At 63.4% G+C, this 111,659-nt stretch carries 114 protein-coding genes and 4 tRNA genes (1 of these 118 only partly in view); 73 read left to right on the top strand and 45 right to left on the bottom strand.

Annotation, left to right across the window (positions count from 1 at the left end):
- From manD to AC1DLO_RS04710, 10 genes are all read left to right on the top strand, one after another.
- Window positions 1-390 carry the 3' portion of a D-mannonate dehydratase ManD gene (gene manD / locus AC1DLO_RS04755; protein WP_476889429.1) on the top strand. The gene continues 822 nt to the left of window position 1, outside the view, so the window shows 390 of its 1,212 coding nt (coding positions 823-1,212); the start codon falls outside the window, past its left edge; it ends in the stop codon at window positions 388-390.
- A 47-nt stretch (window positions 391-437) separates the two neighbouring features.
- Complete coding sequence (locus AC1DLO_RS04750) at window positions 438-1,364, top strand: sugar kinase (protein WP_476889609.1); 927 nt, start codon at window positions 438-440, stop codon at window positions 1,362-1,364.
- 56 nt (window positions 1,365-1,420) lie between these two features.
- Window positions 1,421-2,821: a mannitol dehydrogenase family protein gene (locus AC1DLO_RS04745; RefSeq protein ID WP_476889428.1), complete on the top strand. Its 1,401-nt coding sequence runs from the start codon at window positions 1,421-1,423 to the stop codon at window positions 2,819-2,821.
- Window positions 2,814-3,446: a bifunctional 4-hydroxy-2-oxoglutarate aldolase/2-dehydro-3-deoxy-phosphogluconate aldolase gene (locus tag AC1DLO_RS04740; RefSeq protein WP_476889427.1), complete on the top strand. Its 633-nt coding sequence runs from the start codon at window positions 2,814-2,816 to the stop codon at window positions 3,444-3,446. The genes AC1DLO_RS04745 and AC1DLO_RS04740 overlap by 8 nt, the downstream gene beginning before the upstream one ends.
- A gap of 62 nt (window positions 3,447-3,508) precedes the next feature.
- Window positions 3,509-4,873 carry a GAF domain-containing protein gene (locus AC1DLO_RS04735; protein ID WP_476889426.1) on the top strand — a complete coding sequence of 455 codons (1,365 nt, stop codon included), beginning with the start codon at window positions 3,509-3,511 and terminating at the stop codon, window positions 4,871-4,873.
- Window positions 4,874-4,956: 83 nt separating this feature from the next.
- Complete coding sequence (locus tag AC1DLO_RS04730) at window positions 4,957-5,565, top strand: hypothetical protein (RefSeq protein WP_476889425.1); 609 nt, start codon at window positions 4,957-4,959, stop codon at window positions 5,563-5,565.
- Between the two features lie 105 nt (window positions 5,566-5,670).
- Window positions 5,671-7,194, top strand: coding sequence for an acetaldehyde dehydrogenase ExaC (gene exaC / locus AC1DLO_RS04725; protein ID WP_476889424.1), 1,524 nt, complete (start codon window positions 5,671-5,673; stop codon window positions 7,192-7,194).
- Between the two features lie 133 nt (window positions 7,195-7,327).
- Window positions 7,328-8,350, top strand: coding sequence for an alcohol dehydrogenase AdhP (gene adhP, locus AC1DLO_RS04720; protein ID WP_476889423.1), 1,023 nt, complete (start codon window positions 7,328-7,330; stop codon window positions 8,348-8,350).
- Window positions 8,350-8,766, top strand: a complete 417-nt coding sequence (locus AC1DLO_RS04715) for a DUF779 domain-containing protein (protein ID WP_476889422.1) — start codon at window positions 8,350-8,352, stop codon at window positions 8,764-8,766. Before adhP ends, AC1DLO_RS04715 begins: the two co-directional genes overlap by 1 nt.
- Before the next feature lie 112 nt (window positions 8,767-8,878).
- On the top strand, window positions 8,879-10,450 hold the full coding sequence (locus AC1DLO_RS04710; RefSeq protein ID WP_476914413.1) for an amino acid permease: 1,572 nt from the start codon (window positions 8,879-8,881) through the stop codon (window positions 10,448-10,450).
- A gap of 128 nt (window positions 10,451-10,578) precedes the next feature.
- Here the strand turns inward: AC1DLO_RS04710 and AC1DLO_RS04705 are convergent, their stop codons facing one another.
- The 5 genes from AC1DLO_RS04705 to AC1DLO_RS04685 all read right to left on the bottom strand — a co-directional run bounded on the left by AC1DLO_RS04705 (window position 10,579) and on the right by AC1DLO_RS04685 (window position 15,506).
- Window positions 10,579-11,214 carry a DUF2461 domain-containing protein gene (locus tag AC1DLO_RS04705; RefSeq protein WP_476889420.1) on the bottom strand — a complete coding sequence of 212 codons (636 nt, stop codon included), beginning with the start codon at window positions 11,212-11,214 and terminating at the stop codon, window positions 10,579-10,581.
- A gap of 212 nt (window positions 11,215-11,426) precedes the next feature.
- Window positions 11,427-12,620: a polysaccharide pyruvyl transferase family protein gene (locus AC1DLO_RS04700; RefSeq protein WP_476889419.1), complete on the bottom strand. Its 1,194-nt coding sequence runs from the start codon at window positions 12,618-12,620 to the stop codon at window positions 11,427-11,429.
- A 106-nt stretch (window positions 12,621-12,726) separates the two neighbouring features.
- The gene (locus AC1DLO_RS04695; RefSeq protein WP_476889418.1) at window positions 12,727-14,211 is read right to left on the bottom strand and encodes a catalase; all 1,485 of its coding nucleotides are present in this window, start codon (window positions 14,209-14,211) and stop codon (window positions 12,727-12,729) included.
- Window positions 14,208-14,699 (bottom strand): Fur family transcriptional regulator, encoded by a 492-nt coding sequence (locus AC1DLO_RS04690; protein WP_184738401.1) that lies wholly within the window; start codon window positions 14,697-14,699, stop codon window positions 14,208-14,210. Before AC1DLO_RS04690 ends, AC1DLO_RS04695 begins: the two co-directional genes overlap by 4 nt.
- A gap of 30 nt (window positions 14,700-14,729) precedes the next feature.
- Window positions 14,730-15,506 (bottom strand): hypothetical protein, encoded by a 777-nt coding sequence (locus AC1DLO_RS04685; RefSeq protein WP_476889417.1) that lies wholly within the window; start codon window positions 15,504-15,506, stop codon window positions 14,730-14,732.
- A gap of 112 nt (window positions 15,507-15,618) precedes the next feature.
- Between AC1DLO_RS04685 and AC1DLO_RS04680 the strand changes: the two genes are divergently transcribed.
- Window positions 15,619-16,890, top strand: coding sequence for an MFS transporter (locus AC1DLO_RS04680; RefSeq protein ID WP_476889416.1), 1,272 nt, complete (start codon window positions 15,619-15,621; stop codon window positions 16,888-16,890).
- Window positions 16,891-17,063: 173 nt separating this feature from the next.
- Window positions 17,064-17,933, top strand: a complete 870-nt coding sequence (gene htpX / locus AC1DLO_RS04675; protein WP_476889415.1) for a zinc metalloprotease HtpX — start codon at window positions 17,064-17,066, stop codon at window positions 17,931-17,933.
- 52 nt (window positions 17,934-17,985) lie between these two features.
- On the opposite strand, the gene efeB is transcribed toward htpX, so the two are convergent.
- The 4 genes from efeB to AC1DLO_RS04655 form a co-directional block, all read right to left on the bottom strand.
- Window positions 17,986-19,395: an iron uptake transporter deferrochelatase/peroxidase subunit gene (gene efeB / locus AC1DLO_RS04670; protein ID WP_476889414.1), complete on the bottom strand. Its 1,410-nt coding sequence runs from the start codon at window positions 19,393-19,395 to the stop codon at window positions 17,986-17,988.
- Complete coding sequence (efeO, locus tag AC1DLO_RS04665) at window positions 19,392-20,564, bottom strand: iron uptake system protein EfeO (RefSeq protein ID WP_476889608.1); 1,173 nt, start codon at window positions 20,562-20,564, stop codon at window positions 19,392-19,394. The genes efeB and efeO overlap by 4 nt, the downstream gene beginning before the upstream one ends.
- 72 nt (window positions 20,565-20,636) lie before the next feature.
- Window positions 20,637-21,512, bottom strand: coding sequence for an iron uptake transporter permease EfeU (gene efeU / locus AC1DLO_RS04660; RefSeq protein WP_184738392.1), 876 nt, complete (start codon window positions 21,510-21,512; stop codon window positions 20,637-20,639).
- A 303-nt stretch (window positions 21,513-21,815) separates the two neighbouring features.
- Window positions 21,816-22,307, bottom strand: coding sequence for a YajQ family cyclic di-GMP-binding protein (locus AC1DLO_RS04655; RefSeq protein ID WP_184738390.1), 492 nt, complete (start codon window positions 22,305-22,307; stop codon window positions 21,816-21,818).
- Between the two features lie 184 nt (window positions 22,308-22,491).
- Between AC1DLO_RS04655 and AC1DLO_RS04650 the strand changes: the two genes are divergently transcribed.
- Window positions 22,492-22,758: a hypothetical protein gene (locus AC1DLO_RS04650; protein ID WP_184738388.1), complete on the top strand. Its 267-nt coding sequence runs from the start codon at window positions 22,492-22,494 to the stop codon at window positions 22,756-22,758.
- 129 nt (window positions 22,759-22,887) lie between these two features.
- Window positions 22,888-22,969: transfer RNA gene (locus tag AC1DLO_RS04645), tRNA-Tyr, on the top strand.
- Window positions 22,970-23,274: 305 nt separating this feature from the next.
- Here AC1DLO_RS04645 and AC1DLO_RS04640 read toward each other — a convergent pair.
- Window positions 23,275-23,499 carry a hypothetical protein gene (locus tag AC1DLO_RS04640; RefSeq protein WP_184738386.1) on the bottom strand — a complete coding sequence of 75 codons (225 nt, stop codon included), beginning with the start codon at window positions 23,497-23,499 and terminating at the stop codon, window positions 23,275-23,277.
- 139 nt (window positions 23,500-23,638) lie between these two features.
- On the opposite strand from AC1DLO_RS04640, the gene AC1DLO_RS04635 reads away from it, so the two are divergent.
- On the top strand, window positions 23,639-24,184 hold the full coding sequence (locus AC1DLO_RS04635) for an acyl-CoA thioesterase (RefSeq protein WP_184738384.1): 546 nt from the start codon (window positions 23,639-23,641) through the stop codon (window positions 24,182-24,184).
- Window positions 24,185-24,273: 89 nt separating this feature from the next.
- On the opposite strand, the gene AC1DLO_RS04630 is transcribed toward AC1DLO_RS04635, so the two are convergent.
- Genes AC1DLO_RS04630 through AC1DLO_RS04620 form a run of 3 tightly spaced genes read right to left on the bottom strand, consistent with a single transcriptional unit; the run spans window position 24,274 to window position 26,721 of the window.
- Entirely contained in the window at window positions 24,274-25,074 is an 801-nt protein-coding gene (locus AC1DLO_RS04630; protein WP_476889413.1) for an ABC transporter permease subunit, read from the bottom strand.
- Entirely contained in the window at window positions 25,067-26,041 is a 975-nt protein-coding gene (locus AC1DLO_RS04625; RefSeq protein WP_476889412.1) for an ABC transporter ATP-binding protein, read from the bottom strand. The genes AC1DLO_RS04630 and AC1DLO_RS04625 overlap by 8 nt, the downstream gene beginning before the upstream one ends.
- Complete coding sequence (locus AC1DLO_RS04620; RefSeq protein ID WP_476889411.1) at window positions 26,038-26,721, bottom strand: TetR/AcrR family transcriptional regulator; 684 nt, start codon at window positions 26,719-26,721, stop codon at window positions 26,038-26,040. The genes AC1DLO_RS04625 and AC1DLO_RS04620 overlap by 4 nt, the downstream gene beginning before the upstream one ends.
- A 164-nt stretch (window positions 26,722-26,885) precedes the next feature.
- Between AC1DLO_RS04620 and AC1DLO_RS04615 the strand changes: the two genes are divergently transcribed.
- The gene (locus tag AC1DLO_RS04615; protein ID WP_059387274.1) at window positions 26,886-27,257 is read left to right on the top strand and encodes a thioredoxin family protein; all 372 of its coding nucleotides are present in this window, start codon (window positions 26,886-26,888) and stop codon (window positions 27,255-27,257) included.
- Window positions 27,258-27,297: 40 nt separating this feature from the next.
- Here AC1DLO_RS04615 and AC1DLO_RS04610 read toward each other — a convergent pair whose 3' ends face one another.
- The gene (locus AC1DLO_RS04610) at window positions 27,298-27,576 is read right to left on the bottom strand and encodes a putative quinol monooxygenase (RefSeq protein ID WP_476889410.1); all 279 of its coding nucleotides are present in this window, start codon (window positions 27,574-27,576) and stop codon (window positions 27,298-27,300) included.
- Window positions 27,577-27,678: 102 nt separating this feature from the next.
- On the opposite strand from AC1DLO_RS04610, the gene AC1DLO_RS04605 reads away from it, so the two are divergent.
- Together AC1DLO_RS04605 and AC1DLO_RS04600 are read left to right on the top strand one after the other, a co-directional pair.
- Window positions 27,679-29,352 (top strand): AMP-binding protein, encoded by a 1,674-nt coding sequence (locus AC1DLO_RS04605; protein ID WP_476889409.1) that lies wholly within the window; start codon window positions 27,679-27,681, stop codon window positions 29,350-29,352.
- Between the two features lie 131 nt (window positions 29,353-29,483).
- Window positions 29,484-30,404: a hypothetical protein gene (locus AC1DLO_RS04600; protein WP_476889408.1), complete on the top strand. Its 921-nt coding sequence runs from the start codon at window positions 29,484-29,486 to the stop codon at window positions 30,402-30,404.
- 65 nt (window positions 30,405-30,469) lie between these two features.
- On the opposite strand, the gene AC1DLO_RS04595 is transcribed toward AC1DLO_RS04600, so the two are convergent.
- Window positions 30,470-31,450: a DNA-3-methyladenine glycosylase family protein gene (locus tag AC1DLO_RS04595; protein WP_476889407.1), complete on the bottom strand. Its 981-nt coding sequence runs from the start codon at window positions 31,448-31,450 to the stop codon at window positions 30,470-30,472.
- A gap of 138 nt (window positions 31,451-31,588) precedes the next feature.
- Here AC1DLO_RS04595 and AC1DLO_RS04590 point away from each other — a divergent pair, with 138 nt between their 5' ends.
- Entirely contained in the window at window positions 31,589-31,996 is a 408-nt protein-coding gene (locus tag AC1DLO_RS04590) for a VOC family protein (protein ID WP_476889406.1), read from the top strand.
- Window positions 31,997-32,041: 45 nt separating this feature from the next.
- Here the strand turns inward: AC1DLO_RS04590 and AC1DLO_RS04585 are convergent, their stop codons facing one another.
- On the bottom strand, window positions 32,042-32,470 hold the full coding sequence (locus AC1DLO_RS04585; protein WP_476889405.1) for a VOC family protein: 429 nt from the start codon (window positions 32,468-32,470) through the stop codon (window positions 32,042-32,044).
- Between the two features lie 124 nt (window positions 32,471-32,594).
- Here AC1DLO_RS04585 and AC1DLO_RS04580 point away from each other — a divergent pair, with 124 nt between their 5' ends.
- The 5 genes from AC1DLO_RS04580 (at window position 32,595) to AC1DLO_RS04560 (ending at window position 37,563) form a co-directional block, all read left to right on the top strand.
- Window positions 32,595-33,980 (top strand): cystathionine beta-synthase, encoded by a 1,386-nt coding sequence (locus AC1DLO_RS04580; RefSeq protein WP_184738359.1) that lies wholly within the window; start codon window positions 32,595-32,597, stop codon window positions 33,978-33,980.
- Between the two features lie 14 nt (window positions 33,981-33,994).
- Window positions 33,995-35,158, top strand: coding sequence for a cystathionine gamma-synthase (locus tag AC1DLO_RS04575; RefSeq protein ID WP_476889404.1), 1,164 nt, complete (start codon window positions 33,995-33,997; stop codon window positions 35,156-35,158).
- 93 nt (window positions 35,159-35,251) lie between these two features.
- Window positions 35,252-35,545, top strand: coding sequence for a hypothetical protein (locus AC1DLO_RS04570; protein ID WP_184738355.1), 294 nt, complete (start codon window positions 35,252-35,254; stop codon window positions 35,543-35,545).
- 138 nt (window positions 35,546-35,683) lie between these two features.
- Window positions 35,684-36,208 carry a winged helix-turn-helix transcriptional regulator gene (locus tag AC1DLO_RS04565; protein ID WP_476889403.1) on the top strand — a complete coding sequence of 175 codons (525 nt, stop codon included), beginning with the start codon at window positions 35,684-35,686 and terminating at the stop codon, window positions 36,206-36,208.
- A complete protein-coding gene (locus AC1DLO_RS04560; protein WP_476889402.1) occupies window positions 36,205-37,563 on the top strand; it encodes an MFS transporter in 1,359 nt (452 codons plus the stop codon). Before AC1DLO_RS04565 ends, AC1DLO_RS04560 begins: the two co-directional genes overlap by 4 nt.
- A gap of 10 nt (window positions 37,564-37,573) precedes the next feature.
- On the opposite strand, the gene AC1DLO_RS04555 is transcribed toward AC1DLO_RS04560, so the two are convergent.
- A complete protein-coding gene (locus AC1DLO_RS04555; protein ID WP_476914412.1) occupies window positions 37,574-38,761 on the bottom strand; it encodes an acyl-CoA dehydrogenase family protein in 1,188 nt (395 codons plus the stop codon).
- Window positions 38,762-38,851: 90 nt separating this feature from the next.
- On the opposite strand from AC1DLO_RS04555, the gene AC1DLO_RS04550 reads away from it, so the two are divergent.
- The 17 genes from AC1DLO_RS04550 (at window position 38,852) to AC1DLO_RS04470 (ending at window position 53,661) form a co-directional block, all read left to right on the top strand.
- Complete coding sequence (locus AC1DLO_RS04550; RefSeq protein ID WP_476914411.1) at window positions 38,852-40,381, top strand: sensor histidine kinase; 1,530 nt, start codon at window positions 38,852-38,854, stop codon at window positions 40,379-40,381.
- Window positions 40,378-41,052, top strand: coding sequence for a response regulator (locus AC1DLO_RS04545; RefSeq protein WP_184738344.1), 675 nt, complete (start codon window positions 40,378-40,380; stop codon window positions 41,050-41,052). Before AC1DLO_RS04550 ends, AC1DLO_RS04545 begins: the two co-directional genes overlap by 4 nt.
- 21 nt (window positions 41,053-41,073) lie before the next feature.
- Complete coding sequence (locus AC1DLO_RS04540; RefSeq protein WP_184738342.1) at window positions 41,074-41,736, top strand: MOSC domain-containing protein; 663 nt, start codon at window positions 41,074-41,076, stop codon at window positions 41,734-41,736.
- A 427-nt stretch (window positions 41,737-42,163) separates the two neighbouring features.
- The gene (locus AC1DLO_RS04535; RefSeq protein WP_476889399.1) at window positions 42,164-44,374 is read left to right on the top strand and encodes a DEAD/DEAH box helicase; all 2,211 of its coding nucleotides are present in this window, start codon (window positions 42,164-42,166) and stop codon (window positions 44,372-44,374) included.
- A 168-nt stretch (window positions 44,375-44,542) separates the two neighbouring features.
- On the top strand, window positions 44,543-44,920 hold the full coding sequence (locus tag AC1DLO_RS04530; protein ID WP_476889398.1) for a LysM peptidoglycan-binding domain-containing protein: 378 nt from the start codon (window positions 44,543-44,545) through the stop codon (window positions 44,918-44,920).
- 119 nt (window positions 44,921-45,039) lie between these two features.
- Window positions 45,040-45,111 (top strand) — tRNA-Thr (locus AC1DLO_RS04525).
- 62 nt (window positions 45,112-45,173) lie between these two features.
- Window positions 45,174-45,247: transfer RNA gene (locus AC1DLO_RS04520), tRNA-Met, on the top strand.
- Window positions 45,248-45,521: 274 nt separating this feature from the next.
- Window positions 45,522-45,761, top strand: a complete 240-nt coding sequence (locus tag AC1DLO_RS04515) for a Flp family type IVb pilin (protein WP_476889397.1) — start codon at window positions 45,522-45,524, stop codon at window positions 45,759-45,761.
- Between the two features lie 187 nt (window positions 45,762-45,948).
- Window positions 45,949-46,185 carry a Flp family type IVb pilin gene (locus AC1DLO_RS04510; RefSeq protein ID WP_476889396.1) on the top strand — a complete coding sequence of 79 codons (237 nt, stop codon included), beginning with the start codon at window positions 45,949-45,951 and terminating at the stop codon, window positions 46,183-46,185.
- Window positions 46,186-46,311: 126 nt separating this feature from the next.
- Entirely contained in the window at window positions 46,312-46,686 is a 375-nt protein-coding gene (locus AC1DLO_RS04505; protein ID WP_476889395.1) for a TadE family protein, read from the top strand.
- The gene (locus AC1DLO_RS04500) at window positions 46,674-47,717 is read left to right on the top strand and encodes a Tad domain-containing protein (RefSeq protein WP_476889394.1); all 1,044 of its coding nucleotides are present in this window, start codon (window positions 46,674-46,676) and stop codon (window positions 47,715-47,717) included. Before AC1DLO_RS04505 ends, AC1DLO_RS04500 begins: the two co-directional genes overlap by 13 nt.
- Before the next feature lie 35 nt (window positions 47,718-47,752).
- Window positions 47,753-48,526 (top strand): Flp pilus assembly protein CpaB, encoded by a 774-nt coding sequence (gene cpaB, locus AC1DLO_RS04495; RefSeq protein WP_476889393.1) that lies wholly within the window; start codon window positions 47,753-47,755, stop codon window positions 48,524-48,526.
- On the top strand, window positions 48,523-49,716 hold the full coding sequence (locus AC1DLO_RS04490; RefSeq protein ID WP_476889392.1) for a CpaE/TadZ family protein: 1,194 nt from the start codon (window positions 48,523-48,525) through the stop codon (window positions 49,714-49,716). The genes cpaB and AC1DLO_RS04490 overlap by 4 nt, the downstream gene beginning before the upstream one ends.
- 74 nt (window positions 49,717-49,790) lie before the next feature.
- Window positions 49,791-51,254, top strand: a complete 1,464-nt coding sequence (locus AC1DLO_RS04485; RefSeq protein ID WP_476889391.1) for a CpaF family protein — start codon at window positions 49,791-49,793, stop codon at window positions 51,252-51,254.
- Between the two features lie 2 nt (window positions 51,255-51,256).
- A complete protein-coding gene (locus tag AC1DLO_RS04480; protein WP_476889390.1) occupies window positions 51,257-52,186 on the top strand; it encodes a type II secretion system F family protein in 930 nt (309 codons plus the stop codon).
- A gap of 8 nt (window positions 52,187-52,194) precedes the next feature.
- Window positions 52,195-53,079: a type II secretion system F family protein gene (locus AC1DLO_RS04475; protein ID WP_476889389.1), complete on the top strand. Its 885-nt coding sequence runs from the start codon at window positions 52,195-52,197 to the stop codon at window positions 53,077-53,079.
- 126 nt (window positions 53,080-53,205) lie between these two features.
- Complete coding sequence (locus AC1DLO_RS04470) at window positions 53,206-53,661, top strand: Hpt domain-containing protein (RefSeq protein ID WP_476889388.1); 456 nt, start codon at window positions 53,206-53,208, stop codon at window positions 53,659-53,661.
- 10 nt (window positions 53,662-53,671) lie between these two features.
- Here the strand turns inward: AC1DLO_RS04470 and AC1DLO_RS04465 are convergent, their stop codons facing one another.
- A complete protein-coding gene (locus tag AC1DLO_RS04465; protein WP_476889387.1) occupies window positions 53,672-54,475 on the bottom strand; it encodes a response regulator transcription factor in 804 nt (267 codons plus the stop codon).
- A 400-nt stretch (window positions 54,476-54,875) separates the two neighbouring features.
- Window positions 54,876-55,244 carry a hypothetical protein gene (locus tag AC1DLO_RS04460; protein WP_311770542.1) on the bottom strand — a complete coding sequence of 123 codons (369 nt, stop codon included), beginning with the start codon at window positions 55,242-55,244 and terminating at the stop codon, window positions 54,876-54,878.
- On the opposite strand from AC1DLO_RS04460, the gene AC1DLO_RS04455 reads away from it, so the two are divergent.
- Window positions 55,231-56,430 (top strand): sensor histidine kinase, encoded by a 1,200-nt coding sequence (locus tag AC1DLO_RS04455; RefSeq protein WP_311770541.1) that lies wholly within the window; start codon window positions 55,231-55,233, stop codon window positions 56,428-56,430. The genes AC1DLO_RS04460 and AC1DLO_RS04455 overlap by 14 nt on opposite strands.
- A 222-nt stretch (window positions 56,431-56,652) precedes the next feature.
- On the top strand, window positions 56,653-57,039 hold the full coding sequence (locus AC1DLO_RS04450) for a hypothetical protein (protein ID WP_476889607.1): 387 nt from the start codon (window positions 56,653-56,655) through the stop codon (window positions 57,037-57,039).
- Window positions 57,040-57,459: 420 nt separating this feature from the next.
- Here AC1DLO_RS04450 and AC1DLO_RS04445 read toward each other — a convergent pair whose 3' ends face one another.
- Entirely contained in the window at window positions 57,460-58,395 is a 936-nt protein-coding gene (locus AC1DLO_RS04445; RefSeq protein WP_476889386.1) for a LysM peptidoglycan-binding domain-containing protein, read from the bottom strand.
- A gap of 514 nt (window positions 58,396-58,909) precedes the next feature.
- Here AC1DLO_RS04445 and AC1DLO_RS04440 point away from each other — a divergent pair.
- Together AC1DLO_RS04440 and AC1DLO_RS04435 are read left to right on the top strand one after the other, a co-directional pair.
- Complete coding sequence (locus tag AC1DLO_RS04440) at window positions 58,910-59,566, top strand: NAD(P)H-binding protein (protein ID WP_476889385.1); 657 nt, start codon at window positions 58,910-58,912, stop codon at window positions 59,564-59,566.
- Window positions 59,567-59,747: 181 nt separating this feature from the next.
- Window positions 59,748-61,319 (top strand): Na+/H+ antiporter, encoded by a 1,572-nt coding sequence (locus AC1DLO_RS04435; protein WP_476889384.1) that lies wholly within the window; start codon window positions 59,748-59,750, stop codon window positions 61,317-61,319.
- A 42-nt stretch (window positions 61,320-61,361) separates the two neighbouring features.
- Here AC1DLO_RS04435 and AC1DLO_RS04430 read toward each other — a convergent pair whose 3' ends face one another.
- Window positions 61,362-62,555 (bottom strand): ROK family transcriptional regulator, encoded by a 1,194-nt coding sequence (locus tag AC1DLO_RS04430; protein ID WP_476914410.1) that lies wholly within the window; start codon window positions 62,553-62,555, stop codon window positions 61,362-61,364.
- Between the two features lie 109 nt (window positions 62,556-62,664).
- Between AC1DLO_RS04430 and AC1DLO_RS04425 the strand changes: the two genes are divergently transcribed.
- The gene (locus AC1DLO_RS04425) at window positions 62,665-64,359 is read left to right on the top strand and encodes a glycoside hydrolase family 13 protein (protein WP_476889382.1); all 1,695 of its coding nucleotides are present in this window, start codon (window positions 62,665-62,667) and stop codon (window positions 64,357-64,359) included.
- A gap of 110 nt (window positions 64,360-64,469) precedes the next feature.
- On the top strand, window positions 64,470-65,435 hold the full coding sequence (locus tag AC1DLO_RS04420) for an aldo/keto reductase (RefSeq protein WP_476889381.1): 966 nt from the start codon (window positions 64,470-64,472) through the stop codon (window positions 65,433-65,435).
- 86 nt (window positions 65,436-65,521) lie between these two features.
- Here the strand turns inward: AC1DLO_RS04420 and AC1DLO_RS04415 are convergent, their stop codons facing one another.
- From AC1DLO_RS04415 to AC1DLO_RS04400, 4 genes are read right to left on the bottom strand one after another with little or no spacing between them, the layout of a single operon-like run.
- Window positions 65,522-66,442, bottom strand: a complete 921-nt coding sequence (locus tag AC1DLO_RS04415; protein ID WP_476889380.1) for a TauD/TfdA dioxygenase family protein — start codon at window positions 66,440-66,442, stop codon at window positions 65,522-65,524.
- Between the two features lie 45 nt (window positions 66,443-66,487).
- Window positions 66,488-67,396: an ABC transporter permease gene (locus tag AC1DLO_RS04410; protein WP_476889379.1), complete on the bottom strand. Its 909-nt coding sequence runs from the start codon at window positions 67,394-67,396 to the stop codon at window positions 66,488-66,490.
- Window positions 67,396-68,319 (bottom strand): ABC transporter ATP-binding protein, encoded by a 924-nt coding sequence (locus AC1DLO_RS04405; RefSeq protein ID WP_476889378.1) that lies wholly within the window; start codon window positions 68,317-68,319, stop codon window positions 67,396-67,398. Before AC1DLO_RS04405 ends, AC1DLO_RS04410 begins: the two co-directional genes overlap by 1 nt.
- Window positions 68,320-68,321: 2 nt before the next feature.
- Complete coding sequence (locus AC1DLO_RS04400) at window positions 68,322-69,368, bottom strand: ABC transporter substrate-binding protein (RefSeq protein ID WP_476889377.1); 1,047 nt, start codon at window positions 69,366-69,368, stop codon at window positions 68,322-68,324.
- A gap of 336 nt (window positions 69,369-69,704) precedes the next feature.
- Between AC1DLO_RS04400 and AC1DLO_RS04395 the strand changes: the two genes are divergently transcribed.
- From AC1DLO_RS04395 to AC1DLO_RS04365, 7 genes are all read left to right on the top strand, one after another.
- The gene (locus AC1DLO_RS04395; protein ID WP_476889376.1) at window positions 69,705-70,568 is read left to right on the top strand and encodes an HpcH/HpaI aldolase/citrate lyase family protein; all 864 of its coding nucleotides are present in this window, start codon (window positions 69,705-69,707) and stop codon (window positions 70,566-70,568) included.
- A gap of 331 nt (window positions 70,569-70,899) precedes the next feature.
- Window positions 70,900-71,124, top strand: a complete 225-nt coding sequence (locus AC1DLO_RS04390) for a DUF3188 domain-containing protein (RefSeq protein WP_476914409.1) — start codon at window positions 70,900-70,902, stop codon at window positions 71,122-71,124.
- Between the two features lie 17 nt (window positions 71,125-71,141).
- Window positions 71,142-72,707, top strand: a complete 1,566-nt coding sequence (locus AC1DLO_RS04385; protein ID WP_476889374.1) for an FAD-dependent monooxygenase — start codon at window positions 71,142-71,144, stop codon at window positions 72,705-72,707.
- Window positions 72,697-73,158, top strand: a complete 462-nt coding sequence (locus AC1DLO_RS04380; RefSeq protein WP_476889373.1) for an FAS1-like dehydratase domain-containing protein — start codon at window positions 72,697-72,699, stop codon at window positions 73,156-73,158. The genes AC1DLO_RS04385 and AC1DLO_RS04380 overlap by 11 nt, the downstream gene beginning before the upstream one ends.
- Window positions 73,159-73,160: 2 nt before the next feature.
- Window positions 73,161-73,598, top strand: coding sequence for a MaoC family dehydratase (locus AC1DLO_RS04375; RefSeq protein WP_184738285.1), 438 nt, complete (start codon window positions 73,161-73,163; stop codon window positions 73,596-73,598).
- Window positions 73,595-74,905 (top strand): MFS transporter, encoded by a 1,311-nt coding sequence (locus tag AC1DLO_RS04370; RefSeq protein ID WP_476914408.1) that lies wholly within the window; start codon window positions 73,595-73,597, stop codon window positions 74,903-74,905. Before AC1DLO_RS04375 ends, AC1DLO_RS04370 begins: the two co-directional genes overlap by 4 nt.
- Window positions 74,906-74,958: 53 nt before the next feature.
- Entirely contained in the window at window positions 74,959-76,026 is a 1,068-nt protein-coding gene (locus tag AC1DLO_RS04365) for a UDP-N-acetylmuramate dehydrogenase (protein WP_476889371.1), read from the top strand.
- Between the two features lie 23 nt (window positions 76,027-76,049).
- On the opposite strand, the gene AC1DLO_RS04360 is transcribed toward AC1DLO_RS04365, so the two are convergent.
- Window positions 76,050-76,520 (bottom strand): hypothetical protein, encoded by a 471-nt coding sequence (locus AC1DLO_RS04360; protein WP_476889370.1) that lies wholly within the window; start codon window positions 76,518-76,520, stop codon window positions 76,050-76,052.
- Window positions 76,521-76,628: 108 nt separating this feature from the next.
- Between AC1DLO_RS04360 and AC1DLO_RS04355 the strand changes: the two genes are divergently transcribed.
- Window positions 76,629-77,747 carry a winged helix DNA-binding domain-containing protein gene (locus tag AC1DLO_RS04355; RefSeq protein WP_476889369.1) on the top strand — a complete coding sequence of 373 codons (1,119 nt, stop codon included), beginning with the start codon at window positions 76,629-76,631 and terminating at the stop codon, window positions 77,745-77,747.
- Window positions 77,748-77,788: 41 nt separating this feature from the next.
- On the opposite strand, the gene AC1DLO_RS04350 is transcribed toward AC1DLO_RS04355, so the two are convergent.
- The 11 genes from AC1DLO_RS04350 to AC1DLO_RS04300 all read right to left on the bottom strand — a co-directional run bounded on the left by AC1DLO_RS04350 (window position 77,789) and on the right by AC1DLO_RS04300 (window position 88,180).
- Window positions 77,789-78,184 carry a hypothetical protein gene (locus AC1DLO_RS04350; RefSeq protein ID WP_476914407.1) on the bottom strand — a complete coding sequence of 132 codons (396 nt, stop codon included), beginning with the start codon at window positions 78,182-78,184 and terminating at the stop codon, window positions 77,789-77,791.
- Entirely contained in the window at window positions 78,181-78,813 is a 633-nt protein-coding gene (locus AC1DLO_RS04345; RefSeq protein WP_476889367.1) for a hypothetical protein, read from the bottom strand. Before AC1DLO_RS04345 ends, AC1DLO_RS04350 begins: the two co-directional genes overlap by 4 nt.
- A gap of 46 nt (window positions 78,814-78,859) precedes the next feature.
- Entirely contained in the window at window positions 78,860-79,867 is a 1,008-nt protein-coding gene (locus AC1DLO_RS04340; protein ID WP_476889366.1) for a WXG100 family type VII secretion target, read from the bottom strand.
- Between the two features lie 187 nt (window positions 79,868-80,054).
- Window positions 80,055-81,197 (bottom strand): aspartate-semialdehyde dehydrogenase, encoded by a 1,143-nt coding sequence (gene asd / locus AC1DLO_RS04335; protein WP_476889365.1) that lies wholly within the window; start codon window positions 81,195-81,197, stop codon window positions 80,055-80,057.
- Between the two features lie 100 nt (window positions 81,198-81,297).
- The gene (locus tag AC1DLO_RS04330; RefSeq protein ID WP_184738265.1) at window positions 81,298-81,519 is read right to left on the bottom strand and encodes an NF038396 family protein; all 222 of its coding nucleotides are present in this window, start codon (window positions 81,517-81,519) and stop codon (window positions 81,298-81,300) included.
- Between the two features lie 2 nt (window positions 81,520-81,521).
- Entirely contained in the window at window positions 81,522-82,109 is a 588-nt protein-coding gene (locus tag AC1DLO_RS04325; RefSeq protein WP_476889364.1) for a dihydrofolate reductase, read from the bottom strand.
- Window positions 82,106-82,909: a thymidylate synthase gene (locus AC1DLO_RS04320; RefSeq protein ID WP_476889363.1), complete on the bottom strand. Its 804-nt coding sequence runs from the start codon at window positions 82,907-82,909 to the stop codon at window positions 82,106-82,108. The genes AC1DLO_RS04325 and AC1DLO_RS04320 overlap by 4 nt, the downstream gene beginning before the upstream one ends.
- Window positions 82,910-82,927: 18 nt before the next feature.
- Window positions 82,928-83,896 (bottom strand): NUDIX hydrolase, encoded by a 969-nt coding sequence (locus AC1DLO_RS04315; protein ID WP_476889362.1) that lies wholly within the window; start codon window positions 83,894-83,896, stop codon window positions 82,928-82,930.
- A gap of 11 nt (window positions 83,897-83,907) precedes the next feature.
- Window positions 83,908-86,157, bottom strand: a complete 2,250-nt coding sequence (locus AC1DLO_RS04310; protein WP_184738255.1) for an RNA degradosome polyphosphate kinase — start codon at window positions 86,155-86,157, stop codon at window positions 83,908-83,910.
- A gap of 105 nt (window positions 86,158-86,262) precedes the next feature.
- Complete coding sequence (gene mshD / locus AC1DLO_RS04305) at window positions 86,263-87,234, bottom strand: mycothiol synthase (RefSeq protein ID WP_476889361.1); 972 nt, start codon at window positions 87,232-87,234, stop codon at window positions 86,263-86,265.
- A gap of 247 nt (window positions 87,235-87,481) precedes the next feature.
- Window positions 87,482-88,180, bottom strand: coding sequence for a winged helix-turn-helix transcriptional regulator (locus tag AC1DLO_RS04300; protein WP_476914406.1), 699 nt, complete (start codon window positions 88,178-88,180; stop codon window positions 87,482-87,484).
- Between the two features lie 317 nt (window positions 88,181-88,497).
- On the opposite strand from AC1DLO_RS04300, the gene AC1DLO_RS04295 reads away from it, so the two are divergent.
- The 7 genes from AC1DLO_RS04295 (at window position 88,498) to AC1DLO_RS04265 (ending at window position 94,618) form a co-directional block, all read left to right on the top strand.
- Window positions 88,498-89,232 carry a permease gene (locus AC1DLO_RS04295; protein ID WP_184738248.1) on the top strand — a complete coding sequence of 245 codons (735 nt, stop codon included), beginning with the start codon at window positions 88,498-88,500 and terminating at the stop codon, window positions 89,230-89,232.
- A gap of 166 nt (window positions 89,233-89,398) precedes the next feature.
- On the top strand, window positions 89,399-89,998 hold the full coding sequence (locus AC1DLO_RS04290; RefSeq protein WP_476889359.1) for a nitrobindin family protein: 600 nt from the start codon (window positions 89,399-89,401) through the stop codon (window positions 89,996-89,998).
- 86 nt (window positions 89,999-90,084) lie between these two features.
- Entirely contained in the window at window positions 90,085-90,807 is a 723-nt protein-coding gene (locus AC1DLO_RS04285; RefSeq protein ID WP_476889358.1) for a flavodoxin family protein, read from the top strand.
- Window positions 90,808-90,829: 22 nt separating this feature from the next.
- Window positions 90,830-91,915, top strand: coding sequence for a CAF17-like 4Fe-4S cluster assembly/insertion protein YgfZ (gene ygfZ / locus AC1DLO_RS04280; RefSeq protein ID WP_476889357.1), 1,086 nt, complete (start codon window positions 90,830-90,832; stop codon window positions 91,913-91,915).
- On the top strand, window positions 91,912-92,325 hold the full coding sequence (locus AC1DLO_RS04275; protein ID WP_184738241.1) for an ankyrin repeat domain-containing protein: 414 nt from the start codon (window positions 91,912-91,914) through the stop codon (window positions 92,323-92,325). Before ygfZ ends, AC1DLO_RS04275 begins: the two co-directional genes overlap by 4 nt.
- A 136-nt stretch (window positions 92,326-92,461) precedes the next feature.
- Window positions 92,462-93,022, top strand: coding sequence for a PadR family transcriptional regulator (locus AC1DLO_RS04270; protein ID WP_476889356.1), 561 nt, complete (start codon window positions 92,462-92,464; stop codon window positions 93,020-93,022).
- 54 nt (window positions 93,023-93,076) lie between these two features.
- The gene (locus tag AC1DLO_RS04265; protein ID WP_476889355.1) at window positions 93,077-94,618 is read left to right on the top strand and encodes a DHA2 family efflux MFS transporter permease subunit; all 1,542 of its coding nucleotides are present in this window, start codon (window positions 93,077-93,079) and stop codon (window positions 94,616-94,618) included.
- Window positions 94,619-94,692: 74 nt separating this feature from the next.
- Here AC1DLO_RS04265 and AC1DLO_RS04260 read toward each other — a convergent pair whose 3' ends face one another.
- The 5 genes from AC1DLO_RS04260 to AC1DLO_RS04240 form a co-directional block, all read right to left on the bottom strand.
- A complete protein-coding gene (locus AC1DLO_RS04260) occupies window positions 94,693-95,424 on the bottom strand; it encodes a GNAT family N-acetyltransferase (protein WP_476889354.1) in 732 nt (243 codons plus the stop codon).
- Between the two features lie 82 nt (window positions 95,425-95,506).
- On the bottom strand, window positions 95,507-96,532 hold the full coding sequence (locus tag AC1DLO_RS04255) for an ATP-dependent 6-phosphofructokinase (protein WP_476889353.1): 1,026 nt from the start codon (window positions 96,530-96,532) through the stop codon (window positions 95,507-95,509).
- 245 nt (window positions 96,533-96,777) lie between these two features.
- The gene (locus tag AC1DLO_RS04250; RefSeq protein WP_476889352.1) at window positions 96,778-97,035 is read right to left on the bottom strand and encodes a PspC domain-containing protein; all 258 of its coding nucleotides are present in this window, start codon (window positions 97,033-97,035) and stop codon (window positions 96,778-96,780) included.
- 46 nt (window positions 97,036-97,081) lie between these two features.
- The gene (locus AC1DLO_RS04245) at window positions 97,082-97,375 is read right to left on the bottom strand and encodes a hypothetical protein (RefSeq protein WP_476889351.1); all 294 of its coding nucleotides are present in this window, start codon (window positions 97,373-97,375) and stop codon (window positions 97,082-97,084) included.
- A 1-nt stretch (window position 97,376) separates the two neighbouring features.
- Complete coding sequence (locus tag AC1DLO_RS04240) at window positions 97,377-98,918, bottom strand: PspC domain-containing protein (RefSeq protein ID WP_476889350.1); 1,542 nt, start codon at window positions 98,916-98,918, stop codon at window positions 97,377-97,379.
- Window positions 98,919-99,043: 125 nt separating this feature from the next.
- On the opposite strand from AC1DLO_RS04240, the gene AC1DLO_RS04235 reads away from it, so the two are divergent.
- On the top strand, window positions 99,044-100,468 hold the full coding sequence (locus AC1DLO_RS04235) for an ATP-binding protein (protein ID WP_476889349.1): 1,425 nt from the start codon (window positions 99,044-99,046) through the stop codon (window positions 100,466-100,468).
- The gene (locus AC1DLO_RS04230; RefSeq protein WP_476889348.1) at window positions 100,465-101,136 is read left to right on the top strand and encodes a LuxR C-terminal-related transcriptional regulator; all 672 of its coding nucleotides are present in this window, start codon (window positions 100,465-100,467) and stop codon (window positions 101,134-101,136) included. Before AC1DLO_RS04235 ends, AC1DLO_RS04230 begins: the two co-directional genes overlap by 4 nt.
- Window positions 101,137-101,385: 249 nt before the next feature.
- On the opposite strand, the gene AC1DLO_RS04225 is transcribed toward AC1DLO_RS04230, so the two are convergent.
- Window positions 101,386-102,615: a pyridoxal phosphate-dependent aminotransferase gene (locus AC1DLO_RS04225; protein WP_184741998.1), complete on the bottom strand. Its 1,230-nt coding sequence runs from the start codon at window positions 102,613-102,615 to the stop codon at window positions 101,386-101,388.
- Window positions 102,616-102,940: 325 nt separating this feature from the next.
- Here AC1DLO_RS04225 and AC1DLO_RS04220 point away from each other — a divergent pair.
- The 9 genes from AC1DLO_RS04220 (at window position 102,941) to rplL (ending at window position 109,576) form a co-directional block, all read left to right on the top strand.
- Window positions 102,941-103,013 (top strand) — tRNA-Trp (locus tag AC1DLO_RS04220).
- 82 nt (window positions 103,014-103,095) lie between these two features.
- Window positions 103,096-103,377: a preprotein translocase subunit SecE gene (secE, locus tag AC1DLO_RS04215; RefSeq protein ID WP_184741997.1), complete on the top strand. Its 282-nt coding sequence runs from the start codon at window positions 103,096-103,098 to the stop codon at window positions 103,375-103,377.
- 114 nt (window positions 103,378-103,491) lie between these two features.
- Complete coding sequence (gene nusG, locus AC1DLO_RS04210) at window positions 103,492-104,313, top strand: transcription termination/antitermination protein NusG (RefSeq protein WP_184741996.1); 822 nt, start codon at window positions 103,492-103,494, stop codon at window positions 104,311-104,313.
- Between the two features lie 129 nt (window positions 104,314-104,442).
- Complete coding sequence (gene rplK, locus AC1DLO_RS04205; protein WP_184741995.1) at window positions 104,443-104,871, top strand: 50S ribosomal protein L11; 429 nt, start codon at window positions 104,443-104,445, stop codon at window positions 104,869-104,871.
- Between the two features lie 221 nt (window positions 104,872-105,092).
- Window positions 105,093-105,800 carry a 50S ribosomal protein L1 gene (gene rplA, locus AC1DLO_RS04200; RefSeq protein WP_184741994.1) on the top strand — a complete coding sequence of 236 codons (708 nt, stop codon included), beginning with the start codon at window positions 105,093-105,095 and terminating at the stop codon, window positions 105,798-105,800.
- Window positions 105,801-105,994: 194 nt separating this feature from the next.
- The gene (locus AC1DLO_RS04195; RefSeq protein WP_476889347.1) at window positions 105,995-107,086 is read left to right on the top strand and encodes a GNAT family N-acetyltransferase; all 1,092 of its coding nucleotides are present in this window, start codon (window positions 105,995-105,997) and stop codon (window positions 107,084-107,086) included.
- Window positions 107,065-108,216 carry a GNAT family N-acetyltransferase gene (locus AC1DLO_RS04190; protein WP_476889346.1) on the top strand — a complete coding sequence of 384 codons (1,152 nt, stop codon included), beginning with the start codon at window positions 107,065-107,067 and terminating at the stop codon, window positions 108,214-108,216. The genes AC1DLO_RS04195 and AC1DLO_RS04190 overlap by 22 nt, the downstream gene beginning before the upstream one ends.
- 300 nt (window positions 108,217-108,516) lie before the next feature.
- The gene (gene rplJ / locus AC1DLO_RS04185) at window positions 108,517-109,122 is read left to right on the top strand and encodes a 50S ribosomal protein L10 (protein ID WP_395798191.1); all 606 of its coding nucleotides are present in this window, start codon (window positions 108,517-108,519) and stop codon (window positions 109,120-109,122) included.
- 76 nt (window positions 109,123-109,198) lie between these two features.
- Window positions 109,199-109,576, top strand: a complete 378-nt coding sequence (gene rplL, locus AC1DLO_RS04180) for a 50S ribosomal protein L7/L12 (protein ID WP_184740626.1) — start codon at window positions 109,199-109,201, stop codon at window positions 109,574-109,576.
- A gap of 152 nt (window positions 109,577-109,728) precedes the next feature.
- Here the strand turns inward: rplL and AC1DLO_RS04175 are convergent, their stop codons facing one another.
- Both AC1DLO_RS04175 and AC1DLO_RS04170 read right to left on the bottom strand, forming a co-directional pair.
- Window positions 109,729-110,196: an aminoacyl-tRNA deacylase gene (locus AC1DLO_RS04175; protein ID WP_476889345.1), complete on the bottom strand. Its 468-nt coding sequence runs from the start codon at window positions 110,194-110,196 to the stop codon at window positions 109,729-109,731.
- Window positions 110,197-110,247: 51 nt separating this feature from the next.
- Window positions 110,248-111,456: an acetyl-CoA C-acetyltransferase gene (locus AC1DLO_RS04170; protein ID WP_476889344.1), complete on the bottom strand. Its 1,209-nt coding sequence runs from the start codon at window positions 111,454-111,456 to the stop codon at window positions 110,248-110,250.
- Between the last annotated feature and the right edge of the window lie 203 nt (window positions 111,457-111,659).

The following is a 111,659-nucleotide window of genomic DNA, read 5'->3' as shown; positions in this document are numbered from 1 at the left end:
ATCACGGAACGCCTCATCGATTACATCCGCACTTCCGTTTCGCACGCCGGGGGCATCACGCACTTGCGCCGCATTTTCTCCCTTGCGGACCTTTACGGCGTCCGCTCCGGCTCGCATGGTGCCGGTGACCTTTCGCCGGTCTCCTTCGCCGCAGCGCTTCACGTGGACATGAGCATTCCCAACTTTGGCGTCCAGGAATATATGGGCCACAGGGACCCGGCAGGCGAGGTGTTCAAGACGTCCTACACCTTCACAGACGGCTATATGCATCCCGGCGACGCCCCGGGCCTCGGGGTGGAATTTGACGAGGAAGCAGCGTTAACGTTCTCCTTCGATCCGAAATATCTGCCTGTCAACCGCCGCCTCGACGGGTCGGTGCATGACTGGTGAACGCCGTGACTGAACGTTTCCAAAGGCAGCCGTTCGACGTCGTCGTGATGGGCGAAATCCTTCTAGAGGTCGCCACGGACGTTCCCTTTGCCCATGGCGTCCCTGCGCAGCTTGGCATCTCCGGGGACGCCCTGAATGTCGCGGCGTCAGCCGCAGCGGCGGGCGCCCGCGTCGGGCTGCTATCCGTAGTGAGCGACGACGAGCTCGGCCAAGCGATTGCCGCCAGGATCCGGGAACTTGGCATTTCCACGGAACTGCTGAAGTTCAGGCGCGGCCAGCAAGGCGTGTACTTGATGCACTGCGACCCCGACGGCCAGCGGGAATTCTCCTATGCCCGCCGCGGCAGCGTTGGATCCACGCTCAGCCCCGACGACGTCGATCCCGCCGTGTTTTCGGACGCCGGTGCAGTGGTGGCGGGCGGGATCGCCTGCGCTATTTCCAGCACATCGCGTGCGGCCGTTGTCACAGCGGCGAGACTTTCGCCCCGCTTTGTGTTCGACCCCAACTTCCGGTCGCGGTTGACCTCCGTGGAGGACGCGACGGCGGTCCTCACCGAACTGGCGCCCCAAGCGTTCCTCGTGACTCCCTCGTTCCCTGGGGAAACCTCGGCGCTCTTGGGTTCTGGGTCCGCTGAGGAAGCCGTTGAGAAGCTTCGAGGGCTCGGCGCCGCGAACGTGGCGGTGACGTGTGGGTCCGACGGCATTCAACTGGGGAGCGCCGCCGACTCAGTGTGGGTTGACGCGATACCGGCGCCCGCCGTCGTGGACCAGACCGGTGCCGGGGACGCCTTCGTGGGAACTACAACCGCGCGAATGGTGCTGGGCGATGAGCTGACGACGGCGGTCCGCTACGGTGCCGCGGCGGCCTCGCTCGTGGTGGGCGGCAAGGGCGGCACCGGGTTCGTGCCGACGTTTGAGCAGACGAAGGCACATGCGGCCTCATCTGGCGAAGGAGAGCTGACATCGCACGCCTAAGCTACGACGCGCTCGCCTCCCGCGAAGGTTCCCAGCCGCTGTTCCCCGCGGGGGCTGTGAAGCCTGGCATCGTCCACCTCGGCCTGGGCGCCTTCGCCCGGGCGCACACCGCTGTTTTCACCGAGCGGGCCATGGCGGCAACCGGCGAGCCTGAGTGGGGGATTGTCGGATTCACCCAGCGTTCTGATGCCGTCGCGCGGCAGTTGGCACCCCAGGACGGCCTGTTCACCGTGACCGAGAGGGGCAGTGGCGCGGCGCCCCTTCGGATTGTCTCCAGCGTCACCGAAGCCCTTTCCGGGAGGGACAACCCCGGGACAGTTGCCGAGCGCATAGCTTCGGAAACTACCAAGGTGGTCACGCTGACGATCACCGAGAAGGGATACAGGATCGATCCCCGCACCGGAGGGTTGAACGCGGCGGATGAGCATGTCCAATCGGATCTCGCTGGACGTCCTCCGCTCACGGCCATCGGCCAGATCACGCGGGGACTCCAGCAGCGCTCACGAACTGATGCAGGGCCCATCACGGTGGTCTCTTGCGACAACCTTCCTGGCAATGGGGAGCTGACCAGGAAGCTGGTGCACGCGTTTGCCGCCGCGCTGCCTTCAGTCGAGTCGGGTCCGCTGATGTCATGGCTGGAAATGAACGTGACCTTCCCGAACACCATGGTGGACAGGATGGTCCCGGCAACTACCCGGGGTGACCTTGACGCCGTCGAACGTGAACTGGGCCTGCGGGACGAGGCTGCTGTGGTGGCCGAACCGTTCCAGCAGTGGGTCATCGAGGACAATTTCGCATCCCGCCGGCCTAGGTGGGAAGACGCCGGTGCCCTCTTCAGCACCGACGTCGCCGCTTGGGAAGCCGCAAAGCTGCGTCTCCTGAACGCCAGCCACTCCATGCTCGCGTACTTGGGGTTGGCCTCGGGCAAGACGACCATCAGCGATGCGGTGGGGGAGGACGCCTTCCTCGCCGCGTGCAGCCGAATGATGAGCGAAGACGTGCTCCCCACCATCACGCTGCCCGTCGGGCTCGACGGCGAGACCTACTGCGCGCAGGTGCTGGGCCGTTTCGCCAATCCCGCTCTCGGGCACACCACCGCCAAAGTTGGCAGCGACGGCTCCCAAAAGATCGGCCTGCGGTTGCTGAGCACGGTCCGGGGAAACTTCGACGCCGGCCGCGAACCGCGGTGGGCTGCCCTCGCGGTTGCGGCGTGGATGCGGCACGTTGCCACCACCTCGGCAGGCAGCCTGGAGGACCCGCTTGCCGCGGAGCTGCATGCGGCACTTCCGTCCACACGGACGGCAGCCACCGTAGTTCCGGCCCTTCTTGGCTGCCGCAGCATCTTCGACGCCGATGTGGCTGACCGGCCCGGATTCGCCGAGTTGCTCACGCATTGGTACCGCATCATCGACAACCACGGGCTCGACGGCCTGAGAAACGAGATCCACCATGGCTGACGCCACACACATCCTGCGCACTTCACCGGTGATTCCCGTGGTCACCATCGACGAACCGAGGCATGCCGTGCCGGTGGCCCGCGCGCTGGCAGACGGCGGCGTCCGGATCATCGAACTGACGCTCCGCACGGAGAGCGCCCTCGAATCGCTCAAACTCATCGCCGAGGAAGTACCGGACATCCTGCTGGGTGCCGGCACGGTCCTCACTCCCGGCCAGGCCGACGCCGCGGTATCTGCCGGCGCGCAGTTCCTTGTCAGCCCCGGAGTCACCCCTGCGCTTCTTGGGCACATGCTCACCCTTGACGTCCCGGTGCTGCCCGGAGTCGCCACCGTCGGCGACGTCATGGCCGTGATGGAGCGGGGACTCCACGCCATGAAGTTCTTCCCGGCGGGTCCGGCCGGTGGTCCCAAGTACCTCGCGGCCATCGGAGCCCCCATCCCGCAAGTGCAGTTCTGCCCCACCGGCGGCATCAGCCTGGCCTCAGCGCCGGACTACCTGAAGCTGCCCAATGTGTCCTGCGTCGGAGGCAGCTGGTTGACACCCAGCGACGCCATCGAAAACGGCGACTGGCAGCGCATCACCGAGCTCGCCCAACATGCGGCTGCCCTCGCCGTCTCCCCATAGGCAAAACCTCGGCTCGCAACTAGACTGGCCGGTACTGTGCTGCGCCCAGTCATGGGAGTTCGATGAAGAATCCGATCCATCCGGCAGCTTCGGCCGGCGACGCCGCGGAGCTGCTGCAGCGCCATGCCCGCGCGGGGCACGAGCAACTGGATTCGTGGCGCTTTGGGCCTCCCGACGCGACGGAGCTTCCCGGGTTGCGCCGCCTGATCAAGGAATCCTGGGCGAGATCCGCGCGGCTTAAGGCGAACCCGGACCAGCCCGAAGCTCCCGTGGCCATGGACTTCGACGAGCTTGAGGAATACCGCCGCCAACACCCGCTTGCCATCATCATGCCTGTCATCCAGAAGCTCCTCATCCAGCCCAGCTACGAAAGCGGACTGCTGGTGGCCGTGGGGGACGAGCTTGGCCGGCTGCTGTGGGTGGACGGAAATCCTGCGATGAGGCGCCGCGCCGAGGGCATGATGTTCGTAGCAGGCGCGGACTGGTCCGAGGCAGCCGTCGGCACGAGCGCACCGGGCACGGCGCTCGCCTTGGGTCGCGGCATCCAGATCTCCGGCGCTGAGCACTACAAACGCTCGGTCCACCCGTGGAGCTGCACCGCGGTGCCCTTCCACGACCCTGACTCCGGAGCCCTCCTCGGCGTCGTCGACATCACCGGCACGGAAGCCGCCGTCGCACCCCACACACTCTCCCTCGTTGAAGCAACCGTGGCGGCGGCGCAGGCCCAATTGCGCGTGGAAAGGCTGCAACTCGCGGCCATCAAACACGCCGTGCCGGCCCGACGCCGGAACTCGCCTTCCGCCGTCGGCTCGCGGCAGGGCACCGGTCTGTACCGGAACAGCCTCCAGCTGCTGGGCCGTGACCAGGCATTGTTGAGCATCGGAGGGCGCAGCATTCCGCTGTCCGCCAGGCACAGCGAGATCCTGGCATTGCTGGGCACCCGTCCAGACGGGCTCAGCGCCGAGGAACTCGCCCTGGCGCTGTATCCGGGAGATGGTTCCAGCGTCACCCTCCGGGCCGAAATGGTGCGCCTGCGCAAAGTGCTCCATGAGCTTGATCCAGCGGCAGTCCCGGAATCCCGGCCGTACCGGCTCCCCATCGACCTCGGCCAGGACGCCGCCCAAGTTCTCTCCTGCCTGCAGCGGGGCGCCCACCGCATCGCCTTGGAGATCTACAAAGGCGCCGTCCTGCCGCATTCGGAGGCTCCCGGAATTGTGGAGCTCCGCCACAGAGTCTCCGCGCTCTTGCGCGAAGCGGTCCTCAACGACGGCAGTGCCGAGGCGCTGCTCAAGTATGCGGGGCTGCCTGAGGCGAAGAACGACGTCGATGTCCGGCTTGCCGCCCTCAAGCTCCTGCCGCCGCGCTCACCCAAGCGGGCAGCCGTCGTCGCCGATCTTGAACGCTTGGAGCGTGAACTGTCGGCCTGACGCCGGCCTATCGCGTGGCACTCGGGAAATACGGAGTTTCGGCCCGTATCGTAAGAGCGAGCCAAACGAAAGAAGCTTCCTCCGTGTTGAAAAAACGCCTTGCCGTCGCCCTGACCGTATCCGGACTCCTTGTCGGAGCCACCGCCTGCGGGGCACCTGCCCAAACCGTGCCGTCATCGGCAACGGCTTCTGCATTGGCCACTACGGGTGCCGCTGGCTGGGACCTCGATCCCGCAACGGGCGCCCAGAGGATCAAGGCCGCCGGCTTGGACATTCTCACGGCCGAGGGCACGTCCGAGCATTACCACGCCCACCTGGACGTCCTTGTCGACGGCAAACCTGTCACCGTCCCGGCTGACATCGGCTTCAGTTTCGGAGCGGACGGGCAGCCAAACGGAATCTCGGCGCTGCACACCCACGACACATCCGGCATCCTCCATATCGAGGCGCCCACGGCCGGACTGAAGTACACGCTCGGCCAGGTCCTCACCGAATGGGGAGTCTTGGACGGCAAGGACGCCCCCGGAGCGCCGCATGGCGGAACCGGGGGCTGGACCGCCTACGTGAACGGGACAAAGCAAAATGCTCCTGTGACCGATGTGGTCCTCAAGGCTCATGACGAGATAGTGCTGTCCTTCGGTGCGGCGCCCTCCCCGATTCCTAGCTCGTACGCTTTTCCCGCGGGTCTCTAGGTTGGAAGTGATCTAGCCCACAAGGTTGCAACCTGCTTGCAACCTCCCCGCTCCTACGCTGAAGGCACAGCAAAGCCACCATCATGCGGAGCAAAGGAGCTACAGATGACTGTTTATGCACAGCCGGGTGCCGAGGGGTCGAAGGTCACGTTCAAGGACCGTTACGAGAACTGGATCGGCGGCGAGTGGGTTGCCCCGGTCAAGGGACAGTACTTCGAGAACATCACCCCGGTGACCGGGAAGGCCTTCTGCGAGGTTGCGCGGGGCACGGCCGAGGACATCGAGCTGGCCCTGGACGCCGCACACAAGGTGGCTCCGTCCTGGGGTAAGACCTCCGCGACCGAACGCGCCGCGATCCTGAACAAGATCGCCGACCGAATCGATGAGAATGTCGAGCTGCTGGCCGTTGCCGAGACCTGGGACAACGGCAAGCCCGTCCGGGAGACCCTGAACGCGGACATTCCCCTGGCAGCGGACCACTTCCGCTACTTCGCCTCCGCCATCCGTGCACAGGAAGGCCACCTGTCCCAGCTCGACGAGGACACCACGGCGTACCACTTCCGCGAGCCGCTGGGCGTCGTGGGTCAGATCATCCCGTGGAACTTCCCGATCCTCATGGCCGTCTGGAAGCTCGCCCCGGCACTTGCCGCGGGCAACGCCGTCGTCCTCAAGCCGGCCGAGCAGACCCCGTCCTCCATCCTGGTCCTGATGGAACTGATCAGCGACCTGCTGCCCGCCGGTGTGGTCAACGTGGTCAACGGTTTCGGCGTCGAGGCCGGCAAGCCGCTGGCATCCAGTCCCCGGATCCGCAAGATCGCTTTCACCGGCGAGACGACAACGGGCCGCCTGATCAGCCAGTACGCGTCCCAGAACCTGATCCCGGTGACCCTTGAACTGGGCGGCAAGAGCCCGAACATCTTCTTCGACGACGTCGCCGCGCAGAACGACGCGTTCTACGACAAGGCCCAGGAAGGCTTCACCCTCTTCGCCTTCAACCAGGGCGAAGTCTGCACCTGCCCCTCCCGCGCCCTGGTCCAGGAAGGCATCTACGACTCCTTCATGGCCGATGCTGTGGCCCGCACCAACAAGATCATCCAGGGCAACCCGCTGGACACCGATACCCAGATCGGGGCCCAGGCCTCCAACGACCAGTTGGAGAAGATCCTCTCCTACATCGACATTGGAAAGCAGGAGGGCGCCAAGGTCCTCACCGGCGGTGCCCGGGCCCAGCTCGACGGTGACCTGGCCGGCGGCTACTACGTCCAGCCGACCATTTTCGAGGGTCACAACCGGATGCGGATCTTCCAGGAGGAGATCTTCGGCCCGGTGGTGTCCGTGACGAAGTTCAGCGACTACAACGACGCCATCGGCATCGCCAACGACACGCTTTACGGACTCGGCGCCGGTGTCTGGTCCCGCAACGGGAACGTCGCCTACCGGGCAGGGCGGGAAATCCAGGCCGGCCGCGTCTGGGTCAACAACTACCATGCCTACCCGGCCGGTGCCGCGTTTGGCGGATACAAGTCTTCCGGCATCGGACGCGAGAACCACGCCATGATGCTGGACCACTACCAGCAGACCAAGAATCTTCTGGTCAGCTACAACGAGAACAAGCTCGGCTTCTTCTAAGCCGAGCTAAACCCGGTGGGGAGTGATCAGCACAGATCACTCCCCACCGATCAACCCTGGCTACCCCTCAGGAGAGCGGCAGCATCCCATATCTCAGCACTTGGAACCCTCTAACGACGCAAGGATTTCGCCAATGACGACGACAATGCAAGCAGCCGTAGTAACTGAATTCGGAAAAGACCTTCAGATCCAGTCCCTCCCCATTCCTACTCCTGGCCGAGGAGAAGCGCTGGTCAAGGTCATCACCAGCGGCGTTTGCCACACTGACCTGCACGCGGCGGAGGGCGACTGGCCGGTCAAGCCCTCACCGCCGTTCGTGCCTGGCCATGAAGGGGTGGGCGAAGTGGTGGCCCTCGGTGAAGGTGTCACCGACCTGGCGGTCGGGGACCTCGTGGGCAATGCCTGGCTCTGGTCCGCCTGTGGCGACTGCCAGTACTGTCGCACCGGCTGGGAGACGCTGTGCGAGGCCCAGAAGAACGCGGGCTACAGTGTGGATGGCTCGTTCGGGGAGTACATGCTGGTGGACAGCCGGTTCGCCGCAAGGATTCCGGCGGGTTCGGACCCTGTGGAGGTCGCCCCGGTGCTGTGCGCCGGAGTCACTGTCTATAAGGGACTGAAGATGACCGAGGCCAAGCCGGGCCAATGGGTCACCATTTCCGGCATCGGCGGCCTGGGACACATCGCAGTCCAGTACGCGGTGGCCATGGGCCTGCGCGTTGCGGCAGTGGACATCGCCGACGACAAGCTCGCTCTCGCCAAAAAGCACGGTGCCGAGCTCACGGTCAACGCGCTGCACGAGGATCCTGCGGAAGTCATTCAACGCGAAACCGGGGGCTGCCACGGCGTCCTGGTCACGGCAGTGCACCCGTCGGCCTTCGGGCAGGCGATCGGCATGGCCCGGCGCGGTGGGACCATCGTCTTCAACGGACTACCTCCGGGAGACTTCCCTGCACCGATCTTYGAGATCGTGCTCAAGGGCCTGACCGTCCGCGGATCGATCGTCGGAACGAGGCAGGACCTGGAGGAAGCACTGGACTTCTACGCGCAGGGCAAGATCCACCCGACCGTGTCCACACGTGAGCTCTCCGAGGTCAACGCGGTCTTTGATGAGATGAAGCATGCCAAGATCGATGGCCGTGTGGTGCTGAGGTTCTAATGCCTCACAACAGGCTTGACGCCGCCGTGACGCTGCCCGGGGAAGACTTTTCCCGGGTGGCGCTCACCGCCGATTCCATCGACTTGCTCAAGAGGTTATGGGAGCAGCATGGGCCGCTCATGTTCCACCAGTCCGGTGGTTGCTGTGACGGTTCCTCGCCCATGTGCTATCCGGCGGGGGAATTCATTACAGGAGATTCGGACGTTTTGCTCGGCCTTTTCGACTTAGGGGACGAGGACGTGCCCCAGCCTTTGGAGTTCTGGATGTCCCGGGAACAGTTCAATTACTGGTCCCACACCCACCTGACGGTGGACGTAGTGGCTGGCCGGGGGAGTGGCTTCTCAGTGGAGTCGCCGGAGGGCAAACGCTTCCTCATCCGCTCCACGTTGATGGACTGGGACGTCCCCAGACTCTGAGGCTGAGCAGTTCTCGCGTCTCACGATTTGGGACAAATGTGAGAGTCCATTGCTTGGACACTACCCTTGATGAGTCTGTTTCAAACACCCCATCAAGATTGTGGACTCTTCTATGAACCTCTTCCGGACCAAGTCAATCGAGCAGTCCATTGCGGACGCCGATGAACCCGGACGCAAGCTCAAGCGTTCCCTCAGCACCTGGGATCTGATGATCATGGGTGTCGCCGTCGCTGTCGGCGCCGGGATCTTCTCCGTCGGCGCCAAGGCCGCCGCAAACTTTGCCGGCCCTGCCGTGACGATTTCCTTCGCCGTCGCAGCCGTCACGTGCGCCCTGGCCATCATGTGCTACGCGGAATTCGCCACCGCCATCCCGGTCGCCGGGTCCGCCTACGTTTTCACCTACGCCACCATGGGTGAAGTCCTGGCCTGGATCATTGGCTGGAACCTCATTCTTGAGCTCTTCACGGCTGCCGCGGTCATCGCCAAGTACTGGGGCATCTACTTGAGCAAGGTGTTCGGACTCATGGGCGTAGATATGCCACCGGCCCTGAACATTGCAGGCGTTGACCTTTACTGGGGCGCGTTCCTCATTGTCGCGATCTTCACGGTTCTCTTGGTGCTCGGCACGAAGCTGTCCGCCCGCGTGGGCAACATCTTCACGTTGATCAAGATCGCCGTGGTGCTATTCGTCATCGTCGTGGGCTTCACGTACGTGAAATTCTCGAACTACACGCCCTTTGTCCCGGCATCGCAGCCTACTGGTGGCACCGACGGTGCGGATGTCATGAAGCAGTCCTTCTTCGGCTTCCTCACCGGTGCGGTTCCGGCGCAGTACGGAACACTGGGCATTTTTGCCGGCGCAGCTTTGGTCTTCTTTGCGTTCATCGGCTTCGACGTGGTTGCCACATCCGCGGAAGAAGTCAAGAATCCGCAGAAGACCCTGCCCCGGGGCATCTTCGGCGGACTGGCGCTCGTGACGCTGCTTTACATCCTGGTCTCCTTGGCCCTGACCGGCATGGTGTCCTACACGCAATTGGCAGAAGCCAAGAGCCCCACCCTGACCACGGCTTTCGAGGCTGTTGGAAACACCGATGCGGCCAAGGTCATTGCCTTCGGTTCCCTGATCGGTTTGACCACCGTCATCATGGTGTTGCTCATGGGCTTGGCCCGCGTGGTCCTGGCCATGAGCCGCGACGGTTTGCTCCCGCGCTCGCTGTCCAAGACGAGCGACAAGCGTTCGACGCCGGTCCGTCTCCAGATTATTTGTGGTGCGGCCGTGGCGATCGTGGCCGGCCTGACCAATGTGGATCTCCTTGAGGAAATGATCAACATCGGCACGCTCTCCGCCTTCGTCATGGTGAGCCTGGGCATCCTGGTCCTGCGTAAGAAGCGCCCCGATCTGAAGCCGGCTTTCCGGGTTCCGTTCGGCAAGGTGCTTCCGGTGATTTCGGCCGTGCTGTGCCTCTACCTGATGACGAATCTGGCCGTGGAAACCTGGATCTTCTTCGCCATCTGGCTGGCAATCGGACTCGCCATCTACTTTGCCTACGGCCAGCGCCACYCCCGCCTGAACGAGAAGTTCGCCTCGGCGAAGGCCGCGGTCTCCGGCAACAGCACCAACCCGAGCGATCCAACTGGTTCCGGCTATTCCAGCGACGACGAGGACAGCCTCAGCAAGGTCTGACCCGCGACCGGAGTGATTTCCGCCGCTGGACTCACGGCCTCCTCGAGCTTGGGACGCAGTTCCCAGGGAACCCCGTCGCTAGGTCTTGAGGGGCCGTCTGTCCCTCCACACAGTCACGGCTCCAGCGGTTAGGGGGCTGCGTGCTCGTTGACCCAATCCACAAGCGGCCGCAGTACCTCCCACCGCTGGGCGATCTCTTCCTTGGCTGAGGGCTGAGACATCCATTCCGGTTCTCCCAGGGTCACGCCGGCAGACAGGGATTTGTGCTTCAGGAGCTCGGCACGCGGATGGTCTTTGTCGAAACCGCGCGGCACGGTCTTGAGTTTCTCGCCTTCCACGGCGAAACCGGCCGCGGCGATGTCATCGACGATTTTCTGGAGTTCCTCTCCGCTGGCCGGGGCATCCGTGGCGGCGCGGAACCGGGCAATCTGCTCCGGGGTGCGCGAGTGGCATCCGCCGCCCACCAGCAACCCGTCCGCACTGAGCTGAAGGTAGAAGCCCACACCTTCCTTGTGGGCAGCAAAGGCTCCCTGTGCGGTCTTGTACGGGGATTTGTCTTGGGAGAATCGGACATCCCTATTAGGTCGGAAAATCTTCCCCGGCCCGAACCGCGGCTCAAGCTCCTCCAGTAACAGCGTCAATGGCTCTTTCACAGCGGAGTCGTAGATGTCCTTGTGCGCCAGCCACCATTCGCGGTTGTTGTTCTCTTCAAGCTCGGCGTAGAACTCGATGGCGGCGGCGGGGATCCCGGTAAATGTGCTCATGAAAGGATCCTATGGATGACATGGCCGGGCTAGCCAGAGTCATTGTCGGCTATGTGGAAAACCCCGTGGAAAACTCTCCGTGGAACCCGCCCCGGAGAGGCACACCCCTGGATCCATTTCTACGAACAGATCCAGCTCGCAAAGAAGGGCCACCGCCCTGCCGCGGCCGGAGCGTCAGCGGCAGACGCGGTGGCGGGCCGACCCGGCCAGCGCTAGCCTCTGGACCGGCGTGAGACTCCGCTCCACGCAAGGTTGAAAAGCTTTGCGGTATTGGAGGCAGTCCGGGCCGGCTCGGCGGGGGCCGCCGGATAGAGGCTCTCTGCTTCGGAACGCTTCCGGGCCAGGAGTGCAGGCAGGTTCGCCGCCATCGGACCTGCCTGCGTCGGCATGGCGGGGCTGTCCCCGTCCAGCGCCAGCGGCCATCCGCTGCCCAGCGCCGTCACTGATTCATGTTTGACATCGTAGTAGCCCTTCTTCATTCCCACGGCAATGCCGCGCGCCCCGGCGGCTGCCGCCAACAGGTGGAGGTGGAAACGGCTGGTGACCCAGGTTTGCTGGTCGGAGAGCGGCAGGCCGTGCGTCCAGACATGGAGGAACGGCACGAATCGTTCCTCCGGGATGAGGTCCGCCAGGCGCTCGTAGGCGGTCCGGTCAAAGCCTGGGATGGCTTCGACGTAATAGGCGTCGATGCCCTCACTGATAGCCCGCTCGACTTCGGCGCGGGCCAGCTCTACGGCTGACTCGAACCGTCCGGGATCCACCATGTCGTTCTGGATACACACGTATAGCCCCGGGGCCGCGTCGGCCCGGGCGACTTCCGCCTCGGCGCCGAGGAAGGCATCGTCGAGGCCGAGGTCCAGTCCGTACGTCGCCGCACTAGGCTCGTCCCGTGCACGGGCATAGCTGAACCCCCCGAACAGAGGCGTTTCCCCGAAGGCCGGCGACAGAGCCGGCATGAGGCCTTGTCCAGTGGCGAAAAGCCGGGCGCCGGTCAATTCGCCGACGGCCCTCATGCCGACAACCAAGCCGGCGTGGTGAGGCCAGGTTTCATTGACGTAACCGCCCCCGATGAGGTGGAGCGACTCGGCTTCCCGCATCTTGAGAATGCCCAGATCGTAAGCCGGAGTGCCGAGGCCTGTGACTCGATCGCGGATGTTCTTCGCGGCCACATCGGCGGGCAGTTCTGCGTTCTCGTGCACCAGACGCCAGAGCGTATTGGTGACCCGCAGTCGGGGGTGCAGGCCTTCAAAAAGTAACTGCGCCATGCCGGGCTGGGGGCTGTCCAGCCAGACATCGGCATCGGGCCGGGCCACGGCGAGGTGTCTCAGCCACGCAGCGGCAATGAACTCGTCGCCGAAGTTAGGGTGGCCGGATGTGCCGACGAGGTAAATGATTCCCGAATTCATTTACACGACTATAGTGCGCAACCCCGTCCCGGCGGAAAGTGGAACACCCCGCCACGGAAGTTCCGTGGCGGGGTGTTTCGTTGTGGCCAGAGGCCGATGACGGTTGTTAGAGCTTGTTGGCTGCCTCTGCAGCCGACTCGCCTTCGCCCGCGCCGAGGTTGGCGCGCAGCTTGGCGCCGAGTTCGGAGTCGACGTTGGTCCAGTACTGGATGGCGCGTTCCTTGATATCGGCGCTCTTGACGCCGCCCACAGCGCCCGTGATGGTGTCCAGCAAACGGGCCTTGGCGCCGTCGTCGTACACCTCGCGGTAAAGAGCGCCCGCCTGGACGAAGTCGCCGTCCTCGGCGTGCAGGGAGTGTGCGGAGAGCGTCAGCTCGCCGTCGTTCTCCCAGCCGCCGGCCGGGTTCTGCGGTTCAACGGCAGCCGGGCCGCCCACGGAGTTCGGCGCGTAGACCGGAACCGAGGGAGCGTTGAACAGGTAGCGTCCCGCGCCGTCCTGGCTGTAGTTGTTGACCTGGTTCTTCGGCTGGTTCACCGGGATCTGGGAGTGGTTGGTGCCGACGCGGTAGCGGTGTGCGTCAGCGTAGGAGAAGATGCGGGCCTGCAGCATCTTGTCCGGCGAGGCTGCGATACCCGGAACGAAGTTCGACGGCGCAAAGGTGGCCTGCTCGATCTGTGCGAAGTAGTTCTCCGGGTTCTTGTTGAGCTCCATGGTGCCCACGTGGATCAGCGGGTAGTCCGCGTGCGGCCACACCTTGGTGAGGTCGAACGGGTTGAAGCGGTACGTCTTGGCGTCCTCGTAGGGCATGACCTGGACGTGCAGTTCCCAGGACGGGAAGTTGCCTGCAGCGATGTTTTCCTGGAGGTCGCGGAGGTAGAAGTCCGCGTCCGAGCCGGCAAGCTCTTCAGCCTGGTCGCCGGTGATCGTCTTGACGCCCTGGTTGGACTTGAAGTGGTACTTGACCCAGAAGCGCTCGCCCTCAGCGTTGATCCACTGGTACGTGTGCGAGCCGTAGCCCTGCATTTCACGCCAGGAGGCCGGCAGGCCACGGTCGCCCATGAGCCAGGTGACCTGGTGTGCGGACTCAGGGGAGAGGGTCCAGAAGTCCCACTGCATGTCGGCGTCGCGCAGGTGGGTGCCCGGGAGGCGCTTCTGGGAGTGGATGAAGTCCGGGAACTTGATGCCGTCGCGGATGAAGAACACCGGGGTGTTGTTGCCCACGAGGTCGTAGTTGCCCTCGGAAGTGTAGAACTTGACGGCGAAACCGCGGGGATCGCGCCAAGTGTCAGGGGAGCCGTTCTCGCCTGCAACGGAGGAGAAACGGATGAGCATGTCCGTCTCGACGCCGGGCTGGAACAGGGCTGCCTTGGTGTACTGCGAAACGTCCGAGGAAGTCTTGAAAGTACCGAAAGCGCCGCCACCCTTGGCGTGGACAACACGCTCCGGGACGCGCTCGCGGTTGAACTGTGCGAGCTTTTCCACCAGGTAGTGGTCGGTCAGGATGATGGCACCATCGGCGCCAACGGACTTGGAATGCGCATCCGAGGTGACGGGTGCGCCCGACTGTGTTGTCGAAATGTTCGCGGTCATCGTTCTCCTATTTCGTGGGTTACTTGCGTTTGAGTAGGAAGCTGTTGTTTGGCCTGGCAGTCCTGGCAGATGCCTTGGTACAGCACATCTGCGATCTGGATGGTCATGGGTTTGGAGTGCTCATCCCAGTGCGGGGTGAGGCAAGGAGCATGGCCTACGGCGCAATCGACGTCCTCCACCCGGCCGCAGCTGATGCAGACGGCGTGGTGGTGGTTGTCCCCCACCCGCGTCTCGTACAGCGCGGGGGAGTGGGGAGGCTCGAAGCGTCGCAGCATCTGTAGGTCCGTGAGGTCGCTCAGCACCACATAAACAGACTGCGCTGTCAGTTCGGGAAGATCCTTGCGCGCGGCAGCCAGGATGCCTTCGGCAGGGGAATGCGGGTTGTGCTGAACGGCAGCGAGAACCGCCAAACGCTGTTTGGTCACTCGGCGTCCGTGGGAATGCAGGGCGGAAGCCCACGCTTCCTGGTCTGCCGTGTGATCTGCCATACCCCCATTGAAGCACTTATTATGAGTTCTTCACAATAAGGCGAGGCTAACTTCAGATGAACCTAGCAGGCGTTCGAGGGGATTGGCGGCTTCGGCGGCCGAGCGTCCCAGCACGTGCAGCTCCAGTCCGGCGGAGCCGCCTTCCGAGGCGACACAGCTGAATCCGCTGATTCCGCTTCCCGAAGGCAGGCGCTCCACCGCTGCACCCAGGGCAAGAACGGCCGACGGCGACAGGTCACCAATCGAAGCGACAGCCGGCTCAAAAGCCAGCACAGTATGGCGGACGCCGGCTGGGTGAACGGGGACCCCGCTCCGGACCCTCGGAAACGGAGCGGGCAGCAGTTCAAGGGGAGCCCCTGACCTCGAGGACGACTGCGCCGCCCTGCGCAAGGCGCCCCGCATCCGGATGTCGAGTTCTACCAATGGTCCAGCAGCAACACGGCGGTGGGCCGGCAGCCCAAGCTGCCCTCCCGGCGTCGTAGGCTCTCCGTCCCAACGCCCGAACAAGTGGAAGGTCGGCGTGGAAGATTCGGCAGCCGGCTCGCCGATCGCGGCACCGAGGGGGTGCCAACGATGCGCGAACATGAGGGCGCAACGGGTACTGCCGAGGACCTCTGACAAGGCGTGGCGGGCGATGGTGTGGCAAAACAACCAGTCGGACGCGGAAGCGGACTCGAACGGCGTGGCCGGGTCGCTGAGCCGGATAAGGACATGTCCCTCGGTGAGGGGGGTGCGCGGACGCGCGATTTCCCAGATTCCTGAACGGAACAGGAGACGCCGCTCCAAACCCAAACCGGTTCCTTTCACAACTCCGGAGCCTACCAAGCACGGGGCACCGCCGGCGGGCTGACGCGTCGCTTCCGGAAAGGGGACGCTTCGCCTCCGGGTCGGAGAACGCGCTGATGGGTAGGGTTGGACGGTGGCAAAACTCCTCGCTGACATGACTCCCCTTCGCGAAAGCCCTGCATTCCGCCGTTTGTGGCTCGGGTCTTCCGTGTCCATGGTCGGATCCCAGTTGACGCTCGTTGCCGTCAGCCTCGAGGTCTACAGCATCACCCAGCAGAGCCTCTACGTAGGCCTGCTCAGCGTCTTTGCCCTGGTTCCACTGGTGATCGCCGGCTTGTTCGGTGGTGCCATTTCCGATGCCTACGACCGCCGGAAAGTCGCGATCGCGTCTTCCCTCGTTTTGTGGGCCTGCAGCGTTGCCCTCGCACTCCAAGCGTGGTTCCAACTCAACAATGTCTGGATCTTGTTTGCGCTCGTTGCGATCCAAAGCGGAGCGCAAGGCATCAACGGGCCCGCACGCAGCGCCATTATTCCCTTGCTGGTCCGCAAGGAGCTACTGCCCGCGGCCAACGCGCTGAGCATGCTCAACATGGGCATTTCCATGACAGCGGGCCCCTTGCTGGCTGGTGTGCTGGTTGCGTCGAGCGGTTTTGGCTGGACCTACACCATCGATGCTGTCAGCTTTGCCTTCGCACTGTGGAGCCTATTCAAGCTTCCGCCCCTGCCCGCGGGCGAGAACGCGTCGGCACCCGGCCTGCGCTCCGTCGTCGAGGGCTTCCGCTTCCTGGGCACCCGGCCCAACCTCCGCATGACCTTCATCATCGACCTCATCGCGATGATCTGCGCCCAGCCGCGCGCCCTCATGCCGGCCATCGGTGCCACCATGATCGGCGGTGGTGACACCACTGTGGGCGTGCTGCTTGCCTCCGTAGCTGTGGGCGCCTTCCTTGCGGGACTGTTCTCCGGACCTTTGGGAAGGGTGAGGCGCCAGGGCAGCGCGGTGGTGTGGTCCGTCTCGGGTTGGGGCTTCTCCATCGCCGCCTTCGGCCTGGTGGTGGTCGTCGCGGGCGATGCCGGGCGTGACGGCGTGACGCCTTGGATCATCCCTGCCGCCATCTGTTGTGCTTTCGCCGGCATCTCGGACTCCGTCAGCGCGGTTTTCCGCACCACCATCCTGCAATCGGCCACTCCGGACCACATGCGGGGACGGTTGCAAGGCGTGTTCATCGTGGTGGTTGCCGGAGGTCCGCGCGTGGGGGACATGCTCGCTGGTGGCGTCACCAAAGCACTCAGTGAAGGCTGGGTACTGCTTCTTGGCGGTGTGCTGTGCGCAGTGTTGGCCTGGCTCGTGGCCCGCCGGCAGCGCGGCTTCCTCCAGTACGATTCCATCCACCCGGTGCCCTAGCCCGTCCCAGCCCTACGCCCAACTAGATCGCAGTTGTTGTCGTTATGGCGGCTCAGAACGACATTAAATGCGAGTCAGTTGGGCGGAACGTCCGGGCCGCCGTCGGCGTTAATCGGAACAGAACCAGCATGAAACGCGGGACAACAGTGGGAAAACTGCAAGAAAGTAGTGAAGTGCATAATCATCACAATGGCCTGAAGACCGCAGCGCTATTCGGCGTGCTCTGGGCGGTGTTGCTCGGACTTGGCGCCGTGATCGGTGTGGGCACCCGCAGCACGTCGCCCATCTGGATCATGGCCCTGATCGGTATCGCGACAACGGCTTATGGATATTGGAACAGTGACAAGATCGCCATCCGCTCCATGGCCGCCTACCCGGTTTCGGAAGCGCAGGCTCCCCAGCTGTACCAGATCGTCCGGGAGCTCTCCGTGCGGGCAAACCAGCCCATGCCGCGGATCTACATTTCGCCGACCATGACGCCTAATGCCTTCGCCACGGGACGCAATCCGAAGAATGCCGCCGTGTGCTGCACCGCGGGCATCCTGAACCTACTCGACGCCCGCGAGCTCCGTGGCGTCCTCGGGCATGAACTCATGCACGTCTACAACCGCGACATCCTCACCTCGTCCATCGCTGCCGCCGTCGCCGGCGTCATTACCTCGGTGGGCCAGATGCTGCTGTTCTTCGGCGGCGGGGACCGGCGGAACGCCAATCCGATTGCCATGATCGCCATGGCGCTCCTCGCGCCGTTCGCCGCCTCGCTGATCCAGCTCGCCATTTCGCGCACCAGGGAGTACGACGCCGACCATGACGGCGCCGAGCTCACCGGCGATCCGCTGGCGCTCGCCTCAGCCCTGCGCAGGATCGAGGCAGGCGTGAAGCAGGTTCCGTTGCCACAGGACCAGCGCCTCGTGAATACTTCGCACCTCATGATTGCCAACCCGTTCCGCGGCGGTGCCATGACCAAGCTGTTCGCCACCCACCCGCCCATGCGCGAGCGTATCGAGCGGCTCGAACGGATGGCCGGGCGGCCGCTTTCCTAGCTAGCGGTTCCTTACGCCACCGTACTGGTTCCGCGTTCGACGACGGGCGGCTTCATGCGAACAAGCCCTCACCAATGAAGCCGCCCGCCTTGATGCCCGGGGGCACGGCGAACAGGCCGGAACCGGTGTGCTTGAGGTATTCCAAGGCCAGTTTGTCGCTCTTTGCCATGGCCATCTGCATGGGTACGTAGTGCGTTCGCGGGTCCTTGACGAAGGCGATGAAGAACAGTCCTGCGTCGAGGTGGCCGAGCCCGTCCGAACCATCGGTGTAGTTGTATCCGCGGCGGAGCATCTTCACGCCGTTGTTCTGGTCCGCGTGCGCCAAGCGGACGTGTGAATCGACGGCGATCAACGGTTCGCCGTCGCGGCCCTTGATCCCGAAGTCGGGCGCCGTGAATTCCTCCCCGCCGGACAAGGGGGCTCCGGCACCCTTGGTGCGGCCGATCAGTCCTTCCTGTTCCCGCAGTGAAGTTCGGTCCCAGATCTCGATGTGCATCCTGATCCGCCGGGAGACGAGGTAGCTGCCGCCAGCCATCCAGGCTTCGCCCGAACGGTTTCCGGCGGTAGCCCACACGTGCTGGTCGAGCAGCGTGGGGTCCTCCGCCTTGAGGTTGGCCGTGCCGTCCTTGAATCCGAAAAGGTTTCGTGGGGTAGTTTGGGCCCGCGACGTGGACGAGGTCCGGCCAAAGCCGAGCTGGGACCAGCGGACGCGGACCTTGCCAAAGCCGATGCGGGCGAGGTTGCGGGTCGCGTGCACGGCAACTTGGGGATCGTCAGCGCAAGCCTGGACCACAAGGTCACCCCCGGTACGTTCTGGTTGAAGGGCGTCCCCCGGGAAGTGCGGCAAGTCGATCAGGGCGTCGGGACGGCGTCCGTCCAAGCCAAATCGCGCCTTGCCGTCCTTTCCGAAGAGGCCCGGGCCAAACCCGAAGGTCAGGGTCAGCTTGCCGGTTGCGAGGTCGAGGGCCTCGCCGGTGTCTTCCGGCGGAGCACCGTACGGGCCGTCGACGGCGCCAGTTCGGCCCGTTGTGCGGCCGGCGGTCATTGCTTCGGCCGCAGCAGTCCAGTCCTTCAGGAGTTTGATCACCGCCGCCCGGTCTTCAACGGTGACGTCGAAGGCGGCCATGTGGAGGCGGTCCTGGGCCGGCGTGACGATCCCTGCCTGGCGTTCGCCGTAGAACGGAACGACATCGCTTGCCATGCTGGCCGGGGCCGCCACGGCTGCTACGGCATCATGGCTCAAGAAGCCGGCGGCAAGGCCTGCCACGGCACCGGCACCGCCCACGCCCGCGAGGGAAAGCAGACCTCGACGCGACATGCCCGGCTTGGCGGATCCGACGTCGGACGCGGGTGCCGACGCGGCCGCGGACTCGGGACCGGGGGCAGGTGCGGACCCGAGGGCAGGCTGGGTGCCGCCGTCGGGCGCGTCAGGGGACTTGCCGCCGAAAGGGCAGCCGCTCACAGGACCACAGCTGAGGTGAGCTTGGACAGTGGCTCTCCAAGGGCGTCGACGAGCGCGGCGAGCTGCTGGACCTGAGCCGGGCTGAGTTCGTTGTAGTACGCGAAACCGTCGCCCTTGGCGTGCTTCTTGAGCTCGGCCTGCAACGCTGCGAACTTTTCGTCGAGGCTCGTGGCTAGGGCGGCGTCCTTCTGCGCGAGCGCCGGCTTGAGGCTTTCGAAGGCGATTCGCGCGCCGTCGACGTTGGCCTGGAAATCCCAGAGGTCCGTGTGGGACCAGATTTCTTCCTCGCCCGTGACTTTGCCGCGTGCGACTTCGTCCAGGAGTTCCTTCGCGCCGTTGCCGAGCTTGTCTGCGGAGAGCTCCACGGTCCGGGTGCGCTTGCCGAGCTCCTCGGTGTCGGCCACGAGTTGTGTGGCAATCTTGGCGCGCTCTGCGGCGGTCAGCGTGGTGTAACCCGTCGGCGGGAACAGGTCCTTCTCCGCGCGGTGCCAGCCGGTCCATTCCTGGCCTGGCTCAAGATCGGCTTCGCGGGCGTCGAGCTTGGGGTCCAGGTCGCCGAAGGATTCCGCGACGGGCTCGATCCGCTCCCAGTGCATGCGAGTTGCAGCATAGAGGGCGCGCGCTTTTGTAGCATCCCCTGCGGCGTAGGCGTCAGCGAAGGCCTTGGTGCCGGTCACGAGCTGCTCGGTCTGGTCCTTGACGTATGCCGCGTACTGCTGGACGCCGGTGTCCAGGAGCTTCTGGAAATCGGCGTCGACGGCGGACTTGTTTCCGGAATCCGTCACCTCAAAGGCGGAGCGGATGCCGTCGCCCTGCATGCCCGGCTTGCACGCGGTGGTGTACTTGCCTGCCGGGGCAGTGACCACCAAGTTGCGGGTCAGGCCGGGGCCGATGTTCTCCACTTCGCCAACGATCCGCAGGCCGTCCTCGGCGAGGAGATAGAACTCGGTGATTTCCGTGCCATCGTTCTTGACCGCGAAGCTCAGGTTGCCGCTGGGGACGCTGCCGGTGGAAACCTTGCATTCGGTCTTGGTGCTGGTGACCTGGATCGGTCCGGCGGAGGCGCTGGAACCGGCAGGCTTTGCGTTGTCCGTGCACCCGGCGAGTACAAGGGGAACGGCCGCGGCTGCGGCGACAAGGGCGAGAGACTTCCGGTGACGGGAAGCCATTTTGGGCAAGCTCATTTTGGGCAGGGGAGTGCCGGGCATGGAGTTTCCTTCTGTTTTGGGGTGCGGGAACGGTTAGGCGGTGGTGGCGGCCCGGGAAGCGCGGGCGCTGTCCGTCACTGTGGCGTCGCTTGCCGAGGACTTTGCCGGTGCGGGGCTGTTGGCTCGGATGTAGAAGTAGAGCACCGGGATCACGTACAGCAACCAGGCTGCGGCTTCGAGCCAAGTCGTGGCGGGCGACAGGTTGAGGGTGCCCTTCAGCAGTGTGCCGTACCAGGACGACGGCGGGATGGCGGCGGAGACGTCGAAGGCGAGGCTGTGGAGCCCTGGCAGGATTCCAGCCTCCTGAAGGTCGTGGATGCCATAGGCGAGCACGCCGCCGGCGATCACGATGAGGCCGACTCCGGTCCACGTGAAGAAGCGCGAGAGGTTGACCTTCAGGACTCCGCGGTGCAGCAGGTATCCAAGCCCGGCGGCAACGGCCAGGCCGAGCAACGCGCCGATCAAGGGCTGCGTTGACTCACCGGCCGCTTGGGCCGCGGCCCAGAGGAACAGCGCCGTCTCGAGTCCTTCGCGGCCCACCGCGAGGGCCGCCACGACCACGAGACCCCACGCGGCGCCGTCGGCCATTTTGTCCACCTGGGACTTGAGCTCACCGCCGAGGCTGCGGGCAGTCCGTGCCATCCAGAAGACCATCCAGGTGACGAGTGCGACGGCGACAATGGACAATCCGCCGCCGATCGCCTCTTGCGCAGCGAAGGTCAGCCCCTGCGGACCGAAGGTGAGCAGGGCACCGAAGGCGATGGACACGGCCACGGCGATTCCGACCCCGGCCCAAAGCCGGGGGAGCAGGGAGCGGCGCCCGGTCTTGACCAGGTAGGCCATGAGCAGGACAACAACGAGTGTGGCTTCAAGGCCTTCGCGCAGTCCGATCAGGAAGTTGGCGGTCATGTGGAATCCTTCGTTAGGGGAGCCACACTTAGGCTCGCCTAAGGAAGAACAGTACCTGTTTGACGCGATTACGCAAATAAAACGTGTTCTAATTATCGGAAAAATTACGGCGTGCGATGAGCGAAGTCGTCACGCCACGCAGGTTTTTGGCTCTCGCGACCGGCAGTGCCGTGGAGTTCCCGCGGTTCCTTGCCTGGCGGGCCATCAAAAAGTTGCGTGGCGTGACAGGCCCCTCACGCAATGAAACGACGACGGCGCGTTGCCCGCTCAGGGGGCAACGCGCCGTCGTCGTACTTCCGACGCTTAGCTGCGGAAGTTCACGAACTGGAGATCGGCCTCTTCGAACTTCTTCAGGATGTTCATGGTTTCCTGGAGGTCATCGCGGGACTTCGAGGTGACGCGGAGTTCGTCGCCCTGGATCTGGGACTTGACGGACTTCGGGGCCTCATCGCGGATGATCTTGTTGATCTTCTTTGCGATGTCCTGGGCAATGCCCTCCTTGATGGAGCATTCCAGGCGGAATTCCTTGCCGGAGGGGAAGGGCTCGCCCTGGTCGAGGGACTTCAGGGAGATGCCGCGCTTGATGAGCTTGGACTGGAACACGTCCAAAACGGCGAGAACGCGGTCCTCGGAGTTGGCCTTCAGGAGGATCTTTTCGCCGCTGAAGTCGATCTCGGCGCCGACGCCCTTGAAGTCATAACGCTGCGCGATTTCCTTCTGGGACTGGTGGAGCGCGTTGGCAACTTCCTGCTTATCTACCTTGCTGACGACGTCGAATGTGGATTCGCCTGCCATGACTCTCCTTTTGATCGGTGATGTGGCCCGGAACGGGCGGTTTTGTCTGCCATCCAGCCTAGTACGGAAGCGCCCTGTGTGTGCCGTACGTTCACAGTTCGCTCACAGCCGACGCAGGGCCGGAACCGAGACTGCCCGGACAGAGTTGTACCAGTTGGAACAGCCCATCCTGAAAGGGAGCACTATGAGCCACCGAGCCGTCCGATACGTCACCAAGTCAGCTGCTGCCGCCGCCGGTTCAATCGGAGTCGCTGCTGCTACCGCCGCAAGTGCGGTTGCGGCAGCGGCACTCGCCGCTTCCGTGGTCCTGAGCCCGGTCCCGGACGCAGCATCCCGGATGGATGGTGTCCACGCTGACCTGCTGCGGGCGGTGCAGCTCAACCAGATCACGATGGAGCAAGCCGTCAGTTTCGAGGCCAAGCTGGCTGGCCGGATACTCGGCGATGCATGAGAATTCGGCTAATTTTGGGCCTCCCAGGCCTCGATTCGATTCTTCGGCGGAAGTTCTGTAAGGTTGTCTTGCTCGCGCTTACCGGATCGGAAACGAAACGATGATCGGGAGTGACTTCTTTTGAAGTTCGGCAGATTACCCGAGCGGCCAAAGGGGGCTGACTGTAAATCAGCTGGCAACGCCTACGGGGGTTCGAATCCCTCATCTGCCACAAAATTAAATCCCCGGAACCACATGGTTCCGGGGATTTTTTGTTTGCCCGGGTAGTTTGGGGCGGGCGGTTCGACGCGGAAAATCCTCTGCGACGCACAGATGGACCATCGACACCGGAATTCGGGTGTCATCGGCGAATAGGGGTGTCGGCGGTGGATTTCCGTGTCGCTGGTCTCCTGGCCGCGCTTTCCTGACCTTCTTTGCCGCGTACCGGCGTCGAAATAACGCGACTCGCCGCGTCGCAAACGCTTTCCGAATCTAAAGAAGGTCGCGACGGCGCGTGGTCACCCCGGTGGGGGACAGCTAGCTCGCGCTGCCCGGCTCCAGCCAGTATCCATCCATGTGGTGCACCAGCTGGCGACCCAAGCCGCCGGACAACTGGATCCACAGGGTGCTGCGGTCACTGGTCATGCCGTCCAAAGTGCCAACGATCCTGTTGCCCCGGGTGTCCTGCAGGACCAGCTCTTGGTGAAGCGGAAGTTCCGGCCACACATCAACGTGTACCTTGGCGGTTTTGGTGGTGCTCAATGGATCCCCTTAATGCCTTCTGCAATTTGTTTTCAGACATTCTGCCGGTGGCACGTGAACCGGCGGTAAACGTCAAGCCATGCAGCGACACACAAAACAAAGCTATTGCCGAATGTTACTCGGTAGTAACATGGTGGCTATGCATCTGCTTCTCCGAACCCTCTTGCTCTTGTTCACTTCGTCCAAGCGGAGCCGACTCAGCGTTTGGGATACCTCGTCGCTGCCCATGCGCGTGCTGCCCACGGACATCGATATCGCAATGCATGTCAATAACGGCATGTATTTCTCGTTGATGGACCTGGGACGCTTCGACCTCATGGTGCGTGCAGGGATCTGGCAAAAGATGCGGCGCCGCCGCTGGAGTCCGGTGGCTGCGGGGGAGACCATCGCTTTCCGGAAGTCCCTGCAGCTCTGGCAGCAATACACCATTGAGTCCAAGATCATCGGACTTGATTCCAAGGCCATCTATTTTGAGCAACGCATGGTGGTGGACGGCGAGATCTATGCCCGCGCGCATATTGCCACGCGGCTTGTCGCCAAAGGGCGGCCCGTGAGCCAGGAGGAAATCCTGGCTGAGTTCGGCGAGCCTCCCGCGGACCTCGAGCTTCCGGAATGGATCCACGAGTGGCGGGAGAACAATGGGCTCCCCGGCGCCCGCAAGGCCGCCCCGCACCTGTGGCGCTAGTCCCGCTCGGCACCTGTGGCGCTAGTCCCGCCCGCACCTGTGGCGCTAGTCCCGCTCCGCACCTTGGGTCCGCGCGCCCTCACGCGTTGCTACGCCCCGACGTCGCGCCTTTGCAGCGCAACCGCGCTCAGCAACACCAGCCCCGCCGAGATTCCCCATAGCCAGCCGGCGGCGGCCCAATCCGCCCCGTTGGTCACCGGTGAGTTGCCGTAGGCCCAGTGATACGGGGAGAGATTGAGCAGCCAGTTAAGGTCCGGGCTTTGCCTGCCCACGGCGTTGAACACGTAACCCATCACGCCGATGGCCGCCCCCACCGCGAGCCCGTATGCTTTCCGCCCTGTCAGTGCTCCGGCAAAAAGTGCCCCCGTGCCGCTGAGGAGCGCGAGGCCGGCAAACATAACCGTGGCACCGAACAGGTTTTGCGGGTTGATTTTCAGCTGCGCCGATTCATTGAGCGTGAGTATCAGCACGTGGACCAACACCGCGAGCAGGACCACGCGCAACGCCATGGCCAAGGCTCGCTCCAGCGCGACCTGGATCCTGGTCACCCCGTGGGCAAGCGTGAGTTCCAATTGTCCGGACTCCTCGTCACCGGCTACTGCGGCAGCGCCCCAGGAAACGGTGGCGATTGTCATGAGGAGAAAGCCGATGAGCCCGAACACCGTGGCTTGGGTGTACCCGGTGCCTGTGGCGATCTGGTCGTAGTTCAAGGCCTTGGTCATTTCCGGTGGCAAGGCATTGATCATGCCCTGCATTTGCGAGCTGCCGCCGATCGAAGGGAAGAGAGGGAGGTAGAGCGCGATCGCAGCCGCTAACCCGCCCGCCCAGCCTAGGGTTGAACGCCAGGGGTCCAGGAAGGCCCGCCTGAAGAGAGGCAGTTTCCTATTCATCGCCGGCTCCTTTCAATGCCTCCAAAGGCTTGCGTCCAGCGCCGTTTCGCTTGCCGTTTCCGGGCATTCCGTACAGCTTCAGCACCGATTCCTCCAGGTCAGGCTCTTCCAGCACCAGGTCCTTCAGCTCAAGCGTGGACAGCGCCTGTATCAACGGTTGGAAGCCGCCTTCCAGAACCGCGGAGACCTCGACGCCGTCGCCCACTTCGAGCACCTCAAGGGCCCCGACGCCGGGTACCCGGCTTAGCAGCGCACCGGCGTCGTCCGCTGTGATGCCGCTGGCGGTGAGCCGCAAGTGCCGAAGTGCGGTCTCTCGGAGGGCATCCACGGTGGCTACCGTGACGATCTTGCCGTCCCGCAGGATCGCCACCTCGTCCGCGGCCTGCTGGACTTCGCTGAGGACATGCGAACTCAGGAAGACGGTCTGTCCGTTGTTGCGGACTTCCCTCACCATGGCCAGGAACTCCTGCTGGACCAAGGGATCCAGCCCGCTGGTAGGTTCGTCCAAAACGAGGAGCTCGGGGCTGTGCATGAACGCCTGGACCAGTCCAAGCTTCTGCTTGTTGCCTTTGGAAAGCTTGCGTGTGTGGCGGTCGAGGTCCAGGTCCAAACGTTCCGCGAGTTCGTCGATACGTCCGGGTTTCACTGGGCCGCTAATCGCCGCGTAGTGGTCCAGGAGCCTGCGTCCGGTGATGCGCTGTTCCAGGAATAGCTCGCCTGGGAGATAGCCGATCCTGCGTCGCAGTTCGGGTCCGGCGTGGCGCGGATCTTCGCCGAGCACCTGAACATGTCCACCGCTTGGGCGGATGATGTCCAACAGGCAGCGCATGGTGGTGGTCTTCCCCGCACCGTTGGGGCCGATGACGCCGAATACGCTGCCCGGTTCCACGTTGAAGTCGATGCCGTGCAGGACTTCCCGACGGCCGAACTGCTTGCGCAGGCCTTCGACGACGATTGCCTGTTTCATGATGCGGTCTCCGTTCCAGTGGGTGCCGGTGCCGGTGCCGGTGCAGGCGCCGGTGCCTCCAGGGCTGCGCGCGCTGCATCGAGGAACCGGGTGTCGGTGTAGAAACCGTGGGTGTAGAGGTCGACGGTGGGGAGCGTCAACGCGCGGAGCATGTCAGGACCCAGCTCGCTCGTCCCGACTGCCCGGGCCGCGTGCCTGCCGAGCACCAGTGTCGAAAGGCTATTCGTCGCGACCACGACGGCGGTGGTTGCCACGTCGTCGAAGGCCCGGACGGTGCCGCCCGCGATTCCGGCCTCGATAATGGCCCGGGTTTGGGCCACCACGGCGTCAAAGAAGGCGTCGCCGGCGTCGGACTGGTCGCTGAGGGACTGCCGGACGTAGGCGATCTCGTGGGCGTATTGCTCGGGGTGTGACAGGAACTCCTGAATCTGCGTCCCCACCTCTTGAGGGTCGGTTTTCCGGATGCCCTGTCCCGCGGTTTCGGCCAACACATAGCTGTCGCAGACTTCCCGGAGGCCAGCTTTGCTGCCGAAATGGTGGATCACAAGGCCAGGGCTGACTCCGGCCTCAGCAGCGACGGCGCGGATGGTGGCGGCGGAGAAGCCTTGCCTGCCGAACAGGGCAATGGCGGCGTCCCGGATGCGGGCGCGGGTGCTGAGATCGTCAGCTATTGAACGCATGTTTAACATGCTAAACAGTTGTTCAATGGCTCGCAAGAGTTTGGTGATATTCCCTCAGGGACTCGGCTCGGCTAGGTCCCAGCGGCCGTCGTCGTGCTTTATTCCCGGTTTGCCGGGTAGCGAACAAAGGCGACTTCGCCCGCGCGGTCGCGTACCGTGGAAGCATGGCTACAGTTGACATCACCGGCGAGCAGTTCGCATCGACCATTGAGGGCAATGACATTGTCCTGGTGGATTTCTGGGCAGCGTGGTGCGGCCCGTGCAGGCAGTTTGCCCCTACATATCAAGCCGCTTCCGAGAAGCACGACGATGTTTTCTTCGCCAAGGTGGACACCGAGGCCGAGCAGCAGCTCGCAGCCGAAGCCGGCATATCTTCCATCCCCACGCTCATGGCGTTCCGCGAAAAAGTCCTTGTGTTCTCCCAGCCGGGCGCACTGAACGGACCCCAGCTTGAGCAGGTCATCGAGGCCGTCAAGGGGCTCGATATGGATGAGGTCCACGCGCACATCGCAAAGCAGCGCGCAGAAAACTCTTAGAAGTGGCTTCGGCTGCTCCCGTGGGAGCAGCCGACGCTAGTTAGAGACGCTCGAGTTTCACTGGCTCGGCCAGCAGCGCGCTAAGCGATTCGTTGAGGTCCTGGACGGCGATCCCTTTGGAGTGGATGTCGAGGTGCTCCTCGGAAGCCCACTGCTCGGTCAGGACCAGTTTGGCCTCGTTGGCCTCGGTGAGCTCGTAACGGATGCAGCCCGGCTCGTTCACCACTTCGTCGATCGCGATTTCCAGCGCGAGCTTGACGCGGAAGAATTCGCCGTCGTTGGGAATGAACGTGGCCTGCAGGTCGATGGGTGCACTCATGGGCTTCACCTTACCGGCTGGCCCCGAAAGCTCCCGAAATATTTTGTAGGACTTCCAAGCAAAAGTCTTCTCTTGGACCGGCTCAGTTGGTAGCGTGCGTTCATGCTTTCCTACACAGCCGGGGACACTGACGTCCCGCTGCTTGAAGAGACCATCGGCGCCAACTTCGAGCGCGTCGCGGCGCAGTTCCCGCTAAGGGATGCGCTCATCGAAGCGGCTCCCGTGCCGGGCGGTGAGGCCCGGCGCTGGAGCTACGAAAAACTGAACGACGACGTCGATCGGCTCGCGCGTGCGCTCCTCGCCGTGGGCGTTGCCAAGGGTGACAGGGTAGGCATCTGGAGCCCGAACTGCGCCGAATGGACCATCCTGCAGTACGCCACGGCGAAGGCGGGCGCGATCCTGGTCAACGTCAACCCGGCGTACCGCAGCCACGAACTCGAATTCGTGGTCCGCCAGAACGGCATGCGGATGCTGGTGGCCGCGCCGTCTGACAAGAACAGCGACTATGTGGCCATGGCCCGTGGGGCTTTGGGTAGCTGCCCCGAGCTTCGGGAGCTGGTTTTCCTTCCCGATTTCGGACTGGACATGCTCAACGCAGGCGAGCCACAAACTGACGCCGAGCTGACGTACGCCGAACTGCTCAAGCGGGCGGACGACGTCGCGCCCTCAGCGCTCAAGGCGCGCATGGCCGAACTGGGCCCGCACGATCCCATCAATCTGCAATACACCTCGGGGACCACAGGCTTCCCCAAGGGCGCCACGCTCACGCACCACAACATCCTCAACAACGGCAACCAGATCGGCAGGCTGCTGGGTTACACGGAACGCGATCGGGTGGTCCTTCCGGTGCCGTTCTACCACTGTTTTGGCATGGTGATCGGGAACTTGAATGCCCTCAGCTACGGCGCGGCCACCATCATTCCCGGCCGAGGATTCACCCCGGCGGCAGCCTTGGAAGCCGTGCAGGATTTTGGCGGGACCTCCCTGTACGGGGTGCCCACCATGTTCATCGCCGAGCTGGCTTTGCCCGATTTCGCTTCCTATGACCTTTCCACGCTGCGCACCGGCGTCATGGCCGGCTCACTGTGCCCCATCGAGGTCATGGAAAGAGTCATCGAGGAGATGAACATGCGGGACGTGGCCATTTGCTACGGAATGACCGAGACTTCGCCCGTGTCCACCATGACCCTGGCGGCTGACACACTGGAGCAGAGGACCACGACAGTAGGGCGCACCATGCCCCGCCTCGAGTCCAAGATCGTGGATCCCAGCACCGGCGAAACCATGGAACGGGGGGAGATCGGCGAACTGTGCACGCGAGGTTACGCCGTGATGGCCGGGTATTGGGGCCAGCCGGAGAAAACAGCCGAGGCAATCGACGACGACGGCTGGATGCATACCGGTGACCTCGCCCGGATGGACCCTGACGGTTTCATCGTGATCGAGGGCCGCATGAAGGACATGGTCATCCGCGGAGGCGAGAACGTCTATCCACGCGAAATCGAGGAGTTCCTCTACCGGCATCCCGCCATTCAGGACGTCCAGGTGATCGGAGTGCCTGATGCCAAGTACGGCGAGGAACTCATGGCCTGCATCATCCTCAAGCCAGGAGCGGCTTTGGACTTGGTTGGAGTCCAGGAGTTCTGCCGCGGCAGGCTGGCCCACTACAAGATCCCGCGCTACGTGGACATACGGGAGAGCTTCCCCATGACCGTGTCCGGCAAGGTACGCAAGATCGATATGCGAGAAGAGGCGATCGCTCGCCTGGGACTCTAGTCCAACGCGGGGTCACTTACGGCCCATGCCGGGCAGCAACATGGGCCGTAAGTGACCCCGCGTTGCCGTGTTTGGAAGTCTGCTTGTGGATAACTCCTTGTCGGGGTCCATTTGCGGACAAACTGGATCCCATGGTCCGCATCATTCCGCTGCCGAAGGAACTCGGTAACCGTCCTTTCACGGTCTATGAATCCCGTGTACTTGGCGTCGCTCCGAAGCGGCTCCGGGCCAGGGATGTGTCCGACGGCGGTCGCCTGATTTACTTGCCTGCGGGTCGTGAGTTTGCGTTTGCCGAACGAGCGCGGGTCCTTGCCGCGGCAACACCGGGCGCCTGGGTGTCCCATGAGAGCGCCGCGGTACTGACCCGGCTCGGCCTTCCTCCGTGGCTGGGCGGCGGTGAGACGGTCCACCTCAGCAAACCCCATGAGCTTCCCCGGGTCCGCCGGACGGGAGTGACGGGGCACCGCGTGCGCGTCCTCCCTGGCGAAGTCACGGAAATAGACGGAATTCCGGTGTCTTCGCCATCCCGTACGTGGATCGATCTGGCGCATCAGTTGCCGCTGCCGTACGTGATTGCCATGGGTGATCAGTTGATCCGCATGCCCCGGCCGGGCTTTGAAGGAAGGACGGAACCCTACTCGAACAAGGAAGGGCTGCGCCTTCTTGTCCGGCAACATCCAAACATGAAAGGCGTGGAGAAGGCCCGGCTTGCCCTTGAAGACATGCGGGTTGGTGCAGACTCGTTTCAGGAGACATTCCTGCGGCTGGCCATGTTGGATGCGCGGTTGCCTGAACCGGAATTGCAGCTCCGCCTCGATCCGGACGATCTGTGGTCGCCGTCCGCGGACCTGGGTTACCGGCGGTTTCGGATCGCCGTACAGTATGACGGCGCCCCGCATCTCACGCGGGAACAGCAAACAAGGGACAACCGAAGGGACGAGGCTTTCACCAGCGCCGGCTGGTCCTACTTCAAGGCCAACGCCCATGACCTGGCCGAAGGGTTCAGAGGTCTCATTGTCCGGGTCAAGCGGGCGAAACTCCGCTCCGTATAAGCCAACGCGGGGTCACTTACGGCCCATGCCGGGCAGCAACATGGGCCGGAACTGACCCCGCGTTGCTAGTGCCCTCGGTGGTCCTGGATGGTCATGCGCGGTCCGAACGTCGGTTTGCGGAAGCCGCTGAGCCCGAGCATCCGGACCACTCGCTGCCGATGCCCGCGCCAAGGCTCCAGCAGGGCGATCATTCCCGCGTCGTCCGCTTTCCTGCCGGTGAGGGCATAGCCGACATACGAGGCCAAATGGTAGTCGCCCACCGCGATCGAGTCAGGGCAGCCGTGGGTCCGTTGGACAACCTCGGCAGCAGTCCAGATACCGATTCCCGGGATGGTTTGCATCTTTGTTCCGGCTTCCGCCGCGCTGAGTGAGGCGAGGCGTTCAAGCGCGACGGCGGATCGCAGCGCCCGCATGACCGTTGCCGAACGCTGGGGACCCACACCGGCCTTGTGCCATTCCCACGAGGGAACGGCGAGCCATTGGTCTGCGGACGGCGCGACGAGCATGCCCGACGGCGCGAGGCGGCCAGCGCTCGGGGCCTCAGTTCCGTATCGGTACATCAAGTAGCGGTAGCCCCGCCGCGCTTCGATAGTGGTGACTTTTTGCTCAAGAATCGTGGGCACGAGCGAGTCCACCACCCGCCCGGTGGAGGGTAGCCGGACGGCGAGGTTCCGGCGTCGGGCTTCCCTGATCATGCGCGGAAGCGTGGCGTGGAACGCGGCTTCGTCAAAGCCCGACCAGTCGTCACCGCTTCCCAGCAACGCTGGCACGGAGTTAATCGCAGAACCCGCGCCGGATCCCCAAGCCTGGGCATCCACATGCGTGTCCGGTCCCCGTCCGGCGGCGGTGAGGCGTAGGGTGACTGGACCGTCCGGCGTCGTGAACGCCATCCACACGCCGTCATGCCGCACCGCGAAGGACGGATCCCCGTTGCCGCGCATGAGGATTCCCAGTGTCTGCAGAAGGTCGAACGGGCCGCCGGAGTGCCATCGCACGGACGCGTCGGCCGCAGCCGCTGCGGCGGGTGGGGCATCGACGATGGTCATTCATTCATGGTCGCATGCTCGTCCGACAACACTCCAAAAGAGCGGCGTCCAAGCCCTTACGCCGCGAAACCCGCACGACTAGACTCCACGTGTGGCGCGGGGCGTCTGCGCCTTCCATGACAATCTCAGGAGAACGCAATGGCCGGTGTAGTGCATTTCGAAATCCCCGCGGACGACAAGGAGCGGGCCAACACTTTCTACCAGGGTGCCTTCGGCTGGATGCTCAACCCCATGCAGGAGATGGACTACACGATCGCAATCACTACGCCTTCAGACCCGCAGACGGGCATGCCGAGCGCGCCTGGGGCCATCAATGGTGCATTGTTCCCGCGCTCGGAAGAGTTGAAGACGCCCATCATCACGGTTGACGTCGAAGACATCGAAGCTTCGCTTGGCCAGATCGAGAGTGCGGGCGGTTCGGTGGTCAAGGGCAAGGATGCTGTTCCGGGCATGGGCTACTACGCGTATTTCAAGGACACTGAAGGCAACATCCTCGGCCTCTGGGAGACCGACTCTTCGGCAGGAAGCCCTGCATCGGCTGAATAAGGCGATTGCTCGGAGGGCCTAGTTCGGGATCGTCCCGGGCTGGCCCTATTCCCCGAAGCGCCCGCGGGCCTCGGCCGGAATCAACGGCTTCTCGGCGCGGACCTTGAGTTCCTGCACCGCCCAGGTGTTGCCGTCCGGGTCGGCGAAGCCGAAGAACGTGCCGCCGTCGCGCTCGTCAAAGACCGTGATTTCGCTCGCCTCGACCCCGCGGGCGAGCAATTCTTCGCGTGCGGCGCGCGCATCCGCGACGACAAGCTGCAGACCCCGCATGGAACCCGGCGCCATCTCGTTCTGCGCCGGCAGGTCGCCGACGACGATCGAACATCCGGAGCCCGGGGGAGTCAGCTGGGCCACGTGCATGTGCTCGTTGGTGGTGTTGTGGTCAAGGTTGAAGCCCACCTTGTCGCGGTAGAACTCGATGGCACGGTCGATGTCACTCACAGGGAGCACAACCACTTCGAGGGTCCAATCCATGGTGCATGTCCTTTCCTTGGAGGGTGTCACGGCTAGCTTGCCCCGTGAGGCCATCCCTTGGCTAGACATGGACCCGGCACGGCTAGCATCGGAGCACCCCTTGCCAAGCGGTAACTTGGTACCTATGAAGTACGCCCAGTCCGTTCTGGACCTCATTGGCAATACCCCGCTCATCAAGCTCAACCACGTGACTGGGGACATTAAAGCCACCGTTCTGGTGAAGCTCGAATATGTGAACCCCGGCGGCTCCATCAAGGACCGCATCGCAGTGAAGATGATTGAGCAGGCGGAGCGGGACGGAAAGCTCAAGCCGGGCGGAACCATCGTGGAACCCACCTCTGGCAACACCGGAGTAGGACTTGCCCTGGTGGCCCAGCAAAAGGGATACAAGTGCATTTTCGTCGTCCCGGACAAGGTGGGCGAGGACAAGCGTGCCGTGCTCCAGGCCTACGGAGCCGAGGTCGTGGTCACTCCCACCTCCGTGGCCCCGGACAGTCCCCAAAGCTATTACAGCGTCTCCGACCGGCTCGTGTCCGAAATCCCCGGAGCCTACAAGCCGGACCAGTTCTCCAACCCCGCCGCCCCCGGTAGCCACTACGAGACCACGGGACCCGAGATCTGGCGTGATACCGACGGCAAGATCACCCACGTGGTGATCGGTGCGGGCACGGGCGGCACCATCACCGGCACAGGCCGGTACCTCAAGGATGTATCTGCCGACCGGGCGGAGTCCGACGGCGGCCGAGTCAAGGTCATCGGGGCGGACCCCGCGGGCTCGGTCTACTCCGGCGGCACCGGGCGGCCCTACTTCGTGGAAGGCGTCGGCGAAGACATGTGGCCGGCCAACTACGACAAGACCGTGCCGGACGACGTCATTGCCGTCAGCGATGCCGATTCCTTCGAGATGACCCGTCGCCTGGCCCGCGAGGAAGGCCTTCTGGTGGGAGGATCCTCCGGCATGGCAGTGGTCGCCGCGTTGCAGGTGGCCAAAGACCTCGGCGAGGAAGCCGTCGTCGTCGTGATCCTGCCGGACTCCGGCCGCGGCTACCTGGCGAAGATCTTCAACGACAAGTGGATGCGGTCCTACGGCTTCCTCTCTGGTGGCGAGGAGGCCTCCGTCGGTGAGGTGCTCAAGTCCAAGACCGGCGAGATGCCGGACCTCGTCCACATCCACCCCAACGAGACCGTCCGCGATGTCATCAACATCATGAATGAGTTCGGGGTCTCGCACATTCCGGTCCTTTCGCAGGAACCGCCGGTGGTCATGGGCGAAGTCCTCGGCGCGGTCGATGAGCGCACCTTGACCACCAAGCTGTTCCGTGGCGAGGCGAAACTGACCGACAAGATCTCCGAGCACATGGGGGAGCGCCTGCCGGTGATCGGCTCACTCGAAACCATCTCCGCCGCGCGCGAGCTGCTGTCCGACGTCGACACCGTCATGGTGACGTTCGTCGGAGCTCCCGTGGGCATCCTGACCCGCCACGACCTTCTCGCCTACCTGAGCAACTGACACTAGGAGTTCACATGTCTGCAAACGAAGCAGGATTCAACACGCGTGCCGTCCATGCCGGCCAGGCCTTCGAACCGCGCACGGGCGCCGTGGTTCCGCCGCTGCACTTCAGCTCGACGTATGCCCAGGACGGCATAGGCGGTCTGCGCGACGGCTATGAATACGGCCGCGGCGGCAACCCCACCCGCGATGCGCTTCAGGAGCAACTGGCCGCGCTGGAAGGCGGCACCCACGCTTTCAGTTTCAGCTCGGGCCTTGCCGCCGAGGACTCCCTGATCCGTGCGATCGCCCGGCCCGGTGACCACATCGTCCTGGGCAACGACGCTTACGGCGGAACCTATCGGCTCATCAACCGCGTGCTTGGTGAGTGGGGCATCAGCAACACACCAGTGGACATGTCCAACCTTGACGCCGTCGCAGCGGCCGTCGCCGCGAATAAGACGCGCATCGTCTGGGTGGAAACTCCGTCCAACCCGATGATGAAGATCACCGATATCGAAGCGCTCGCCAAAGTAGCTCACGACGCCGGTGCCCTCCTGGTGGTCGACAACACCTTCGCGTCGCCGTACCTGCAGATCCCGCTCGCCCTGGGTGCCGACGTCGTGGTCCACTCGACCACCAAGTACATCGGCGGCCACTCGGATGTGGTAGGCGGCGCCATTGTGGTCAAGGACGCCGAGCTGGCCGAGAAGATCGGCTTCGTGCAGTTCGCCGTTGGCGCCGTGTCCGGCCCCATGGATGCGTTCCTGACCACCCGCGGCCTCAAGACGCTCGGCGTGCGCATGGACCGTCATAGCGAGAACGCCCAGGCCGTGGCCGAGTGGTTGCTCGAGCGCCCCGAAGTTGAAGCCGTGCTGTACCCGGGCCTGCCTTCCCACCCTGGCCACGAGCTCGCGGCCAAGCAGATGAAGAAGTTCGGCGGCATGATTTCCGTGCAGTTCAAGGGCGGTGAAGCCGCCGCACGCAAGGTGGCAGAGTCCACGCAGGTCTTCACGCTGGCCGAGTCCCTCGGCGGCATCGAGTCCTTGATGAACTACCCCTCGGAAATGACGCACGCTTCGGTCAAGGGCACGGAGCTGGCCGTGCCGGTCAACCTGATCCGGCTTTCCTGCGGCATCGAGGACGTCGAAGACCTGATCGCGGACCTTGAGCAGGCGATCGGCAACATCACGGACTGAAGGTCCACGAATCTGTTGACCCCCTATGGGTGCAGGTCTACGGTTGCGATTGGCGGACGGTTCTTCGCCCGCCGCAATCTATGGAGGTCCACTATGGCCATTGCAGTAATCATGGATTTCACCGGCAACAACCTCGACGACTACGACAAAGTCGTGGAGCGTCTTGGACTCACCCCTGGCGGACCGGGGGCCGCGGGCGGGCTGTTCCATTGGGTGTCCGGCACTGACGGTGGGGCCCGGGTTGTCGATGTGTGGCAGACACGCGAACAGGCAGACAGCTTCTACCAGGACACACTCGGTCCAATCTCGGCGGAACTCGGAATTCAGCAGCCGGAGATGACCTTCTACGATGTCCACAATTTCCAGACAGCAGGACCCGCCGCCTGACGGCGTGCTTATCCCGCCAGGGATCAAGTAGCTCTTTGGAAGACGACGGCGGTCTCCCGGCAGGAGCGGAAGGCCGCCATCTCCATTTATCGGCCGCACGACCTAGCTTTCTTGAGAAAAGCCAGATACCCTCTTGCCATGCCTTTACGATCCGATTGGTCCGAGCGGACGTGCAGCCTTGCCCGAGGCCTCGATATCCTCGGCGACCCGTGGGGAAGCCTGGTACTGCGGGAGATCTTCTTCGGCAACGGGCGATTCGATGCCATCAAGACGCGCCTTGGGGTGGCCGACAACGTGCTGAGCAAGCGGCTGGGTTGGCTGCTTGAGGCCGGCCTTCTTGCGCAGCGGCCCTACAGGGACGGCGCCCGGATTCGCCAAGAGTACGTCCTCACCACCAAAGGCGAGGATGCCTTGCCTGTTTTGAACGCCATCATCATCTGGTCCGAGAAACATCTCGACGCCCCCACGGATAACGCCCATATGCGTGTCATCCACAATGGTTGCGGACTGCCGACGGCATCGGCCGATACCTGCTCCCATTGCGGGTCCCGGCTCACGGCGGCCAACACCAGCTGGCATAGCCTCACAAGATCGGAACGGCCGCTCGCCCTGGCCACGGCGCCGACACTTGACCTCCCGAACGAATCGGAGCCAACCGCATGACCGCACCCAATCTCACCGAGCTCTCGGCCGGCAAGTCACCGCGGAAGCGCCGCCTTCACCCCGCGTGGATGGTGGCCGCCGTCGCGTTCTTGGCACTTGTGGGCGCCGCGGGATTCCGCGCCGCACCCGGCGTGCTCATGGTTCCGCTGCAACAGGAGTTCGGCTGGTCCACCACCGTCCTGTCTCTCGCCGTGAGCATCAACCTCGTGTTGTTCGGGCTCACTGCGCCGTTCGCCGCCGCCCTCATGGAACGCTTCGGCATCCGCACCGTCACCGCGATCGCCCTTTGCCTGATCGGCCTCGGCTCTGCCCTGACGGTGTTCGTGAACCAGTCCTGGCAAATCCTGCTGACCTGGGGCGTGCTGATCGGACTCGGCACCGGATCCATGGCCCTTGTTTTCGCTGCCACCATCGCCAACACATGGTTCTCGAAAAGCAGAGGCCTGGTGATCGGCATCTTGACAGCAGGCAGCGCCGCCGGACAGCTTGTCTTCCTACCCTTTATCGCCCTCCTTGCACAGAGCCCCGGCTGGCGCGGTGCCTCACTGCTGATCGCTGCAGGCGCGCTCGCCGTCGTGCCGCTCGTGCTGCGCTGGCTCAAAAACTCACCCGCCGACGTCGGAGTCCAGCCTTATGGAGCCGAAGAAGGCGAGCCGACGACGGCGGCAGCCGCGCCTGCTGCGGAAGGCGCCAATGCGGAGGGTACTGAAGGCGCCAAGACGCCCAACGCCGCCGTGCGGGCCTTGCAGGTGCTCAAACGCGCCAGCAAAGTGCGCACCTTCTGGGCCCTCGTGGCCGGTTTCGCCATTTGCGGGGCCACCACCAACGGCCTGATCGGCACCCACTTCATTCCCTCGGCGCACGACCACGGAATGCCGGAAACCACCGCGGCAGGCTTGCTGGCCGTCGTCGGGATCTTCGACATCGTGGGCACTATCGCTTCCGGTTGGTTGACCGACCGCTTCAACCCCAAGGTGCTCCTGGCTGTGTACTACCAATTCCGCGGGGTCGGGCTCCTGGTCCTGCCCGTGCTGTTGAGCTCCACTGTGGAACCCAGCATGATCCTGTTCGTGGTGGTCTACGGCCTGGACTGGGTAGCAACAGTGCCCCCGACGGCGGCAATCTGCCGCAAGGTGTTCGGCGCCGACGGCTCGGTGGTGTTCGGCTGGGTCTTCGCCGCGCACCAGCTCGGGGCCGCGGCTGCCGCGCTCCTGGCCGGTTACATCCGCGACGCCACGGGCCACTACACCTACGCATGGATCGGCGCCGCCGCGATGTGCACCGTGGCCGCAGTCATCAGCGCGACCATCCGCAAGGACGCGGGGAAGAAGGAACCCGTCCCGGTCGGAGCTTAGGCTCCGGAGCCTAGCCCCGGAACGCCGGGATCCCCGTAATGTGCTGGCCCAGGATCAGGGTGTGTACCTCGTCCGTCCCTTCGTAGGTGCGCACCGATTCCAGGTTGTTGGCATGGCGCAGCGGCGGATAGTCCAGGGTGATGCCGTTGCCACCCAGGATGGTGCGGGCTTCGCGGGCGATCTTGATGGCCTCCCGCACGTTGTTGAGCTTGCCCACCGAGATCTGTTCCGGCCGCAGCTTGCCGGCATCCTTGAGCCGCCCCAGATGCAGCGCCAGCAGGGTGCCCTTCTGGATTTCCACGAGCATGTTGACGAGTTTTTCCTGGGTCAACTGGTAACTCGCCAAGGGCTTGCCGAATTGCATGCGCGTTCCGGCATATTCGAGGGCGGCCTCGTAGGAGTCCCGGGCAGCGCCCATGGCCCCCCAAGCAATGCCATAGCGGGCCTCGTTGAGGCAAGCGAACGGTCCTCGGAGCCCTTGGGCACCCGGGAGGAGGGCCTCCGAACCCAGCCGGACGGCGTCGAACCCTATATCGCACTGGACCGAGGCACGCATGGAGAGCTTCGCTTTGATGGGAGCAACGGTGACTCCCGGAGTTCCCGCCGGAACCAGGAAGCCCCGGAGGCCGTCCTCAGTATTCGCCCACACCACCATGACGTCGGCGATCGATGCCATCCCAATCCAGCGCTTCGAACCGTTCAGCACCCAGCCGGCGTCGTTGCCTGTGCCGTCACGACGCGCAAAGCTAGCCATCGACGACGGGTCCGAACCCGCCGTCGGCTCCGTCAACGCGAAGCAGCCGATCAGTTCGCCCGCAGCCATGCGGGGGAGCCATTGTTCCTTTTGCTCTTCGCTGCCCCACTGATGGATCGCGGTCATCGCGAGCGAACCTTGGACGGACACGAAGGTGCGAATGCCGGAATCCCCAGCCTCGAGTTCCATTGCGGCAAGGCCGTATTCGACGGCGGTACGGCCCGGACAGCCGTAGCCCTCCAGATGCATGCCAAGGACACCGAGTTCACCAAGCTCCGGCGGCAGCTCCCGCGGGAAGACGGCGTCCTCGTACCACCGGGCGATGTTTGGCCGGATGCGCTGGTCCGTAAAGTCGCGCACCTTCTCGCGAAGCTCCAACTCCTCGCTGCTCAAGAGGGAATCGAGGTCGAGGATATCGGAGGTATTCGTCGTTGAATGGCTCATGCCAGCATCCTAAGGCCGGGCATGCTCCCCGGGCGGCCTGCAGTGTCCGCTCTCGCGCGGCTGACCGCTGCGCCGTGCCAGAATTGAGGCATGGCCGCGGCGGAGGTGAATGGAACAGGACTGCCGCTACCGGCAGTCGAGGGGATCGGGCGACGCCGCATAGTGGCCGGCCTCGTCCTGGCTTTGCTGCTTCCAGTCACCATAGAAGTCTTGGTGTCGTTGCTGCATTACCGGAACTTCGCCATGATCATGCTCCTCCAGTTGGCCGTCGCCGCCGCGGTTGCCGCCATCGGTGGATTGTGGCCAGCGGTGGTGGCGGCGGTCCTTGGCAGCGCCCTCTTGAACTACTTTTCGGCCGAGCCCGTGGGTTCCCTGTCCATTGCCGACCCCTCCACCCTCTTTACTTTGGTCATCTTCCTGGCCGTGGCGTGCGGTGTGGCGCTCGCCGTGGGCTTGGCTACCCGGCGGGCCCAGGAAGCCGCGCACTCCGGCGCGGAGGCAAAGGCCCTGAGCGAATTGGCCCTGCGCATCCTACGCTCGGACGGCAGCCTGGAGTCCTTCTTGGACAAGGTCCGAGTCAACCTCGGCATGGACGCGGTGACGCTGTTGTCCACTTTTGAGTCGCCGGACGCAGCCGGCCCGGGCTGGACTGGACAGGGCTGGACTGGACAGGGCCGGACTGGACAGGGCTGGCGGGTTCTCGCAAGTTCCGGAGTCCAACCGCCGGTGACGCATGCGGCCGCTGACCATGCCGCCGTCGTCGATCCCAATTACACGCTCCTCCTCCGGGGCGGCCCGCTGTCCGAGCAGCACCGCCGCATGCTCGCCGCGTTCGGCGCTTTCGTGGTGGCCTTGCGGGAGCGGCAGCAGCTGGTCAAGAGCAGGCAGGACAACGTGCGCCTGGCGGAGGGCAACAAAATGCGCACCTCCATCCTTCGCGCCGTCTCCCATGATCTCCGCACTCCGCTGGCGGGCATCAAACTTGCCGTCAGCAGCCTGCGCCAGGAGGACGTGACGTTCGCTCCGGAGGACGAACGTGAACTGCTGGCCACCATCGAGGACTACGCCGACCGCCTCGATCACTTGGTGGACAACCTGCTGGACATGTCCCGCATCACCGCCGATGCCGTGAACCCGCTGCTGCGCGGCCTGGGCTGRCACCAGATCCTGCCGGAGGCTTTGCGCGGCGTGCCGGGGGAGCGGATCCGCAACGAGCTTCCGGCCAACCTTCCGTATATAGAGGCCGACGCCGGGATGCTGGAACGCGTCGTGGCGAACCTTGTGGAGAACGCAGTGAAATACGCTCCGGACTCGGACGTTGTGCTGGTGGCCCGCGCCGGCGCGGGCATTGCCGTGGATGGGCGGCCGGCCAGTGAACTGCGGGTGACGGATCATGGCCGGGGGATCGCGCCCGCTGGGGTGCTGGAGTTGTTCCAACCTTTCCAACGCCTCGATGATTCCGCCTCGAGCAGGGACGGACGCAGCGGAATCGGACTGGGGCTCGCCGTCGCCAAAGGATTCACTGAAGCCATGGGCGGTACGCTCATGGCGGAGGCGACTCCGGGAGGAGGGCTGACTATGGTGGTCACACTCCCGCTGTGGACAGGAGGGCGGCCATGAACCTGGTACTGATTGTGGAAGATGAGGTCCAGATCGCACGGGCCATGCAGATCAATCTCCATGCCCACGGCTACCGTGCCATCAGCGTCGGCAACGGAACGGACGCGCTCAAAGCCGCCGCACAACAGCCCGTGGACATTGTGGTGCTGGATCTTGGCCTGCCGGATATGGATGGCGTGGATGTCATCCGGGGCATCCGGGGCTGGAGCACCATGCCCATCATCGTCTTGTCCGCCCGGCATGGTTCGGAAGACAAAGTGGAGGCCCTCGACGCCGGCGCCGACGACTACGTCACCAAGCCCTTCGGCCTGGATGAACTCCTGGCTCGGCTCCGTGCCGCCTCGCGTCGGGCAGCACCACGGCATGAGGTGCCGACGCTCCAAACCGCGGATTTCCTGGTTGACCTGGCCGGAAAGAAGATCACCAAGGACGGCGCCGAAGTGCGGCTTACGCCCACGGAATGGAACATCCTGGAGTTGCTTGTGCGCAACGCCGGCCGACTGGTCAGCCAGCAACAGATCCTCACCCAGGTCTGGGGACAGGCCTATGCCAAGGAGACCCAGTACCTGCGGGTTTACATAGCCCAGCTCCGGCGCAAACTCGAACGCGACCCCGCACAGCCCCGGCATCTGCACACCGAGGCCGGCATGGGCTATCGCTTCGATCCGTAGCCGCGTACGTAGACTGTATCCATGGATACCGCATCGTTGCTTGCTGTTTGCCGGGTACACGAGCTCCTGCCTGACCTTGAGGGGTCAGTTGGGGTGACGGCCATTGACAAACGACCCGTCGAGGGCCCGGTGAAGGTCCACAAACTGGGCATCCACGGAGACATCCAAGCCAGCCGGATCCACCACGGCGGCGAGGACCAGGCGCTCTATGCCTACTCCCAAGCCGACGCCGATTACTGGGCGAAGGAACTCCAGCGGGAAATGCCTGCCGGTATCTTCGGGGAAAACCTCCGCGTCGCCGGAATCGAGACCAGCGGTGCCGTGATCGGCGAACGCTGGAAAATCGGCCTGGACGTGGAAGTTGAAGTCACTTCACCCAGGGTGCCCTGCGCGACCTTCCAGCGCCGCATGAATGAACCGCAGTGGGTCAAGCGCTTCACGGAGGCGGGACGGGTCGGCACCTACCTGCGTGTGGTGAGGACCGGGACCATTTCGGCCGGGGATTACATCCACAAATTGTTTGTGCCGAAGCATGGCATCACTGTGGGGCAATGGTTCAGCAACCCCAACCTGGAGGACATGCAACTGCTGCTCGACGCCGAGGCGGACGGCGAAGTCCTGCTGCAGTCCGACTACCACGACACCTTCGAAAAACTCATGCGCCGCAACGGCGTCGAGGCCTGAAAGCTGCTTCCGGACGGCCATCCAGAGAGCCGGACTTGAGGGGCACTTGGGTGCCGATGTGCGCAAGCTCACCGCCGTCGTCGACAGTTGTGTCACGAGGACGCTAGTCTGTGCCCTACAATTGAAATATCCCCCACTCCGGAAATCCCTTTTTCCTGCCCAATTCTTGAGGCAGGACTGGTCAGTGTTGGGGCCCGCAAAATGTGTGTGGGCAGTTTCATAGGGAGAGCCGGGCGAAGAAAACGCTGTACAGACTGCTGAGATAGCAGCCAAGAGATGCAGCGGGAAGTCCTGCCATGGGATTGCGACAGCGCCGGACTTCTTGCGAGCACCAGAGCCTCCTGGTTCTTTTGCCCGCAACGTGTACTGCGGCCAAGCCCAACCGGGCCGCGCCGACTGGCCCCCTATGGATGAGGAAACTTTCCCTATGCCCGAAACACTGAACGACCCCTTCGCCGCCGCCGAGTCTGCCGAAACAGCAGAGACCGCCGTCGAAACTGTCGAAACCCCCGAAATCGCCGAAGCCCCTGCCGCTGAGTTCATCGAGCCGGCAGCACCTGTTGAAGTTGAAGCACCTGCCAAGGTTGCTGCACCCGCTGAGGCTCCGGCCGAATCTCCCGCCCAGGCCGAAGAAGAGGAAGAGGGTATCCGCTTCGTCGACCTCGGAATCGACCCCCGCGTCCTCGCCGCACTGCAGGACGTCGGCTACGAGAAGCCGTCTCCCATCCAGGCGGCAACCATTCCGCTCCTGCTCGAGGGCCGCGACGTCGTGGGCCTCGCCCAGACCGGTACCGGTAAGACTGCAGCATTCGCAGTACCGGCGCTGTCCCGCCTGGCCGAACTCCACGACCTCAACGGCCCCTCCCGCAAGACCCAGGCCCTGGTCCTCGCTCCGACCCGCGAGCTTGCGCTCCAGGTTGCCGAGGCCTTCACCTCGTACGCCAAGCACATTGATGACTTCACGGTTCTCCCCGTCTACGGCGGCTCGGCCTATGGCCCCCAGCTTGCCGGCCTGCGCCGCGGTGCACAGGTTGTTGTCGGTACCCCCGGCCGTGTGATCGACCACATCTCCAAGGGTTCCCTGGACCTGTCCGAGCTGCAGTACCTGGTTCTGGACGAAGCCGACGAGATGCTTCGCATGGGCTTCGCCGAGGACGTTGAGCAGATCTTCCAGCAGACTCCGGAAGACCGCCAGGTTGCGCTGTTCTCTGCCACCATGCCGGGCCAGATCCGTCGCATGTCCAAGCAGTACCTGAACAACCCGGCCGAGATCTCCGTCAAGTCCAAGACCACTACCGGTGCCAATACCCGCCAGCGGTACCTGCAGGTCATGGGCCCGCACAAGCTCGATGCCCTCACCCGCATTCTTGAGGTTGAAGAGTTCGACGGCGTTATCGCGTTCGTGCGTACCAAGATGGCCACAGAGGACCTCGCCGACAAGCTGAAGTCCCGCGGTTTCCAGGCTGCCGCCATCAACGGCGACATCCCGCAGCAGCAGCGTGAGCGGACTGTCGACGCGCTGAAGGAAGGCCGCATCGACATCCTGGTGGCCACCGACGTCGCGGCCCGTGGCCTTGACGTTGAGCGCATCAGCCACGTGGTCAACTACGACATCCCGCACGACACCGAGTCCTACGTTCACCGCATCGGCCGTACCGGCCGTGCAGGCCGTAGCGGCGACGCCATCCTGTTCATGACGCCGCGGGAGAAGTACCTGCTGCGTTCCATCGAGAAGGCCACTCGCCAGCCGGTGGAGCAGATGCACTTGCCCACCGCCGAGACAGTTAACACGTTGCGTTTGGGCAAATTTGCCGACAAGATCACGGAGACCCTCGAGTCCGAGGACGTTGCGGCGTTCCGTGACTTGATCTCCTCTTACGAAGAAGAGCACAACGTTCCGGCTTCGGAGATCGCTGCTGCACTGGCCGTCATGGCACAGGGTGGCCAGCCGCTCCTGGTCAAGGAACTGCCGGCTGCACCGGAATTCCAGAAGCGCGAGCGCTCCAAGGACGGGTTCGGTTCCCGTGGCCCCACCCGCGCCCTGACCGAGGGCAACGCCACTTACCGGATCGCCGTCGGACGCCGTCAGCGCGTCATGCCGGGTTCCATCGTTGGCGCCATTGCCAACGAAGGCGGCATCTCCTCGGCACAGATCGGCGGCATCGACATCCGCTCGGACCACTCCTTGGTGGAGCTTCCGGCCGACCTGAGCCCCGAGCAGTTGCGTGCCCTGTCCCGCACCCGGATCGGCGGCGAGCTGATTCACCTCGAGCTGGACAACGGTCGCAAGCCGGCCTCTGACCGAGGCGGATACTCCGGTGGCGGCCGCGGTGGCGATCGTGGCGGATACTCCGGCGGCGACCGTGGCGGAAACTTCAAGGGCAACGGTGGCTTCAAGAAGGAGTTCCGTAAATCTGAAGGTGACCGTGGCGGCTACGCCGGCGGCGAGCGTTCATCCGCTGACCGCGGCGGACGTTCGTACAGCGAGCGCAGCAGCGCCGGTGCCGGCAGCTACGGCGACAGCGACCGCGGGCAGAGCAGCGATTCCCGCTTCGGCGGACACGGCAACGGCGCACGCAAGCCGCGCAGTGGCGGCGATGCCGGCCACCGCGACTTCAACCGCAAGGGCAAGTGGTAAACAGGACTAGTTCCTGGATTTCGGTCAGAGGCCGGCTTTCGAGCCGGCCTCTGGCTGTTTAAACCAAGCCCTTGGAACTGCCTGCCTCTGTCCGTAGGATCGGTTTTGCCGCGGAAGGGCGTGGCTGCGGCCCCATTCGGGCTGTCCGCGGGTGGTGAAAGGGCCAAAATGGGATTCCTTGATGGGGTGAAGAAGAACCTCGGCATCGACAAGGCTGAAGCTAAGGCCGCCGGGCGGGCTCCGGAGGCCCCGGAGGAGGCCGCCGAACCTCCAAAGGGGGAGATGGCCCAAAGTCCCGGCCCGGACGCCTCAGTGGACCGTGGAGCAGTTGTGGAGCCGGATGCCGCGGGTGAGACTGTCGCAAGCGAGCCGGTTGCCGCAGCCAGCGCGGGGAGGGTGACCGAAGTGGTAGTGGAAACAGATGACACCCTTAGCGGCATCGCCGTGCAGTTCGGTGTTGACCTGGACGCCCTGATCGCCGTGAACGCGGACACCGTGCCCAATCCGGACCACATCTACCCGGGCCAAGTGCTCCGCCTGCCCTAGTTTCAACGCCTTTCCGGATCAACATTCCGGAGCGGATGCAAATTGTGTCGGTGCCGCTTTTCCCTGTCCCGCAGCCGATTTGTGGCCTGGGATATCGTCCGGTAGAGTATTTACTCGTTGCCCCCCTAGCTCAGTGGTAGAGCGCGTTCTTGGTAAGAACGAGGTCACCGGATCGATTCCGGTGGGGGGCTCTGAATGAGGGCCTGTGTCAAGGCGGTTTTTGACCGGCTTGACGCAGGTTTTTCTCATTCGTGGCGGTGTAGCTCAGTTGGTTAGAGCGCACGACTCATAATCGTGAGGTCGGGAGATCGAGCCTCCCCACCGCTACAGAGACAGCAGCCCAGAAGTGTTCAGCTTCTGGGCTGCTTCTGTTTAAGGCGACTGAGTCCGGCTAGGGGAGCCCCGACGCACTGCGAAGCCCGCAAGCAGCCAAGGCCGGATTGTGAGCTTTTCCCTAGCTTTAGCACAAGAAATGCGCAGCTTCGCGAGTCTTAGCACAGGATGTCCCAAGGTCTGCGCCATGGGGTTTTGGGCGTTGCTATGTTTCTAGAGAGCTGGTGCTGGACCAGCCTACATCCCCCAACTCGCTCAGGAGTTTCACATGCTTTCTCTGGTCTCAAACACCGCGTCCCGTGTCCGTCGTGAAGAAGACGGCGCAACCGCCGTCGAATACGGCATCATGGTTGCCCTCATCGCTGTTGTCATCATCGTGGCCGTCACCCTCCTCGGCGGAACCTTGAAAGACACGTTCACCCAGATCACGTGTTCCATGAACGGCGGAGTCTTCACCGCTGGCAGCACCACCGCCGGAGTCCACACCGCGGCCAGCTGCTCCAAATAGGGGTCGCACTGCAGGGTGCTCGGGTCAATACGCGGCACAACAAGCTCGAGTGGCGGCGGCACTAGGCTTCCACCGCTTCAAGTGGTACGGGCACCTGTGCCTAGTAAGTCCGTCCGTTCGGTGGGCTAGATCCGACATAGCCCGCATCCTGACAAATTGCTATGACCGTCTTCAGCCAGGAGCCTCAATGCTTTCCATTTTCCGCAAGTCCGCATCCCTCGTCCGCCGTGACGAAACCGGGGCCACCGCTGTCGAATACGGCATCATGGTTGCCCTTATCGCAGTTGTCATCATCGCCGCCGTCACCCTCCTCGGTGGAACCTTGAAAGACACGTTCACTCAGATCCAGTGTTCCGTCAGCGGCGGAAGCTTCACCGCCGGCAGCACCACGGGCGGCGTCCACACCGCTGCCACCTGCACCTAGGAGCCGCACCGTAAAGTGCCCGGGAGGCAATTCGGGGCACACCAAGCAAACCCCGAGTGGCGGCGGCATTCAGGCAGCCGCCACTCTGCTTGATTTGGACTATTCGTTTTCTTGAAAGGCAACATCATGGCCAAGGCATCAGAGCGCGGTGCCGCGGCAGTCGAATTCGCGTTGGTGGCACCGATCCTGGTGCTCCTGGTCTTCGGAATCATCGAATTCAGCCGCGCGTACAACGCGCAGGTTTCGCTCTCGAACGCAGCCCGCGAAGGAGTCCGGGTCATGGCAATTTCGAACGACCAAACGGCTGCCAAGACGGCTGCGAAGAACGCTGCCGTGTCGCTGAATCCGAGGCTCCAAGACACGAATTTCACCTTTAGTCCGGCCAGCTGCACATCGGGGGCGCAGATGTCCGTGACCATCAACTACACGCTTAGCACCCTCACGGGATTTGCCGGGCCGTTCGCGATGCAAGGCGTGGGAGCCATGGTATGCAGCGGCTGAGGCTCCGGGGCCTGACGTTTCGGGAAAATGGAGAGCGCGGAGCGGTAGCGGTCCTCGTTGCCCTCCTGCTGGTGGTGCTGCTCGGATTCGCCGCGCTAGCGGTGGATGTGGGAAGGCTCTACTCCGAGAAGGCGCAAGTCCAAAACGGAGCCGATGCCGCGGCCCTGGGCGTTGCACAGAAATGCGCCCTCGACACAAGCGACCTGAATTGCTCCATCACTTCTCCGCTCGCGATCAGCCTTGCCAACAAGAATGCCGTGGACGGGCTGAACAACATCACGTCGGTCAGCTTGGACCTTGTCAACCGGAAAGTAACGGTGACCGCAGGAGCCCAGCAGGCGGGCGGGGCTCCGAACGCCGTCTCGTTGTTCTTCGCGCGCGTCGTTGGGTTCAACACAGCCGACGTCGTAGCCACCTCGAGTGTCCGATGGGGCAGCCCTATCGCCGGCCGGACCGCCTTCCCGCTCGCCTATTCCATTTGTCAGGTGAGGGGATACATCGGCGGCGCCCTCCAACTTCTCCAGGACCACGGAACCGGCGCCAACCCTAGCTGCAATTACGGCCCCGCCGGTGCCACCGTTGCTGGCGGGTACGGTTGGATCACCCAAGATGCTGGTGTCTGCGGCGGCACGATCAATCTTGTCGTCAGTGAAGGCGGAAGCGCACCTGGCAACAGCCTTCCCAACAACTGTGCGGCCACGCTTCAAAAGTGGAGTGACACCATCACGGCTGGACGCGATGTGATCGTCCTGCTCCCCGTCTTCGACTCGGTCATTGGCACGGGAAGCGGTGCTATCTACCACCTCGTCTCCTTCGCCGCTTTCAAGGTTGCTGGCTGGAAGTTCAGTGGCAACAACTCGACCCCGGAGGCGTTCCGCAACTCGAGCCCGGATGTATCTTCCGCGCTTTCCTGCACTGGAAACTGCCGCGGGATCATCGGCAGCTTCGTCAAGTACGTATCGCTGGCCGACGGCTATTCATTGGGCCCGGTGGACCCCAATGGAGCCACCGTTGTGTACCTCGCAGGTTAGTTTTCCATCCCGTTCTCTAGGCACAGGAGAAGTAAGTGAAGTCACGCTTGTTGGCAGGATCGGCAGCAGCACTGCTGGCCGTCATAGGGGTGGTTCTCGTCTTTTCCTATGCCCAGGGCGCGGACCAACGGGCGGTCCAAAACCTCTCCCCTGTGGACGTCTTGATCGTCAAGACGTCCATTCCCGCCGGCACCCCCGTGGAATCCATGCAAGCTTCCGTAAGCACCCAGCAACTCCCGCAATCAGCCGTCCCCCAGTCCGCGCTGCACACCCTCGCCGATTCCGCCGGCAAGGTGGCCGCCGTCGACCTTCTCCCCGGCGAGGCGCTGGTGTCCGAAAGGCTGGTCGCCCCGGATGCGCTGAAAACTCCCGGGGTCGTGAAGGTTCCCGCGGGGTTCCAGGAGGTCTCGTTTCAGCTGGAGCCCCAGCGGGTGGTAGGAGGACGGTTGGTTCCCGGTGACCATGTCGGAATATTCATTTCCATGTCCGCCGGAGGGATTGACGCGAAACCGGACAAGTCGAGCACTGAATTGACCATTCACAAGGTCCTATTGACTGCGGTCCAGCGCGCTCCGCAAGCCGGGGCGAGCCAGCAGCCGACGCCGAGTCCCAGTTCCGGTGCCGCCGCCAATCCGGCAGACACCAGCCTTCCCACCGGCTCCCTCCTGTTGACGGTCGCCGTAAATGACGTCGACGCGGCCAAGATTGTCTTCGCGGCTGAGTTCGAGAAGATCTGGCTCAGCAAAGAGCCGATGGATGCCAAGGACAGCGGGCCCACGATCATCCAGCCGGGAGGGGTGTACCGATGAGCCGCTTTGTCCTGATTACTCCCAGCACGGAATTTGACCAGCGCTTGCGTCAGGCCGTTGCCGGTGGCCTGCCCGGAAGCGTTCAGACCTTCTTCACGAATGTGTTGCCGGCCGATCCCGCTGAATTGTTCGGCGCCCTCAACCAGGAACAGCTCGAGGTGCTGATCCTGGGACCGGACATAGCCGAAGAGGATGCGCTGCGCCTCGCCACGGTCTTCGACGTGCAGTTGCCGGAGCTGAGCGTGATCCTTGTGAGTGAACTGGATCCCGAATTCGTCCTCCAGGCTATGCGGTCCGGCATTCGCGACATCATGAGCCCAGCTGCGGACCTGGCCCAGATACGGGTCATGCTTGAGCGCGCGTGCCAATCCTTCGCCACCCGCCAGCGCAGCATGGAACCCAAGCAGCAGGGCTCCCCGAAGGGCTTGGTGATCGGCGTCTTTTCGCCCAAGGGTGGCGTGGGCAAGACGACAATCGCCACGAACATTGCCGTGGGGTTAGGCAAGATCGCGCCGATGAGCGTTGTAATCGTGGATCTGGACTTGCAATTCGGTGACGTCGCCTCAGGGCTCTACCTCAATCCGGAACACACTGTCACCGACGCTGTCACCCCATCGGCCAGCCAGGATTCCCTCGTTCTCAAGGCCTTCCTCACCGTTCACCCGGCGAGCATCTATGCCTTGTGCGCGCCGAAAAACCCTGTCGAAGCGGACGAGATCCTGCCGGAACAGGTGGGGCGGCTGCTGGAACAACTCGCCGAACAGTTCCAGTACGTGGTGGTGGACACAGCCCCTGGACTACCCGAAATCGGCCTCGCTGCGCTTGAACAATGCACGGACGCAGTGTGGGTGACCGGCATGGACGTTCCAAGCGTCCGGGGACTCCGCTCCGGCCTGGACATTCTCCGGAGGCTGAACCTCCTTCCGGAAACCCGCCACGTGGTGCTCAACATGGCGGATTCCAAGTCCGGCTTGTCAGTCCAGGACGTCGAATCGACCGTCGGCGCCCCCGTTGATGTCAGCATCCCTCGGTCAAAGGCCGTAGCGTTCTCCACCAACCGTGGCATTCCCGTACTCCAGGAATCGGTGAAGGATCCGGCCGTCAAAGGACTCAAACAACTTGTCGAACGCTTCAATCCCGTGTGGCGCGCTACGGCACAGCGGAAACTGCACAGAAGGGTAGTGGTCTAATGAAGCTGTCTGAACGCTTACATGCTGCGGAGGACAACGTCGAAGCATCCCCCGGTGCAGGTGTAAATGGCCCCATGCCGGCACCCCCAGATCCGGGCATTTACTCCCCAGTGAAACCGGCGTTTGCGGACTCAACTCAGCAGCTCAGGCCAAATTCGGCCACGAAGCCCGGCGGTGCCGCGAAGCCGCACATCTCAGCCAAACTGTCCGACCAGCCGGACTCGTCCAAGCCGAGAGTCCAACAACCCGTCGACGCGTTCGCTGCCCTCAAGCGGCGCGCCGCAACCGCTTTGTTCGAGCGGCTGGGAGCCAGGTTCAACGACTCGAGCGTGAGCGAACAGGAGTTGCGTACAACCGCGCGGGAGGAACTCACTCGGATCATTGACGCGGAGCAGGTCCCGCTGTCCGCGGACGAACGCAGCCGGCTCGTGGCGGACGTGGCGGACGATGTCCTCGGCTATGGGCCGCTGCAACGCTTGCTGGATGACCCCGAGGTGACGGAAATCATGGTCAACAGGATGGACCAGATCTATGTCGAACGAAAAGGCAAGCTGACCCTCACAGATTCCGGATTCAGTTCGGAGGAACATCTCAGAAGGGTCATTGAACGGATCGTTTCGAGGGTGGGACGCCGTATCGACGAATCATCCCCGCTCGTTGACGCGCGGCTTGAGGACGGCTCCCGCGTCAACGCCGTGATTCCTCCGCTTGCCGTCGGCGGTTCGTCGCTGACAATTCGGAAATTCAGCAAAGTACCGTTGACCATCAGGAATCTCATCGATTTCGGCACACTTACGGCGGAGATGGCCGAACTCCTCAACGCGTGCGTCAAGGCGAAACTGAACATCATTGTGTCCGGAGGCACCGGAACCGGTAAGACGACCCTCTTGAACGTCTTGTCCTCCTTCATCCCGGAGGATAACCGCATCGTCACCATCGAGGACGCTGTGGAACTGCAGATCCAGCAGCAACATGTGGTCAGGCTTGAGAGCAGGCCACCGAACACCGAGGGCAAGGGTGAAGTAACCATCCGGGAGTTGCTCCGGAACTCCCTTCGTATGCGTCCGGACAGAATCGTCGTCGGCGAGGTCCGCGGCGGGGAATCGCTCGACATGCTGCAGGCCATGAACACCGGCCACGACGGCTCCCTCTCGACCGTTCACTCGAATTCCCCCCGGGACGCGGTGGCGCGCCTTGAGACCCTGGTGCTCATGGCTGGCATGGACCTGCCATTGCGCGCGATCCGCGAGCAGATAGCGTCCGCGGTGAATCTCATCATCCAGATCTCCCGCCTGCGCGACGGTACGCGTCGCATCACCCACGTGACGGAAGTCCAAGGCATGGAAGGCGACATCGTCACCTTGCAGGATGCCTTTGTCTTCGACTATTCAGCGGGCGTAGACGCCCACGGGGTGTTCCTCGGCAGGCCCGTGCCGACCGGAATCCGCCCACGGTTCATCGACCGCTTCGAAGACCTGGGCATTCGGGTTTCACCCGGAGTTTTCGCCGCTCCGCTGACTTCGGCACCAAGGACGTGAGCATGCTCCTCACCGGAATGGCCTTGATGCTTTCAGCCATCCTGATCTTCGGGGTAGCCGTGATCCTGCCCAAAACCCCCGAGGTTCCGATGGATCGGAGACGGCCCTACCAAGTGGGCCCGGGCTCGCAGCTCACCCGTTTCGCAGGCTCGGCGGCCGATGTGCTCCATCGCGTCCTGGCGCGTCGCAACATTCGGATGTTCAACCGGGAAGAACTCGAAAACGCCGGCCTCCGAATGAGCCAAGCGGATTTCGTCATCCTCATGATTGCCGGTGCGCTCGTGGGTGCGCTGATCGGTCTTATTGTTGGCGGGCCTTGGGTGGCTGTTTTGTTCTTTCTCCCTGCACCCCTGGTTGGACGGCTGGTCATCAGGTTCTTGGCGGGCAAAAGGCGAGCAAAATTCGATGACCAGCTCGGCGATACCCTCCAGCTGCTTGCCGGCGGATTGAGGGCCGGCCATAGTATCCTCCGTGCGATCGACGCCGCGGCAAATGAGTCAACCAGTCCTACGGCCGAGGAAATGCGCCGGATCATCACGGAGACCAGCCTCGGCAGAGATCTCGAAGCCTCGCTCAACGACACTGCAACGCGGATGCGGAGCGAGGACTTTGTGTGGATAGCCCAAGCAATCCAAATCAACCGCGAGGTGGGAGGAAACCTGGCGGAGGTCCTGGACCAGGTCAACGAAACCATCCGAGAGCGCAGCGAGATCAAAGGGCACATCAAGTCCTTGGCCGCGGAGGGAAAGTTCTCGGGATACATCCTCATGGCGCTTCCCTTCGGCATCGTCACCATGCTCATGGTGGTCAACCCGGGCTACATGGAGCCGATGTTCACGCATCCGCTTGGATGGGGAATGATCGCGGCGTCGGCCATCCTCATGACTATCGGCGGGCTCTGGATGCGCAAGATTATCGACTTGAAGTTTTGAGGTGAACCGTGGATCCCCTTGTCTTGCTGTCGCTCCTCCTGGTGCCGCTGCCGCTTTCCTACCTCGGATGGTCGTTCCTTTCCGTGGATCGCACAGCACAACGCGTGGTCCGGGAACTCCTGGCACGGGGCCTCGACGTCGCCGAAGTCGAGGAACAGGGCCGAACCGGCGTGCTGGAGCGCCTTGGCTACCGGCTCACCCCCGGAAGCTATGTCCAGAAGCTGGACAGGCTTCTTTCCTTGGCCGGCCGGCCGCCTTCGCTGCCTTTGGGACGCGTCCTCGCAGCAAAACCGGCGCTGGGTTTGTTTGGTGCCCTCTTTGGCTTGTTCATCAGCACCAACAGTTCGAGCGGGATCATCAAGCTCGTGGGGATATTTGTCGTGTTGCTTGGCTACTTTATCCCGGATTTGATGCTTTACAGCAAAGGACAGGAGCGTCAAAAGGCCATGCAATTGGAACTCGCAAATACCATGGACCAAATGCTGATTTCGGTCGAAGCCGGCCTCGGATTTGAAGGAGCGATGGCCCGGGCCGGGGAAAATGGGAAGGGGCCGTTGGCCGAGGAGCTGGTGCGCACGCTCCAGGACATGCAGGTTGGGCGGAGCCGCCGCGAGTCCTATCTGGCACTGGCCGAACGTACGAACGTTCCTGAACTCCGAAGCTTTGTGCAGGCCGTCATTCAGGCGGACACTTACGGTATTGCCATCAGCCGGGTCTTGAGGGTCCAAGCCAAAGTCATGAGGGTGAAGCGCCGCCAGCGTGCTGAAGAGAAGGCGATGAAGCTTCCAGTGATGGTCCTGTTCCCCCTTCTGCTCTTCATCTTCCCCGTGCTGTTCATCGCCATCCTGGGACCGGCTGTCATCAACGCCATAACTGCATTCAGTGGCGGCTGAGCCCCATAATTCGTTTGYGATATTAAGAACTCCAGCCAAAAATCGCTAAATCAAGAAAGGCCTAAGATTTCCTTAAGATAAGCATAAGTTCGGGTTTTTCCGGAAATCAGAAAGTAGCATTGGGTTATGTTCAGTTCAGGTTCCAGTGAGGTCAACGAGGAATCCGACCCCAGCCGTGTGGGTTCGGCCGACGATTTCATCGGGCTGCCGACGGACCCGCTTGCTGAGCATCCGATACTGGACCTCGCAGAATTCCAGCTCCTGGAAGATCAGATGGACAATCCGCTGATTGCGCGGACCTTTGCGGGCGACTTCGCAAAACTGTGGGGGAGCCGTTACGAAATCCTCGCGGCCGCCGTCGAACGCGGTGACGCAGCCGCGGCACTGGACGCAATCCTCAGCCTGAGGACTTCTTCCACCATGGTGGGCGGAGTTCGCCTTTCGCTGCTTGCGTCACGCTTGGAGGAACACATACGAAATGGCGATTTGCGTGACGCCCATCCGCTGCTCAAAGCCATAGATGAATGCGGGCACGCTACGGTCCGCGAGCTAAAGGACAGCTACGTGCTCCGGAACGATTGACGTCAACAATCTAGTCCGGTCTTTTTGGGGCTAGCCGATAACCGACGCCCCGGACCGTCTGAAGAAAGCGCGGGGATTGTGGATCTTCTCGGAGCTTTCGGCGAAGGTTGCCGATGTGGGTCTCAACAGCCCGTTCGTCGGCTTCGCTGATATACGCATTGTTGTCGTAGTAATCGCCACGTGCTGCTCGAACGAGGTCAGACCGCGTCCGCACCTCGCCTTTGGCGCGAAGCAAATCGAAGAGCAGATCGAATTCGCTTCGCGTCAAGGTCAACGTGGAACCTTGAAGCGCAACCGTGCGTGATTTGTAGTTCAAGGCCAAGCCATTGTGCCTGATGACCGCTTGGTCGGGCCTGTCCGGGCGGGCCGAGTCGTCTTCGATCGAAGCACCGGTGGGAGGAGGACCGGTGCGATCCTCCTCCGGCAAAATAAACTTGTCCGCCGTGCGTGGCCTGCGCATCATGGCAGTGACCCTGGCCCTCAATTCGCGGGGCAAGAACGGTTTCTTGATGTAGTCGTCCGCCCCCGTCAGAAAAGCCGTCAACGTGTCCGGTTCGTCGCGTCGGGCCGTCAGCATCACTACATATGCGTCGCTGAATTCCCGAATTCGCCGCAGGACCTCGTGGCCATCCATATCCGGAAGGCCAACATCCAGAGTCACCACCGCCGCGTGTTGATGTCGTACGACTTCCACGCCTTCGCGTCCGGTGGCGGCAGAATGCACCACAAATCCGGCTTCTTTGAGGATGGCGTCAACCAAATTTCGCACATCTTCGTCATCCTCAATGACTACGGCTACCCCAGGCTCGCTCATGACACCCTCGAGTCGGTGAACACCGCCGCACAGCCCAGCGCAATGCGGGAAGTTTCACCCAAATACCCACGATACAAGCATCGAAGGCATCTGGCATCTAATATGTGGATTATGTGCGGCTCCGAACTTTCAAGTCGATCGTGCGGGGCCGTGGTATTTGGCGATCTTTGGGGGCATCRTTGACTCCGTACGGTTGTTACAGGAATCGTTCGGAGCAGTAATTGGTTCGCGAATCTCCAACGAAGGGTCTCGACTTGAGTGAGCAGCCTTTTTTTCGCACGGCCGCCCGTTTCTTCAGAAAACTCCAACCCAGGGCTCGGTTGGCCGTCTGTGAATTGCCACTGACGCTCATCATCGCGGGCCTGGTGATCGCGGCACCTACTCTTTGGCCAGGCTTAATTCAGAATTGGTTGTTCGTGACCGGCGTCCTCCTCCACGGGATCCTGTTCCTGAGTTGCCTGTTGATCCCCTGGGAGCGCTTGGCGCCGAGCGCAGGCGTGGCAATCCCCATTTTGGATCTAGTTGCCCTTTGCTTCACGCGAAACGGCGCCTTCACTGCGGTACCAGGCCTCATCACGTTGGCTATCTTTCCTGTGATCTGGTTATCGGCCTCGGGCGTCCTTTCCAGGACAAGCCTGATCCTCAGCTTTGTTGGCCCATTCTTCATTGCGCTTCCACCAGTTATTTCGCACTTGCCCCGTCCCACTGGGTCGGACATTTCCTCGGTGGTGCTTTTGCCCCTCATGATGTTCGCGATGGCAGTCTCCATCCGCTTGGCGGGGTCCAATGCCCGTCTCCAGCAGCGGCGGGTGAAACATCGGGATCAGGCCCTGCGGCAGTTGCTTGCCGCCAGCCGGGAGCGGGAGACACTGCTCAAGACAATCCTTGACACGATCGACGTCGGAATTGTCGCCGTCGATTCGAAGGGTGAGACCCTTCTGATCAACAACCAACAAAGGGCATTCCTTCGGATGGCAATGCCAGAGGAAGGCCCGTCGGGGCGCGGAGAACAGGACCTATTGGTTTTCGGCCAGGACCGGCGGACCCCGCTTCCACCTGAAAAGGGCCCCATTCGAAGGGCGGTTCACGGTGAAACATTTTCCGACTATCTCGTCTGGTTCGGCGCCGGCAGCGAACAGCGGGCCATCTCTACCGCCGCACGTGGCATGAAGAATGACCTAGACGACGAGTTCGGCGGGGCGGTCATCGTTTTCAGGGACGTGACCGACGTTGTCGGTGCCCTTGCGGCCAAGGACGAACTGGTGGCCAACGTTTCGCACGAATTCGGTTCGCCGCTCACGTCGATTCTGGGCAATCTGGACCTCGTGCTCCGCGGCGATCAGAAGCTCCAGCCGGAAACAAAGAGGGGATTAGAAGTCGCGGCACGCAATGCCGAGCGTCTCCGTGCCTTGGTTGATGACCTGCTTTTGTCAGCCGTTGCGGTGGAGAGCGTGCATTTGCGGCGCACGGATCTGGCGGGGTTGATAGAAAATAGCCTGGTTTCTGCCCAAGCGCAGGCCGATGCCGCCAGCGTTGGCCTCGTCGCCGACGTGCCAGCGCCCCTTTGGGCAGACGCTGATCCATTGAGGCTGGGACAGGCCCTGGATAATTTGGTGTCCAACGCCATCAAATATTCACCCGACGGCGGGCAAGTAAGCGTCAGGGCGGCCCGGAACAATGGCTGGGTCCAGCTTGAGGTGCAGGACACGGGCATGGGAATGACCGTGGACGAGACCACCAGGATTTTTACCCGGTTCTTCCGGACAAATGCCGCCCGTCAGGCAGGGATTCCAGGCGTCGGCCTTGGGCTGTCCATCACCAAGTCCATTGTGGAACGCCACGGGGGCAGCATCACCTGCGAGAGCAGGCCCGGAAGGGGGAGCACGTTTGCTTTGGCGCTGCCCATTGAGCAGCCGCAACGGGAGAATTCCCCTACGTCGAGAACTGGCCCATGAGATCTGGCACCGAGTAACGCGTGATCCTACGAGTAATCCGGGTAACCAGAATAGAGTACCCACTACTCGTGACTGACCCCAGGGCTAGCCGATTGAATGGGACGCAGTTGGTCTCAAGCGCAGTTCCTGGTCTCTGGGGGTTATCCGTATGTGTGTTTCCTGCAATTTTGTTGTGCCCAATCCGCGTCACATGCTGAATGAGGTTGTCCGGTGAGCGCGGGAATGGAGTCCGCGGCCATGTTCGCGGGATCCTTGCCTGGGCTGGTCCTGTTGTCCATCGGCCAGACAATGGTGGTGGTGTGCCTATGTTTTGACATGGTCCGCGCCATGTCGGTGCCCCGGTCGCACCGCCGTTATGTGGCCAGCACCGTTTTCAGGACCCTGGCTGTGCCGTCAATCCTCGTCATGGGGGTCAGCGTCTTGGTTGACGCTATTTTCTGGTCCTGGACGGACTTGGTCATGGGCGTCTTCGTGATGGTGATGATCATTTTCCGGTGGCACAACGACAAGGACGAGGACAACTGGTGGAAAGGCAAGGGCAAGAAGCTGGCCCGCTGGGCGCGGAAACAACTGGCTCCGCGGCCTGTCCTGGCCCCGGCGATGGGCTGAGCCCCCTCGAACGTAAGAATGCCGGCCATATCCGGAGAAGCAGATCAGAGGCCTTGAACCCCTGGTCTGCTTCCGTGTGGGTACCGATTCCAAATATCGTGCAGCACTCCCGGCTTCCGTTGGTCCGATCAGATGCTCCGGACACGGGCGCCGGATTCTGCTCAATCATTCGATGTGGCAATTTCCCGAGCCTTGAATTCACGGGGCAAGCCACCCTCGGCCGAGGGAATGATCCAGCAGAATCCAACGCCGGCTTGGGTCCGGCAAGAACAGGTACCTGATCCGAACCAAGCGCCCGTCCTGACCTCCTTCGGGAGGAACTCGGCCCAACACGCCGGCGACACGCCGCTGACCAGGACGATCCGGACTCAAAGAGGGTCAGGACGGGGCCCGCCGACAGCCCCACCGCGGGGCCGGCCACTAGTTGAGTGCGATCACCAGCATCTGGTTGGTGCCCGGGATGCAGGTCTGCAGTACCGCCCGCGGAAAGCCGCCGAATACGGCAGCGACATTGTTGGTGGTCCCACCTTGGGGGACCTGTCCGCGTCCCGTCACCGTGTACGTGCCGTAACCGGGGATGCTCACCGTCTCGCCGACGCCGATACCCGAGAAGCGTGCCCACCCTCCGCAGAAATCATGCTCGGTGATAAACAACGAGTATGCGTCCGTCGGAGTGAAGTGGATGGGGCCAATGCAACTGTCCACTGCGGCTTGCCCGCCTGAACCTGCGACGTAGATGGTCCGGACCGCAGGTGCGGGCGCAGGGGCTGGAGCGGACACGGCTGCGGGGGCCGGAGCAGGAGCGGGTGCGGTGACGGCAACCGGCGGTCCTGTGAGCTTCAATACCTCGCCCGGCACGATGATGGAATAGGCGCTGAGTCCATTGGCCGCCAGCATCGCGTTGACGTCGACTCCGAACCTGGCGGCTATCGAGCCTACGGTGTCGCCGCTGGCGACTGTGTACGAGTTTGTATCAGGCGCAGGAGCAGGCGCAGGAGCAGGAGGGGCTGCCACTGCGGCCGGCACCGGAGCTGCCGGCGCCGCGGCCGTCGCCCGTGCCAGAGGTGGCGTGGTGGCCGGGGCAGGACTCGCGGCCGGCGTCGGATTGGCTGCGGCCGGTGAAGGGGCTGCAATCACTGCTCCCGAGCCGATGCTCGGGGCGACTGTGGCGCTCGTGCCTGCTGGTGTCAGTACCTGTGCGTAGTTTTGCGTCATCACGGCCGCCAGCACGACCGCCGCCACAATTGCCCAGGTAGCTATTGATGCCTTGTACCTGGTGATGGTTTTCACCACCCTGGATATCAAGGCGAAGATCCTGTCCCCGCCGATCCTGTGTCCGTACTCCTGTTGATACATCTCGAATCCCCGTAAATTATCGTTTCTGGGGGCCAGCCGGTTGGTTGGCCTGGGAAGTGATACGCAGGCGCAGGGGATGGCGCTTGTTGAGACCCTTTTGCTTAAATGCGCAGCACGGAGGAAGCCTCAATCCGCCCATTCGGATAAATCCATCAATGAGATTTATGAAAGAGGTATTCCTTTTCCTGCTGCAGGTGATTTGAGTGTAGAAATGGTAATTTCACTCCGCACGAGTGGGTGCCACTTGCTTTTGTTTCCCGCACCCAGCGGAACACTCGTATCGGGGTCTCCACCCAGTGAGTGCCAGTGCATGGTGGCTGCGCTCCCACTCGCTTGGCAGGCCTGAGTGGTCGCGGAACGGAGGGGTGCCTAGATCCCGAGCAGGCGTAATTATTCCTAGGGAATTCCTTCGGAAATCCAATGCATCCTGCAAATTAGGGATCCGATAATCGTGCCGGGGGAGTTTATCCATCATCGTGGGGGGAGGGCTTGACCGCTACGACAGAATAGGTCCATGAGTCGAATCGCAATCATCGGTGGCCACGGCAAGGTGGCCTTGCAGCTGTCCCGCATCCTGAGCAACGAGGGTCACGCGGTCACATCGTTCATCCGCAATCCGGAACACGCGCAGGAAGTCACGGCGACTGGTGCCGCTCCGGTAATCCTCGACGTCGAGAATTCGACGACGGCGGAGATCGCCTCTGCGCTTGACGGCCACGACGCGGTGGTGTGGTCCGCCGGGGCTGGCGGAGGCAATCCGCAACGCACCTATGCGGTGGACAGGGATGCCGCCATCCGCTCGATGGATGCCGCGACACAGACGGGCGTGGCGCGGTATGTCATGGTGTCTTACTTCGGGGCCGGACCCAGCCACGGCGTTCCCGAGGACAATAGCTTCTACGCCTACGCGGAAGCCAAGGCGGCAGCGGACGAATACCTCCGTGCAAGCGATCTCGACTGGACGATTCTCGGCCCTGGCGGGCTAACCAACATTCCAGGGTCGGCGCTCATTGAGGTTGATCCGGTGGACCCGGGTGCCGGGACAGCGACTTCCCGGGCCAACGTTGCCTTGGTGGCTGCCGCGGTCCTGGAACTGCCCGAAACGGTTCGACGCACCATCGAGTTCCGGGATGGCGCCGTGCCTGTAGTGGACGCCCTCACGGCGCCCTGACCGCGCCCGGCCTCACGGCGCCTGACCGCGCCCGCCATGACCACACCCGGCCCCGCCCGGCCCCGCCATGACCACACCCGGCCCCGCCCGGCCGGCGGCCAGGCCGGGATATGTTGGTAGGACTAGTCCCTCGGCAGGTGCCTGGGACGCTGCCGCTACGACGTCTGGGGAAATCGGGAACATGGACCAGTTGGCACTCATTGTTGGATTGCTGCTTGCAACGGTCTTGGCTGTGGGTTTGGGGGACCGCCTGCGGCTACCGTACCCGGTGCTGATGCTGTTGCTGGCGGTGGCGATGACCTTCATTCCGGGTTTCCCGGACTTTGAGCTTTCACCCGAGTTGATCCTGCCGATCTTCCTCCCGCCTTTGCTGTTCGCGACTGCCCAGAAGAGTTCCTGGGCAGTGTTCCGAGTCCGCTGGCGGACCTTGCTGCTCATGGCCGTGGCGCTCGTGGTGGTGTCGACAGCGGTGGTTGCCGGAGCCGCGTGGCTCATGATTCCGGGTATCGGCATTCCTGCGGCGATCGCGTTGGGGGCCATGGTGGCTCCGCCGGACCCGGTGGCCGTTGAATCCGTCGCCGGCCGCGTCCACATGCCGCGCAGGCTCATTACCGTCCTGCAGAGCGAGGGCTTGTTCAACGACGCAGCCGCTATCGTGATCTTCCAGACGGCAGTGGCGGCGACCGTTTCCGGCACAAAGATGGGGGCCGACGTCGTCCTCCTGTTCGTCATCGGCGCGGCGCTGGCCGTCATTGTCGGCATCGCCATGGGCTGGTTGACCAGGCTGATCACCAAGCTCGTGACCTCCATGGTGGCGCGGAGCGCCGTGACGCTGGTGATTCCGTTTGCCGCCTACATCCTGGCCGAAGAGCTGCACGCCTCAGGGGTGATCGCCGTCGTCGTCACCGCGCTTGAGACGCAGCGGCACGCGCGGTCCCAAGACGCCGCCGAGCGGGTCACGCGCACGGCCTTCTGGGATGTGGTGGAACTCCTTGCCACGGGCCTGGCGTTCGGGCTGGTGGGGCTGGAGATCCGCCATGTGATCCGGGACGAAGGCTCGGCCATTTTCGGCATGATCGGCACGGCGGCAGTGGTGTGCGTGCTGGTGTTTGTTGTCCGCTTCTTGTGGCTCGGGCTCTTGGCGATCTCTGCCCGCAAACGGAAGAACCTGCTGCAGCCGACGTCACCCAAAGAAGTTTTGATCCTCACGTGGTGCGGCATGCGCGGACTGGCCACCCTCGCCCTCGCGCTCGCGCTGCCGCTCACCATTGCGGACGGCAGTGACTTCCCGGCCCGGCACGAGATCCTGGTGATCGCGTGCGCGGTGCTGCTGGCAACCTTGGTCCTGCCGGGGCTGACGCTTCCGTGGCTCATGCGCGTGCTCAAGGCGTCCGAGGACGGTTCGCACGAAAAGGATGCCGCGCGCCTCTTGGCCAAGCGCGCCCAGACTGCGGCGATCTCTGCGCTCAAAGAACACGACCTGATGAAGGAGCTACCGGCAGACAAGGTGGCCCTCGTCAAGGAAAAGATGACCCGCCTGCATGCCGAGCTACTGGACGGGACACTGAAAAATGAGTCCGACGCCGAAAAGCGCCAACGCGGCAGGGAACTGGCCATCGCGGTGCAGACCATCGCCTTGGACGCCGCACGCCAGGAAGTGGTCGCTGCGCGGAGCGAGCCTGGCACAGATCCGGAAGTAGCCGACCGCGTGCTGCGCCAGCTGGATCTCCGCACCATGGCGATGCCGGACTAGCGGCCCGCGCCGACGGGAAACGGCCGGCACCGCAAGACGCGACTAGGCGCGCCGCAACACCAGATCCAAGGAGTTTTTCTCTACGTGGTCCAGTGCGTGGCGCACGGCGCCGATGCCCACAATCGCGTCGCCCAAGGGTGAGGCCGCGAGCCGCGGCGGAGTGGCCGTGTACGTGGCCAGCTTCCGGGCAGTCGGCTYAAGAAGGACCGACGCCGAATCTGCCACGGCGCCGCCGATCACCACGAGCTCCGGGTTGAGCATGATGGCCAGCGTGGAGACCACCCGGGCCAGCCGGTCCGAGAGCCGGTCCAGGATGTCCAGCGCCACCTTGTCGCCTTGGGCGGCGGCGGCGAAGACGTGTTGTGCAGTGACTTCGCGGGCGGCCGCGGTGCGCAGCGTGGTTTTGGACTTTCCCGCCAAGGCTTCCGCCGCCCACAACCTGGCCAGGGCGGCGAGGCCGTCGGGAGAGCCTACTCCCTCCACCATGTCCAGGTAGGCCATCTCGCCAGCGCCGCCGCGGCTGCCATGAAGCAGTCGGCCGGATTCCACCAGGCCCGCGCCGAAACGCTCGCCGGCCAAGAGTACGGCGAGGTCCTGGACGCCGCTGCCGGCGCCGCGCCAACATTCGCCCAATGCCGCCAAGTTGGCATCGTTCTCCAGCATTACCGCCCATCCGTGCAGATCGTGCAGGGCCTTCTTCAGGCCGACGTCGAACAGGCTCCAAAACGGCTGGCTGACAAGGATGTTTCCGTCCCGGTCCACCGGGGCAGCAAGCCCGACCGTCACCGCGAGGACCTTCTCCGGCGCCACTCCGGCAGCCTCGAGGGCGATTAGCGCGGTTTGGCTGATGACACGGATCCGTTCCCCGGCTTCGATCTCCCTGGCGCGAAATGGCTTGCTGGCCCGTCCCGTGGTCTTGCCGCGTAGATCAGCCACCACCACGGTGGTTTTGAGGACGCCGACGTCGATTCCCAGGACGCACCCGGCGCTTTCGTCGAGCTCGAAGCGCCGTGCGGGCCGGCCTTTCTGGTAGGTATCGGAATCCTTTTCCAGCTCGCGGATCCAGCCCCGGGCCATGAGGTCTTCGCACACGGAAATGGTGGTGGCGCGGGTCAGTCCGGTGGCGTCCATCAGCTCAGAAACCGTCACGGCGTTGGAGGAACGGATGGCTCCGAGCACGGTGGCCGCGTTGAACCGCCGGAGCATCTGCGGAGTGGCAGTCGCGATTTCAGGCATGGCTGTTGACCTCCTGTAGGTATGCGTCACATAATACTTGAGGTACTAAATTTAGATTCTAAATAAAAGTCCCATCCATCGAAGCGTCGACACAGAACAGGAATCTCTTTTGTCCTCCACCGCCACCTTGGCAACTCACACCGACTCCGAGCGCATGGCCGATCCCAACTGGTGGCGCCAAGCGGCTGTCTACCAGATCTACCCCCGTAGCTTTTCCGATGCGAACGGCGATGGCCTGGGCGATATCAAGGGCATTACCGCCAAGGTTCAGTATCTGAAAGCGCTGGGGATCGACGCTGTCTGGTTGAGCCCGTTCTATCCTTCGGCTCTTGCTGACGGCGGCTACGACGTCGATGACTACCGCAACGTGGACCCGAAGCTGGGCACCCTGGCGGATTTCGATGAGATGGCAGCTGCCCTGCACGCTGCAGGCATCAAATTGATCGCGGACATCGTTCCGAACCACTCCTCGGACCGGCACGAATGGTTCAAGGAAGCGCTGGCTTCCCCGAAGGGCTCGGCAGCCCGTGAACGCTACATCTTCCGCGACGGCTTGGGCGAGAACGGCGAACTGCCTCCGGCCGACTGGGACTCGGTCTTCGGCGGCCCGGCGTGGGAGCGCATCACCGAGCCGGACGGCACTCCCGGACAGTGGTACATGCACATCTTCACCAAGGAGCAGCCGGACTTCAACTGGGACAACCCCGAGGTCCGTGAAGACTTCCTGAAGACCCTGCGCTTCTGGTCGGACCGTGGCGTGGACGGCTTCCGCATCGACGTTGCCCATGCCCTCACGAAGGACCTGCCGGAGGTCCTGCCCTCCAAGACCGAGCTGCCCAAGGAAGGCGACAACGCTTTGGGCGCCCACCCGTTCTGGGACCGCGACGAGGTGCACGAGATCTACGCTGAGTGGCGCAAGGTCTTCAACGAGTACAACCCGCCACGGACGGCCGTCGCCGAGGCATGGGTCCACGCGGACCGCCGCGCCCGCTATGCCAGCCCCGAAGGACTGGGCCAGGCCTTCAACTTCGACCTCCTGCAGGCCGATTTCGAGGCCGAGCAGTTCCGCAACATCATCACGAAGAACCTGAGCGAGGCTGCCGCATCCGGTGCTTCGTCCACCTGGGTCTTCTCCAACCACGACGTCGTCCGGCACGCGACCCGCTACGGTTTGCCCGCGGGTGGCGGCCGTGACGGCTTGGGCCAGGACGGCAAGCAATGGCTGCTCGACGGCGGTTCGGTCGCCGACGTCGACGCCGAGCTCGGTTTGCGCCGTGCCCGCGCCGCGTCGCTGCTGATGTTCGCCCTGCCGGGTTCCGCGTACCTGTACCAGGGCGAAGAACTTGGACTGCAGGAAGTCGGCGACATCGTTGACGGCGAGCGCCAGGACCCGGCGTTCTTCCGCAACCCGGGTGTCGACGTCGGCCGTGACGGCTGCCGTGTCCCGCTGCCGTGGACCAGTGAAGGTTCGTCGTTCGGTTTCGGCGATGGACATGCCCACTTGCCGCAGCCTGAATGGTTCGCCGGCTACGCCGTGGCGGAACAGGAAAACGTTCCGGGCTCCACGCTGGAGCTGTACCGCGAGGCCCTGGAGTTGCGGTCGGCAATGCAGGCGGCCGAGGATCTTGAATGGATTCCTTCCAGCAACGAGTCGGTGCTGCACTTCGTGCGGCCCAACGGCTGGCAATCGGTGACGAACTTCGGCGCCGAGCCCGTGGCACTTCCGGAAGGCACCGTCGTCGTGAGCAGCGCACCGCTCGACGGCGGCAAGCTCCCGGCAAACACGACCGCCTGGATCGTCTAGTCCCCACCCCTTACCACTGACCGCTGACCCAACTTGCCCGCAGTTGTTGTCGTTTAGAAGGCTGTAAACGACAACAACTGCGGGCCAGTTGCATGTGAAAGAGTTTGAAAATGACTGCAAAGAGCAAAATCGCGTCTGGCCGGCTCATCTATGGCTGCATGGGCCTTGGAGGTCCATGGGAAGGCAGCGATTATGGGAGTGCCGAGATTGAGCAAGCCGCGGCCGCGATCGAAGCCGCCATGGGCATCGGCATTACCTTGTTCGACCACGCCGACATTTACCGCAGCGGCAAGTCGGAAGCCGTGTTCGGCGAAGTGCTGTCCCGGACGCCAGGGCTGCGGGAGAAGATCCAACTCCAGACCAAGTGCGGAATCACGCTCGGTCAACCTGGAATCGAAGGACATTACGATCTCAGCAAGGACGCCATCCTGGAACGCGTCAACGGAAGCCTGCAGCGGCTCAGGACCGATTACGTCGACGTGCTGTTGCTCCACCGCCCGGACCCGCTGATGGAACCCGCAGAGGTGGCGTCCGCCGTCGGGCAGCTCGTGGCGGAAGGCAAAGTGGGGCAACTGGGCGTGTCCAACATGTCCGGTGCGCAGATCGCCTTCCTGCAGGACGAATTGGAGGTGCCGATCGTGGCCAACCAGCTGGAGATGAGCCTGCACCGGCGGGCTTGGCTTGAGAGCGCCGTCCTGGTCAACCACGACGACGCCCTCGGCTACAGCTTCCCGCACGGCACCCTGGAGCACTGCGTCAGCCAAGGGATCGAGCTGCAGGCCTACGGTTCCCTCGCCCAGGGCAGGTACACGGGCTCGACGCCGGATTCCCAGACTGCCGCCGACACCGCAACTGCCGCTCTGGTCGCCCAGCTCGCGGAAGCAAAGGGTGTCACTCCTGAGTCCGTGTTGTTGGGGTGGCTCATGAAGCATCCGGCACGCATTTCCCCTGTGCTGGGCAGTTCCAACCCGGCGCGGATCGCTGCCTGCGCGGATGCTGCCGCCGTTGCCGCAGCCATGACGCGGACCGAGTGGTACGGCCTGTGGGTGGCTGCGCGGGGCAGCAAGCTCCCCTAAAGCGCGTTAAACCCAATTGACTCGCAGTAGGTGTCGTTTTGAGCCCTGTAAACGACAACAACTGCGAGTCAGTTGGGCTAAGGCAGCTACAGCGGCGCGACAACCGAATAGGCGGACGAGTCACCCTGGATCGACTGGCTCGGCTTGCCGTCCACGCCCACCGGAATGTCGCCGGCGATAGTCACGCGGTTGAGCTTGCGCTGCTGGCCGTCGTAGTTGTCCGGGGCGTAGTGCTGGGTGATGCGATTGTCGAACAGCACCAACTGGTTCGGTTCCCAATTCACGCGCACCACGTTTTCCGGACGGGTGACGTAGGCCTGCAGCAAGCGGATGATGTCCTTCGACTCGGTGTTGGACAGCCCCACGATCCGCAGTCGCTGCGCGAAGCCCCCAATGAACAATCCGCGCTCGCCGGTCAGGGGATGGACACGCACCACCGGGTGGGCGGTTTCGAACTTGATGCGCGTGAACTCCTTGCGGCGCTCATCGGCATTCTCATGTTCCAGGTTCTTCGGCACCGAGTAGTCGTAGTCGTTGGTGTGGATCGCCCATAGCGTGTCCGCGAAGTTCCGGAGCTCGTCGGGCAAATCCGCGTACGCTCCTGCTGAAGACGCAATCAGGGTTTCGCCTCCATACGACGGAAGGTCGATGCTGCGCAGGGTGGACGCCTGCGGCGGGTTGACCACGAAAGTGACGTCGGTGTGCCAGTTGTTGGCCGAACCGTTCTCGCTGTCCACGGGCAGCACGTTGGCTTCGCCTTCCACAGAAGCCACGGTCGGATGCGCCGTGGTGAGCGGGCCGAAATGGCTGGCGAATTTCACCTGGGCCTCGTCGCTGAGAATGTTGGCTTCCCGGAAGACGAGGGCCTTGTGCTCGTTGAGGGCAGCCCGGATTTGAGCCACAGTTTCGGCGGAGAGATCGCCCCTCAGGTCAAAGCCTCGGATTTCGGCGCCGATGCGCGAGCTGAGCCTGGCGAATTCCAACTTTGTGTCGGTGATGACGGACATTTTGTTCCTTTTCTGTTGTGACTTGCGGGATGGTTGGATTGACGGTCATGAACCGGACCCGACGGCGGTCCGCCAACGGGAGAAGTGCCGTTCCAAGGCGACGAGGAGGAAATTCACAGCCAAGCCCAGGAGGGACACCGTGAGGATGCCCGCGTACATGTCCGGAATGAGGAAACTGCTCTGCGCGTTCACGATCAAGTAACCGAGCCCGGCCTTCGCCCCCACCATTTCCGCGGCGATCAACACCAAAATGGAGGCCGTGCCGGCCATGCGGATTCCCGTGAAAATGGTGGGCACCGCGGAAGGCAAGATCACTTTGCGGAACAGAGCGAGGCTCGAGAGGCCGAGTGACTTCGCGGCCCGGATGAGCAGCGGATCCACGGTCTTCACACCGGCGATCGTGTTCAGCAGGACGGGAAAGAAYGCCGCGTAGGCCACGATGCTGATCTTGGACTCCTCGCCGATCCCTAGCAGCAGTGTGAAGACAGGCAGCAGTGCAAGCGCGGCAGTGTTACGGAACAGTTCCAGGAGCGGGTTCAACACCGCACTGAGCCGTCCGTACCAGGCGATCAGCAGACCGAGGGAAACGCCTGCCACGAGGGCCGCGCCGAATCCCGACACCGAACGGGTGAGGCTCGCTGCCAAATGCCCTTGGATGGTGCCGGATTCGAACAGCTTGCCCCACGCGGCCAGGACCTCGTGCAAGGGCGGCAGGAATACCCGGGTTGACGGGCTGGCCAGATATGTCGGCCCGAGTTCCCAGAGGGCCAGGAAGGCGATGATCCCCGCGGCCTTCCACAAGCCGGAACCGGCGCGGGCAGCTGCGGTCCGCACGAAGGCGAGTGCCGCCGTCGTGCGCAGACGCCCCGTCTCAACGGGACCGGAGTGCCCGACGGCGGGAGCTTGCTTGGGTGCGGCGCTCGCCGCGGGCTGTTGCGCGAGTGTTGTGGTCATCAGGCTGCGCTCCTTTCGAGAGTTGTTCCCGGGACTTCATCCGGGGCGGTGCCGTCCGGCAGGATCTTGCGGTGCCCGGCGTCCTGGGCCAGGCGGACTTCGTCGTGCAACAGGTTCCAGACCTTGTGCCGTTGTTCGACGAAGGCGGGGTGTGAGCGGATGTCGTCTTCGCCGTCGCGGTCCGGGATGTCCACGTCCACGATTTCCTTGAGCCGTCCGGGCCGGGCGCTCAGGACGGCGACGCGCTGCCCCAAGTACACGGCCTCGTCGATGCCGTGCGTGATGAAGACGATCGTCTTGCCCGTTGCCCGCCAGATCCTCAGGAGTTCGTCCTGGAGTTGTTCACGCGTCTGGGCGTCCAGAGCGGCGAAAGGTTCGTCCATGAGGAGCACATCGGGCTCGTAGGCGAGGCTCCGGGCGATGGCCACCCGCTGCTTCATGCCACCCGAGAGCTCATGCGGGAAACGGTCCTCGAAGCCGGCCAAGCCAACCAGTCTGAGGTATTCGCTTGCCTTGGCCGCACGTTCGCGACGGTTGAGCTTGCGCCCGTCGGTGCCCCTGCCCTCAAGCCCGATCGACACATTGGCCGACGCCGTGCGCCAGGGAAAGAGGGCGTACTGCTGGAAAACCACGGCACGGTCCTTGCCAGGCCCCGTTACCGGCTGGCCGTCCACCAATACCTCGCCGGAGGTGGGCGTGGACAGGCCAGCCAGGAGGTCCAGCAAGGTCGTCTTGCCGGAACCGCTGGGCCCCACCAACGTGAGGAATTCGCCGTCGCGCACGTCGAGGCTCAAGGAGTCGAGGGCGGTCAGGGTGCTGGGTTCCTTCGCGCTTGTTTTGGGGCCGGGGCCGGCTTTGGAGCCCTTGCCGGCGCGGACAGTGAACTTCTTGGTGACGTTGCGGAGGCTGATTTTGACGGTCATGGCTATCCGTTCTTCGCTGTGCTCGCGGCGGGGCTTGCCGCGAGATCGTTGAACTTGTTGGTGTAGTACTTCGAGGGCGTGAGATCGGTCTTCACAATCCCCGAACTCTTCAGCCACGAAGACCAGCGCGTGAAGTCCTCGTCCTTGATGACGCCGTTGTCCGGTACGCCTGGGCTCTTCCAGTACTGCAGGTTCGCGGTACTCTCATTGCGTCCGCGGGCGTCGATGATCTTCTTGAAGCGCGCGATCACTTCGTCGCGCGGCGTCTCGGTCTCCCACTTGATGGCCTTGGCCACGCCTGTGGCGAAGGTCCGCGCTGTATTGGGGTTCTTTTCGATGAAGTCGTTGCGGAGCACGATCTGCCCGCCGGCGAAGGTGCCGAAGAGTTCGTAGTCGTTGAAGAGCGAGCGCAGGCCACCTGCGGCGACGGCGTGGTCCTGCAGGACGCCTCCCAAGGTTCCGACATCCACCTGACCCCGGCGGACGGCTTCCTCCGTGTCGTTGGGCGCCAGCGGGACAAGCTGGACTTGCTTGATTTCGTCCTGGCTGAGGCCGTTCTTGCTGAGATAGCTGCTGATGACGGCTTCGGCATGGGCGCCCAGCGTGTTAACCGCGATCTTCTTGCCGATGAGGTCCCTGGCGGATTTGATGGAACTGTCCGCCTTGACGTAGAAGCCGTTAAAGGTCTTCGCGTCCTCGCCGTAGTAGTTCACGACGGCGGTCACCGGAGCCCCTGCCTCAACCAGCTTCACCACAGCCCCTGCGAACGCACCGCCAAAGTCGGTCTGGTTGGTGGCCGCCGACTGGATGTCCTGCGGGCCACTGGTCGTGTTGCCTACCCAGTTGAGCCTGATGTCACCCAGATAGCCCAGGTCCGCCGCCAACTCGGGGAGGCCGACGTTGTTCGCCGAACCCTGGTAACGGAGATCCTTGACCTCAGGCTGGCCGGCTTGTTGGTCTCCCGCCTGGGCATTGCCGCCGCAGCCGGTCACCGTCAGCGCAAGTACGACGGCGGCCGCGACGCTTAGCAGGGGCTGGTGCAGTTTCATGGGAGCTACTTTCTGGGGAGTGGATTTCGGTGGTCCGGACGTGGTCTCGAATAGACCGAACTGCCGGTGAGAACGATGTAAGCGCATCTTCACAGGACAGGGAAGCCTGGCAGTAACGCCCGGAAACGCCGGGAAACCGGGGGAAATCCGGCGAAATGCCCGCGCAACTCCGGGCAATGCAAGGACACAATTCGCCCTGCGTCGCTGCGTTGAGCTGCGTGAACCCATGCGTCGCGAACCGGGGGACGGCCTGTCACAATCGTTTTGTTCGTATTGATGCCCACACCTGCGCCCTATTCTTAGCGTTCCTGGTGGCTGGCCGGATACGGTAGATACATGACGTCTAGCACCGCCGCCGAATCCATTCGGTCTACCCGCAACATTCCCGCAGAGATCGCCCGCTCCTGGCTCCTTGTGAACGCCATGAAGACGGAGCTTTTCGACCAGTCGGCCTCATCGCGCGCGGACGCCATCATCCTTGACATCGAAGACGCCGTGGACCCCTCCCAGAAGGACGTTGCCCGCGACAACGTCATCAATTGGCTGACCGCTGGCGGCCAGGCCTGGGTCCGCATCAACGACGCCACGAGCCCGTTCTGGGCCGATGACCTCGCCGGTCTGCGCGGCACGCCCGGCCTGTTGGGCGTCATGCTGGCCAAGACCGAGTCCGCGGACCAGGTCACCGAGTCCTTCCACCGCATGGATGGCAAGACTCCTGTTGTGGCCCTCGTGGAGTCGGCCCTCGGCATCGAGGAAGCCAACCACATTGCCCGCGCCCAGGGTGCCTTCCGCCTGGCCTTCGGTTCGGGCGACTTCCGCCGGGACACCGGTATGGCCGCCACGCCCGAGGCGATGGCCTACCCCCGGGCCAAGCTGGTTGTCGCCAGCCGCGTGGGCAACCTCCCGGGTCCCATCGACGGCCCCACCGTCGGTACCAACCACCCGATCCTGCGCGAGCAGACCGGCATCACGGTGACCATGGGCATGACCGGCAAGCTCTGCCTGGCCATCGACCAGACCACGGTCATCAACGAGGTCATCAGCCCCACGCCGTCGGATGTCGCCTGGGCCACCGACTTCATGAACGACTTCGAAGCCAACGGCAGGGTCATCCGCGACGGCTCCGACCTTCCGCGACTGGGCCGCGCCGAGAAGATCATGAAGCTCGCCGTGGCTTTCGGGGTCCAGCCTTCCCTGTAAGCGCGGCCACCGACTCTCGCTCACTTATGTCCGGCTTTTTCTGGACGCTCGCGCACTTTTGTAGGCAATTCCCGAAACCTTCCTGCACAGCTTGTGCAAGAAGGTTTCGTTCTAGGTGCGCATAAGTGATCGAGCGTCCGGCGATTGGTCCCTAAAGGTGAGCGAGCGTTCTGGAGCCGGGGGCGGATCGACGGCGTTCGGTTGCCGACGGCGTTCCCGTCTACCGATGCTCGCTCGCTTATGTCGGGCTTTTTCTGGACGCTCGCTCATTTATATCGGGTTTCCGGCCCTGCAGGACTCGTTGTTATGAGGAGTGGCCTAAACTTGGGTCGTGCTGAACGAATTCTGGGCAACTGCTTCCACCACCTACAAGACGCTGGTTTTCAGCGCGATGGGGCTTATCGCCGTCGGGATCATCCTCACGATTGTCGGCAACACCTCACATAATCAAGGCCTTGCGCTAGCCTCGCTGGCTGTGATCGGGCTCGGCCTGGTCCTGCATGTCGTGGGCATGGTGGTCCGCGGGCAGCAGATCCGCAAGGGCTTGAAGAAGTAACCGACCGGGGTGTAGCTATGACCGAGCATGCCGTGTTGATTGTCGGAGCAGGTCCAGTAGGGCTGATGTTGGCGGGCGAGCTGGCGTTGGCGGGCGTCGACGTCGCGATTGTCGAGCGGCGCGCAAACCAGGATCTCGCGGGATCACGTGCAGGCGGTTTGCACTCGCGCACCATCGAGGTCCTCGATCAGCGCGGAATCGCTGACCGGTTCCTGTCGCAAGGGCAGAAAGCACAGGTCGCGGGGTTCGCTGGCGTGCGTCTGGACATCAGCGACTTTCCCACACGGCACAACTACGGCCTCGGGCTGTGGCAAAACCATATCGAGCGCATCCTGGCCGGCTGGGTCGCTGAGCTGGCGGTACCGATCTATTACGGACGCGAGATGACCGGTTTCGCTCAGGACGAGACCGGCGTCGATGTCGAGCTGTCCGCCAGCCAGCGGTTACGGGCGGAGTATCTCGTCGGTTGCGATGGAGGCCGGAGTGTCATCCGGAAAGCGGCCGGTATCGAGTTCCCCGGCTGGGATCCGACCACCAGCAGCCTGATCGCCCAGGTCGAGATGGCCGAGGAACCCGAATTGGGGATCCACCACAATGCCTTTGGCATCCATTCCTTCGGCAAGTTGGATTACGAGATCCGCGACGGCCAGGTGGTCTACAAGGATGGTGGCCCGGTAGGGGTCATGGTGACCGAAGAGCACGTCGGGCACGCGGGCGAACCGACCCTGCGCGACCTCAGAGAAGCGCTCATTGCCGTGTGCGGGACCGATTACGGGGTTCACAACCCGATCTGGATTTCCAGGTTCACCGACATGTCGCGGCAAGCTGCGGCCTACCGCGACAGCAGGATCCTCCTGGCCGGCGACGCCGCCCACGTGCACGCCCCGGACGGAGGGCAGGGCCTCAATATCGGTGTACAGGATGCGGTGAACCTGGGATGGAAGCTTGCCCAAGTGGTCAACAGGACATCACCGGAAAGCCTCCTTGATACGTACCACGCCGAGCGCCACCCGGTGGCTGCCCGCGTGCTGCGCAATACGATGGCGCTGACCGCGCTTCGCCGCCCGGACGAACGCACGAAGGCCGTGGGCGAGGTTATTGCCGAGCTCCTCGGCATGGAGGAGCCCCGTAAGCGCTTCGCCGCGATGCAGTCCGGTCTGGACGTCCATTACGACGTCGGCGAGGGCCACGCGCTGCTGGGACGCCGCATGCCCGATCTCGAGCTGGTCACAGCTAACGGCCCGTTACGCGTCTTCAGCCTGCTGCACGATGCCCGGCCGGTGCTCCTCAACCTTGGCGAACCAGGCGGCCTCGACATCGCCCCATGGGCAGATCGGGTTCAGTTGGTCGACGCCGAATACCGTGGCGAGTGGGAGCTTCCGGCAATCGGGGAGGTCGTTGCTCCCATCGCGGTGCTGATTCGACCCGACGGATACGTGGCTTGGACGGGAGATCAAACCCAGGTGGGCCTCGCTGACGCGCTCACCACGTGGTTCGGACCGCCTACCGCGGAGCAGCGGTCCGGCTTCGACGCTCATCCGGAGACGCCGCCAGGGCCGATAGGGTTGGACTATGACTATTAACCCGGATTTGCAGGGCCGCAGCTACCCTGCCGCAGAGGTGTACGACGTCGGCCGCGAAAAGATCCGGGAGTTCGCCCGGGCCGTGAAGGCCACCCATCCCGCCCACTTCGACGTCGAAGCCGCCAAAGCCCTTGGCCACAACGACCTCGTCGCCCCGCCGACCTTCGCCATCATCGTCGCCCAGCGGGCCGATGCCCAGCTGATCGAGGACCCCGATTCCGGGATTGACTTCCGCCGGGTGGTGCACGCCGACCAGCGCTTCACGCACCACCGGGCGATCGTTGCCGGGGATCAGTTGCGGGCCGAACTGCACGTCGACGGCGTCCGCGCCATGGGAGGCGGGGCCATGATCACCACCCGTTCGGAAATCTTCGCAGTCCGCGAGGATAACCAGCGCGAAAGGGTCGCGACCACCACATCGTCCATCCTGGTCCGCGGAGAGGGACAGTAGCCATGACCTTGAAACTTGAAGAACTCACCGTCGGGCAGGAAATCGGTACCCGCAGCATCGAGGTCACCCGCCAGGACCTCGTCAAGTACGCGGGCGCGTCCGGCGACTTCAACCCGATCCACTGGAACGAAGCCTTCGCCACCGGCGTCGAGCTGCCGGGCGTCATAGCGCACGGCATGTTCACCATGGGTTCGGCCGTGCAATTGGTGAGCGACTGGGCAGGCGACCCTGCCGCCGTCGTCGACTACCAGACGCGTTTCACCAAACCGGTGCTCGTCGCCGATACCACTGGTACCAGCGAGCCCGGTGCCGTGATCGAGGTTGCCGGAGTGGTGGGAGCGCTCGACGCCGAAGCCCGCACCGCGCGCATCGACCTGACCGTCACCTTTGCCGGGCAGAAGGTCCTCATGAAGTCCCAGGCCGTTGTGAAGCTCGCTTGAGCAGGCTGCAACAATCAGCACCTCGCGCCACCGCGGCGGATTTGTCGCGGTGGCGCAATGCTGTGGTGGTCGCGTACGGCGCGAGCGGCCTGGCCTTCTCGTCCTGGGTCTCCCGCTTGCCGGCGATCCGCGATGGCCTGCATCTGACCCCCGGCACGGTAGGCCTGCTGCTGATGTGCATGACGGTGGCATCGTTCCTCTCCGTGTCTGCTTCCGGGGTGATCGTGATCCGGCTTGGATCACGCCTGACCACACGGATCGGCGGCGCCATGGTGGGCCTCGGCCTGGCGGTCGCTGGTTTTGGCACGTCGGTGCTGGCCAACCCCGTGGTTGTGGCGGCCGGGCTCATGGTGATCGGCCTCGGCACAGCCAGCTGGAATACGGCGTCGAATGTCGAGGGAGCGTCACTGGAACGCGCCCTTGAACGGCACATCATGCCCCGCCTCCACGGATCCTTCAGCCTTGGCACCGTTGCGGGCGCAGGACTTGGTGCTTGGGCCGCTGCAGCGGGACTGCCGGTCTTTTGGCATCTGGCTGCGGCCGGCCTGGTGGTCGCCGTCTCCGTGGTGACAGCCGCTGCCTGGTTCCGTGCGGACTCGACGCCGGTAGCACCAGCCAAGGCCTTCAAGCCCGAAATGCTGGACACCTTCGAAGATCCTTCAACCGGTCCCTTGCCCATCATCCAGCCCGGCCAGCAGAAACCGGCCGAACCACTGGACAGCAAACGCATGGTGGCCCGGGCCTGGCGTGAACGCAGGACCCTCCTGCTCGGCCTGCTCGTCCTGGGGCTCGCCTTGGCTGAGGGCGCGGCGGGGGACTGGGTGGCCTTGGCGTTGGCAGATGGCCACGGCCAATCCGATGCTGCCGGAGCTGTGGGCTATGGAATCTTCGTGACATTCATGACGGTGGGACGCTTTGCCGGGACGGTGGTCCTGGACCGCTTCGGCCGCGTTCCGGTGATGCGTTGGTGTTCGGCGACTGCCGTGGTCGGCCTGGCGCTGTTTGTCTTCTCGCCGGTGCCGTGGCTGGCCTTCGTGGCCCTGGCCATCTGGGGGCTCGGTGCTTCCTTGGGTTTCCCAGTGGGCATGTCCGCTGCCGCGGACGATCCAGCCCACGCAGCGGCCCGGGTTTCGGTGGTGTCCACGATCGGCTATGGGGCTTTCCTTTGCGGTCCGCCGCTCTTGGGCCTGCTGGCGGAGCACTTCGGCATCCTGCATTCCTTGCTCGCAGTCCTGGTCCTGCTCGCCGCGAGCTTCTTCCTGGCGCCAGTCTCGCGGAAGCGCGCCCCTGAGCCAGTGCGTTCTTGAGCCAGCGCGTTCTTGAGTCGGCTCGCGCTGACAATCCCCGCTAGGCTTGATTGGTGACCCAGACGATGCTTTCCGAACTGACCACGGCCGCTGTGGGTGGCCCTGCCGGCACCTTTGTGGAGGCCCGCACCGAGGCCGAAATCATCGACGCCGTCCGTTCGGCGGATGCCGCCGGCGAGAAGCTGCTCATCATCGGTGGCGGATCCAATCTGTTGATCTCCGACGCCGGATACCCAGGCACCGTGCTCAAGGTCGCTTCGCAAGGATTCACCGTCAACTCGGAAGATAGCTGTGGCGGAGTCTCGGTGGTGGTCCAAGCAGGGCACAATTGGGATGCTCTCGTGGAGCATTCCGTGCTGCACGCGTGGTCCGGGCTGGAGGCCCTCTCCGGCATCCCCGGAGCGACGGGCGCCACCCCGGTACAGAACGTGGGCGCCTACGGTGCCGACGTCTCCCAGACCATCGCAGCTGTCCGCACGTGGGACCGTGAACGCAACGCTGTGCAAACCTTCACCAACTCGGAGCTCAAGTTCGGCTACCGGGACTCCATCCTCAAGCAGACCACTATCGAGGGTTCGCCCCGTTACGTGGTGCTGACGGTTGAGTTCCAGTTGCCGCTCGGACGCATGAGCGCACCCATCCGTTACGCAGAGCTAGCCCGGTCCCTGGGCGTCGAGGCCGGGAAGCGCGCGTATTCCAACGATGTCCGGCGGGAAGTCCTGCGGCTGCGTGCCTCCAAGGGCATGGTTCTGGACGCTTCGGACAGGGACACGTATTCCACGGGTTCCTTCTTCACCAACCCGATTGTTCCGGCCGCCGCCGCTGCATCCCTGCCGGAGGGCGCACCGCAGTACCCGGCTGGAAACGATGGCCTCGTCAAGTTGTCGGCAGCCTGGCTGATCGACCAGGCAGGATTCGCAAAGGGGTTCGGACTCGATCCCGCGAGTGTGTCAGGTGGCCGTGCCTCCCTCTCCACCAAACACACCCTGGCCATCACCAACAGGGGAGGGGCCCGCGCGGAGGACATGGTGGCGATCGCGCGCGAGGTGCGCCGCGGCGTCGTCGAGCGTTTTGGCATCGAGCTGCATCCGGAACCGCTGCTGATCGGTTTGGCCCTGTAGCTTCGGCGTGCGCAGGAAGCGCTTCAGCGCTTTCCGGTCGGAAGGACCTTGTTGAGCAGCAGGAACGTCAGCCCACAGCTGGATGCCCCCAGCAGGAAGATCTGGCTGAACGCGATGCTTTGCGGCGACGGGCCGCTGGGCGAAATCCAGCCGGCGGCAGCGAAGCCAACTACGCCGAGCAGCATGACGACCGCGGCAAAAAGGAAGCTGCGCACCTGATCGGCGGCGCCTGTCTGGAATCCCGGTTCGGAATCGTCAGCCCGCCGAGCGGACGGTGGCTGACACGCGGCGGCAAGGCCGAGGAAGAGGGCTGCGGCGCCCGTCGCAGCCAGTCCCACTTCCTGGACCGCCTGCATGGATGGTGACAATCGCACTCCCGCACCAACGGCTATCGCCAGTCCGCAGACGAGCCCGACGGCGGCAGCGCACCAACCTGCGGCCGCTAACCGCCGGCTGAGCGGCCGCAGCAGCGGACCCAAATCACCGAACAGCATTCCTTCAGCGTAGGAGGGCCTGCTGGAAGACCCCTGTGAGCGGGATGGGAGTTGCTCGTGCTGCTATTGAGGACAGAAGCTGTCCGCTGAGCGGCCTATGATAGGGCCATGGCAGCTTCGGCGAAGATCCGTGTCACTCCCAAGATCATCGGTAGGTTGCGCTTGGCCAGCCAGGGTTTGCTCCGTGGATTCAGCAGCGTGGAGGAATGCGTGGCCCGGATGGGTGCCATGCAGGCACAAGACCTTGCGTCGGCGTTCTGGGCGGTAGGGGAGCGTGTCCCCGGCACCGGTCTCTCGCGTGTGCTGGAATCGTTGGAGAACGGCACCGTGGTCCGTTCCTGGCCCATGCGGGGAACGCTGCATCTGGTTCCACCGCAAGATTTGCGGTGGATATTGGCCATCACCACAGAGCGAACCATACGTTCTGCTGCTGCGCGGCACCGGGAGCTGGGCATCGCGGAGGCCGACATCGCCGTTTGCAGGGATCTGGCTCTTGAACGCGTGGCCGGCAGCCCCGGTGCGACCCGCGAGGAGCTTTTCAAGATCTTCGAATCCGCAGGCCAAACCACCGCGGCCCAGCGCGGCATTCATTTGCTCTGGATTCTGTGCCAGAACGCCTGGCTTGTCCAAGGCCCTCCGGCGGGCACCGCAGGCAAAGCGCTCGGACAGCAACTGTTCGTGGCCTTCGATGAGTGGATTCCGGAATCCAAGGAGCTTGGTCGTGAAGAGGGGATCTCCGAATTCCTGCTCACGTACCTCCAGAGCCACGGGCCGGCGACGCTCAACGACTTCGCCTGGTGGAGCCAAATCCCTAAAACGGACGTCCGGGCGGCCCACGAGGCCATCCGGGGGCAACTTGTTGAGCTCGTCTTCCAGGGAACGTCCTATTGGCTCGGCCCCGAAACAGCCGCATTGCTCGACGACGGCGTTCCCGGCTCGCGGACGGTCCTCGCCTTGCCGGGGTTCGATGAATTCCTGCTCGGGTATACGGACCGCAGCCTTGTCCTGCCCGCGGAGCATTCCCAGAAGGTGGTCCCCGGCGGCAATGGGGTGTTCAAACGGATGATCGTCAGCGCGGGAGAGGTGGTGGGCACCTGGGCAAGGAGCGGCACGGGCCGGAGTGCCGCCGTCGTGCCTGAGCCCTTCGATCCACAGGGACTGCCGCCGGCGGCAGCGCGCTCCTTCGATGTGCAGGCGGCAAAGTACCTGAAGTTCATGGCTTCGTAGGGAGAAACCCCGCACTCGGATGGCCAAACGCGCGATGCAGGCTAAGCCACCCGTGGCGGTTCCGGTGGATTCGGGCCGTTGAGGGACTTGCCCCGGGACTTCCTGAGTCGCGAAGCCCGCGATTCCTTGATGGCGTAGCCCCAAGCCACTGCCGCCACGCTCACCCCGATGAAGGCGGAGATGACGAACCGGGGACCGAACGCATTGTTCGGGTTGTCTCCCGGCGCGACGATGGACAGAACCAGGAGCACCAGCAGGAAGACGGAGATTATCGTCAGGATGATCGCGATGGCAAGCAAACCGCCAGCAGAGTTGACTGGCTTGACGATTGCGCCGTGGTCGCCCTTGTAGACGCCGTATTCTTCCCGGGTCAGGCCGCGGGACTGCGCGTCCGCCTGGGCGCGCTTTTCCCACGGGCCGCTGCGTCGCCCGGTCATGACCACGTCCGGGTGGCGCGGATCTGGTCCAGGAACGAAGCCCTGTCCAGTCCGGCCGTTTCCACCGCGTCACTGTCCGGGACGGGCACCACTCCTGTGGTCCATCCGTCACGGTCCCGCCGGATCAGGAGGTGCTTTTCCTGGTCCAGGTTGAAGGTCCGCAGGAGCGCAGTGCCCTCCGGATGCTGGCGCACATGTTCCTCCAGGACGTCCAGTATGGCCTCGGATCCATCAAGGTAGGGGTTCTGGGCGAAAGCAAACCAGGACATCAGCATGCGCGGTTGCAACAGCATGGAAACTTCATCGGATTCCACGTGCACAACGGTGTCGTTGCTCTCCGCCGTGAGGAGCTCAATTTGGCTCCACACCCTGGCATTTGCCAGGGCGTAGGCTACGGGCGCCGCGGGTATCTCGAAGCGGGTACCGTCGGAGTAGCTAGCGTATCCGTGGGCCAGTAAGGACGAGGCCCCGGCCAGGCAGAGGGCTTCGTTGGCCGTGTCCTCCTGCATCCGTAGCACTTGGGCCGAGCGTGCACTAGCGGCGGTATCGAAAGATCGGAGAATGTAAGCCAGTTCGCTGTAGCCGAAGCCTGCGGAAGTGGAAGCGGGGGCTTCAATATTGGTGGTCAAGATGGTGCTCCTAGCGTGGGTCTGTTGTGCGTTTCATCCGGGACGTTTATCCAAAGCCAAAAAACTTGGCAGCACCCTTTCCTACGTCGGCAATACCGTCGCCGATTGCCTTGCCGGCGTCGGCAACTGCATCCACCGTGTTGGAGACGGCCCCATTGACGAAGTTCTTGACGACTGGGATGTCGTAAACGGCCCATGCCGCACTGGCCACCATGCACACCGTGCCCGCCGGAGGGGGCAGGAACGAACCCACCGCCAACGCCGTCTTGGCGCCTGAAACGGCTGCATCACCATAGTTGCCCTTGGCAACGTTACTTACGGTGTCGTACGCATTCAAGCCCACGCCTGCCCAGCCGATGGCTCGGCCCAAACCGCCCTTGCCCAGTGATTCCAGCACGTCGCCTTTGCCTTGGAACAGCCACTTGTTCTCGGCAAAGACGCCCGGAAGTTTGTTCAGTGACGGAACGTACTTCTGAAGGTTCTTCGCTCCGAGGATGTCCGTGGCCGAATCCAAGAGGTTGAAGGCGGCGCTCTGGGCGGGAAGCTTGCCCCATAGCTTGCTCCAGCCTGCGAAGTCCGCCAGTCCCGGCATGCCCTTCTGCCAGACCTGATAGATGCCGAGGCTGTTCTTGACGAGGTCAAAGGGCGCTTTGATACTGCTTCGAGCACCCCAGATGTCCCGGAATGTCGAACCCTTGGCGAGCCAGTCAGGCCCCCAGGGGTTTTTGTCGCCGTGCAGACCCGGTCCAGTCCCCGGGATCGACATGGGTCCGCCGCCGGAACGGTTGCTGGCCCTTTCCTGCTGGGATGCGTTTTCGAGGAGTTTCTTCGATTCCTGCTTGAGGCTGGTTGCGGTTTGCATCAGCAGAACGCGGTGGCTGGTGTTCCATTCCGAGGTGAAGCGCGCTGCGTCCTCGCCCTTCCACGCAGTGGTGTTGTTGATCTGCCCGGACAAATGGGTGGATTGATTCAGGAGGGCCTCGGAGGCGCTCCCGAACTGTTGGGCCAGCTGGCGTAATTGGGCGACGTCGGCGCCCCAGAGGTTTCCTGCCACAGATATTCCCAGCGATAGAAGTGGTCATCGGTTCTGTGACGACCCTAGACGGCCAGCCCGGTATCCGCGATGGGGACTTGTGCCCACCGGCAGAAGCGCCAGCAGGCGCCAAAGCAAAAGCCAGGCCTCCAGCGGAAAAGCGATTCCGTCGAAAGCCTGGCTTCTGGAGGGTATTGGCCTCGCCCGATCAGAGGGTGCCGGTAGCGATCTTCAGCATGCGGCGCAGCGGCTCGGCTGCGCCCCAGAGGAGTTGGTCGCCCACAGTGAATGCACTGATGTATTCCGGGCCCATCTCGAGCTTGCGGATACGGCCCACGGGGATCTCCAGGGTGCCGGAGGCAGCTACGGGGGTGAGGTCCGCCATGGAGGCTTCCTTGGTGTTGGGCACCACCTTGGCCCACTCGTTGTCAGCGTCCAGAAGTTTCTCGATTTCGGAGACGGACAGGTCCTCGCGCAGCTTGAGCGTCAGTGCCTGGGAGTGGGAGCGCATGGCGCCGATGCGTACGCACAGGCCGTCCATCACTACGTGGTCCTTGCCCGGCTTTCCGTCGGCCGTGCCGAGGATCTTGTTGGTCTCCACCCCGGCCTTCCACTCTTCCTTGGACTGGCCGTTGCCGAGGTCCGCGTCGATCCACGGGATCAGGGAACCGGCCAGCGGCACGCCGAACTGGGTGGCGTCGACGCCGGAGCGCTGGGTTGCCAGCACCTTCCGGTCGATTTCGAGAATCGCCGAAGCGGGATCGTCCAGTTCGCTGCTGACCTCGTTGTTGAGGGTGCCGAACTGGTTGAGCAGTTCTCGCATGTGGCGGGCACCGCCGCCGGAAGCCGCCTGGTAGGTCATGGAGGTACCCCACTCGACCAAGTTGTTCTTGAACAGGCCGCCAAGACCCATGAGCATGCAGGACACCGTGCAGTTGCCGCCGATGTAGTCCTTCACGCCGCCGGACAGGCCTGCGTCGATGACATCGCGGTTGATGGGATCCAGCACGATGATGGAGTCGTCGTTCATGCGCAGTGTGGATGCGGCGTCGATCCAGAGCCCGTCCCAGCCGCGGCTGCGGAGCTCGCCGTGGACCTGTTTGGTGTAATCGCCGCCCTGGGCGGTGACAATAATCGGCAGCTTGGCAAGCGTCTCAATATCGAAGGCGTTCTCGAGCTTGCCTGCGCCATCAGCGAATGACGGCGCGGCACCTCCAGCGTTCGAGGTGGAGAAAAATACCGGGTTGATGTTGGCGAAGTCGCCCTCTTCCTGCATGCGGTGCATCAGGACGGAGCCGACCATGCCACGCCAACCGACCAGTCCAACGGACGGATTAGCTGCTGTAGTCATTGGACTAGTCTAGACTTTCGCGGCTTCCGGCCGCTGTCGGTTACGTCACGAGGAAATCCGCGACGGGGGCGGCCCGGTACCCGGCCCAGGCGCGACGGCCCTACTTGCCGGCGTCGGGCTCCTGAAGGAGGGCTGCCTTGCGTGCGCGCAAGGCGTAGAAGGCGCCGAAGGCGAATACCTGGGTCACAACTACCAGGACGATGATCCCCAGGATCTTGTTGCCACCCAGGATCATGGTGAGGCCGATGATCGCGGACAGCAGCGCGAACAGCGGCAACAACATGTAGCCGAGCACGAACAGGGTCTCAGGTTTCTTCAGCATTCTCAGTCTTCCGTCCGGCGCCATGTGGCGATCCGGTAGTTGGTCCCGGTCTTGGAGGTCAGCCAGCCTTCCGCGGGCTGCGTCGCCTCAAGATTCCAAGCCTCGCCGAACTCCGGCGCGAAAGTGTCGCCGTCAATGTCGGTATCGATGACGGTGACGACGGCGACATTCGCGATGTCCATGGACTGCCGATAGATTTCGCCGCCACCAATGATCCACACGTTCTGGCCGCCCGGAGCGAATTGGGACTCGAGGAGGGCGGCGTCAAGGGAGGAAACGACGACGGCGCCGCTCGCTTCGGGCGAGTCCGCCCAGCCCTGTTGACGGGTCACCACGATATTGGTTCGGCCCGGCAGAGGACGGTACTTCGCGGGAAATGACTCCCAGGTTTTGCGGCCCATGATGACCGGGTGCCCTGTTGTCAGCGTGCTGAAGTGCTTCAAGTCTTCGGGGATGTGCCAAGGCATGGTCCCGGCCTTGCCGATCACTCCGCTGCCGGTCTGGGCCCACACCAGACCGATGCCGGTGAGTGCTTCCTCGGTCTCTCCGGAAGAAAGTGACTCCGAGGGGTGAGTTTCGTGGGTATTCATACCGCCACGGGTGCCTTGATGGAGGGGTGGTGGCGGTAACCGACTACCTCGAAGTCCTCGAAGGTATAGTCGAAGATCGAGTCCGGCTTGCGGTTGAAGCGCAGTTTCGGATACTCGTACGGGTCCCGGGAGAGTTGCTCCGTGACCTGCTCCACGTGGTTGTCGTAGACATGGACGTCCCCGCCGGTCCAGACGAAGTCGCCGGGCTCAAGATCGAGCTGCTGGGCCACCATGCAGGTCAGCAACGCATAGGAGGCGATGTTGAACGGGACGCCCAGGAACATGTCGGCCGAGCGCTGGTACAACTGGCAGGACAACTTGCCGTCGGCAACGTAGAACTGGAAGAACGCGTGGCACGGCGGCAAGGCCATGTCCTTGATCTCGGACACGTTCCAGGCCGAGACGATGTGGCGGCGGGAATCCGGGTTGGCTGCCAGGTTCTTCATGAGCTCGGCGATCTGGTCAATGTGTCCGCCATCGGGGGTCGGCCAGCTGCGCCACTGCACGCCATAGACCGGGCCGAGTTCGCCGTCGGCATCTGCCCATTCATCCCAAATGGTGACGCCCTGCTCCTGGAGCCACTTCACATTGGATTCGCCGCGGAGGAACCACAAAAGCTCGAGCGCCAGCGATTTGAAGTGCACTCGCTTGGTGGTCATGAGGGGGAAACCCCGGCTCAGATCAAAGCGCAGCTGGCGGCCGAAAACGCTCCGCGTGCCGGTGCCCGTGCGGTCCGACTTGTGCGTGCCGTTGGCCATGACATCACGCAGGAGGTCTTCATATGGGGTTGGGATGCTCACGCACCCAGCTTACTGGAGTCAGTCGTCGAACGGCTTGATCTGTTCCACGGCCACCACGCTCTGGCCGTTTCCCCAGGCCACGTGGCACACGATCATCTCGCCCGGGGCCAAGTACGGATCCTGGGCAGGCAGGACCTCCCGAAGCTCCGGGCCCATGTGCTCGCCGAGTTTCTTCAAGATGGTGGGGAGGGCCGGCCTGTGCGTGCATAGGGCGACCCCCCGCTGCTTGTCGAACAAACCGTCGACGACGGCGGACGTCTTCTTCGGGCTCCGCTGGTGATGGTGCTCCGTCAGGGCCTCAACAAGTTTCACCTTGGCCCCGGCTGCCTTGGCATACGGTGCGATGGTGGATACGCACCGTGCCCAGGGACTGCTCACGATCCGGAGGGGCTTCCACACGCCCAGAAGCCGCTCTACCGCCCGCGCCTGCCGCAGGCCTGTAGCTGCCAGGGGCCTGCTGCCTTCGGCCTTGGTCCAGGAAGACCGTGGCTTGGCCTTGGCATGCCGCACCAGAATCAGCGGCCATGTCTCCAGCTCGCCGTTCAGGTGGGCCTTCGCCAGCGCCTGGAGGGGGCTCACGTCGGTGGGGTTGCTCAGGAACCGGGCAGCCTTGTCCGGCGCGGCCCACATGTACGCGTCCACTTCCTCGCCATCCGGCTTGATGACGGAGCCGTTCACTTGCGTGGCCCAGTAGTGCACCACTTTCAATCCCGCTGCCACGTGGTAATGCGTGGGTGGCAAAGGGATCCCAAGGGCAGCCTCAAGGCCGATTTCTTCCCGGATCTCGCGGACGGCGCACTCCGGAATGGTTTCTCCGGCGTCGAGCTTGCCCTTGGGCCAGGACCAATCGTCATACTTGGGCCGATGGATCAGCAGCACCTCAAGGGCGCCCTTGGTGACGCGCCAGGGAATAGCGCCGGCGGCCGTGACGGCGATCGGTTCGCCCGGATGGTCCGTTTGGTCTGCAACAGGTGTATCGCTCTTCAACTTTTCGCTACCTACCGCCGGGCAACTGCACGTTGGCGGGACCGGGAGGCCAGCAGCCAGGACTGTATGTCCAACAGCGGCGTGCCGTCTTCGGCCTGGTGGAACCTGGTCCAATGACCTTCGTTGTCGAGATGCCAGCTGGCAGTGCCCGGGTCCAGGTAACGGCGCAGCAGGTCCATGACTTCTGCTGTGTCTTCGCGGCTGGAGAGCTGGACCAAGGCTTCTACGCGGCGGTCGAGGTTGCGGTGCATCATGTCCGCGGAGCCGATGTAGACCACGGGATCGTTGGCATTGGCAAAGGCAAACACGCGCGAGTGCTCCAGGAAGCGGCCCAGGACGGAGCGAACAGTAATGTTCTCGCTCAGTCCAGGTACGCCCGGACGCAGTGAGCAAATGCCACGGACAATGACATCAACTTTTACCCCGGCCTGCGACGCCCGGTAGAGGGCGTCGATAGTGGCCTCGTCCACCATCGAGTTGACCTTGATCTGGACCTTGGCGGCAATTCCTGCGCGGGCGTTGCGGATCTCGGTCTCGATCCTGTCGATCAGACCGGACCGCACCGAGCGAGGTGCCACGAGAAGTCGCTTGAACGTGGACTTGGGAGCGTATCCGGAGAGCTGGTTGAAGAGCTTGGACAGATCTTCGCCCACCTGCTCGTTCGAGGTCAACAGGCCTAGGTCCTCGTAGTAGCGGGCCGTGCGCGGGTGGTAGTTGCCCGTTCCGATATGGCAGTAGCGGCGCAGGCCATCAACTTCCTGGCGGACCACGAGGGACAACTTGCAGTGCGTCTTGAGTCCCACGATGCCATACACAACATGCACGCCGGCTTGCTCCAACTTGCGGGCCCACGAGATGTTGGCCTGCTCGTCGAAGCGGGCCTTGATTTCCACGAGTGCCAGGACCTGCTTGCCGGCCTCGGCGGCGTCGATCAGGGCGTCGACGATGGGTGAGTCTCCGGAGGTGCGGTACAGGGTCTGCTTGATGGCCTGGACCTTGGGGTCGGCGGCTGCCTGCTCCAGGAAGGCCTGCACCGACGTCGAAAACGAGTCGTATGGGTGGTGCAGCAGGATGTCGCGGCGACGCATGGCGGCGAAGACGTTGGCAGCCTTGGAGGTCTCGGATTCGTTCAGGTACCGCGAGGTGTGGGGCACGTGCTTCGGGTAATGAAGGTCGGCACGGTCGATTCCACCAATGACCGACAGGCCGCGCAGGTCCAGGGGCGCGGGAACAGAGTAGACCTCGGATTCCTCGACGCCGAGTTCCCGCACCAGGAGTGCACGGATGTTCGGGTTGATGTCCGTGGTGACCTCGAGCCGAACGGGAGGGCCGAAGCGGCGGCGCAGCAGTTCCTTCTCAAGCGCCTGCAGGAGGTTCTCGGCGTCGTCCTCTTCAACCTCGACGTCCTCGTTGCGGGTGACGCGGAAACTGTGGTGCTCCATGACTTCCATGCCGGGGAACAGCTTGTCCAGATGAACGGCAATAACCTCTTCGAGGGCGATGAAGCGTGCCACCCGGCCCGGGACGGCGCCGGCGCGGGGGCCATCAATCGAGACAAGGCGGGGCAGCTGGTCCGGAACCTTGACGCGGGCGAACAGCTCCTTGTCACTGACGGGGTTGCGGACAATCACTGCCAGGTTCAGGGAAAGGCCGGAAATGTAGGGAAACGGGTGGGCGGGATCGACGGCGAGGGGGGTCAGGATCGGGAAGACCTTCTCGCCGAACATCACGCTCAGGCGGTGCTGCGCTTCGTCGTCGAGCTCGTCCCAGCGCATCAGGTGGATGTGCTCATAGGCCAAAGCGGGGCGGATCTGCTCGGCAAACACCCGGGCGTGCCGTTCCTGCAGCTTGTGGGCGGCTTCGCCGATCTGCTCAAGCACTTCGATGGGGCTCAGGCCTGCGGGGGAGGGCACCGCGAGCCCGGTGGCGATGCGTCGCTTCAGGCCGGCAACGCGCACCATGAAGAATTCATCGAGGTTTGAGGCAAAGATCGAGAGGAAATTGACGCGCTCCAGCAAGAAGAGGTCCGGGTCCTCGGCAAGTTCGAGAACGCGCGAGTTGAACGCAAGCCAGCTCAGTTCGCGGTCCAGGAAGCGGTCAGGCGTGATGTCGCCTTCCGGTTCCAGGGAGGGCGCAAATTCAGGAATGTCGATGCGATCCTGGGTAGCCCGCGCGGCTGGGACTTCCGAAGAACCGAAGCGCGGAGGCAAGGTTGCGCCCTTGACCTCGGTTTTGGTGGTTCCGACCGGGTCCGGATTCATCGGGCTCTCCTTCGTTCAGCGCGGGGGGGTTGCTTCAACCCTACAAGGATTCCACGTGCCGGAATCCTAGATGTCCTAACCTTTCAGATGCTCCTTGGTCCCGGGTTACTTCCCGGTTAACGGCGCATACATGACGTCGACGTCCCAACGCACGAAGCCCAGCTTCTGGTAGAGGGCAACCGCGGCGGTGTTGTCCGCGTCGACGTACAACATCACGGAATGCAGTTCGTGGCTCTGGAGATACCTGATTCCGGCGACAGTGAGCGCCTTGCCAAGCCCCAGGCCTTGGGCTGCGGGCGTCACACCCACAACGTAGACCTCTCCGATCGCCGGATGGGGACCTTGCCGGGGGTGCACCTTAGTCCAGTGAAAGCCGAGCAATTCACCGTCGGTGTTCACGGCCAGCAAGAATCCTGCGGGGTCAAACCAGTCCTCGGCCATCCGCGCGTCCAAGTCGGCCCTGGTCAAGGACCCCTGCTCGGGATGATGGGCAAAAGCCGCCCTGTTGGCAGCCAGCCAGGCGGACTCATCCTGCCCCGGCACAAAGGCGCGCAGCGAGATTCCCTCGGGCAGGCCGGCGTCGGGCAGTTCCGTTGTGGAGGACATCAGCCGCATCTTCCATAGTTCGCGCACCGGACCGTAGCCGTAGCGGGCGGCCAGGTCCGCGGCGGCCTCGTGGTTCCCATGGGACCAGGCGTTCAGCCCCGCAAGCCCGCGGCCGTCGCGGAGCGAGTCCAACAGCCTGCCGGCGACTCCTTGGTTGCGGTAGCTGGGGTGGACGGCCATTTCCAGGACCCCGGTCCCGTCGTCCGCTTCAACGACGACGGCGATCCCCGCCAGGTCCTGTCCGCTTGCGGGATCGGACTGCTCGTCCGGGGCGTACAAGGCCAGTGTGAGCACTGAGTGGTCGCCGGCGTCGGCTCCGCGCAGCATCACCAAAGTCTGTTCGGACAAGGGGGGATTGCCGTCCGACTCCTCCGCGGCTGCGGCGAGAGTCTTGATGTCTCTCAACAGCTCGCGGTCCGAGGCGCCTTTGACGACGAGGACAGGCCAGTTCTCCGGGTGCGCAAGGCTCATGCTGCAAGGCTATACGTCCGCGGCCCGTTTGGCGGGATGGATTTTGCGGGCACTCCCTTGGCCGTGTAAGGTCTATAACTCGTCCGGCTTTGCGAAGCGGGAAACGAGGGGGATCCACCAGTGGGGTGGCCGCGATACGTTCGACCCGTATGTCCTCCACTCAAGCTGACAACCGGCGCAAGCCGGGATCAGTCGGCAAGGAAAGGCCCGGACTCGCCGAGTCCGGGCCTTTCCTTGCTTCGGAAGCTCAGGCCTCCGAGAGTTCATCTTCCGGCAAACGGACCAGCGTCAGCCGGTAGCCAACGTTGCGGACCGTGCTGATCAGGTTTTCGTGGTCCACGCCCAGCTTGGCACGCAGGCGCCTGACGTGGACGTCCACGGTTCGGGTGCCCCCGTAGTAGTCGTAGCCCCATACTTCGGTGAGGAGCTGCTGGCGCGTGAAGACCCTGCCCGGGTGCTGGGCAAGGTACTTCAACAGCTCGAACTCCTTGAAGGTCAGGTTGAGCGGCTGGCCGTTCACGCGGGCCGTATAGCTTGCTTCGTCAATCACGACGCCGGCAGCGCGGATTTCGGTCTGCGTCTCCTCTTCGCCCGGGACTGCGCGGGCCACGGCCAGGCGGATCCGGGCCTCGACTTCGGCGGGCCCCGCGGAATCGAGGACGATGTCATCCACGGACCACGCGGAGGAGACGGCAGCCATGCCGCCTTCGGTGAGGATCAGGATGAGGGGGGCGCTCAGGCCCGTGGCCTTGAGCAACTGGGTCAGGGAGCGGGCCCCCACCAGGTCCTTGCGGGCATCGAGGAAAACGACGTCGGTGGGATCGGTTTCGAGCAATGCCGTCGGTTCTGCCGGAAGGATGTGGACCCGGTGGTTCAAGAGTTCCAAGGCAGGCAGGATGTCTACCGACGACCCGGTGCTGTTCGTCAGGAGCAGGATGTGCGACATAGTTCCTCCAATGGGCGGTCCGCGCATCATCGGGCGTCTGAACCGGGTTTCCACCGGCCGGTAGCTGCTCAAGGGGCGAGGTTCCGTTGTAACGGAAGCGTTGCAACAAGAAGCGCTGTTGACAACCGAGTATACCTAAAGGCCCCTGCAACGTCAGGGATTCGTGACACCATCAACCCCTGTTTGCGACATATTTCGGCCGTATAGGGCAGGATTGGCAAGAGGTTAGTCGCAACTCAGAACGAAACGGGGCCCCGCAGGGACGCCGTGGGGTCGAGGGCGCGGCGGGTTAGGGACACAGTGAGGTCAGGGGCACAGTGAAGTCTTGGAGCATCGGGGTGGTCGGCCTCGTCGCGCTCGCGGTTATCGTGGCCAGCTCCTACGGCCCCCCGGAGGGGCTGGTGGGCGTCGGAATCCTGGCAGCGGCCGCCGTCGGCGTCGGATGGCCCCATTTTCTGGCGGTTCCCGCCAAAAAGACCCTCGCCGCGGTGATTGGGCTGAGCGGTGCGGCTTCGGCCTTGGCCGCTGCTTTAATTCCAGCCCCCGGATTTCTCGACGCAACGCCCGCCTTTATTGCCGCCGGCGTGATCGCGGTGTTCGTCGTGCAGCTGATCCGCGGAACGGGCCAAGCCCAGCGGCTTGAATCCACTCTCGGTAGCTGCGCAGGCGTGTTGCTGAGCTGCCTCGGAGCAGGGTGGATCGCGGGTTCAAGGTTCAATGGCATCAAGGAAATGGTGCTTGTTGCCGGTCTCAGTGCTGCCGTTGCCCTGCTTGCCGGGTTGTTGCGCTGGCCGGACCGGGTGGTGGCGCCTTTGGGCATCGTGGCTGCCGGGTTGGTGGCCCCGTTGGCCGGCCTGGTGTTCTCGAATATTTCGATCGTGCCCGCGATCGTCGTGGGCGTCGCCATCGGCTCGGTCTTGGTCAGTTTCCGCCGCATGGTCACGCTTCGGCTAGGCCGCCTGAACTTTCCGGCCGTTCTGGGCATGGGTGTCGCGCCCGTTTGGGCGGTTGGTGCCTTGTGCTACTTCATCGACAAACTACTCATCTACTAACAGTTAGGATGGCATCATGTCCGTACTTGCATTTGAAATCTTCTTCCTTGTCCTCCTCGGCTTGGCCAGCCTCTCGATGGCGTGGTTTGCCGGTTTTGTCGTTTACCGTCTCTTCAAGGGCCAGAAATAGAGCTTCTGTACCTTCTGGACCACTGAGGTAATTGCTGTGCCCATCGAAATTCCTTCAGACCTGACACCCGAACTGGTACCCCTTTCCTGGCTCATTGGTGAGTGGGAAGGCCGGGGACGGCTTGGAAGCGGTGACGAGGACTCGGATCACTTCATCCAGCACGTCTCCTTCACGCACCATGGTCTGCCGTACCTGGAGTACCGCGCCGAAAGCTGGCTCAGCGATGAGGACGGCACCAAGCTGCGGCCCCTGACGGTGGAGACCGGCTTTTGGGCGCTGGAGCGGAAAATGATTGACGCCGATGGAGGTCCGGGACTGATCCCGGCCGATATAGTCCCGGCGTTGAAGACTGCCGACGACGTCGAGGCTCACCGAAACGCGGACGGCGGCTTCGACATCTCGGTGTCGATCGCCCACCCCGGCGGCATCAGCGAGCTGTACTACGGCCAGATCAGGGGACCGCAAATCCACATGAGCACCGACATGGTGATGCGCGGCGGCCACTCCAAGGAATACACTGCGGCCACACGCATCTTCGGCCTCGTGGATGGCAATCTATTGTGGCGCTGGGATGTGTCCACTCCGGGTAAGTCGCTCGAGGCCCATGCTTCGGCTTTCCTGAACAAGCTCTCCTAGGAGGGCCTGTTCTCCAGCTTCAAGGTCTCCCGAAGAGGTCTCACTGAACGTCCCGTTTCGCAGTTCGAACCAAAAGGGAGCAGCGAGTGAACGAAGCAGCAAAACCTGCCAGCTATGACGATCTCAAGGCTGTGTTCTTCAACGGGACGCTGAAGCCATCCCCGCAAGTGAGCAACACCGACGGGCTCATCGCCATTAGTCAGCGCATCATGGAAAAGCAGGGCGTCAGTACCCGCGTCATCCGTACCGTGGACCACGATGTCGCCCCCGGAGTGTATCCGGACATGCGCGAACACGGCTGGGCCACGGATGAATGGCCCGAACTGTACCCGGCGGTGCTGGAAGCCGACATCGTGGTGGTGGCCGGTCCCATCTGGCTGGGGGACAACTCCTCCCAGACCAAGAAGCTCATCGAGCGTCTGTACGCCCACTCGGGCCAGCTCAACAGCAAGGGCCAATGGGCGTACTATCCGAAGGTTGGCGGCTGCCTCATCACGGGCAACGAGGACGGCATCAAGCACTGCGCCATGAACGTCTTGTACAGCCTCCAGCACGTAGGATTCACCATTCCGCCACAGGCTGATGCCGGCTGGATTGGCGCAGTCGGTCCTGGTCCCAGCTATCTCGACGAAGGATCCGGTGGCCCTGAGAGCGACTTCACCAACCGGAACACCACCTTCATGACCTGGAACCTGCTCCACTACGCCCGGATGCTCAAGGATGTAGGCGGCATTCCCGCTTACGGCAACCTCCCGGATGAATGGAAAGCCGGCACGCGCTTCGATTTTGAAAACCCGGAATACCGCTGAGCCCCAAGGACTTCTACTACATATGACTTACAAGAGCCCCCTATTGTCGCGCCCCGGAGCTGTAGAAGGCGGCGGCGAGGACTCCGGCGTCGCGGCCCACTACGGCGAACCCTTGCGTGAGCAGCGCGCACTCGCCGCCGGCACCGCCGTCGTCGACCTTTCCTACCGGGGCGTGGTCACGGTGACCGGACCGGACCGTCTCAGCTGGCTCAACACCCTGTCTTCCCAGCAACTGACCAACCTTCAGCCGGGCGTCTCGAGCGAACTCCTGCTCCTCACCATTCAGGGCCGCATCGAGTTTGACGCTCGCGTAGTGGACGACGGCGGGACCACCTGGCTGCTGGTCGAAGCCGCCGAGGCTGCCCCGCTGGCGGAGTGGCTCAACAAAATGCGGTTCATGTTGCGCGTCGAAGTAGCTGACGTATCGGCCGATTGGGCCGTCGTCGGTTCCACCAAGCCCCTTGACGCCTGGTCCGGGCGGCTCGTCTGGGAGGACCCGTGGCCGCACATCGGAGTCGGCGGCTACTCTTACAGCGTGGTGGAGGAGAGTTCCCATCCCGGCCTTGAGCGTCCCTGGTTCGAGTACCTCATTCCCGCGGCAGAGCTTGAAACCGCGGTTGAGGGTATGGCCCTCGCCGGTTCGTTGGCCGCGGAGGCGCTCCGCATTGCCGCCTGGCGTCCCCGGCTCGGCGCGGAAACGGACGAGAAGACCATTCCCCATGAGCTCGATCTCCTGCGGACTTCGGTCCACCTGTCCAAGGGCTGCTACAAGGGCCAGGAGACCATCGCCCGCGTCCACAACCTGGGGCACCCACCCCGGCGGCTCGTCTTTCTGCAACTGGACGGCTCGCAGCACACCCTCCCGGCGGCAGGTAGCGTCGTATTTGCCGGGGAACGCAAGGTGGGTACGCTGACATCTGTGGCTCAGCACTTCGAAATGGGCGCAGTAGGGCTGGCGCTCATCAAGCGATCTGTGGATCCGCAGGAAGTGCTAACCGTCCTGGATGGTGAGGAACCCTATCCGGCCGCCCAGGAAGTAATTGTTGCGCCCGACGCCGGACAGGTGGTGGGGCGCCAGACCGGATTCCTGAAGGGACCCCACCGATGAGCGAAACGACGGGCGCTGAAGCCCAAGCTGCGGGTGCTGATGACGAGGCCATTGCCTTGGCCCACACGCTGTTCGATGCCGCCCGGGAGGGCAACTCGGAGCTCCTGCGCAGCTACCTCAATGCCGGCGCGCCCGCCGGAATGCGCAATGCCGCGGGTGATTCACTCCTGATGCTGGCCGCGTACCACGGCCACGCTGAAACCGTTCAGTTACTGCTCTACCACGGCGCCGAGGCGAACGCCGCCAACGACCGTGGCCAGACGCCGCTGGCAGGCGCAGTCTTCAAGGGCTACACGGAGGTGGCCCGGGTACTGATTGACGCCGGCGCAGATCCCGACGCCGGAGCGCCCACAGCGCGCGAGGCCGCCAGCATGTTTGCCCGCACGGAGATACTCGCACTGCTCGGATAAGCCAGGAATGCTCGGATAGCTGCTCGGGACGCCGGGCCTTGTCCGTGTTTGGCGGCTGTCTGGCGCGGGCATGTTGCGGTCAATTATTCCATGTGGAATAGTTGCTGTGGAATAGTTCGCACGGAGGATGAATAAAATGGCACGAGCCGCACTGACTCCGCTTGGCGTCGCTGCACTTGCCCTCCTTGTCGAGACGCCCATGCACCCTTACGAGATGTACCAGCTCCTGATGGCCCGGCACGAGGACCGCTTGGTCAAGGTGCGGCCGGGGACGCTCTACCACGCGGTGGGTCGCCTCGAAGAGGGCGGTCTGGTCGAGGCCACAGGGATTGACCGCGCCGGCAACCGGCCCGAGCGCACAACTTACCGAATCACCGGAACCGGCAGGGAGGCGTTGACGGAGCGCCTCCAGAACATGCTCGCGGAACCCGTGAACGAATACCCGAGCTTCCCCCACGCGATTGCCGAGGCACACAACCTGCCGGCCGACGTCGTGCTGGAACTCCTGGACGACAGGCTGGCGAGCCTGGAAGACCAACTCGGCTTCCTGCTTCGCGGTGAAGAATCCGTCACAGCCAGGGGCATCGAGCCCAAATTCTGGATCGATATCAAGTACCAGCAGTCCATGCTGCGGACGGAAATCGACTGGATCCGCAGCTTCCAAAATGATCTCCGCAGTGGGCTGTTGCCATGGTAGCCGCCCGTCCAACGCACCATCTTGCAAGAAATTCAGCACAGTCAAAGGAATCCCATGGAAAACGTAACTAAACCGTGGCCCGCACTGTGGTCCCTCGTGGTCGGGTTCTTCATGATCCTGATCGACACCACCATTGTTTCCGTGGCGAATCCGCGGATCATGGAAGGCCTTCATACCGACATCAACGCTGTGATCTGGGTGACGAGCGCCTACCTCCTCGCGTACGCAGTGCCGTTGCTGATCACCGGAAGGCTCGGTGACCGCTTCGGGCCGAAGAACCTCTACCTGATCGGCCTCGTGGTCTTCACCCTTGCGTCCCTGTGGTGCGGACTTTCGGGCGACATCGGCACACTGATCGTCGCCCGCGTTGTGCAGGGCGTCGGCGCGGCCATGATGACACCCCAAACCATGGCCGTCATCACCCGTATCTTCCCGCCGGATCGCCGCGGCGCAGCCATGGGCCTCTGGGGAGCCACAGCAGGTATGGCCATCCTCGTAGGCCCGATCCTCGGCGGCGTGCTGGTTGACGGCCTCGGTTGGCAGTGGATCTTCTTCGTCAACGTTCCCATCGGCATTGTCGCTTTCGTCCTCGTGACGCGCCTGGTACCGAAGCTGACCACTCACAGCCACAAGTTTGACGTCGTGGGTGTGCTGCTGTCCGCCGCCGGCATGTTCCTGCTGGTGTTTGGCATTCAAGAAGGCCAGAGCTACAAGTGGGGGACCGTCACCGGAGCCATTACCGTGTGGGGCCTGATCATCACGGGCCTTCTTGTCTTGGGCGTATTTGTCGTGTGGCAGTGGCTGCTGGAGCGCCGTGGAGGCGAGCCCTTGTTGCCGCTTGGGCTGTTCAAGGACCGCAACTTCTCGCTGGGCAACACCACCATCATGGCGGTGGGCTTCACCATCACGGCCTTCCCGCTGCCCACCATCTTTTACTACCAAGTTGTCCGTGGGTTGACTCCCACGCAGTCCGCGCTGCTCATGATCCCCATGGCTGTGATCTCCGGTGCGCTGGCGCCTTTCGTTGGCAAGCTGATCGACCGCATCAACCCGCGATGGTTCGCCGCCTTCGGGCTCCTCTGCCTATCCGGCGCACTGTTCTGGACCGGGACCCTACTGAAGCCGGACACTCCCATCTGGATGTTCCTGCTCCCTAGTGCCCTCCAGGGCGTGGCCAACGGGTTCATTTGGGGTCCGGTCTCCAACGCCACCACCCGCAACCTCCCGCCGCGCTCGGCCGGCGCCGGTTCCGGTGTCTTCAACACGACGCGCCAGATCGGTGCGGTGCTGGGATCGGCCGCGATTGCTGCCCTCATCCAATCACGGCTCGCGGCCGAGCTGCCGGCGGCTCCTCCAGGTGCCGCCCCCGCTGGCGAAGGCGGATTCACCGGCAAGTTGCCTGAATTCCTGCATGACGGCTTCTCGACAGCGATGAGCCAGTCCGTCCTGCTCCCCGCCTTTGCGATTCTGCTGGGCGCTGTGGCGGCGTTGTTCTTCGCCAAGCCGAAAGCAGTCCGAGGCTGGGGTTCCCCGGCGCCTGCAACTGAGGCCGAGCCCGAGACGGTTTCGCAAGACGGCGGCCAGGCGAGGCGTTAGCCCGCGCGAACTGGCAGACGATGCCCTCAGAATGCGATTTTGAGGGCATCGTCTGCCAACTCGCGCCAAGAGAGCTAGCGAAGCAGCACCGACGTCTGGATGCCGCCGTCGACGAATCCCAGCCTTCGCGCCAAGGCCAGCGACCCGCGGTTGTCCAGCGCCGTTCGCCATTGCAGCGTCAGGCCGGAGGCAAGTGCCTCGTGTGCCGCGATCGAGGCAGCCAGGGTTCCGAGTCCCTGCCTGCGCAATTCCGGTGGCACCAGGACTCCCATATCTGCGAGGATCCCTTGCCACTCGGCATAGGCTCCGCAGGCCACCGGTTTGCGGTCCGGTTCGTTGCCATCCATCACCGTGAAATGGTGGTCCATCCTTGAGAGGTGGACTTCATTGACGTCGTCCGGAGGGCATCTTCCCTCCAATTCGATCGCCTCGGGGTGGCCGTGGGAGACGGTGACTTCCCCGCCAGGCTGGAAGAGGGGAAGATCGTCGGCGAAGAGGAGCGCGGATGTTCCGAGGCCGTGGCCCCCGTGCTCGCGGCTGAGCCGCAAGAGTGCGGAATGCTCGCTGAGCTCTTCGTCTGAGAGTTCGACGGCGGCAGCCAGCGCCCATGTCGGAGCCACCAGGGCGGAGCGGCCAAACAGCCTCACAAACGTGATCGACTCTGCGTCTTCGTCTTCCCGGACTAAGCGCTCACCGGGACGGGCGGCGGGCGACCCGGAAGCGAAACTGAAAGCTTCGTCGTCGAACCCCAAATGACGGGCCCAGGCCAGCAGCACAATTTCGGCCGATCCCGCATCAAGTTCCATGACATCGAGTCTATGCAGTCCTTGAAAAAGGAAGGAGCAAGCAGGCCACCCGAAAGTGCCTGCTTGCTCCTCGAAGACCGGTCTAACCGAACAAAACCGCCGCTTCGTCGTAGCGGTGCTGCGGGACGGTCTTGAGCTTGCCCAAGGCAGCTTCGAAGCCTACGTGCTCGATGTCCGTGCCTTTGAGGGCCACCATGGTTCCCCAGCGGCCTTCCACTACGGAATCGGTTGCCGCCATGCCGAGACGGGTGGCCAGAACGCGGTCAAACGCCGATGGGACGCCGCCGCGCTGGATGTGGCCGAGGATCGTGGCACGGGTTTCTATGCCGGTACGGGCTTCGATTTCCGGGGCGAGTTGGTCGGCGATGCCACCCAGGCGGGGCCGGCCAAAAGTGTCCAAGCCGCGTTCGGAGTGTGGGGCTTCCATGTGGTCGGGAACAAAGCCTTCGGCGACGACAATCAAGGGCGCGCGGCCACGATCGTGGGCCTCCTGGACCCACTCGGTGATCTGCTCGATGCTGACTTTCTGCTCGGGAATCAAAATGGCGTGGGCACCGGCGGCCATGCCAGCGTGCAGGGCGATCCAGCCCACGTGGCGGCCCATGACCTCGGCGATCATGCAGCGGTGGTGCGATTCTCCGGTGGTGCGCAGCCTGTCGATGGCCTCGGTCGCGATCTGGACGGCAGTGTCGAAACCGAAGGTGTAGTCGGTGGCGTCGAGGTCGTTGTCCACAGTCTTGGGAACGCCAACAATCCTCAAACCGGCGTCGGTGAGGCGCTTGGCGGCAGCCAGGGTGCCTTCGCCGCCGATGGCAATGATGGCGTCGATGCCGAGGCGGTCCATGTGGGCCTTGATGACGTCAGGCCCGCCGCCGTTCTCGAACGGGTTGGTGCGGGACGTACCGAGGATGGTTCCGCCCTGCTTGGCGATGCCGCGGACCATAGTGCGGGGAATGTCGATGACGTCGCCCTCCACGACGCCGCGCCAACCGTCCCGGAAACCGACGAATTCCTGGCCGTGAATGGCAATTCCCTTGAGGACGGCGCCACGGATAACCGCGTTGAGTCCGGGGCAGTCGCCACCGCTGGTAAGGATTCCAATTTTCATGAGGGCTCAAATCCTGGTTAGGAGGTATACGTGCAGAGCGCCACGCTGAGCTCACAACGATTGTAGGCGGCAATGTGGGGTAGGACACAAACCATGACCGGCGCCGAGGATGAGACTTTTGAAACAGTGTGGAAATATCGCCCGAAAGCCCGGCTTTGAAACCGAGCTTAAAAGCCCAGCGCCCCGCCGCGGCGGAGCGCTGGTGTGAACTCGCTCAGCCCTGTGAGCCCGCTGGCTAGGCTGCCCTATTTCTTGCCTTGCGAACGCTGATTGAGGAAAGATTCCAGCGCAATGTCTCCGCTCTGGTTGGGAAGCAAGAGCCACGCCACCACGTAGATCACCACGGCCGGTCCAGGCAGAAGGCAGAAGATCAGGTAGCCAACGCGGACGTAGGCCACGTCCACGTTCAGCTTGGCGGCAATGCCACCGCAAACCCCTCCGAGCCAACGCTGCGGACCGCGCTTCAGGCCTATGCCCCGGACGATGTTGAAGAACTTGTTCATGGCTAGAGCCTTCCCTGTTGTGGCTGCTTTGTCACGTGTCGGTTTTTTATTGGCCGTCAGAATCGGCGGCGCTGGAGCCGGACCCGTTGCCTTTTCGTGAACGGGCCGACAGCAGGCCGCCGATCACGAGTGCCGCACCGGCCCCGATCATGAGCCCGATCAGTACGTAATTGCCATTGAGGGCCACAAGGCCGAGCTTGGAAACGATGATCAGGCCGGCCAGTGCCAGGACGATCAGCCCCCAGACCACGGTGCCGACCCGGGCCCGGGCAGCTCGCACCACGGGCTCAGATGCTGAGTGGCCCGTTCCAAACGTGGGCGCGGGTTCGTGCGTACTCATGTCAGTTTCCTTCCTGGACGGTGACATTGCTGAAGGTGCCGTCGAGCTTGACGATCAGCTTGGCGCCAGGCTTGTCGGTGTTGAAGCTGTTCTGATTGCCGTTGCTGCTATGGCTGATGGCGCTGGGGTCCTGCTTGAGGTTCGCGAAGGTCATGTTCGCTTGGACCTCCACCGGCACGTTTGCGGGGATGAGGAGTTTGATGTTGCTGGCCGTCACGTCCATCGGAACCACGACGTCGGCGCTCAGCGGCGCGCTCACGTTCAACTTCGTCAAATCAACGATCCCGTTGGCTCCCGTAAGGTCTAAGCCTTTGCGGGCATCGTCGATGCTTACGGGATTCCATTGGCCATTCTGGAGACGGAAGTGGTCCGCAGTGGGTGCGATATTGAAGATCCCCCCGATCACCAGCGTCGCGACGGCCAGGAATCCCAGCAGCCCCGAAGTTCGGCCACGAAGTCCGGCAACCAGGATGCCGAGGCCGAGGACTCCAGCGCCCGTGGCCCAGACCACAGCGTTGGCGGCGTCACCGAGATGGATGACGTTGCCGGCGTCGAGAAGCTTGAGCGTTCCGCCGGCCAGCAGGGCCGCCCCCGCGGAGACAGCTACGATAGTCGCGCCCGGTCCCTGCCGTTTGGGTCGCTGGGGCCGGTTGTGTCCGCCACCCGGCGGGTAGGGCCCGGCTGGATTGAAGGGACCCGAAGGCGCGGCGGGCCCGCCAGCCCCGTAGGCACCTGCGCCGTACTGGCCGCTGTTGGGCGGGCCGGAATAACCCACGGCCGACGGCGGGAGCGTGCCCGACGGCGATACAGCGCCGTAGCCGTGCATGCCGCCTTCATAGGAGGTGCTCTGCGCTGCCCCGTAGACGCCGCCTGGTGTGCCGGCGCCCGGGGTGCCCGGAGCAGGCGCAAAGTGTTGGGTTTCCATGGATCGTCCTCCGCTGCGGGATTTGCTGCGCTGGACCAGGAAATAGATCAAGTAGATGACGCCGCCAATCCAGAACAGCGTCCAGAAGAGCCCTGGAAGGCCGTTCCAGCCCCATCCCCAGAAACCGCGGCCGAGGCTTGGCAATCCGATGATGGTGGTGATGACGGCGCCGGTCATGCCTGCAGACCAGCGCCCGGCGCCGGCCTCTTGGGCGTGAATGCGGCCATCGGGTTCCGGCAGGAGCGCCCAGGCGATGCCGTAGAGCAGGATGCCGATGCCGGCGAAGACGGTGAGGATGATGAAGATGCCGCGGACGATCAAAGGATCGATGCCGAAGCGGTGCGCGATGCCACTGGCCACGCCGCCCATCCACCGGTCCCGGCCACGGCTGATGCCTTGGCTGCGGATCCAGTTGAAAAAGTTCTGTGGGGGCGCGGGGACGGCGTAGTTCGGTGCGGTGCCGCCGGTGTTTGCGGTGCTACCGCTCTCGGTGCCACTGGTGTTTTGCCGCCTGGGTTCTTCCGGCGAGCCGATCCCGGCCGGCTCGCTGGATTCCTCGGGTTGCCCGGGATCCGCAGGGTGTCCGGAGTCCTCTGGATTCATGCTGTTCGAGTTCATGCTTCGATCTTGCCGTCCGGCGACCATCTCCCTCTATTGGGGGATACCCTGAACGTTCCCTGAGTGGCCCCCTGAGATGTCCTGCTTCCAGCGCCGAAGGCCTTGATCCGTGTTTGGATGGATTCATGACAATCGCCACGCAACGCCCGCCGCTGGTCCGCAGCAGCGATCGCATGATTGCGGGCGTCTGCAGCGGCTTGGCCGACCATTTGGGCTGGCCAGTGAAGTACGTCCGGCTCGGGATGGTCCTTGCCTCGTTCGCCGGCGGTGCAGGCTTGGCCTTCTACGCCTGGCTGTGGGTCATGGTGCCTACCGCGGATGAAAGCGCCCGCCGCAATAGCCGCCGCCCGGCGTCGCCCATTGCCCCCGCAGTGAGCCTGCCTCCCTTCACTGGCCCCACGTCGGCCACAGGGTCGCCCGCTCCTGGTTGGACGCCGGCTGCTTGGGCTCGGAGCGCCCCTGGCGCATCCGAGGGAACAGCGCCCGACGGCGGAGCGCCGCCTCTGCCGCCGTCCGGCCCTCCTCCCGTATTCGCCTCCTGGTTCAGGGTGCGGCGCATCCAGTACGGGAAGGAGATCCTGCTGGGAGCCGGCCTCCTTCTCGTGGCGGCAATCCTGATCGCCCGTCAGTTCGGCGTCGACGTCCCTCTTGGCACGCTGATCCCGGCTGCAGCCATTCTTGGCGGCGCGGCGATCGCGTGGATGCAACTGGATGAGACGCGCAGGGCCGGGCTGGTGGACAAGACCAAGGCGGATCAAGCCGGCGGCTGGGTCCGCCTCGCCGCTGGATTGGCGTTGGTGGTTGCTGGAGTGCTGGTGATGGTGTCCGGTTCCGGCTCGTGGGAACAGACATGGCTCGCGCTACTTGCCTCGATAGCGGTGTTGGGTGGTGTCGCCCTAGTGCTGCTGCCGTGGGGCCTGAAGTTCTGGAAAGACCTTGAAACCGAGCGTGCGGGGCGTGTTCGCGAGACTGAGCGGGCCGAGATCGCAGCCCATCTGCACGACTCGGTGCTGCAGACGCTTGCCTTGATCCAGCGTCGCGCCGGTTCCGAGCAAGACGTGATCCGCCTTGCACGTGCCCAGGAGCGTGAACTGCGTACCTGGCTATACCGGGACGCCGCCAAGGACTCGGGACTCCTGGCAGAGAGGATTGCGGCGGCCGCAGCCGAGGTGGAGGACGCGCACGGGCACGCCGTGAATGTCGTCAGCGTGGGAGACGCGGCCATGACGGACAGGCACGAGGCCCTCGTCCTCGCAGCTCGCGAGGCCATGCACAACGCTGCCCGGCATGGCGGCGGCGCCGTGTCCGTCTACCTCGAGAGCTCGGATGCCGGCAGTGAGGTTTTCGTCAGGGACCGGGGACCGGGCTTTGACCCGGATGCTGTTCCGGAAGACCGGCTTGGTGTCAAAGAATCGATCATCGGCCGGATGAAGCGCCACGGCGGTACGGCAGTGATCAGCAGCGGCTCCGAGGGCACAGAGGTCCGACTGAAGCTGCCCGTCGAGAACGCCGACAAAGCAGAGAACCGAAATGGAGAGGCCAAAGCATGAGCGGCACACCAGAGCAAACACCGGGGACGGTCCGGGTAGTGATCGTTGACGATCACGCCATATTCCGCTCCGGGCTCAAGGCCGATCTCGATTCCAGGATCGACGTCGTGGGCGAGGCTGGAACCGTGGAGCAGGCCATTGCCGTGATTGCCGAGGTCCGGCCGGAAGTGGTGCTGCTTGACGTCCATCTGCCCGGTGGCCTTGGCGGCGGCGGGCGGGAGGTCATTGCCGCGTCGGTGCCCTTGCTCGGAAGCACCAGTTTCCTGGCCTTGAGCGTGTCCGATGCCGCCGAGGACGTCGTAGCGGTGATTCGGGCCGGGGCTCGCGGTTACGTCACCAAGACCATTTCGGGTCCCGAGATCTCCGATGCCGTGATCCGCGTGGCCGATGGTGACGCCGTTTTCTCGCCGCGGTTGGCCGGTTTTGTGCTGGACGCCTTCGGGACCTCCCCTGCGGAGATCGCCGACGACGAACTGGACCGCCTCTCCGCGAGGGAACTGGAAGTCATGCGCCTCATCGCCCGTGGCTACAGCTACAAGGAGGTGGCCAAGGAACTGTTCATTTCCATCAAGACCGTGGAAACCCATGTTTCCGCGGTGCTCCGCAAACTCCAGCTCTCCAGCCGTCACGAACTGACCAAATGGGCTGCTGAACGCCGCCTCCTCTAACGTTCCAAATATCCGAGCGAGCGTCGGACGGAAAGCGGAAATATCCGAGCGAGCGTCGGGCGTACGACGACGGCGGCACTTGAGCGGGTGCCGAGCTTCGCACGCTCCTGCAGATATATGCCCCAAAACCCCGACGCTCGCTCGCCTATGTGGCAAATTCCCCCGGCGCTCGCTCACCTTTAGTGCCTTAAAGCCAAACGCTCGCTCACCTTCCGATCAGAGGGTGAGCGAGCGTTTGTAGCTGAAAGGCTACTTGGCCTGGCCGAGGAACTCCTGCAAGCGCCGAACGCCTTCAGCCAGGTCCTCGTCGCCGAGGGCGTAGGAGAGGCGCACGTATCCGGAGGGGCCGAACGCCTCGCCAGGAACAATCGCCACTTCAACTTCGTCGAGGATCAGCGAGGCCAACTCTGCCGACGTCGACGGACGGACAGGACCGTTCGACGTCGGGAATTCCTTACCCAGCAGCGCGCGGACGTCGGCGTACACATAGAAGGCGCCTGTCGGCGTCGGGCATTCCACACCCTCGATTGCGTTCAGTCCCGCGACAATCGCCTTGCGGCGGCGGTCAAAGGCGACCTTCATCTCGTCGACGGCGGTCAGCGGGCCGGAGACTGCTGCCAGGGCAGCGATCTGCATGATGTTGGAAACGTTCGACGTCGCGTGCGACTGGAGGTTGGTGGCGGCCTTGATGACGTCGGCCGGGCCGATCATCCATCCGACACGCCATCCGGTCATGGCATAGGTCTTGGCGACGCCGTTGAGGATGACCACCTTGTCGCCGAGTTCGGGGGCTGCAGTGGCAATGGAGGTGAAGGGCACGCCGTCGTATGTGAGGTGCTCATAGATTTCGTCGGTGACAACCCAGAGGCCCTTGGCCGCTGCCCATTTACCGATCTCGGCCACCTGTTCGGCGCTGTAGACGGCGCCGGTCGGGTTGGACGGGGAAACGAAAAGCAAGATCTTCGTCTTGTCCGTGACAGCGGCCTCGAGCTGCTCCACGGTGACCAAATAACCCTGCTCCGGGCCGGCGAAGACCTCAACAGGTACGCCTCCGGCCAAACGAATTGCTTCCGGGTAGGTGGTCCAGAAAGGCGTGGGGATGATGACCTCGTCGCCCGGGTCAACGAGCGTGGCGAAGGTGTTGTAGACAGCTTGCTTGCCGCCATTAGTAACCATCACCTGGGAAGCGTCGACTTTGTAGCCTGAATCGCGGAACGTCTTGTCCGCAATGGCCTGCTTCAGTTCCGGCAGGCCGGCTGCGGGGGAGTAGCGGTGGTACTTCGGTTGGGAGGCGGCTTCGACGGCGGCCTTGACGATGTAGTCGGGGGTCGGGAAGTCGGGCTCCCCGGCGCCGAAGCCGATCACGGGGCGACCCGCTGCCTTGAGCGCCTTGGCCTTGGCGTCAACGGCAAGGGTGGCGGATTCGGCGATGGCGGAAATTCGCTGTGAAATGCGGGCGGCAGGTATTCCGGCAGACATTAAAGCACCGTTCTTCGCTGGCAGCTCATGAGCTGGATGGTGGGATTCGACGGAATCTACTTTATGCTGTTCTGCGGAGCTATCGGGCTAACGCCGGGAAAGTGACAGTGCAGGTTGATCAACCGAGCGCTGATCACACAAGCGGGACGGCCTGAACACTCCGGAAATGACCCGGTTCGACTATCGCGGCGTTGTTGCGTAGACTGGTTCACCGGTGTTGAAAAACATCACAATGGTTCGCGCCCCAGACTTGGTGTGGAATCTCTATGTTCATGGGGGTTCCTCGGCTTGTGTGGAGCGTGGCCAAAATATGGATTCGATCCATAGGGTAGTGGCGCAATTGGTAGCGCAGCGGTCTCCAAAACCGCAGGTTGCAGGTTCGAGTCCTGTCTGCCCTGCGCAAGCTGTTCCGGGGTTACCCCCGGAACAAGCGCAGCAACCATGGCTCTGATCAGGGTCGGGTCAACGACGTTTGCATAGATGAGTGAGGATCAGGTGACCGAAACAGCTGCGAGCAGCTCGAAGGGCCGCCCTGCTAAGAAGTCCGATTCTGGCTTCTTCGCTCGAATTGCACTTTTTGTTCGCCAGGTTATCGGCGAACTCAAGAAGGTAGTCGCGCCAACCCGCAAGGAACTGATCAATTACACGCTCGTGGTGCTGGTGTTCGTGACCATCATGATGCTCATCGTCACCCTGCTTGATCTGGCCTTCGGTACTGGAATCAAATGGGTCTTCGGCGGTACTGGCGTCACGAACCGCTAAGCGGATCGCTCCGTAAACCGCGCGGAATCCCCGGATAATCAAGGGGTTTCGCAGGGTTTGCGGAATTGAGCCATTTAAATAGGCATGTAAGGCAATGAGGAAGCAGGAGACCAAGTGTCTGAGCAGGAGCTCGAGGTAACTGAGACTGAGCTGGATGGGCCCGCTGAAAGCACGGCTGACGCCGTGGAAGGATCCGAGGTCGATTCTGCTGCGCCCGAAACTGCCGACGTCGATGACGCCGACCAGGATGAGTCCGACGACGAGTCTTCCGACGCCGCCGATGAGGACGAGTCCGACGCCGACGCCCTGGCCGCCGCTGCGGCCGTGGCGCCAGCCGATCCCGCTGACGAGTTCAGGGCCAAGCTTCGCCGCCAGGAGGGTGACTGGTACGTCATCCACTCCTACGCAGGCTACGAAAACCGCGTTAAGGCCAACCTTGAGACCCGCATCCAGACCCTGGACATGGAAGATTACATCTTCGAAATCCAGGTGCCCATGGAGGAAGTCGTCGAGATCAAGAACGCACAGCGCAAGATCATCAACCGCGTGCGCATTCCGGGTTACGTCCTCGTCCGTATGGACCTGACCGACGCCTCTTGGGGCGCCGTCCGTCACACCCCTGGTGTCACTGGCTTCGTGGGTAACGCCCACAACCCGGTTCCGCTGCGCCTCGACGAGGTCTTCTCCATGCTGGCTCCGGTCTTCGAAGAGCAGCAGGCCGAGAAGGGCAAGCCGGTCAACAAACAGCACCAGACACCGGTCGACATCGACTTCGAGGTCGGAGAGTCTGTCATCGTCAAGGAAGGTCCGTTCGAGACCCTTCCCGCCACGATCTCCGAGATCAAGATGGATTCCCAGACGCTTGTGGTCCTCGTGTCGATCTTCGAACGCGAAACCCCGGTTACGCTCGCATTCAACCAGGTCACCAAGATCTAGTTGATCCAAGAATTTCGCCCCGCGGTTGCCCGCTTAGCAGCCACGGAGCGGTCGGTCGCCTTGCCATGGCGGCCACAAACCTGAGGCACGCTCCTGTGTCCTAGGAAGTTATTGAGAGAAGGACCTACATTGGCTCCCAAGAAGAAGGTCACCGGCCTCATCAAGCTGCAGATCCAGGCAGGTGCCGCCAACCCGGCCCCGCCGATCGGTCCTGCGCTTGGCCAGCACGGTGTCAACATCATGGAATTCTGCAAGGCGTACAACGCTGCAACGGAATCCCAGCGCGGAAACGTTATCCCGGTTGAAATCACGGTCTACGAAGACCGCTCCTTCACCTTCATCACCAAGACCCCGCCGGCTGCAGAGCTCATCAAGAAGGCTGCAGGCGTCGCCAAGGGTTCGGCCACGCCGCACACCGTCAAGGTTGCCAAGCTGACCCAGGCACAGGTTAACGAGATCGCCACCACCAAGATGGAAGACCTCAACGCCACCAGCCTTGAGGGTGCTGCCAAGATCATTGCGGGCACCGCTCGCTCCATGGGCATCACCGTCGAATAGTCGAGGAACGAACGGACGGTGAGGGCTGAGGAACGAAGCACTCGCCGGAAGTGAATCCCGGAGACTTTCGACAATTAGATACTGTCGAGGGCTAACCACCTCCCGCCGGGAAACCGGCACCATTGAAATATTGAGAATGTTGGAGATCCACGCCGGATTTCCAACTGTGGCAGGGCCCAGCGCGGTCCGTAGACCACAACTGCACAAGGAGAAAAAGCAGCATGGCAAAGCGCAGCAAAGCATATGAGGCAGCCGTAGCCAAGATCGAGGCAGACAAGCTCTACGCCCCGTTCGAAGCCATCAAGCTCGCCAAGGACACCAACCCGTCCAAGTTCGACGCAACCGTTGAGGTCGCTTTCCGTCTCGGCGTTGACCCGCGTAAAGCCGACCAGATGGTCCGTGGCACCGTCAACCTGCCGCACGGCACCGGTAAGACTGCCCGCGTTCTGGTTTTCGCAACGGGCGACAAGGCCGAAGCGGCAATTGCTGCAGGCGCCGATTTCGTTGGTTCCGATGACCTGATCGAAAAGATCGCGGCCGGCTGGACCGACTTCGACGCCGCGGTGGCAACCCCTGACCTCATGGGCAAGGTTGGCCGCCTCGGTAAGGTCCTCGGCCCGCGTAACCTGATGCCGAACCCGAAGACCGGTACCGTGACCGCAGACGTCACCAAGGCTGTCAACGACATCAAGGGTGGAAAGATTGACTTCCGCGTCGACAAGCACTCCAACTTGCACTTCATCATCGGCAAGGTTTCCTTCGACGAGCTGAAGCTGGCCGAGAACTACGCAGCAGCACTGGAAGAGGTTCTTCGCTTGAAGCCGTCCGCTTCCAAGGGCCGCTACATCCAGAAGGCCACCGTCGCCACCACGTTCGGCCCGGGTATCACCGTTGACCCGAACGTCACCAAGGTTCTCACCGAGGCGTAAGCCGCAGGGGAGCATCGACTCTGAAAGGACCGTCCGGCATCGCACCGGGCGGTCCTTTTGTTTTGTCCGCCATGGGAGCCGCTTTCGCGGCGTGGTGAAGCGTACGACGGCGGCTCGCGCCTACTCGGGGCCGGCACCTGGGCGCGGCCGACAGGTACCTATCGCGGCTCGCAGCCTCTGATTAGGCTGGGGACATGACAGGCCAGCTTCCGGACTTCAGCATCCATGAGCTCCACTTGCCGGAGTCCCTGGAAGGACCGGAGGGCAAGGAGTTCAGGGAGCTCTGCTCCGCAATGGACGCCATGGTGCTGGAAACCTGGGGAAACTTGGACAGGGCATCCTCGGCCGCATCCCGTCTCGCGGCTTGGCGCGGCACTCCTTACGAGGCATCCAGGATCTTTTCCGCTCGGGATCACGGCGGCATTGTTGGCTATGCTTCCTGCGCCGTTCCGCTCAAAGACAACGCCGGGACCGCATGGCTGCACGTAGGTGTCTTGCAGAAATATCGCGGACACGGAATCGGAACCGCCTTGCTCCGCACGGTGGAAGAGGTCGCGAAGGCCCAGGGAAGGCATGTCCTGCAGGCGCACACTGAACACCCCGCCGGCTTCCCAGGAACCGGTCTCCTTGATCCGGCCACGGGAGCCGGGGGAGTGCCCGAAGATGGTCCAGGAGTCACCTTCTGCCTCAAAAACGGATACCGCCTGGAGCAGGCCAGCAGGTTCAGCGGGCTGGAGATGGACCACAATGCCGAGTGGGCGAGCCTTGAGCTCGCGGCCCATTCCAAGGCGGACGCCGCATACGAGGTCGTTAGCTGGACGAACCGTTGTCCCGGCGAATACGTGGAGCAGATGGCGGTTCTGATGGGCCGGATGAGTACGGATACTCCCGCGGGAGGCCTTGAGATTGAGGCGGAAGCCTGGGACGCGGCCCGCGTCAGGCAACTTGAGGACACTACCCTTGCCGAGGGCCAAACCGCCCTGGTGGCAGCCGCACGACATCGCCCAACAGGGGAACTCGCCGCGTACACCGTGATTTACCTTGATCCCGCGAAGGCATGGGTGGCCGATCAGGACGATACCTTGGTGGCAAGGCCGCACCGAGGCCACGGGCTGGGAATGCTCGTGAAACTGGCGAACCTGAGAAGACTGCAAGCGGCATATCCGGCTGTCCGGCGCGTCATGACTTTTAACGCCGAGGAAAACGAACATATGCTGGCCATCAACGTACAGCTCGGCTTCCGACCGGTGGGATACGACGGCGAATGGCAAAAGAGGACCAAATGACGAGCACGGTGGAGATCGGCCAACTCTGGATCCCGGATTCCCTTGACGCCGACGACGCGAAGGATTTTCTCGCCGCCGTGGAAGTCAGCCGCAAAGTCCGGATGCAGATCTGGGGAAGCGACGATCTCGCCTACACGCCGTTGGAGAAACTGCTCGAACTTGCAGATCCTTACGAACGCCAGGTCATCCTTGTGGCCCGCGTCGACGGACGCATCGTCGGCACGGTCGATATCGCGCTCCCGCTCGCCGACAACATGGACCTGGCCGAATTCACCCTCGATATCCTCCCGGAGTTCCAACGCAGGGGCGTCGGGCGGCAGCTTCTGGAGGCCGCCGAACACTTCGCCAAGAGCGAGGGCAGGACAATGATCATGGTGGACACCAACCACCCTGCCGCGTCCTTGCATGGGGGTGCCGACGAACAATTGGTGCCGGGCAGTGGCCTCGGGTTCGTCCCCTTGGCCAGCCGTGAGGTCGACTTCGCCCGACGCACCGGCTACACGCTCCAGCACATCGAACAGTTCAGTTCCTGCACCCTCCCGCTGGATTCGAAACTCGTCGCTGAGCTTGAGGCTGAAGCGGAAGACGCGAATGCCGGCCGGTACCGAGTCCACCACTGGACGGACCGCTGCCCGGAACAGTGGCTCGAAGCCGTGGCGGCGCTCGAGAATGCTGCCGGCGAAATAGTGTCGGAGGGTGGTGAGACGGCGGAGGCCGAGCAGCAGCAATTAGTGTTCGACGCCGGTGTCCTACGGCAAGCGGAAGAAGCCGCCGTCGCGCAGGGACGCCGAACGGTGGTCACCGCCGTCGAGCACGTCGCCAGCGGGCGGATCGTCGGGCTCACCACGATCGGCGTCCTGGCGCAGCGTCAGGATGTCGTCTTCCAAGACGACACGATCGTCCTGCAGGAGCACCGGGGAAACAAACTCGGGCTTCTCATCAAGGTCGCCAACATGCAGCGCCTCAGCGAGCAGTTCCCTGACGCCCGGGTGATCTACACCTGGAATGCGCCGGAAAACCGGTACCTGCTGACGGTGAACAAGCAATTGGGATTCACCACGGCAGGAGTCACGGGCCTGTGGCAAAAGGAACTGCCGGACATGGGTCCGAAGGTCACTTCTTCTGAGTGACCGGCGTGATTTGGTTTGCACTTGCCCGTCCCGTAAGCTTGAACTACCAAAGACCGTCGGTTGATGGGAATCCACTCCTCTGTGCGCAGCTCAACACTGCAGCTGTGCGCGGAAGAACCAAGTGGTTTCCCTGACGAAGGACCCTGACAAAGGGCGGCCGGCGCAGGTGAACGAAGCAAGTCTCCATGATCATTTGATCGTGTCGAGCCAAGCCCCGTGCATCTGCGCGGGGCGTTTTTTAGTTACAGCTCTTTTGAGCGGGGACCCGGAAGACCGGCTTTATTCCCCGGAAGGAGGGTTATGGCAACGCCTAGCAAGATCTCTGCAGTAGCTGAGATCACGAACGATTTCAAGGAATCGAACGCCGCTGTCCTGACCGAATACCGCGGGCTCTCTGTCGCACAGCTCAAGGAGCTGCGTGTTTCTCTCGGCCTGGACACCAAGTTCTCGGTCGTCAAGAACACCCTGACCGCCATTGCAGCCAAGGAAGCTGGTGTCGAAGCATTCGACGGTCAGCTCGCCGGCCCCACTGCGATTGCATTCATCAAGGGTGACGCGGTTGCTGCCGCCAAGAGCCTGACGGACTTTGCCAAGGTCAACAAGCAGCTGGTCATCAAGACCGGTTACTTCGAAGGCAAGGCACTGAACGCAGCAGAGGTTGCCGCTCTGGCAGCCCTCGAGTCCCGTGAGCTGCAGCTCGCCAAGGTTGCAGGCATCCTCAAGGCACCTGCTGCCGCTGCTGCACGCATCATTGACGCTCTGCGCCTCAAGCTTGAAGAAGAGGGCGGCGCTGTAGCACCGGCCGCTGAAGAAGCACCGGCTGCCGAAGAGGCTCCCGCCGAGGCTGCTGCAGAAGAGGCTGCCGCTCCGGCTGAAGCCGCTGAAGCAGCAACCGAAGAGAACTAAGTTCTCCCCCCACCAAACTGAGGTGCAGTAACGGACGATGTTCGTAGCGGCACCACCTAAAGGAAGGACGCCAAACATGGCGAAGCTCAGCAACGAAGAGCTCATTGAAGCTTTCAAGGAACTGACCATCATCGAGCTCTCCGAGTTCGTCAAGCTCTTCGAAGAGACCTTCGAAGTTACTGCTGCTGCTGTTGCAGTTGCAGGCCCGGCTGCGGGCGGCGCTGGCGAAGAAGCCGAAGAGAAGACCGAATTTGATGTCATCCTCGAAGCTGCCGGCGACAAGAAGATCGCAGTGATCAAGGAAGTTCGCGCCATCACCTCCCTCGGCCTCAAGGAAGCCAAGGACCTGGTTGACAGCGCACCGAAGGCCGTCCTCGAAGGCGCCAACAAGGAAGCCGCAGAGAAGGCCAAGGAGCAGCTCGAAGCTGCCGGCGCCACGGTTACTGTCAAGTAACTCGCCTTTTCGGGTAATTCACTTTACCTGGGAGCCCCGTCCGGATTCGTCCGGGCGGGGCTTCCTGCCTTTAAGAGCAACGCGGGGTCACTTACGGCCCACTGGGTGCTGCTGGATGGGCCGTAAGTGACCCCGCGTTGCCTTTGGAAGGGTCAGAGGGGGTCGCTGATGTCGGCCACCACGGCCTGCAAAGCGATAGCCAGTTCGTCGGCCTTCACGAAAGCGCTGAATCCGTGTTCGCCAGCACCCATGGATACCCGCCGTCCTGCGATGCTGGCGTCCGCATAGACCGGCCAGGGCTTTGAGCTTCCCAACGGAGTGATGGTGCCGCGCTCATAGCCGGTGGCCTCGAAGGCGATATCGGCGGAGGGCATGGACAGCTTGTTGACGCCCAGGAGTGCGCGCAGCTTGGGCCAGGAGATCTGCCGGTCGCCAGGAACCAGCGCGAACAGGAAGGTTCCGTCCCGGTGTTTGACGACAAGGGACTTCACAATGTCCGACGGCGTGAGCCCCATGATGCGGGCCGCTTCCTCAAGGCTTCCGGCCGCCGCCCGTTCCACGAGCTGGACTTCCAGGCCGCGGGCGGCAGCGTCGGCCAGGAACCGCTCAGTCCCGCGCATTCATGCCTCGTTTCTCAAGTGGCCGCTGACGCTGCCGAACATGCCGAATTCCTAGTCGCGGTACAGGAGCAGTGCTTCGCCCTGACCCCCGCCGCCACACAGGGCGACTGCCGCCTTGCCCTTGCCCCGGCGCCTCAGCTCGTGGGCTGCATGCAGGGCAAGCCGGGCTCCGGAAGCGCCGATCGGGTGTCCAATCGCGATCGCTCCGCCGTGGATATTGCACTTTTCCAAGGGATAGTCCAGGTCCTTCAAGGACTGCACTGCAACCGAGCCGAAGGCTTCGTTGATCTCGATGAAGTCCAAATCGGCCGTTGTCCACCCCGCGCGGTCCAGAGCGTGCCGTATCGCGTTGGACGGCTGCGAATGCAGACTGTTGTCGGGTCCCGCTACCTGGCCGGGCTTGCCGACGACGGCAAGGTAGTCAAGGCCGTTATCCTCGGCAAAGCGACGGCTCGTGAGCACGAGTGCGGAGGCGCCGTCGGACAGGGGAGAGGAGTTGCCCGCGGTGATGGTTCCGTCGGTGGCAAAGGCGCCCTTCAGGGGGGCCAGGGTCTCCAGCGTAGTCTGGGGGCGGACGCCTTCGTCGCTTGTCAGCACCAAGGGTTCTCCCTTGCGCTGTTTGACGCTGATAGGTGCGATCTCGCCGTCGAACACTCCTTGGGCGGCGGCCGCGGCTGCACGCTGGTGCGAAGCGGCGGCCACTTCATCCTGGGAACGGCGGTCGATGCCCAGCGAGAGGTTCTTGATCTCGGTGGACAGGCCCATTGACTGGCCGTCAAAGGCGTCGGTGAGGCCGTCGTGGGCCGCAACATCGAGGGCCTGGATCGCCCCGTAGCTCCACCCTTGCCTCGAACCCGGCAGCAGGTGGGGAGCGCGGCTCATCGATTCCTGGCCGCCGGCAACCACGACGGCGGCATCGCCGCTGCGGATCATTCGCGCGGCATCGATCACGGCAGTCAGCCCGGAGAGGCACACTTTGTTGATGGTGACGGCCGGGATGTTCCAGCCGATGCCGGCGGCGATGGCACTTTGCCGGGCCGGATTCTGGCCGGCGCCCGCTTGAAGGACCTGTCCCATGATCACCGCGTCCACTTTGTCCGCAGTGAGCCCGCTCGCCGCGATGGCGCCTGAAATGGCGTGCGCGCCGAGCTCGACGGCGGTGAGTCCAGCCAGCTGACCGTTCAACCGGCCCTGTGGGGTACGGCTGGCGGAAAGGATGACAACGTCGTTGTTGTCCCTTTTGTCTGAAGGGGTGCTCATTTTCTCTCTTCCGATCAAGGGTGGTGAGCCTAGGCTACAGTGGCGCCCATCACCTCTCCATTCAACAATCGAGCCCCGAACAACATTCCGTCCGCGGCGGCCGCATAGGTGCCTGCGGCAACTGTGCTTGCATTCAAGCGAAATGTGGGGTAGACAGGTGGGTTGATTTGCCGTATTGTGGATATTTGCGTCTTCCCTGTTAA

Source organism: Arthrobacter sp. 01T419 (assembly GCF_056398865.1).
The sequence above is the reverse complement of the archived record's forward strand: the minus strand, read 5'-3'. Positions and strand labels throughout refer to the sequence as shown.

Coding starts and splice junctions, on each gene's coding strand:
- AC1DLO_RS04610 (WP_476889410.1), bottom strand. CDS start 27,576: ATGAGTGCACCCATCGACCTGCAGGCCACGTTCATTCCCAACGACGGC.
- AC1DLO_RS04435 (WP_476889384.1), top strand. CDS start 59,748: ATGGACCAGTTGGCACTCATTGTTGGATTGCTGCTTGCAACGGTCTTG.
- AC1DLO_RS04560 (WP_476889402.1), top strand. CDS start 36,205: ATGACCGCACCCAATCTCACCGAGCTCTCGGCCGGCAAGTCACCGCGG.
- AC1DLO_RS04225 (WP_184741998.1), bottom strand. CDS start 102,615: ATGTCTGCCGGAATACCTGCCGCCCGCATTTCACAGCGAATTTCCGCC.
- AC1DLO_RS04175 (WP_476889345.1), bottom strand. CDS start 110,196: ATGCGCGGGACTGAGCGGTTCCTGGCCGACGCTGCCGCCCGCGGCCTG.
- AC1DLO_RS04655 (WP_184738390.1), bottom strand. CDS start 22,307: ATGGCAGGCGAATCCACATTCGACGTCGTCAGCAAGGTAGATAAGCAG.
- AC1DLO_RS04440 (WP_476889385.1), top strand. CDS start 58,910: ATGAGTCGAATCGCAATCATCGGTGGCCACGGCAAGGTGGCCTTGCAG.
- AC1DLO_RS04310 (WP_184738255.1), bottom strand. CDS start 86,157: ATGAATCCGGACCCGGTCGGAACCACCAAAACCGAGGTCAAGGGCGCA.
- AC1DLO_RS04500 (WP_476889394.1), top strand. CDS start 46,674: ATGCAGCGGCTGAGGCTCCGGGGCCTGACGTTTCGGGAAAATGGAGAG.
- AC1DLO_RS04420 (WP_476889381.1), top strand. CDS start 64,470: ATGACTGCAAAGAGCAAAATCGCGTCTGGCCGGCTCATCTATGGCTGC.
- AC1DLO_RS04240 (WP_476889350.1), bottom strand. CDS start 98,918: ATGAACTCGAACAGCATGAATCCAGAGGACTCCGGACACCCTGCGGAT.
- AC1DLO_RS04505 (WP_476889395.1), top strand. CDS start 46,312: ATGGCCAAGGCATCAGAGCGCGGTGCCGCGGCAGTCGAATTCGCGTTG.
- AC1DLO_RS04490 (WP_476889392.1), top strand. CDS start 48,523: ATGAGCCGCTTTGTCCTGATTACTCCCAGCACGGAATTTGACCAGCGC.
- AC1DLO_RS04585 (WP_476889405.1), bottom strand. CDS start 32,470: ATGGATTGGACCCTCGAAGTGGTTGTGCTCCCTGTGAGTGACATCGAC.
- AC1DLO_RS04605 (WP_476889409.1), top strand. CDS start 27,679: ATGCTTTCCTACACAGCCGGGGACACTGACGTCCCGCTGCTTGAAGAG.
- AC1DLO_RS04250 (WP_476889352.1), bottom strand. CDS start 97,035: ATGAACAAGTTCTTCAACATCGTCCGGGGCATAGGCCTGAAGCGCGGT.
- AC1DLO_RS04580 (WP_184738359.1), top strand. CDS start 32,595: ATGAAGTACGCCCAGTCCGTTCTGGACCTCATTGGCAATACCCCGCTC.
- AC1DLO_RS04510 (WP_476889396.1), top strand. CDS start 45,949: ATGCTTTCCATTTTCCGCAAGTCCGCATCCCTCGTCCGCCGTGACGAA.
- AC1DLO_RS04275 (WP_184738241.1), top strand. CDS start 91,912: ATGAGCGAAACGACGGGCGCTGAAGCCCAAGCTGCGGGTGCTGATGAC.
- rplA (WP_184741994.1), top strand. CDS start 105,093: ATGGCAAAGCGCAGCAAAGCATATGAGGCAGCCGTAGCCAAGATCGAG.
- AC1DLO_RS04355 (WP_476889369.1), top strand. CDS start 76,629: ATGGCAGCTTCGGCGAAGATCCGTGTCACTCCCAAGATCATCGGTAGG.
- AC1DLO_RS04545 (WP_184738344.1), top strand. CDS start 40,378: ATGAACCTGGTACTGATTGTGGAAGATGAGGTCCAGATCGCACGGGCC.
- AC1DLO_RS04380 (WP_476889373.1), top strand. CDS start 72,697: ATGACTATTAACCCGGATTTGCAGGGCCGCAGCTACCCTGCCGCAGAG.
- AC1DLO_RS04255 (WP_476889353.1), bottom strand. CDS start 96,532: ATGAAAATTGGAATCCTTACCAGCGGTGGCGACTGCCCCGGACTCAAC.
- AC1DLO_RS04625 (WP_476889412.1), bottom strand. CDS start 26,041: ATGAAACAGGCAATCGTCGTCGAAGGCCTGCGCAAGCAGTTCGGCCGT.
- AC1DLO_RS04395 (WP_476889376.1), top strand. CDS start 69,705: ATGACGTCTAGCACCGCCGCCGAATCCATTCGGTCTACCCGCAACATT.
- AC1DLO_RS04600 (WP_476889408.1), top strand. CDS start 29,484: ATGGTCCGCATCATTCCGCTGCCGAAGGAACTCGGTAACCGTCCTTTC.
- AC1DLO_RS04470 (WP_476889388.1), top strand. CDS start 53,206: ATGTTCAGTTCAGGTTCCAGTGAGGTCAACGAGGAATCCGACCCCAGC.
- AC1DLO_RS04190 (WP_476889346.1), top strand. CDS start 107,065: ATGGCAAAAGAGGACCAAATGACGAGCACGGTGGAGATCGGCCAACTC.
- AC1DLO_RS04575 (WP_476889404.1), top strand. CDS start 33,995: ATGTCTGCAAACGAAGCAGGATTCAACACGCGTGCCGTCCATGCCGGC.
- AC1DLO_RS04460 (WP_311770542.1), bottom strand. CDS start 55,244: ATGGAGACTGCCATCGCGAACATCATGAGGGGCAAAAGCACCACCGAG.
- rplJ (WP_395798191.1), top strand. CDS start 108,517: ATGGCAACGCCTAGCAAGATCTCTGCAGTAGCTGAGATCACGAACGAT.
- AC1DLO_RS04515 (WP_476889397.1), top strand. CDS start 45,522: ATGCTTTCTCTGGTCTCAAACACCGCGTCCCGTGTCCGTCGTGAAGAA.
- AC1DLO_RS04615 (WP_059387274.1), top strand. CDS start 26,886: ATGGCTACAGTTGACATCACCGGCGAGCAGTTCGCATCGACCATTGAG.
- AC1DLO_RS04270 (WP_476889356.1), top strand. CDS start 92,462: ATGGCACGAGCCGCACTGACTCCGCTTGGCGTCGCTGCACTTGCCCTC.
- AC1DLO_RS04530 (WP_476889398.1), top strand. CDS start 44,543: ATGGGATTCCTTGATGGGGTGAAGAAGAACCTCGGCATCGACAAGGCT.
- AC1DLO_RS04350 (WP_476914407.1), bottom strand. CDS start 78,184: ATGACCGGGCGACGCAGCGGCCCGTGGGAAAAGCGCGCCCAGGCGGAC.
- AC1DLO_RS04705 (WP_476889420.1), bottom strand. CDS start 11,214: ATGAGCACATTTACCGGGATCCCCGCCGCCGCCATCGAGTTCTACGCC.
- AC1DLO_RS04450 (WP_476889607.1), top strand. CDS start 56,653: ATGGAGTCCGCGGCCATGTTCGCGGGATCCTTGCCTGGGCTGGTCCTG.
- AC1DLO_RS04630 (WP_476889413.1), bottom strand. CDS start 25,074: ATGAATAGGAAACTGCCTCTCTTCAGGCGGGCCTTCCTGGACCCCTGG.
- exaC (WP_476889424.1), top strand. CDS start 5,671: ATGACTGTTTATGCACAGCCGGGTGCCGAGGGGTCGAAGGTCACGTTC.
- AC1DLO_RS04455 (WP_311770541.1), top strand. CDS start 55,231: ATGGCAGTCTCCATCCGCTTGGCGGGGTCCAATGCCCGTCTCCAGCAG.
- efeO (WP_476889608.1), bottom strand. CDS start 20,564: ATGGCTTCCCGTCACCGGAAGTCTCTCGCCCTTGTCGCCGCAGCCGCG.
- AC1DLO_RS04485 (WP_476889391.1), top strand. CDS start 49,791: ATGCCGGCACCCCCAGATCCGGGCATTTACTCCCCAGTGAAACCGGCG.
- AC1DLO_RS04555 (WP_476914412.1), bottom strand. CDS start 38,761: ATGAGCCATTCAACGACGAATACCTCCGATATCCTCGACCTCGATTCC.
- AC1DLO_RS04620 (WP_476889411.1), bottom strand. CDS start 26,721: ATGCGTTCAATAGCTGACGATCTCAGCACCCGCGCCCGCATCCGGGAC.
- AC1DLO_RS04735 (WP_476889426.1), top strand. CDS start 3,509: ATGAAGAATCCGATCCATCCGGCAGCTTCGGCCGGCGACGCCGCGGAG.
- AC1DLO_RS04465 (WP_476889387.1), bottom strand. CDS start 54,475: ATGAGCGAGCCTGGGGTAGCCGTAGTCATTGAGGATGACGAAGATGTG.
- AC1DLO_RS04480 (WP_476889390.1), top strand. CDS start 51,257: ATGCTCCTCACCGGAATGGCCTTGATGCTTTCAGCCATCCTGATCTTC.
- AC1DLO_RS04375 (WP_184738285.1), top strand. CDS start 73,161: ATGACCTTGAAACTTGAAGAACTCACCGTCGGGCAGGAAATCGGTACC.
- AC1DLO_RS04265 (WP_476889355.1), top strand. CDS start 93,077: ATGGAAAACGTAACTAAACCGTGGCCCGCACTGTGGTCCCTCGTGGTC.
- mshD (WP_476889361.1), bottom strand. CDS start 87,234: ATGAGCCTTGCGCACCCGGAGAACTGGCCTGTCCTCGTCGTCAAAGGC.
- AC1DLO_RS04385 (WP_476889374.1), top strand. CDS start 71,142: ATGACCGAGCATGCCGTGTTGATTGTCGGAGCAGGTCCAGTAGGGCTG.
- AC1DLO_RS04650 (WP_184738388.1), top strand. CDS start 22,492: ATGAGCCACCGAGCCGTCCGATACGTCACCAAGTCAGCTGCTGCCGCC.
- AC1DLO_RS04235 (WP_476889349.1), top strand. CDS start 99,044: ATGACAATCGCCACGCAACGCCCGCCGCTGGTCCGCAGCAGCGATCGC.
- AC1DLO_RS04715 (WP_476889422.1), top strand. CDS start 8,350: ATGCCTCACAACAGGCTTGACGCCGCCGTGACGCTGCCCGGGGAAGAC.
- asd (WP_476889365.1), bottom strand. CDS start 81,197: ATGACTACAGCAGCTAATCCGTCCGTTGGACTGGTCGGTTGGCGTGGC.
- AC1DLO_RS04195 (WP_476889347.1), top strand. CDS start 105,995: ATGACAGGCCAGCTTCCGGACTTCAGCATCCATGAGCTCCACTTGCCG.
- AC1DLO_RS04405 (WP_476889378.1), bottom strand. CDS start 68,319: ATGACCGTCAAAATCAGCCTCCGCAACGTCACCAAGAAGTTCACTGTC.
- secE (WP_184741997.1), top strand. CDS start 103,096: ATGAGTGAGGATCAGGTGACCGAAACAGCTGCGAGCAGCTCGAAGGGC.
- AC1DLO_RS04695 (WP_476889418.1), bottom strand. CDS start 14,211: ATGACCGCGAACATTTCGACAACACAGTCGGGCGCACCCGTCACCTCG.
- AC1DLO_RS04740 (WP_476889427.1), top strand. CDS start 2,814: ATGGCTGACGCCACACACATCCTGCGCACTTCACCGGTGATTCCCGTG.
- AC1DLO_RS04230 (WP_476889348.1), top strand. CDS start 100,465: ATGAGCGGCACACCAGAGCAAACACCGGGGACGGTCCGGGTAGTGATC.
- AC1DLO_RS04415 (WP_476889380.1), bottom strand. CDS start 66,442: ATGTCCGTCATCACCGACACAAAGTTGGAATTCGCCAGGCTCAGCTCG.
- AC1DLO_RS04445 (WP_476889386.1), bottom strand. CDS start 58,395: ATGTATCAACAGGAGTACGGACACAGGATCGGCGGGGACAGGATCTTC.
- AC1DLO_RS04400 (WP_476889377.1), bottom strand. CDS start 69,368: ATGAAACTGCACCAGCCCCTGCTAAGCGTCGCGGCCGCCGTCGTACTT.
- AC1DLO_RS04590 (WP_476889406.1), top strand. CDS start 31,589: ATGGCCGGTGTAGTGCATTTCGAAATCCCCGCGGACGACAAGGAGCGG.
- AC1DLO_RS04360 (WP_476889370.1), bottom strand. CDS start 76,520: ATGCTGTTCGGTGATTTGGGTCCGCTGCTGCGGCCGCTCAGCCGGCGG.
- ygfZ (WP_476889357.1), top strand. CDS start 90,830: ATGACTTACAAGAGCCCCCTATTGTCGCGCCCCGGAGCTGTAGAAGGC.
- AC1DLO_RS04330 (WP_184738265.1), bottom strand. CDS start 81,519: ATGCTGAAGAAACCTGAGACCCTGTTCGTGCTCGGCTACATGTTGTTG.
- AC1DLO_RS04245 (WP_476889351.1), bottom strand. CDS start 97,375: ATGAGTACGCACGAACCCGCGCCCACGTTTGGAACGGGCCACTCAGCA.
- AC1DLO_RS04690 (WP_184738401.1), bottom strand. CDS start 14,699: ATGGCAGATCACACGGCAGACCAGGAAGCGTGGGCTTCCGCCCTGCAT.
- AC1DLO_RS04570 (WP_184738355.1), top strand. CDS start 35,252: ATGGCCATTGCAGTAATCATGGATTTCACCGGCAACAACCTCGACGAC.
- AC1DLO_RS04700 (WP_476889419.1), bottom strand. CDS start 12,620: ATGAATTCGGGAATCATTTACCTCGTCGGCACATCCGGCCACCCTAAC.
- AC1DLO_RS04170 (WP_476889344.1), bottom strand. CDS start 111,456: ATGAGCACCCCTTCAGACAAAAGGGACAACAACGACGTTGTCATCCTT.
- AC1DLO_RS04595 (WP_476889407.1), bottom strand. CDS start 31,450: ATGACCATCGTCGATGCCCCACCCGCCGCAGCGGCTGCGGCCGACGCG.
- AC1DLO_RS04325 (WP_476889364.1), bottom strand. CDS start 82,109: ATGAATACCCACGAAACTCACCCCTCGGAGTCACTTTCTTCCGGAGAG.
- AC1DLO_RS04750 (WP_476889609.1), top strand. CDS start 438: ATGGGCGAAATCCTTCTAGAGGTCGCCACGGACGTTCCCTTTGCCCAT.
- AC1DLO_RS04540 (WP_184738342.1), top strand. CDS start 41,074: ATGGATACCGCATCGTTGCTTGCTGTTTGCCGGGTACACGAGCTCCTG.
- AC1DLO_RS04260 (WP_476889354.1), bottom strand. CDS start 95,424: ATGGAACTTGATGCGGGATCGGCCGAAATTGTGCTGCTGGCCTGGGCC.
- AC1DLO_RS04535 (WP_476889399.1), top strand. CDS start 42,164: ATGCCCGAAACACTGAACGACCCCTTCGCCGCCGCCGAGTCTGCCGAA.
- AC1DLO_RS04635 (WP_184738384.1), top strand. CDS start 23,639: ATGCATCTGCTTCTCCGAACCCTCTTGCTCTTGTTCACTTCGTCCAAG.
- efeU (WP_184738392.1), bottom strand. CDS start 21,512: ATGACCGCCAACTTCCTGATCGGACTGCGCGAAGGCCTTGAAGCCACA.
- AC1DLO_RS04300 (WP_476914406.1), bottom strand. CDS start 88,180: ATGTCGCACATCCTGCTCCTGACGAACAGCACCGGGTCGTCGGTAGAC.
- AC1DLO_RS04565 (WP_476889403.1), top strand. CDS start 35,684: ATGCCTTTACGATCCGATTGGTCCGAGCGGACGTGCAGCCTTGCCCGA.
- rplL (WP_184740626.1), top strand. CDS start 109,199: ATGGCGAAGCTCAGCAACGAAGAGCTCATTGAAGCTTTCAAGGAACTG.